The 115,343-nt window shown below is 66.6% G+C and carries 86 protein-coding genes and 1 pseudogene (2 of these 87 running past the window's edge); 56 read left to right on the forward strand and 31 right to left on the reverse strand.

Annotated features, from left to right (window positions below):
• Window positions 1–425, reverse strand: partial view of a peptide-methionine (R)-S-oxide reductase MsrB gene (msrB, locus tag ROV93_RS10680; RefSeq protein WP_005415145.1) — the 5' portion only. The gene continues 148 nt to the left of window position 1, outside the view; 425 of the gene's 573 nt are visible here — the first part of the coding sequence; the start codon lies at window positions 423–425; the stop codon falls past the left edge of the window.
• Between the two features lie 145 nt (window positions 426–570).
• Between msrB and ROV93_RS10685 the strand changes: the two genes are divergently transcribed.
• Window positions 571–1,290 carry a response regulator transcription factor gene (locus tag ROV93_RS10685; RefSeq protein WP_005415146.1) on the forward strand — a complete coding sequence of 240 codons (720 nt, stop codon included), beginning with the start codon at window positions 571–573 and terminating at the stop codon, window positions 1,288–1,290.
• Window positions 1,287–2,756: a HAMP domain-containing sensor histidine kinase gene (locus tag ROV93_RS10690; protein WP_072167753.1), complete on the forward strand. Its 1,470-nt coding sequence runs from the start codon at window positions 1,287–1,289 to the stop codon at window positions 2,754–2,756. The genes ROV93_RS10685 and ROV93_RS10690 overlap by 4 nt, the downstream gene beginning before the upstream one ends.
• Here the strand turns inward: ROV93_RS10690 and ROV93_RS10695 are convergent.
• Together ROV93_RS10695 and ROV93_RS10700 are read right to left on the reverse strand one after the other, a co-directional pair.
• Complete coding sequence (locus tag ROV93_RS10695; RefSeq protein WP_072167754.1) at window positions 2,753–4,099, reverse strand: ATP-binding protein; 1,347 nt, start codon at window positions 4,097–4,099, stop codon at window positions 2,753–2,755. The genes ROV93_RS10690 and ROV93_RS10695 overlap by 4 nt on opposite strands.
• On the reverse strand, window positions 4,096–4,785 hold the full coding sequence (locus ROV93_RS10700) for a winged helix-turn-helix domain-containing protein (RefSeq protein ID WP_004141029.1): 690 nt from the start codon (window positions 4,783–4,785) through the stop codon (window positions 4,096–4,098). Before ROV93_RS10700 ends, ROV93_RS10695 begins: the two co-directional genes overlap by 4 nt.
• Before the next feature lie 349 nt (window positions 4,786–5,134).
• Between ROV93_RS10700 and asnB the strand changes: the two genes are divergently transcribed.
• Window positions 5,135–7,036, forward strand: a complete 1,902-nt coding sequence (gene asnB, locus ROV93_RS10705; RefSeq protein WP_072167755.1) for an asparagine synthase (glutamine-hydrolyzing) — start codon at window positions 5,135–5,137, stop codon at window positions 7,034–7,036.
• Window positions 7,037–7,492: 456 nt separating this feature from the next.
• Here the strand turns inward: asnB and ROV93_RS10710 are convergent, their stop codons facing one another.
• Both ROV93_RS10710 and queD read right to left on the reverse strand, forming a co-directional pair.
• On the reverse strand, window positions 7,493–7,840 hold the full coding sequence (locus ROV93_RS10710) for a phasin family protein (protein ID WP_061480483.1): 348 nt from the start codon (window positions 7,838–7,840) through the stop codon (window positions 7,493–7,495).
• 116 nt (window positions 7,841–7,956) lie between these two features.
• Window positions 7,957–8,319: a 6-carboxytetrahydropterin synthase QueD gene (queD, locus tag ROV93_RS10715; RefSeq protein WP_072167756.1), complete on the reverse strand. Its 363-nt coding sequence runs from the start codon at window positions 8,317–8,319 to the stop codon at window positions 7,957–7,959.
• A 191-nt stretch (window positions 8,320–8,510) separates the two neighbouring features.
• Here queD and ROV93_RS10720 point away from each other — a divergent pair, with 191 nt between their 5' ends.
• Both ROV93_RS10720 and ROV93_RS10725 read left to right on the forward strand, forming a co-directional pair.
• Window positions 8,511–11,150: a TonB-dependent receptor gene (locus ROV93_RS10720; protein ID WP_072167757.1), complete on the forward strand. Its 2,640-nt coding sequence runs from the start codon at window positions 8,511–8,513 to the stop codon at window positions 11,148–11,150.
• Window positions 11,151–11,224: 74 nt separating this feature from the next.
• A complete protein-coding gene (locus ROV93_RS10725; protein WP_072167758.1) occupies window positions 11,225–13,819 on the forward strand; it encodes a M14 family zinc carboxypeptidase in 2,595 nt (864 codons plus the stop codon).
• Between the two features lie 549 nt (window positions 13,820–14,368).
• On the opposite strand, the gene ROV93_RS10730 is transcribed toward ROV93_RS10725, so the two are convergent.
• Window positions 14,369–15,790 (reverse strand): DEAD/DEAH box helicase, encoded by a 1,422-nt coding sequence (locus ROV93_RS10730; RefSeq protein ID WP_049414254.1) that lies wholly within the window; start codon window positions 15,788–15,790, stop codon window positions 14,369–14,371.
• Window positions 15,791–16,410: 620 nt separating this feature from the next.
• Here ROV93_RS10730 and ROV93_RS10735 point away from each other — a divergent pair.
• Entirely contained in the window at window positions 16,411–17,400 is a 990-nt protein-coding gene (locus tag ROV93_RS10735; protein ID WP_072167759.1) for a fumarylacetoacetate hydrolase family protein, read from the forward strand.
• Window positions 17,401–17,414: 14 nt separating this feature from the next.
• Window positions 17,415–18,083, forward strand: coding sequence for a maleylacetoacetate isomerase (maiA, locus tag ROV93_RS10740; RefSeq protein WP_312539698.1), 669 nt, complete (start codon window positions 17,415–17,417; stop codon window positions 18,081–18,083).
• A gap of 43 nt (window positions 18,084–18,126) precedes the next feature.
• On the opposite strand, the gene ROV93_RS10745 is transcribed toward maiA, so the two are convergent.
• From ROV93_RS10745 to ROV93_RS10755, 3 genes are all read right to left on the reverse strand, one after another.
• On the reverse strand, window positions 18,127–19,587 hold the full coding sequence (locus ROV93_RS10745; RefSeq protein ID WP_072167761.1) for a UdgX family uracil-DNA binding protein: 1,461 nt from the start codon (window positions 19,585–19,587) through the stop codon (window positions 18,127–18,129).
• Window positions 19,568–20,851, reverse strand: coding sequence for a putative DNA modification/repair radical SAM protein (locus tag ROV93_RS10750; RefSeq protein ID WP_065179113.1), 1,284 nt, complete (start codon window positions 20,849–20,851; stop codon window positions 19,568–19,570). The genes ROV93_RS10745 and ROV93_RS10750 overlap by 20 nt, the downstream gene beginning before the upstream one ends.
• A gap of 128 nt (window positions 20,852–20,979) precedes the next feature.
• Complete coding sequence (locus ROV93_RS10755; protein ID WP_049416904.1) at window positions 20,980–22,107, reverse strand: PilT/PilU family type 4a pilus ATPase; 1,128 nt, start codon at window positions 22,105–22,107, stop codon at window positions 20,980–20,982.
• A 121-nt stretch (window positions 22,108–22,228) separates the two neighbouring features.
• Here ROV93_RS10755 and ROV93_RS10760 point away from each other — a divergent pair, with 121 nt between their 5' ends.
• The 9 genes from ROV93_RS10760 (at window position 22,229) to ROV93_RS10800 (ending at window position 33,626) form a co-directional block, all read left to right on the forward strand.
• The gene (locus ROV93_RS10760; protein ID WP_005415160.1) at window positions 22,229–22,594 is read left to right on the forward strand and encodes a DUF4398 domain-containing protein; all 366 of its coding nucleotides are present in this window, start codon (window positions 22,229–22,231) and stop codon (window positions 22,592–22,594) included.
• Window positions 22,591–23,475 (forward strand): OmpA family protein, encoded by an 885-nt coding sequence (locus ROV93_RS10765; protein ID WP_080375071.1) that lies wholly within the window; start codon window positions 22,591–22,593, stop codon window positions 23,473–23,475. The genes ROV93_RS10760 and ROV93_RS10765 overlap by 4 nt, the downstream gene beginning before the upstream one ends.
• A gap of 324 nt (window positions 23,476–23,799) precedes the next feature.
• Window positions 23,800–24,036, forward strand: coding sequence for a YdcH family protein (locus ROV93_RS10770; protein WP_005407964.1), 237 nt, complete (start codon window positions 23,800–23,802; stop codon window positions 24,034–24,036).
• A 301-nt stretch (window positions 24,037–24,337) separates the two neighbouring features.
• Window positions 24,338–25,708 carry a pyridoxal-phosphate dependent enzyme gene (locus ROV93_RS10775; protein WP_061480474.1) on the forward strand — a complete coding sequence of 457 codons (1,371 nt, stop codon included), beginning with the start codon at window positions 24,338–24,340 and terminating at the stop codon, window positions 25,706–25,708.
• Window positions 25,709–25,831: 123 nt separating this feature from the next.
• Window positions 25,832–27,001 (forward strand): cystathionine gamma-synthase, encoded by a 1,170-nt coding sequence (locus ROV93_RS10780; protein ID WP_072167762.1) that lies wholly within the window; start codon window positions 25,832–25,834, stop codon window positions 26,999–27,001.
• Window positions 26,998–27,804: an ABC transporter permease gene (locus tag ROV93_RS10785; RefSeq protein WP_080376930.1), complete on the forward strand. Its 807-nt coding sequence runs from the start codon at window positions 26,998–27,000 to the stop codon at window positions 27,802–27,804. The genes ROV93_RS10780 and ROV93_RS10785 overlap by 4 nt, the downstream gene beginning before the upstream one ends.
• On the forward strand, window positions 27,804–29,144 hold the full coding sequence (locus ROV93_RS10790; protein WP_072167763.1) for an ABC transporter ATP-binding protein: 1,341 nt from the start codon (window positions 27,804–27,806) through the stop codon (window positions 29,142–29,144). Before ROV93_RS10785 ends, ROV93_RS10790 begins: the two co-directional genes overlap by 1 nt.
• A complete protein-coding gene (locus ROV93_RS10795; protein ID WP_180890753.1) occupies window positions 29,137–32,259 on the forward strand; it encodes a glycosyltransferase in 3,123 nt (1,040 codons plus the stop codon). The genes ROV93_RS10790 and ROV93_RS10795 overlap by 8 nt, the downstream gene beginning before the upstream one ends.
• Window positions 32,260–32,333: 74 nt before the next feature.
• Window positions 32,334–33,626 (forward strand): glycosyltransferase, encoded by a 1,293-nt coding sequence (locus ROV93_RS10800; protein WP_312539713.1) that lies wholly within the window; start codon window positions 32,334–32,336, stop codon window positions 33,624–33,626.
• 177 nt (window positions 33,627–33,803) lie between these two features.
• Here ROV93_RS10800 and wecB (ROV93_RS10805) read toward each other — a convergent pair whose 3' ends face one another.
• From wecB (ROV93_RS10805) to ROV93_RS10815, 3 genes are read right to left on the reverse strand one after another with little or no spacing between them, the layout of a single operon-like run.
• Window positions 33,804–35,006 carry a UDP-N-acetylglucosamine 2-epimerase (non-hydrolyzing) gene (wecB, locus tag ROV93_RS10805; RefSeq protein WP_312539715.1) on the reverse strand — a complete coding sequence of 401 codons (1,203 nt, stop codon included), beginning with the start codon at window positions 35,004–35,006 and terminating at the stop codon, window positions 33,804–33,806.
• Between the two features lies 1 nt (window position 35,007).
• Entirely contained in the window at window positions 35,008–35,946 is a 939-nt protein-coding gene (locus ROV93_RS10810; RefSeq protein ID WP_072167766.1) for an electron transfer flavoprotein subunit alpha/FixB family protein, read from the reverse strand.
• Entirely contained in the window at window positions 35,946–36,692 is a 747-nt protein-coding gene (locus tag ROV93_RS10815; RefSeq protein WP_057494113.1) for an electron transfer flavoprotein subunit beta/FixA family protein, read from the reverse strand. The genes ROV93_RS10810 and ROV93_RS10815 overlap by 1 nt, the downstream gene beginning before the upstream one ends.
• 259 nt (window positions 36,693–36,951) lie before the next feature.
• Between ROV93_RS10815 and rfbB the strand changes: the two genes are divergently transcribed.
• From rfbB to glmS, 5 genes are all read left to right on the forward strand, one after another.
• Complete coding sequence (gene rfbB / locus ROV93_RS10820; protein ID WP_180890754.1) at window positions 36,952–38,007, forward strand: dTDP-glucose 4,6-dehydratase; 1,056 nt, start codon at window positions 36,952–36,954, stop codon at window positions 38,005–38,007.
• A 14-nt stretch (window positions 38,008–38,021) separates the two neighbouring features.
• Complete coding sequence (gene rfbA, locus ROV93_RS10825) at window positions 38,022–38,909, forward strand: glucose-1-phosphate thymidylyltransferase RfbA (protein ID WP_180890755.1); 888 nt, start codon at window positions 38,022–38,024, stop codon at window positions 38,907–38,909.
• Entirely contained in the window at window positions 38,906–39,463 is a 558-nt protein-coding gene (rfbC, locus tag ROV93_RS10830) for a dTDP-4-dehydrorhamnose 3,5-epimerase (RefSeq protein ID WP_072167769.1), read from the forward strand. The genes rfbA and rfbC overlap by 4 nt, the downstream gene beginning before the upstream one ends.
• Window positions 39,460–40,398: a dTDP-4-dehydrorhamnose reductase gene (gene rfbD, locus ROV93_RS10835; protein ID WP_072167770.1), complete on the forward strand. Its 939-nt coding sequence runs from the start codon at window positions 39,460–39,462 to the stop codon at window positions 40,396–40,398. Before rfbC ends, rfbD begins: the two co-directional genes overlap by 4 nt.
• A gap of 118 nt (window positions 40,399–40,516) precedes the next feature.
• Window positions 40,517–42,355 carry a glutamine--fructose-6-phosphate transaminase (isomerizing) gene (gene glmS, locus ROV93_RS10840; RefSeq protein ID WP_072167771.1) on the forward strand — a complete coding sequence of 613 codons (1,839 nt, stop codon included), beginning with the start codon at window positions 40,517–40,519 and terminating at the stop codon, window positions 42,353–42,355.
• A 32-nt stretch (window positions 42,356–42,387) separates the two neighbouring features.
• On the opposite strand, the gene ROV93_RS10845 is transcribed toward glmS, so the two are convergent.
• The 3 genes from ROV93_RS10845 to ROV93_RS10855 all read right to left on the reverse strand — a co-directional run bounded on the left by ROV93_RS10845 (window position 42,388) and on the right by ROV93_RS10855 (window position 48,556).
• The gene (locus ROV93_RS10845) at window positions 42,388–43,791 is read right to left on the reverse strand and encodes a mannose-1-phosphate guanylyltransferase/mannose-6-phosphate isomerase (RefSeq protein WP_072167772.1); all 1,404 of its coding nucleotides are present in this window, start codon (window positions 43,789–43,791) and stop codon (window positions 42,388–42,390) included.
• Between the two features lie 11 nt (window positions 43,792–43,802).
• Complete coding sequence (locus ROV93_RS10850) at window positions 43,803–45,149, reverse strand: phosphomannomutase (RefSeq protein ID WP_072167773.1); 1,347 nt, start codon at window positions 45,147–45,149, stop codon at window positions 43,803–43,805.
• A 98-nt stretch (window positions 45,150–45,247) separates the two neighbouring features.
• The gene (locus ROV93_RS10855) at window positions 45,248–48,556 is read right to left on the reverse strand and encodes a DEAD/DEAH box helicase (RefSeq protein ID WP_072167774.1); all 3,309 of its coding nucleotides are present in this window, start codon (window positions 48,554–48,556) and stop codon (window positions 45,248–45,250) included.
• A gap of 161 nt (window positions 48,557–48,717) precedes the next feature.
• Here ROV93_RS10855 and ROV93_RS10860 point away from each other — a divergent pair, with 161 nt between their 5' ends.
• Both ROV93_RS10860 and ROV93_RS10865 read left to right on the forward strand, forming a co-directional pair.
• Entirely contained in the window at window positions 48,718–49,449 is a 732-nt protein-coding gene (locus ROV93_RS10860; protein WP_072167775.1) for a CoA transferase subunit A, read from the forward strand.
• A 1-nt stretch (window position 49,450) separates the two neighbouring features.
• Window positions 49,451–50,083 (forward strand): CoA transferase subunit B, encoded by a 633-nt coding sequence (locus ROV93_RS10865; protein WP_072167776.1) that lies wholly within the window; start codon window positions 49,451–49,453, stop codon window positions 50,081–50,083.
• Between the two features lie 22 nt (window positions 50,084–50,105).
• Here ROV93_RS10865 and ROV93_RS10870 read toward each other — a convergent pair whose 3' ends face one another.
• A complete protein-coding gene (locus tag ROV93_RS10870; RefSeq protein ID WP_176698781.1) occupies window positions 50,106–51,128 on the reverse strand; it encodes a glycosyltransferase in 1,023 nt (340 codons plus the stop codon).
• Window positions 51,129–51,491: 363 nt separating this feature from the next.
• Between ROV93_RS10870 and ROV93_RS10875 the strand changes: the two genes are divergently transcribed.
• Complete coding sequence (locus tag ROV93_RS10875) at window positions 51,492–52,079, forward strand: alpha-ketoglutarate-dependent dioxygenase AlkB (RefSeq protein ID WP_072167821.1); 588 nt, start codon at window positions 51,492–51,494, stop codon at window positions 52,077–52,079.
• Between the two features lie 4 nt (window positions 52,080–52,083).
• Here the strand turns inward: ROV93_RS10875 and ROV93_RS10880 are convergent, their stop codons facing one another.
• From ROV93_RS10880 to ROV93_RS10895, 4 genes are read right to left on the reverse strand one after another with little or no spacing between them, the layout of a single operon-like run.
• On the reverse strand, window positions 52,084–52,725 hold the full coding sequence (locus tag ROV93_RS10880) for an ABC-type transport auxiliary lipoprotein family protein (protein ID WP_151354777.1): 642 nt from the start codon (window positions 52,723–52,725) through the stop codon (window positions 52,084–52,086).
• Complete coding sequence (locus tag ROV93_RS10885; RefSeq protein WP_049465312.1) at window positions 52,722–53,648, reverse strand: MlaD family protein; 927 nt, start codon at window positions 53,646–53,648, stop codon at window positions 52,722–52,724. Before ROV93_RS10885 ends, ROV93_RS10880 begins: the two co-directional genes overlap by 4 nt.
• A 3-nt stretch (window positions 53,649–53,651) precedes the next feature.
• Complete coding sequence (locus tag ROV93_RS10890; protein ID WP_072167780.1) at window positions 53,652–54,479, reverse strand: ABC transporter ATP-binding protein; 828 nt, start codon at window positions 54,477–54,479, stop codon at window positions 53,652–53,654.
• Between the two features lies 1 nt (window position 54,480).
• Window positions 54,481–55,602, reverse strand: a complete 1,122-nt coding sequence (locus ROV93_RS10895) for an ABC transporter permease (protein WP_065179137.1) — start codon at window positions 55,600–55,602, stop codon at window positions 54,481–54,483.
• Window positions 55,603–55,690: 88 nt separating this feature from the next.
• Between ROV93_RS10895 and ROV93_RS10900 the strand changes: the two genes are divergently transcribed.
• Window positions 55,691–56,950, forward strand: coding sequence for a threonine/serine exporter family protein (locus ROV93_RS10900; RefSeq protein ID WP_046428410.1), 1,260 nt, complete (start codon window positions 55,691–55,693; stop codon window positions 56,948–56,950).
• 11 nt (window positions 56,951–56,961) lie between these two features.
• On the opposite strand, the gene ROV93_RS10905 is transcribed toward ROV93_RS10900, so the two are convergent.
• From ROV93_RS10905 to ROV93_RS10920, 4 genes are all read right to left on the reverse strand, one after another.
• Complete coding sequence (locus tag ROV93_RS10905; RefSeq protein ID WP_269777539.1) at window positions 56,962–57,876, reverse strand: IS110 family transposase; 915 nt, start codon at window positions 57,874–57,876, stop codon at window positions 56,962–56,964.
• Between the two features lie 319 nt (window positions 57,877–58,195).
• Entirely contained in the window at window positions 58,196–58,579 is a 384-nt protein-coding gene (locus ROV93_RS10910) for an H-NS histone family protein (protein WP_005415203.1), read from the reverse strand.
• Between the two features lie 223 nt (window positions 58,580–58,802).
• Window positions 58,803–60,506 carry a proline--tRNA ligase gene (locus ROV93_RS10915; RefSeq protein ID WP_072168869.1) on the reverse strand — a complete coding sequence of 568 codons (1,704 nt, stop codon included), beginning with the start codon at window positions 60,504–60,506 and terminating at the stop codon, window positions 58,803–58,805.
• A 327-nt stretch (window positions 60,507–60,833) separates the two neighbouring features.
• Window positions 60,834–61,208, reverse strand: coding sequence for a DUF4124 domain-containing protein (locus tag ROV93_RS10920; RefSeq protein WP_312539744.1), 375 nt, complete (start codon window positions 61,206–61,208; stop codon window positions 60,834–60,836).
• An 80-nt stretch (window positions 61,209–61,288) separates the two neighbouring features.
• Between ROV93_RS10920 and pssA the strand changes: the two genes are divergently transcribed.
• From pssA to rimI, 3 genes are read left to right on the forward strand one after another with little or no spacing between them, the layout of a single operon-like run.
• The gene (gene pssA, locus ROV93_RS10925; protein WP_111008221.1) at window positions 61,289–62,065 is read left to right on the forward strand and encodes a CDP-diacylglycerol--serine O-phosphatidyltransferase; all 777 of its coding nucleotides are present in this window, start codon (window positions 61,289–61,291) and stop codon (window positions 62,063–62,065) included.
• Entirely contained in the window at window positions 62,062–62,565 is a 504-nt protein-coding gene (locus ROV93_RS10930; RefSeq protein ID WP_072168871.1) for a hypothetical protein, read from the forward strand. The genes pssA and ROV93_RS10930 overlap by 4 nt, the downstream gene beginning before the upstream one ends.
• The gene (gene rimI, locus ROV93_RS10935) at window positions 62,562–63,059 is read left to right on the forward strand and encodes a ribosomal protein S18-alanine N-acetyltransferase (protein WP_049465109.1); all 498 of its coding nucleotides are present in this window, start codon (window positions 62,562–62,564) and stop codon (window positions 63,057–63,059) included. Before ROV93_RS10930 ends, rimI begins: the two co-directional genes overlap by 4 nt.
• Before the next feature lie 45 nt (window positions 63,060–63,104).
• Here rimI and ROV93_RS10940 read toward each other — a convergent pair whose 3' ends face one another.
• The 4 genes from ROV93_RS10940 to ROV93_RS10955 form a co-directional block, all read right to left on the reverse strand.
• Window positions 63,105–63,926, reverse strand: coding sequence for an EamA family transporter (locus ROV93_RS10940; RefSeq protein ID WP_072168872.1), 822 nt, complete (start codon window positions 63,924–63,926; stop codon window positions 63,105–63,107).
• Window positions 63,927–64,059: 133 nt separating this feature from the next.
• Complete coding sequence (locus ROV93_RS10945) at window positions 64,060–66,888, reverse strand: valine--tRNA ligase (protein ID WP_180890787.1); 2,829 nt, start codon at window positions 66,886–66,888, stop codon at window positions 64,060–64,062.
• 72 nt (window positions 66,889–66,960) lie between these two features.
• Complete coding sequence (locus tag ROV93_RS10950; RefSeq protein WP_005415211.1) at window positions 66,961–67,386, reverse strand: DNA polymerase III subunit chi; 426 nt, start codon at window positions 67,384–67,386, stop codon at window positions 66,961–66,963.
• 82 nt (window positions 67,387–67,468) lie between these two features.
• Window positions 67,469–68,947: a leucyl aminopeptidase gene (locus tag ROV93_RS10955; protein ID WP_072168874.1), complete on the reverse strand. Its 1,479-nt coding sequence runs from the start codon at window positions 68,945–68,947 to the stop codon at window positions 67,469–67,471.
• A gap of 104 nt (window positions 68,948–69,051) precedes the next feature.
• On the opposite strand from ROV93_RS10955, the gene lptF reads away from it, so the two are divergent.
• Entirely contained in the window at window positions 69,052–70,134 is a 1,083-nt protein-coding gene (lptF, locus tag ROV93_RS10960) for an LPS export ABC transporter permease LptF (RefSeq protein WP_072168875.1), read from the forward strand.
• Window positions 70,131–71,237 (forward strand): LPS export ABC transporter permease LptG, encoded by a 1,107-nt coding sequence (lptG, locus tag ROV93_RS10965; RefSeq protein ID WP_049414332.1) that lies wholly within the window; start codon window positions 70,131–70,133, stop codon window positions 71,235–71,237. The genes lptF and lptG overlap by 4 nt, the downstream gene beginning before the upstream one ends.
• Before the next feature lie 90 nt (window positions 71,238–71,327).
• Here lptG and ROV93_RS10970 read toward each other — a convergent pair whose 3' ends face one another.
• A complete protein-coding gene (locus ROV93_RS10970) occupies window positions 71,328–71,819 on the reverse strand; it encodes an RDD family protein (RefSeq protein ID WP_072168876.1) in 492 nt (163 codons plus the stop codon).
• Between the two features lie 56 nt (window positions 71,820–71,875).
• Here ROV93_RS10970 and xerD point away from each other — a divergent pair, with 56 nt between their 5' ends.
• Both xerD and ROV93_RS10980 read left to right on the forward strand, forming a co-directional pair.
• Window positions 71,876–72,853, forward strand: coding sequence for a site-specific tyrosine recombinase XerD (gene xerD / locus ROV93_RS10975; protein WP_072168877.1), 978 nt, complete (start codon window positions 71,876–71,878; stop codon window positions 72,851–72,853).
• A gap of 100 nt (window positions 72,854–72,953) precedes the next feature.
• Complete coding sequence (locus ROV93_RS10980) at window positions 72,954–73,739, forward strand: DsbC family protein (protein WP_072168878.1); 786 nt, start codon at window positions 72,954–72,956, stop codon at window positions 73,737–73,739.
• Window positions 73,740–73,860: 121 nt separating this feature from the next.
• Here ROV93_RS10980 and ROV93_RS10985 read toward each other — a convergent pair whose 3' ends face one another.
• A complete protein-coding gene (locus ROV93_RS10985; protein ID WP_072168879.1) occupies window positions 73,861–75,960 on the reverse strand; it encodes a glycosyl hydrolase family 18 protein in 2,100 nt (699 codons plus the stop codon).
• Between the two features lie 824 nt (window positions 75,961–76,784).
• On the opposite strand from ROV93_RS10985, the gene purL reads away from it, so the two are divergent.
• The 18 genes and pseudogenes from purL to pncB all read left to right on the forward strand — a co-directional run bounded on the left by purL (window position 76,785) and on the right by pncB (window position 106,836).
• Window positions 76,785–80,669 carry a phosphoribosylformylglycinamidine synthase gene (gene purL, locus ROV93_RS10990; protein WP_141653599.1) on the forward strand — a complete coding sequence of 1,295 codons (3,885 nt, stop codon included), beginning with the start codon at window positions 76,785–76,787 and terminating at the stop codon, window positions 80,667–80,669.
• A 439-nt stretch (window positions 80,670–81,108) separates the two neighbouring features.
• Window positions 81,109–89,016: an ESPR-type extended signal peptide-containing protein gene (locus ROV93_RS10995; RefSeq protein WP_312539756.1), complete on the forward strand. Its 7,908-nt coding sequence runs from the start codon at window positions 81,109–81,111 to the stop codon at window positions 89,014–89,016.
• A gap of 158 nt (window positions 89,017–89,174) precedes the next feature.
• A complete protein-coding gene (locus tag ROV93_RS11000) occupies window positions 89,175–91,028 on the forward strand; it encodes a S8 family peptidase (RefSeq protein ID WP_072168891.1) in 1,854 nt (617 codons plus the stop codon).
• 136 nt (window positions 91,029–91,164) lie between these two features.
• Window positions 91,165–92,886 (forward strand): type II secretion system ATPase GspE, encoded by a 1,722-nt coding sequence (gspE, locus tag ROV93_RS11005; protein ID WP_072168882.1) that lies wholly within the window; start codon window positions 91,165–91,167, stop codon window positions 92,884–92,886.
• Between the two features lie 24 nt (window positions 92,887–92,910).
• Window positions 92,911–94,131: a type II secretion system F family protein gene (locus ROV93_RS11010; RefSeq protein WP_072168883.1), complete on the forward strand. Its 1,221-nt coding sequence runs from the start codon at window positions 92,911–92,913 to the stop codon at window positions 94,129–94,131.
• Between the two features lie 49 nt (window positions 94,132–94,180).
• The gene (gene gspG, locus ROV93_RS11015; protein ID WP_005415225.1) at window positions 94,181–94,624 is read left to right on the forward strand and encodes a type II secretion system major pseudopilin GspG; all 444 of its coding nucleotides are present in this window, start codon (window positions 94,181–94,183) and stop codon (window positions 94,622–94,624) included.
• A gap of 6 nt (window positions 94,625–94,630) precedes the next feature.
• Complete coding sequence (locus tag ROV93_RS11020) at window positions 94,631–95,125, forward strand: GspH/FimT family pseudopilin (RefSeq protein WP_049417201.1); 495 nt, start codon at window positions 94,631–94,633, stop codon at window positions 95,123–95,125.
• The gene (locus tag ROV93_RS11025; RefSeq protein WP_061478437.1) at window positions 95,122–95,541 is read left to right on the forward strand and encodes a prepilin-type N-terminal cleavage/methylation domain-containing protein; all 420 of its coding nucleotides are present in this window, start codon (window positions 95,122–95,124) and stop codon (window positions 95,539–95,541) included. Before ROV93_RS11020 ends, ROV93_RS11025 begins: the two co-directional genes overlap by 4 nt.
• On the forward strand, window positions 95,538–96,170 hold the full coding sequence (locus tag ROV93_RS11030; protein ID WP_072168885.1) for a type II secretion system protein J: 633 nt from the start codon (window positions 95,538–95,540) through the stop codon (window positions 96,168–96,170). Before ROV93_RS11025 ends, ROV93_RS11030 begins: the two co-directional genes overlap by 4 nt.
• Entirely contained in the window at window positions 96,167–97,030 is an 864-nt protein-coding gene (locus ROV93_RS11035; protein ID WP_072168886.1) for a type II secretion system protein GspK, read from the forward strand. Before ROV93_RS11030 ends, ROV93_RS11035 begins: the two co-directional genes overlap by 4 nt.
• Window positions 97,027–98,172 (forward strand): PilN domain-containing protein, encoded by a 1,146-nt coding sequence (locus tag ROV93_RS11040; RefSeq protein WP_005415230.1) that lies wholly within the window; start codon window positions 97,027–97,029, stop codon window positions 98,170–98,172. Before ROV93_RS11035 ends, ROV93_RS11040 begins: the two co-directional genes overlap by 4 nt.
• Complete coding sequence (gspM, locus tag ROV93_RS11045; RefSeq protein ID WP_231352742.1) at window positions 98,153–98,860, forward strand: type II secretion system protein GspM; 708 nt, start codon at window positions 98,153–98,155, stop codon at window positions 98,858–98,860. The genes ROV93_RS11040 and gspM overlap by 20 nt, the downstream gene beginning before the upstream one ends.
• Window positions 98,850–99,638 carry a general secretion pathway protein GspN gene (locus ROV93_RS11050; protein ID WP_072168888.1) on the forward strand — a complete coding sequence of 263 codons (789 nt, stop codon included), beginning with the start codon at window positions 98,850–98,852 and terminating at the stop codon, window positions 99,636–99,638. The genes gspM and ROV93_RS11050 overlap by 11 nt, the downstream gene beginning before the upstream one ends.
• A 9-nt stretch (window positions 99,639–99,647) precedes the next feature.
• Window positions 99,648–101,849, forward strand: coding sequence for a type II secretion system secretin GspD (gspD, locus tag ROV93_RS11055; protein ID WP_072168889.1), 2,202 nt, complete (start codon window positions 99,648–99,650; stop codon window positions 101,847–101,849).
• A gap of 175 nt (window positions 101,850–102,024) precedes the next feature.
• A pseudogene (locus tag ROV93_RS11060) lies at window positions 102,025–103,374 on the forward strand (IS3 family transposase).
• Between the two features lie 487 nt (window positions 103,375–103,861).
• Window positions 103,862–104,713 carry a glycosyltransferase gene (locus tag ROV93_RS11065; protein ID WP_065196237.1) on the forward strand — a complete coding sequence of 284 codons (852 nt, stop codon included), beginning with the start codon at window positions 103,862–103,864 and terminating at the stop codon, window positions 104,711–104,713.
• The gene (locus ROV93_RS11070) at window positions 104,710–105,549 is read left to right on the forward strand and encodes a glycosyltransferase family 2 protein (RefSeq protein WP_072167822.1); all 840 of its coding nucleotides are present in this window, start codon (window positions 104,710–104,712) and stop codon (window positions 105,547–105,549) included. The genes ROV93_RS11065 and ROV93_RS11070 overlap by 4 nt, the downstream gene beginning before the upstream one ends.
• Window positions 105,550–105,657: 108 nt before the next feature.
• A complete protein-coding gene (gene pncB / locus ROV93_RS11075) occupies window positions 105,658–106,836 on the forward strand; it encodes a nicotinate phosphoribosyltransferase (RefSeq protein ID WP_005415236.1) in 1,179 nt (392 codons plus the stop codon).
• A 10-nt stretch (window positions 106,837–106,846) separates the two neighbouring features.
• Here the strand turns inward: pncB and ROV93_RS11080 are convergent, their stop codons facing one another.
• Window positions 106,847–107,212, reverse strand: a complete 366-nt coding sequence (locus tag ROV93_RS11080) for a hypothetical protein (protein ID WP_072167823.1) — start codon at window positions 107,210–107,212, stop codon at window positions 106,847–106,849.
• Between the two features lie 459 nt (window positions 107,213–107,671).
• Between ROV93_RS11080 and ROV93_RS11085 the strand changes: the two genes are divergently transcribed.
• From ROV93_RS11085 to ROV93_RS11110, 6 genes are all read left to right on the forward strand, one after another.
• Window positions 107,672–108,211 carry a fimbrial protein gene (locus tag ROV93_RS11085; RefSeq protein ID WP_005415238.1) on the forward strand — a complete coding sequence of 180 codons (540 nt, stop codon included), beginning with the start codon at window positions 107,672–107,674 and terminating at the stop codon, window positions 108,209–108,211.
• An 86-nt stretch (window positions 108,212–108,297) separates the two neighbouring features.
• A complete protein-coding gene (locus tag ROV93_RS11090; protein ID WP_072167824.1) occupies window positions 108,298–109,026 on the forward strand; it encodes a molecular chaperone in 729 nt (242 codons plus the stop codon).
• Between the two features lie 92 nt (window positions 109,027–109,118).
• A complete protein-coding gene (locus ROV93_RS11095; protein WP_088496284.1) occupies window positions 109,119–111,683 on the forward strand; it encodes a fimbria/pilus outer membrane usher protein in 2,565 nt (854 codons plus the stop codon).
• Window positions 111,674–112,708, forward strand: a complete 1,035-nt coding sequence (locus tag ROV93_RS11100) for a fimbrial protein (protein ID WP_061478426.1) — start codon at window positions 111,674–111,676, stop codon at window positions 112,706–112,708. The genes ROV93_RS11095 and ROV93_RS11100 overlap by 10 nt, the downstream gene beginning before the upstream one ends.
• Before the next feature lie 266 nt (window positions 112,709–112,974).
• A complete protein-coding gene (wecB, locus tag ROV93_RS11105) occupies window positions 112,975–114,159 on the forward strand; it encodes a UDP-N-acetylglucosamine 2-epimerase (non-hydrolyzing) (protein WP_053498091.1) in 1,185 nt (394 codons plus the stop codon).
• On the forward strand, window positions 114,156–115,343 hold the 5' portion of the coding sequence (locus ROV93_RS11110; RefSeq protein ID WP_180890812.1) for a hypothetical protein. Its footprint extends 1,014 nt past the window's final position; only the first 1,188 of its 2,202 coding nucleotides appear in the window; its start codon is at window positions 114,156–114,158; its stop codon lies beyond the right edge, outside the window. The genes wecB (ROV93_RS11105) and ROV93_RS11110 overlap by 4 nt, the downstream gene beginning before the upstream one ends.

Genomic DNA, 115,343 nt, shown 5'->3' on the forward strand with positions numbered 1-115,343 from the left:
AGGTGGCCACCGCAGCGGCGGCAGTGCACCTCCACCCGCAGCATCCCGAAGGTGACGTCGCGGTCTTCGCCGATGGCGTTGTGCAGCGGCGCCCAGAAGCTGGGCCAGCCGGTGCCGCTCTCGAACTTGGTGGACGAGGAAAACAGCGGCAGCGCACAGCCGGCACACGCGAAGGTGCCCTGGCGGTGTTCCTTGTTGAGCGGGCTGCTCCACGGCCGTTCGGTGGCCTGCTGGCGCAGCACCGCGTACTGCGCCGGGGTCAGGCGCTGGCGCCAGTCGGCATCGCTGTGCATGACCTCGAACTGTCGCGACGGGCGCGCTTCGGCGGCGGCGGGGGCGGCGCGGCTGCAGGCCCCCAGGCCGAGCAGGCCGGCGGCGGTGGCAACACCGCCCAGGCCCAGCAGATGGCGGCGGGACAAGGACATGGCGGACTCCGGGAAGGGGGTGACGGGGCCATGCTGCGCCCGCCCGGGTCAACGAATCCTCACGCAGGATTCAATTTTTCGTGAGGTATCGGCGGCCGTCCCGCGCCACAATGCAACCCGCCTCCCCACTGGCCTTGAGCTGACGATGTCGACCAAACGCGTGCTGATTGTTGAAGACGATGCCCACATCGCCGACCTGCTGCGCATGCACCTGGGCGATGAGGGCTACGACGTCGCCCATGCTGCCAGCGGCGATGCCGGCCTGCGCCTGCTCGAGCAGGAGGGTCCCTGGGACGCGCTGGTGCTGGACGTGATGCTGCCCGGCGTGGACGGGCTGCAGGTGTGCCAGCGCGCACGCGCGATGGCGCGGTATGTGCCGATCATCATCATCAGTGCGCGCGGCAGCGAAACCCAGCGCATCGTCGGCCTGGAACTGGGCGCGGACGATTACCTGGCAAAACCCTTCTCGATGCCGGAACTGGTGGCACGCGTGCGCGCGCTGCTGCGCCGCGCCGAGGCGATGGCGCAGAGCGCACGCATCGATGCCGGCGCGATCGAGCTGGGGGGACTGCAGCTGGACCCGGTCGCGCGCACCGCCTCGGTGGATGGCAATCCATTGGAGCTGACCCCGCGCGAGTTCGACCTGCTGTTGTTCTTTGCCCGTCACCCGGACCAGGTGTTCGCGCGCATGGAACTGCTCAACCAGGTCTGGGGCTACCAGCACGACGGCTACGAGCATACGGTCAACACCCATATCAACCGCCTGCGCAGCAAGATCGAGCCCGATCCGGCCAATCCGCGGCGGCTGCTGACGGTGTGGGGCCGTGGCTACAAGCTGGTCGACCCGGCCGGAGCGGCGGCATGATCAAGCCGAACCTGTGGCAGAAGCTGGCAGTGGTGACCGCTGCGCTGATGCTGACGTGCTGCATGGCGCTGCTTGCACTGCAGATGCGTGCCAATACCCGCCACGAGCAGGAGGTGGTACAGCGGTTGTCGTTGGGCCTGGCCGAGCACATCGCCCAGCGCAGCGAGCTGATGGATACCAGCGGCATGCGTGATGCGGCGGTGCGGGCGTTGTTCGGCCAGTTGATGGCGGTCAACCCCAGCGTCGAGGTCTACCTGCTGGATGACCAGGGTCGCATCCTCGGCCACGATGCACCCAGTGGGCACCTGGTGCGAAACCGGGTGGACGTGGCGCCGCTGCGCCGCCTGCTGGCCGGTGCGCCGTTGCCGATCCTCGGCGATGACCCGCGCAGCGCGAATGGCCGCAAGGTGTTCAGCGCGGCACCTCTGATCGTGCAGGGCCGGCCGGCGGGCTACGTGTACGTGGTGCTGGTCGGCGAGCACCGGCAGATGCTGGCCGACGATCTTGCCGCCGGCAGCCAGTGGAACACCACGCTGTGGTCGGTGGTGCTGGTCGGTGGCCTCGGCCTGCTGGCCGGGCTGGTGGCGTTCTACTGGGTGACCCGTCCGCTGCGGCGGCTGACCCGGCGCATCCAGGCCTTCGACATCGACGCACCCACGCCGTTGCCACCGCCGGACCCGCTGCGCCCCGGTGAGCGCGACGAGCTGGTGATCCTCGAACACGCGCACGCGCAGATGGCGCAGCGGCTGGGCGAGCAGTGGCAGCAGCTGCGCCAGCAGGACCTGCAGCGCCGCGAACTGGTCGCCAACATCTCACACGACCTGCGCACGCCGCTGTCGTCGCTGCATGGCTACCTGGAAACGCTGGCGTTGAAGGACGCCACGCTGACAGCGGACGAGCGCCGCCGCTATCTCGGTATCGCGCTGGCGCAGAGCGCCAAGGTCGGCCGGCTGGCGCGCGCGCTGTTCGAGCTGGCGCGGCTGGAGCATGGCGAAGTGCGGTTGGAGTGGGAGGTGTTCGCGCTGCCGGAGCTGCTGCAGGACGTGCTGCAGAAGTTCGAACTGGCGGCACAGGCGCGCGGCCAGCAGCTGCACGCAGCGTTCCCCCCCGGCCTGCCGCTGGTGCGCGCCGACCTGGGCCTGGTCGAACGGGTGTTGACCAACCTGCTCGACAACGCGCTGCGCCATGCACCCGACGGTGGACAGATCGAAGTGCGCCTGCGTGCGACTCCCGACAGCGTGGAGGTCAGCGTGGCCGATGACGGCCCAGGGGTCGCGCCGGCGTTGCGCACCCAGCTGTTCCAGGCACCGGCCGCGCTGGGCGCGCGGCGCGGCGAGAACGGCGGATTGGGGCTGTTGATCGTGCAGCGCATCGTGCAGCTGCACGGCCGCCGCATCGAACTGCGCGACAGCGAGCGTGGCGCGCTGTTCGTGTTCGCCTTGCCGCGTGCGGAACCGGCGGCCTAGCAGGCCGCTTCGCATTCGACGATGCCGCCGTTTTCCAGCGGCAGGCGCAGGCGGATGCAGGCACCGCCCAGCGCCGAATCGGTCACTTCGACGTGGCCGCCATGCTTGTCGGCCACCACCTGCACCAGCGCCAGGCCGAGGCCGAAGCCGGGACTGCCCGGGTCCAGCCGGACATAGGGCTGCAGCACCTGGCCGCGTAGTTCGGGTGCGATGCCGGGGCCGTCGTCCTCCACCTGCAGGCATAGCCAGCCGTCATTGACGGTGCTGGCAATACGGATCTGCCGGCGCGCGTAACGCAGTGCATTGCCGAGCAGGTTGCGCAGTGCCAGCTCCAGCATGTGCCGGTTGACGTTGACCAGGCCCACCGGCGACAGCGCCTGCTGCACCGGCATCGGCAGCGGCGCGAACTGGGCGACCACGCCACGCACCAGCGCCGCCAGCTGCAGGCGCTGGCGGGTCGGCTGATGGCAGCGGCCCAGTGCGGCGTACTCGACGCCGGCATCGGTCAGGTGCTGCAGCCGATCCACATCGGTGCGCAATCCGCCCAGTGCATCGCGCTGCCCATCATCGAGCGCGGTGTCCTCCAGGTCGGCCAGGCCGAAACGCATCCGCGCCAATGGCGTGCGCACTTCGTGCGCCACCGCCTGCGCCAGCACACGCTGGCTTTCCAGCAGCTGCTGCAGCTGCTCGGCCATGTGGTTGAAGGCATTGGCCAGTGGCCGCACCAGCGCGGTGCCCGCACGCGGCGCTCGCGTGTCCAACTGGCCATCGCGCATCTGCCTGGCCGCCTGTGCCAGCTGCGAGACGTCGCGCCACAACCGATAGACCATCACGTACATCGGCAGTGCCACCGCCACCATCAGGATCAGCAGCAGGATCGCCACGCCGGACACTTCGCTGTCCTGCCAGCCCTCGTCCGGCAGCGCTTCGTCCAGCGGCCCCAGGATCACCGCGTAGTCGCTGTCACCGATGCGCTGCAGGCTGCGCATGTGCTCCAGGTCGATCTGCACGCGGCCGTTGTTGAACGGCGGACGTTGGCTGGCCGGCAACGCCCTCACTGCCTCAGCCAGCGGCACCATGCGCAGCGCGTAGGCGAAATCGGCGTCGAGTTCGCGTGCCAGCACCGGCCACTGGTCGCGCGGGGTTTCGGCGAAGCGGTGCTGCAGCAGCGCATGGGTGCCACGCATCTCGGCCTGCAGACCAGCTTCCGTGCGGTCTTCGAGCAGGGCATCCCAGGCCCACAGGCCCAGCACGATCAACAACAGGTGGGCGACCAGGAAGCCGACGCCGTAGCGCAGGAAGTGGAAGGCGTGGCCGCGCATCGCCGAGGGCGTGCGCTTCATCCCCATGCCGAGCGGCTGAACAGGTAGCCGCGGCCACGGACGGTCTTGATCCGTTCCGGCTGCTCGGGGTTGTCGCCCAGTTTGCGGCGCAGGCGCGAGATGCGGGCATCGATCGAACGGTCCAGGCCGTCGAAGGCGATGCCACGCAGGCCGCGCAGCAGCGCGTCGCGGTCCAGGATCTGGCCGGCGTTGCTGGCCAGCAGGAACAGCAGGTCGAACTCGGCCGTGGTCAGCTCCAGCAGGCTGCCCTGCAGGTGCACGTTGCGTGTGGACGGGTCGATGTTCAGCTCGCCGAAGCGCAGGCTGCCGTCACGCGGTTCGACCCGGCGGTGGCGGCGCAGGTGGGCGCGCAGCCGCGCCAGCAGCACCCGCGGTTCGATCGGTTTGCCGATGTAGTCGTCGGCCCCCAGCTCCAGTCCCAGCACCTGGTCGATGTTGTCAGTGCGGGCGGTCAGCACGCAGATGATGCCGTCATAGTGAGGGCGGATCTGCCGACACACTTCGAAACCATCCTGGTCGGGCAGGCCGACATCGAGCAGCACCAGCGCCGGCTTTTCGGCCAGGATCCGGGCCACTGCCCGCTCGCCGCTGCGTTCATGGGCGACCTGGTAGCCATGCCGCTGCAGGTAGTCACTGACCATCGTTCCCAGGCGGGCATCGTCTTCAACCAGTACGATATCCAGCATTTCCAAGGCCTCCGTAGGCGCAGACGTACCGCCACGGCACGAGCGCGGCGATGCTATCCCAGCCATCGGGCCGCCCGGGTGCCGGGGGCGGGCGCCATTCAGCCGGGGTTGCTGGCGCACGGGCCGGGTCTCAGTCCCGGCAACGACTTGCCGCCCAGCATAGCCTGCCGCTGTTACAAAACGTTACCTTCGTGATACGGCGGGTGACGATCGCTGACAGCAAAGCGACTGACGCGACGGGGCCTGCGACCGAGCATGGAGTCTTCTCCGCTCCGCGTGCCGTCCCCATGTCGCCCGCCGCCCCCTGCCTGCTGAACCCGTCCCGCCGCCGCCAGTGCGGAGGCTCCCGATGAGCGGCGTGGTCGGGGCCTGGCTGCCGCCCGCCGAGGACGAGCAGCTGCTGCAGCAGCTGGCGCCAATGCTGCGGGCGCTGCAGCAGCGTGGGCGTGGCCGCATCGGTTACTGGACCGACGCCGAGGCCGGCCTCGCGCTGGGCCACTGCCGGGCGCCGGCCGACACGCCGTTGCAGCCGCTGAGCTCGGACTGCGGTCGCTACGTGCTGTGCCTGGACGGCCGTCTGTACAACCGCGCTGACCTGCAGGCGCAGTTGCGCGATCTGCCACGCAGCTGCAGCGATGCACGGCTGCTGCTGCAGGCGATCGTCGAATGGGGCGTGCAGCGGGCGCTGGCGCGTATCGAGGGCGCCTTCGGTTTCAGTGTCTGGGACCGCGAGTCACGCGTGCTGTGGCTGGCCCGTGATCCGGTGGGCGAGCGGCCGCTGTATTACGGCTGGTGCCAGGGCCGGTTCCTGTTCGCCTCGGAGTTGAAGGCGCTGCAGGCTTTCGCCGGGTTCGCCCCGAGCATCGACCAGGATGCGCTGAGCCTGCTGCTGCGCCACGACTATGTGCCGGCGCCGCACACCATCTACCGCGGCATCCACAAGCTGGTGGCGGGCGCGATGCTGCGCATCGATCTCAGCGACCATGCCGCGGGTTGCTCCAGCCAGGCCGCGCAGGGGGGTGCGCGTTACTGGTGCGCACGCGAAGCAATGCAGCGTGCACTGCAGGAGCCGGTGCAACCGGCGCCGAGCCTGGAACAGGCCACCGATCAGCTTGAGGCGGTACTTCAGAAAGCCATCGCTTCACGCATGCACTCGCCGCTGGCCTGTGGCGCGTTCCTGTCCGGTGGCACCGACTCCTCGCTGGTGACGGCGATGATGCAGGCCCAATCCAACCTGCCGATCGAAGCATGGACGGTCGGCTTCGACGATCCGGGACATGACGAGAGCGACTGGGCGTCGCAGGTCGCGCGCCATCTGGGTGTGCAGCACCACCTGCACCGCATGGACGCGCGCCAGGGCCTGGATCTGCTGCAGCGCCTGCCGCAGGTCTGGTGCGAACCGTTCGCCGACGCCTCGCAGCTGCCGACGCTGCTGGCCAGTGAACTGCTGGGGGCACGCAAGCCGGTGGCGCTGACCGGTGACGGTGGCGATGAACTGTTCTTCGGCCACCCCAGCTATGGCCGCGCGCTGCGCAATGCGCGCCTGTGCGGTGGCTTGCCGGACTGGGTACGCGACCTGGCGCGGCGCAGCGGCAACCGCATGAACGCCGAGCGTGGTCGTCTCGGTGGATGGCGTGCCTTGGTGGCCGAAGTTGCTGCCAACGATGTGGAAGGCCACTACCTGCAGCGGGTGACCCGCTGGCGGCAGCCGGCGCAGGTGGTGCTGGGCGCGCGTGAACCGGTGACGATCTTCCAGCAGCAGGACTCGGCGCTGCCGGCCGAAGCGCGCATCCAGCTGCTGGATTTCCGCATGGACCTGGCCGAGGGCATCCTGGCCAAGGTCGACCGCGCGGGCATGGCGGCGGGCGTTGAAACCCGTGCGCCACTGCTGGACATGGAGGTGGTGCGACTGGCCTGGCGCCTGCCGCAGCACCTGAAGTACCACGACGGCGAACACAAACTGATTCTGAAGCACCTGTTGGCACGCTACCTGCCCGAGCCGCTGGTGTACCGTCCCAAGCGCGGCTTTGGCCCGCCGATGGCGCGCTGGCTGGCCGGTCCATTGCGCGATTGGGCGGAGGCGCTGCTGGACCCGCAGCTGCTGCGCAACCAGGGCTGTTTCGATGCGGCGCGCGTGCGCGGCATCTGGGAAGCGTTCCTGCGCGGCGAGCGCAAGTGGCACACGCACCTGTGGAACGTGCTGATGTTCCAGGCGTGGCACCAGCACTGGCACGGTGGTCGCGGGCGCTGAGGTTCCTTTGCGGTGTGTTCTGCGTGGCGTGTGGCGGATTCGTTCTGCGTGGCGCAGGGCGGAGGCCCTTGCGTGCGAATGTCCTCCGGCGCCGGCCGTTGGCCGTCACCTCCCCCTTTCCTTCGTACGCAAGGGCCTCCGCCCTGCGTTCGAAATCTATCGGCGCTTTATTGAAGGCGGACTGATCGTCGCCTTGCCCACCGTAAGCCGAGCCTCGTCGGGGTGGGCAGGGGCCTGGGCAAAGGAAAGGAGGAGGTGACGGCCAACGGCCGGCGCCGGGGGACATTTACCCTGGCCCCTGCGCGCCCCGGCGGGGCCCATCAGCTCGCAGGAAATCCAGACGAGGAAGCGCTCTTGAATCCAGACAACGGGCAAAAAAAGACCCGGCAGAGGGAGGGATCTGCCGGGTCCGGATTGCATGGGGGGAGGGACCCATGCAATGAGCGTTGCGTCGCGTCAGTGACTGTTCGCGTCCGCCGTTGATTCGTTGTAACCCTGCACCAGTTCGGACCAGGCCTTGCTGGCCTGCAGGCCGAGACCGACCACATCCTGCTGGGCCTGGCCCAGCCGCTGCAGGTTGTCCTGCCACAGCTGTGCGCCCCTGTTGAGCATCCCGGCCGCGTCGTCGCTGCGGGCCAGTTCACCCAGCCAGCCGCCGGTCGCGGTCAGGTTGCGCTCCATCGCCTTCAGCTGCACGCCGAACATGCTTTCCGCGTTCTCCAACGCCAACCGGTTCGCACGGGTTGCCGCGGCGGCGAGCTGGCGGGTGGCATCACTGAAGCGATCGCTGAAGGCGGCGGCCATGGGGCATCAGGGAGTGGCTTGATGCATTGCAGCATACGCCCTTGATGCGGCAATGCAACAAAAATAACAAAGGCGCTCAGGGCGCCTTTGAAAAACCTTTCAGATCAATGAGTTGATCAGGCCGTCGGACCGCGGTAGCGGCAGCCGGAGGTGCAGGTTTCGTGCACGGTGATCTCGCTCAGCGCCGGCAGGCTGGGCTTGAGTTCGTTCCAGATCCACACCGCCAGGTTCTCGCTGGTCGGGTTCTCCAGGCCGGGGATGTCGTTGAGGTAGTGATGGTCCAGGCGGTCATAGATGGGCTGGAAGGCCGCCTTCACGTCGCCGAAGTCCATGATCCAGCCGGTCTGCGCGCCGGGCTCGCCCTCGACCTTCAGTTCCACCCGGAACGAGTGGCCGTGCAGGCGCGAGCACTTGTGCCCCGGCGGCACGTTGGGAAGGCGGTGCGCCGCCTCGAGCATGAAGACTTTGAAGATTTCCATGGCGCAATTGTACGCCGCAGGTGGCCGGCCATCCTGAGTGGATGTCGGGCTTTCGTGAAGTAACTCTTTCCATCCGGATGAAGAGATGATAGCTTCTCTTATATCCGTATGAAGAGATGTTATTGGCCGGACCCGGGCCAGGCATGGACTACTGCGGAACTTCGTCGTCCTTACCATCTCCCCACATCGTCATGCCCAAGCACACCCTGCTCGTGGCGGCCCTGGCCGTCGCTCTGGCCGCGCCTTTGTCCGCCGCCGCCGAAACCTCCGCCGACGCCGTTGGTGACGCCAATACCTTGGCCGCCGTGCGTGTCACCGGTTCCAACATCAAGCGCACCGATACCGAGGCCTCCAATCCGGTGCAGGTGATCGGTCGCCAGCAGCTGGAACAGACCGGCAAGGCCACCGTGGCCGACGTGCTGCGTTCGATCTCGGCCAACACCGGCAACGCCGCCAACGAAACCACCAACAACGGCTGGGCGTCCGGCTCGGCCGGCATCGGCCTGCGCGGCCTCTCGCAGAAGAACACGCTGGTCCTGCTCAACGGCCGCCGCCTGGCCAACTACGGTTTCCCGGCCGGTGGCCTGTCCGACACCTTCGTCGATCTCAATGCGCTGCCGCTGGTCGCGGTCGAGCGCATTGAAGTGCTCAAGGACGGCGCCTCGGCGGTATACGGTTCCGACGCCGTGGCCGGCGTGGTCAACATCATCACCCGGCAGAACTTCGAAGGCGCCGAGATCGGCGGCAGCTTCGGCGGTGCCGACCAGGGCGGCCTGCACGAGCAGAACCTGAAGTTCGTCGGCGGCCTCGGTGATCTGGACACCGACGGCTACAACATCCTCTTCAGCCTGCAGGGTTACAACCGCGAGCGTCTGGACCAGGACGAGCGCAATCTGACCCGCAGTGGCATCTACACCGACAAGCCCGGTGGCCGCTGGAACGGCTGGTCGGCCAAGGGCGCACGCTACCTGGTCAACGGCGTGTCGGTGCCGATGCTCGATGCCAACGGCAACTGCCCGGCCGGCACCACCCGCGTTGCCAGCGCGCCGATCGATGGCCTGTCCGGTGATACCTGCGGCTTCAACCAGGCACCGTTCACCACGCTGATCCCCTCTACCAAGCGCTATCAGGCCTACGCCAACGGTACGTTCCGCCTGAACGACAACGTCGAAGCCTTCGGCGAGGTGCTGTACAGCCAGATCAAGAGCGCCGCGTGGTTCGGCAGCAGCCCGTTCTTCACCCTGGAGAGCGGCCGCTTCGCACTGAACGCGGACAGCGGCCTGGCCGAGCCGGTGTCGTCGCTGCTGCCGGCCAGCAATCCGTATAACCCGTACGGCCGTGCGATCCCGATCGAGTACACCTTCTTCGACCTCGGCGGCACGATCAAGACCAACCGCTCAACCGCCTATCGCGGCGTGTTCGGTCTGCGCGGCACCACCGCCAACTGGGACTGGGAAGTGGCTGCATTCGGTGCGCGCAGCAGTGAGCGGGAGACTGTGTCCGGCGGGTTCGCCAACCGCTGGGCGCTGGCCAACGCACTGTCCACGGGCAGCTACAACCTGCTTGACCCGGCAGCCACGCCGCAGTCGGTGCGTGATTCGATCAACATCGCCACGCTGCGTCCGGCCGAGTCCAAGCTGCAGGGCGTCGATGCGAAGATTTCCGGCAGCCTGGGCCGCACCTGGGCCGGCGAGATCGGCTTCGCCGCGGGTGCCGAGTGGCGCCGCGAGAAGCTCGATTCCAACAACCCGTGGCAGATCGATGCCGGCCTGCAGGTGCGCCCGGCCATCGCAGAAGTACATGGCCAGCGCCAGGTCAGTGCCGCCTACGCCGAAGTGAACGTACCGCTGGCCTCGACGCTGGAGCTGTCCGCCGCTGCACGCGCCGATCACTATGATGATTTCGGCGATGCGTTCTCGCCGAAGATCGGCCTGCGCTGGCAGCCGCTGGACTTCCTGCTGGTACGTGCATCGGCCTCGAAGGGCTTCCGTGCGCCGTCGCTGTCGGAAAACTCCAACAGCACCAGCATCGCCTATGGCAGCGTGGTCGATCCGCGTGATCCGGACGTGCCGGGCTCGCGGCAGAACCCGACCTTCTTCACCGTCGGCAACAACGCATTGAAGCCCGAGCGCACCAGGAGCGTGAACTTCGGCGTGGTGCTGTCGCCGTGGGCCAACACCAATCTGAGCGTGGACTACTACCGCATCCAGCTGGACAATCTGGTCGGCACCAACAACACCCAGACCCTGGTCAACGACAACGTGGCCGGTGCCGTGCAGCGCGACGAGCGCGGCAAGCTGCAGGCGGTCTACAACCGCTACCAGAACCTGAGCGAGCTGAAGACCTCGGGCATCGACGTCGAACTGCGCCAGCGCATCCCGACCGCGGTGCTGGGTGACTTCACCGTGTCCTCGGCCTACACCCACGTGCGCGACTACCGTCGCCCGACCGTGGTCGGTGGCCCGCTGGTCGACTACGCCGGCAGCAACCTGGGCGCGACCCTGCCCAAGGACAAGGCCACCACCACGCTGGATTGGAAGTACGGTGATTTCAACGCAGCCGTGACCTGGTACTACACCAGCAGCTACCGCCAGGAAGCCAGCACCGCCGCCAAGGCCGTGCAGCAGCGCGTTGGCAGCTACAGCCAGTACGACCTGTACCTGGCCTACACCGGCATCGACAAGCTGACGCTGTATGCCAAGGTGCAGAACCTGGCCGACAAGACGCCGCCGTACGACGCCTCGTTCCCGGGCATCCGCGCGCCGTACGACTTCAGCCAGTACGACCTGCGCGGCCGCTACTTCACGCTGGGCTTCGATTACCGCTTCTGATCCATCCGCCGCAGCCGGCCACCTGAAGGGACCGGCCGCGCAACTGTCTGCCGTTGTGTTCCAGGGGAGTCACCGTGTCCTTGCATCGCCGTGCCGTTCTTCCGTTGCTGCTTGCCGCCGCCACTGTACTGTCCTGCCCGCAGCCGGCGCAGGCACAGAGTGCCTATTTCTTCCCGCAGGCCACGGATGCGGCAGCCTTCGATGCAGCGGTGCCGACGCCGGAGCAGTTCCTCGGCTACCCGATCGGTAGCCGCTACACTCGGCACGACCAACTGGTGGCGTACTTCCAGGAGCTGGCGAAGCGTTCCGACAAAATCAGCGTGCGCGAGATCGGTCGCAGCTATGAGGGCCGCCCGCTGCTGATCGCCACCGTCACTGCTGCAGGCAATCATGCGCGGCTGGAGCAGATCCGCCAGCAGCACGCGACCCTGGCCGATCCGGCGCAACCGCGCAGCGCGGCCGGTGACAGCCCGGTGGTGGTGTGGCTGGGCTACAGCGTGCATGGCAACGAGACCTCCAGTGCCGAGGCGGCGATGCTGACCGCTTACTACCTGGTGGCCAACCGCAGTGCCGAAACCCAGCAGTGGCTGCAGCACGCGGTGGTGCTGTTCGACCCGGCACAGAATCCGGACGGCCGCGACCGTGCCGCCAACTGGCACAATGCCTGGGCCTCCGATCCGGCGTCGGCCGACCCCGCCGACAAGGAACATGTCGAGCCGTTCCCGCAGGGTCGCACCAACCACTATTTCACCGATCTCAACCGCGACTGGCTTGCCCTGACCCAGCAGGACTCACGGCCGAAGGTAGAGGTGTTCCACCAGTGGTACCCGAACGTGCAGATCGATTTCCACGAAATGGGCAAGGACAGCACGTACTACTTCGAGCCTTCGCCGAAGAGCATGCACAGCCCGTTGATTCCGGCGCCGTCGTACGAGTTCAACAAGACCCTGGCCAGGTACCACGCGCAGGCGCTGGATGCCTTGGGTTCGCTGTACTACACCGGCGAGAATTTCGACAACTTCTCGCCGGTGTATGGCTCGACCTATCCGGACTTCCACGGCGCGGTCGGCGTCACCGTCGAGCAGGCCAGTTCGCGTGGCCGCGTGCAGGAATCGGTGAACGGCCTGCTGACCTTCCCGTTCACCATCCGCAACCAGGTCGCCACCGGGCTGGGCACGGTGCGTGGTGCGGTAGCTGAGCGCAGCGGCCTGTTCGACCTGCAGAAGCATTTCTTCCAGAGCGCGTTGAAGCAGGCCGCACAGCAGCCGGTGAAGAGCTTCGTGTTCGGCGACGCGCACGATCCGGCACTGACCCGTCGCCTGCTGGAACTGTTGCTGCTGCATCGCATCGAGGTGCGCGCGCTGGAGCATGCAGTCACTGTCGATGGCCAGCGCTTCGATGCCGGCAGCGCCTACGTGGTGCCGGTGCAGCAGGCGCAGTTCCGCCTGGTGCATTCGATCTTTGCCGAGACGCCGCCAATCAAGGGGGATGTGTTCTACGGCAGCACCAGCTATGCGATCGCACCGGCCTACGGCGTGGCGTTCGCCGGCAGCCGTAGCCGTATCGAGGGTGGCGCACGCGTGACCGCGCTGCCGGCGGAGCAGGGTGCGGTGCTGGGTGGCCAGGCCGGATTCGCGTACGCGATCGACTGGCGCGACTACAACGCCGGGCGCGCGCTGGCTGTGCTGCAGGGCAAGGGCGTGAGCGCACGTGCCGCGTTCCAGCCGTTCACCACCGCGACCGTGCAGGGCGAGGTCAGCTTCGCTGCCGGCAGCCTGGTGATTCCGGTTGCCGGGCAAGCGCTGCAGGGTGCGGCGCTGCTTGAGGCAGTGACATCGGCCGCGCGCGAGGCAGGTGTGCAGGTGCACGCGCTGTCCAGTGGCCGCAGCCGCGAAGGCATCGATCTGGGCAGTGACGGCGTCAAGGCGCTGCGCAAACCCGCGGTTGCGCTGGTGATGGGGGAGGGCGTGGCCGCCACCGAGATCGGCTCGGCCTGGTTCCTGCTCGACCAGCAGTTGCACTTGCCCGCCAGCAAGCTGGACCCGCAGCAGCTGGGCAAAGTGCCGCTGGACCGCTACACCACGATCGTGCTGTCCGGGGGGACCTACACCGGCGTCGATACCACGGCGGTGGCTGCACTGAAGCGCTGGGTGCAGGCCGGTGGTTCACTGGTGACCTACGGCAGTGCTTCGAAGTGGGCGATCGAACAGAAGCTCGCCGACGGCGAGAAGCTCGGCAAGGACGAAGAGACTGCCGACGAGAGCCGCCGCGCATTCGGCGACCAGCGCGACATCGCCGCGATCGAGCGGGTCAGCGGCAACATCCTCAGCGCCGATGTGGACATCAGTCATCCGCTGGCGTTCGGCGTGCCGCGCCGGCAACTGGCGGTCAACAAGGAAAACACAGTTGCCCTGCAGCCGAGTGCGAACCCATTCTCGACGGTGGTACGCATCGACACGCCGCCGCGGGTGAATGGCTATCTTTCCGAGCGCAACCGTGCGCGGGTGGCGGGCAGCGCGTGGCTGCTGGTGTCGGCGCAGGGGCAGGGCAACGTGGTGCTGTTCGCCGACGATCCGGCGCACCGGAAGTACTGGCACGGGACGGACCGGTTGCTGATCAACGCGATCTTCTTCGGGAATCTGGTGAATCCGAGCAAGGCGCGGGGTTGAGGCGTTTGGCGCCTTGACTGATGCGTGTGGGGGCGGCCGGGCGGGCTGCGCAGGACACGCTGTAAATGCGTCCATGTAAGCTCGATCGGCGCATCCATGCGCCTCACGGTCCTGCGCAGCTCGCCCGGCCTCCCCTCGACAGTTTCCTGCGGGCGCGGACGCGTCGAACCCCAAGGCGGGAGCAAGGGCAAAAGCAAAAGCACAGCCAGGAATCGCGACTTCGGCTTTTGCCTTTGAACTTGAATTTGAATTTGAATTTGAATTTGATCTTTCTTCTCCCGGCTACCCGGCGGGAGAAGAAGGCGCAGGCAATGCTTGATGCGGATGGGCATGGGGGCAGCGCAGAACCGTTGGCGCCATGGATGGCGCCATCGAGCCTACATGGACGTATTTACAGCGTGTTCTGCGCTGCCCCCATGCCCATCCGCCCTCGGTACCGCCACCGCGTGCTTCATCACCCGGTAGCCAGCAACAAAAAAGGACGGCGCGTCAGCGCCGTCCCTCGATAGCCTCCCGCGCAACGGGAAGCACAACAGCTGTCAGCTGTGATCAGCCGGCGCGGCCGCCGCCATTGCCTCCCTGGCCGCGGCCACGGCCGCCACCATTACCGCCACCGCCACGACGCTGGCCCTGACCGGCGCCTGCACCCGCGCGCTGCTGGCCGTTGCCACCGCCCTCGCGACGGCCACCGCCGGCCTTCTTCGGGCCGGCATGCGCATGGCGCGGCGCATCACCGTGCGGACGGCGTGCGTGGCTCTTGCGCGGTGCGCGCTCGCCGGTATCGTGCTCGGCCTTGCCCGGCGCACTGTTGCCCCAGCGGATCGGCGTCTGCAGCTCGAAGCCCGGCACGTCGCGGATGTCCATGTCGCGGCCCAGCAGGCGCACGATCGCGCGCAGCAGCTTCACTTCATCCTGCGCCACCAGGGAGATCGCCTGGCCGGTGGCGCCGTTGCGGCCGGTACGGCCGATGCGGTGCACGTAGTCCTCGGCCACCATCGGCAGGTCGAAGTTGATCACCTTCGGCAGCTCGTTGATGTCGATGCCGCGCGCAGCGATGTCGGTGGCCACCAGCACGGTCACGCGGCCGGCCTTGAAGTCGCCCAGCGCACGCAGGCGCTGGCCCTGGCTCTTGTTGCCATGGATCGCCGCGGTCTTGATGCCCGACTTTTCCAGGAACGTGGCCAGCTTGTCGCTGCCGTGCTTGGTACGGGCGAACACCAGGGTCTGCTCGCGGCTGTCCTGCGCCAGCAGGTGCAGCAGCAGGTCGCGCTTGCGGCCGGCATCGACCGGATGCACGCGATGGGTGATGGTTTCGGCCACGGTGTTCTTCGGCGTCACCTGGATCTGTTCCGGGTTGCGCATGAACTCCAGCGCCAGCTGGCGGATGTTGTCCTCGAAGGTGGCCGAGAACAGCAGGGTCTGGCGGTTCTGCTTCGGCAGCTTGGCCAGGATGCGCTTGATCGACGGCAGGAAGCCCATGTCGAGCATGCGGTCGGCTTCATCCAGCACCAGCAGTTCAATGCCGGACAGGTCGACACTGCGACGCTCCAGGTGGTCGATCAGGCGGCCCGGGCAGGCCACCAGCAGGTCCACGCCACGGCGCAGGATGTCCAGCTGGTTGCCCATGCCGACGCCGCCGTAGATGCAGGCGCTGGGAATGCGCAGGTACTTGCTGTAGCCGCGCAGGCTGTCATGCACCTGGGTGGCCAGTTCGCGGGTCGGGGCCAGGATCAGCGCACGCGGCTTGCGCGGGCCGGCACGCACTTCCTGCGAGGCGGTGCCCAGGTGCTGCAGCAGCGGCAGGCCGAACGCGGCGGTCTTGCCGGTACCGGTCTGTGCGCCGGCCAGCAGGTCGCGACCGGCCAGCGCCAGCGGGATCGCCTGCTGCTGGATCGGGGTCGGGTTTTCGTAGCCCTGCTCGGCAAGCGCACGCAGCAGGAAGGGCGCCAGGCCCAGCGATTCAAAAGACATTGAGATTGCTCCAGGTACAAGAAACGCCTGTCCGAGCGGACAGACGGGGGCAGATCAAAGTGATCGGCTGACTCGGAGCGTTCCCGTGAACCGCGCTGCGAGAAGTTGGGTGCAGCCGGCACGAAGCGCAGGCTGGAATGCGTGACGAACGGCGTCGGAGTGGGGGCGGGCGAAGAGGGCGGACCCTGGTCGCCGGCGATCCCGAAGGGAAACGGACGGCCGCTGCAGACCTGCCTAGTCTAACCGATGGCTGAGACCTCGCGCAAAAAGCCCCGTTCAGGTAAGGGGTTCTCTCTGCAGGGCTGCGCCCTGCACCCGCAGAGGCGGGAGCAACGTCAAAGGTCGGGTTCCTGTGGGCAGGCGGGGTCGGTCCGGTGGCAGGGGACGCTGCAAGTACCCCTCAGGGGCCCGGCCCACCCGCACTGCCCCGCCATCCCTCGGAATGCACGCTGTTGCTGTTGAGGTTGCCGGCCAGCGGCCGGCACTACCGCAGGCGCAGGCCTGCAAGCCCTGCCGACCCCCACTACGGTAGGGTGGGCCGATGCCGCGCTGCAGCTTGGCGTCGCCGCAGATTTGATTACACTTGAAACTTGTTTGCCCACGACTCCGGACACCCACCCATGAAGCTTGGTTCTTTGAAGGAAGGCGGCCGCGACGGCACCCTGATCGTCGTCTCGCGTGACCTGCGCCACGGCGTGCGCGCCACCGGCATTTCCGCCACCCTGCAGCAGGCCCTGGAGGACTGGAGCCACATCGCACCGCGCCTGAACGCCCTGTACGAATCGCTCAACGCTGGCGACGCCGATGGCGTGTTCGACCTCGATCCGCAGGCGCTGGCCGCACCGATGCCGCGTGCCTATGAATTCGTCGACGGCAGCGCCTACCTGCCGCACGTCGAGCGCGTGCGCCGCGCCCGCGGTGCCGAGGTGCCGGAGAGCTTCTACACCGACCCGCTGATGTACCAGGCCACCAGTGCGGGGTTCTACGGCCCGCGCGATGCGGTCAAGGTGGTCAGCGAGGACTACGGCATCGACCTGGAAGCGGAGATCGTGGTGATCACCGACGACGTGCCGATGGCGGCCACCCCCGAACAGGCCGCCGGCCACATCCAGCTGGTCGGCCTGGTCAACGATGTCTCGCTGCGCAACCTGATCCCGGGCGAGCTGGCCAAGGGCTTCGGCTTCCTGCAGTCCAAGCCGCGTTCGGCGCTGTCGCCGGTGTTCGTCACCCCCGATGAGCTGGGTGCTGCGTGGCAGGACAGCAAGGTGCACCTGCCGCTGCTGACCCACATCAACGGCCAGTGGTTCGGTGCGCCGGAGGCGGGCGTGGACATGCAGTTCAACTTCGCCCAGCTGGTCGCGCATGCGGCCAAGACCCGCCCGCTGGGTGCCGGCACCATCGTCGGCTCGGGCACCATCGCCAATGAAGACACCAGCAAGGGTGCCTCGTGCTTCGCCGAGCAGCGCGTGGTCGAGACCCTGCGTGACGGCAAGCCGAGCACGCCGTTCATGTCCTTCGGCGACGTGGTCCGCATCGAGATGCTCGACGCTGCCGGCAACAGCATCTTCGGTGCGATCGAGCAGCGCATCGAACAGGCGGCCAAGCCCTGAGCATGGAGGCGGCGATGGAGATCCCGGTCGACGACGGCATCGTGCTGTACACCTACTGGCGATCCAGCGCCGCCTACCGCGTGCGCATCGGCCTGAAGCTGAAGGGCCTGGCCTGGGAGGCGCGGCCGGTGCATCTGGTGCGCGACGGTGGCGAGCAGCATCATGAGGCTTATCGCGCGCTCAATCCGCAGCAGCTGGTGCCGACCCTGCTGCATGATGGGCACACGCTGACCCAGTCGCTGGCGATCATCGAGTACCTGGAAGAGCGCTTCCCACAGGTGCCGCTGCTGCCGGCCGATGCTGCGGGCCGCGCGCGGGTGCGGGCGCTGGCGCAGCTTGTGGCCTGCGATATCCATCCGATCAACAACCTGCGGGTCATGCAGTACCTGGAACGCGACCTGCAGCTGCCTGCCGATGCCCGCACGCAGTGGACCCTGCACTGGATCGCCGAGGGCTTTGCGGCGATGGAAGCGCTGTTGGCCAACAGCCGCGACACCGGCACCTTCTGCCACGGCGACCGTCCTGGCCTGGCCGACATCTGCCTGCTGCCGCAGCTGTACAACGCACACCGCTTCGGCCTGGACCTGACGCCGTACCCGACCCTGCGCCGCATCGAAGCGGCGTGCCAAGCGCTGGAGGCATTCGACCGCGCGCGCCCGGAACACCAGCCCGACGCCGCCTGAAAAAAGGGGACGGAGGGGATTAAGTCGTATATGCACTTACGACTTAATCCCCTCCGTCCCCTTTCTGTTGCAATCGGGCCAGGTCATCGCGGAACAACCGGTAGGCCTCCTCGCGGCGGGCATCGTCGGTCTGTCGCAGCACCCATGCCGGGTGCACCGTGGCGTAGCCGCGCGTGCCGTCCTCGAGGGTGTGCCAGCGCCCGCGGTCACGCGAGAGGTCGAAATCATGGCCGAACACCGAGGCTGCCGCTGTCGCGCCGAGGCACACGATCACCTGGGGCCGCACGCGCGCGATCTCACCCATCAGCCAGGGCCGGCAGGCCTGGATGTGACGGCTCTCCGGTCGCTTGTGCAGCCGCACCTTGCCGCGCCGCTCATGGTGGAAGTGCTTCACCGCGTTGGTGAGGTACAGCGTGGCACGATCGATCCCCAGTTCCGCCAATGCGCGGTCCAGCACCTGGCCGGCAGGTCCTGCAAATGGCCGCCCACGCAGATCTTCGGTGTCACCGGGTTGCTCTCCGACCAGCATCACCCCGGCCCCTGCCGGCCCCTGCCCGAATACGGTCTGCGTGGCCTGCTCCCACAACGGGCACTGGCGGCAGGCGCTGGCCTGTCCGCGCAGATTGTCCAGGCTGCTGGCTTCGGCTGCCGATGCCGGAGGGTTCGCTCGCAGCGGAATCCTGCGTTGCGGTGCCTGTGCGGGACGGTCATGCATTTCCTGCACGCGGTCGGCCGCGTCGCGCACCAGGTGAGGCAGCAATCGGGCTTCAGGCAGGTGGCGCCAGTACTTGGCCGGCATCTCCTGCATCATCATCCGCGTGTTGAGCCGGGCCGGATTGAAAATGCTGGCGTAGTAGGTCTGCCACAGCGACTCGCGTGCATCCTCGGCCGGGGCATCCTCGCGCCGTGCACCGGGGCCGAAGGCAAGCGCCTGCCCATCCCAGGCGACGCTGCGCGAAGGCGTGAGGATGGCCCAGCGCATGCCGGTGAAGCGGCGCGCGAAGAACGGCGCGACCCGGTCGACGATGTGGTGCTGTGGCTCGAACCAGGCGATGAATGCATCAGGCTGGCCAGGCACTTCGCGGAAGCGCACGAACGCCTTCATCTTGTGCGTGTCGCGGCGGACCGCCTGTGCCATGGTCATCGCCCGCAGTACGTCGGCATCGGCAGGGTTTGACAGCACCGAGCGTTCGCCATGGGCGATGCGCCACAGCAACCGGTACAGGAGGGCCATGCGTTGTCCGTCGCGATGGCACAGGCAGGTGGCCGCCAGTTCCAGGAAGTCGCGCGGTACCGTCAGTGCGCCAGCATCGGCCTGTGCGGGCGCCGAGGTGACCGCTGGCGCGTCCAGCAGCGATGCGTCGCTGCCCTCGAGCCAGTCCAGCTGCTCCGGCGCGACGCCGCGCAGCAGGGCTTCGCGCGCACCGCTGCGCCAGGCCTCCAGCGACCATGGCGGATCCACCCGCAGCGACCAGCGCTGCGCGTCAGGCCGCGGACGGGGCATCGAACAGCGAACCCTGTCGCGGCGGCGGGGCCAGCTGCGCACGCAGCGCCGCCGGGTCGTCCAGTGCTTTGCGCGGGTGATGGTCGGCCAGCAGCACGAACGGCAGCAGCTTGCTCATCGGTGCCTTCAGGCGCGCGAGGTCGGCCACGCGCAGCCGCCCGTGACGGCGTGCCATCAGCACGCGCTTGACGTTGCGCACGCCAAGGCCGGGCACGCGCAGCAACATCTCCTTCGGTGCCCGGTTCAGATCGACCGGAAAGCGCTCGGGATGGCGGATCGCCCAAGCCATCTTCGGGTCGATATCCAGGTCGAGCATGCCGTCCTGGGTGGTATCGGTAATCTCATCCACGCCGTACCCGTAGAAGCGCAGCAGCCAGTCAGCCTGGTAAAGGCGATGTTCGCGCTGCAGCGGTGGCGGCTGCAGTGGCAACTGCCGGCTGGCGTCCGGAATCGGGCTGAACGCGGAGTAGTAGACCCGGCGCATGCGGTAGTTGCCGTACAGGCTGTCGGCGCTGGCCAGGATCTGCCGGTCGTTTGCCCCGTCCGCGCCGACGATCATCTGGGTGCTCTGCCCGGCCGGTGCGAAACGGGGAGGGCGCGGGCGAGTGCTGCGGCTGGCCGTCGGTGCCACCGCTGCGGGGGCCTTGCGAGCTTCCTTGGCTTCCTCGATGCGCCAGCGCAGTTCGCCCATCGCGCCACGGATGGAATGAACCGTCTTCTCCGGCGCCAAGGCGCTCAGGCCGGCTTCGGTCGGCAGTTCCACGTTGATGGACAGGCGGTCGGCATAGCGCCCGGCACTGGCCAGCAGTTCCGGCGAGGCCTCGGGAATGGTCTTGAGGTGGATGTAGCCGGCGTAGCGGTGTTCTTCGCGCAGCTGCCGGGCCACTTCCACCATCTGTTCCATGGTGTAGTCCGCATTGCGGATGATGCCGCTGGACAGGAACAGGCCCTCGATGTAGTTGCGCTTGTAGAAGTCCAGGGTGAGCGTGACCACCTCATCCACGCTGAAACGTGCACGGGGCACGTTGCTGGAAACCCGGTTCACGCAATAGGCGCAGTCGTAGACGCAGAAGTTGGTCAGCAGGATCTTCAGCAACGAAACACAGCGGCCATCGGGCGTGTAGCTGTGGCAGATGCCCATGCCCTCGGTGCTGCCGATACCGCCGCTGGCGCGCGAATCGCGCTTGCCCGAGCCGCTGGAGGCGCAGGAGGCATCGTACTTGGCGGCATCAGCCAGAATGGCCAGCTTGCGGATGGTTTCCATTGAGGAAACCTACGGATGAGGTGTCTCATTGGATGAGACCGCCCCTGAACTCTTCAGAAAAAGGGGACGGAGCGATCCAAGTCGCAAGTGCACAAACGACTTGATCCCCTCCGTCCCCTTTTCCTGGATCAGAAGCCGTGGGTGATGCTGGGTGCGCCCGCCGAGAAGTCCGCGTACGGGTCGTGCTCGCCGCTGCTGCCTTCGGACAGGCGGAACTTCAGGGCCAGGCCATCGCGCGAGTCGGCTGCGCGCAGCGCTTCCTCCTGCTCGATGGTGCCGGCCTTGGCCAGCCGGAACAGGCACTGGTCGAAGCTCTCCATGCCTTCTTCCAGCGAGGCTTCCATCGCGGCCTTGATTTCGTGCACCTGGCCGCGGCGCAGCAGGTCGCGGATCATCGGCGTGTTGATCAGCACCTCGGTGGCCGGCAGGCGTCGGCCCTCCTTGTTCTTCACCAGGCGCTGGCTGATCACGGCACGCAGGTTCAGTGCCAGGTTCATCAGCACGTTCTTGTGCGCGCTTTCCGGGAAGAAGTTGAGGATGCGCTCGATGGTCTGGTCGGCGTTGTTGGAGTGCAGGGTGGCCAGGCACAGGTGGCCGGTCTCGGCGAAGGCGATCGCCGCCTCCATCGTCTCCGCATCCAGGATCTCGCCGATCAGGATCACGTCCGGTGCTTCACGCATCGCGTTCTTCAGCGCGTTGTGGAAGGCATGGGTGTCCAGGCCGACCTCGCGCTGGTTGACGATCGACATCTTGTGCTTGTGCAGGTACTCGATCGGATCCTCGATGGTGAGGATGTGACCGGTGGTGGTGCTGTTGCGGTGGTCGATCATCGACGCCAGCGAAGTCGACTTGCCGGAGCCGGTGGACCCCACCACCAGCACCAGCCCGCGCGGGGTCATGATGACGTCCTTCAGCACCTGCGGCAGGTTCAGCTCCTCAATGCTCGGGATGCGGCTGCGGATGGCGCGGATGACCATGCCGACCTCGCCCCGCTGCTTGAACACGTTGACGCGGAAGCGCCCGGCATCGGGCAGGGCGATGGCCATGTTGAGCTCCAGCTCGCGCTCGAACTGCGGCACCTGGCCCTCGTCCATCAGCGAGTAGGCGATCTTCTTGACCATGCCCGGCGGCAGGCCGGTGTTGCCCAGCGGATAGAGCTTCCCCTCGATCTTGATGTAGACCGGTGCCCCGGTGGTCAGAAACATGTCCGAAGCGTTCTTTTCGGTCATCAGCTTCAGGAAGTAGCCGATATCCATTGCGAATTTTCCCCAACGAAACGGCCGACGCCCGTTGCCAGCACGGTGTCGGCTTGACGACAATGGCCGTGAACCGACAACCGGTACGGCCTCCCCAATGAAACGACTTAGCTTCGCACGAATGCGCCATGGCCTGTATGTGATGGCGTTTGCATTCGCACTGTCTGCCCCCGCCTGGGCGCAGGACGCTGCCCTGGAACTGGCGCAGGCCCGGCAGGCGGTCGACAAGGCCACCCAGGCCGATGCCGACCAGTACGCCCCGGACCTGATCGGGCTGGCCCGGCAGGGGCTGGAGCAGGCCCAGCGCGCCGCCGGCGACCGCCGCGAGCGCAAGAACGCCCCGGCGATGGCCCTGCGCGCTGCCGCCGATGCCGATCTGGCCCGCGTCCGTAGTGAGGAAGCCACCGTCACCGCGCAGCTGCAGCTGCGCCGCAACGAGGTCAACCAGCTGCAACGCCAGCTGTCGACCGGGGAGGACCGCCGGTGAAGCCGATGACCGCCGCAACCCTGGCCGCGCTGCTGGCGCTGCCGACCCTGGCCACGGCCGCCGACAACCCGATGGTGGCGCAGCTGAGCCAGCGCCTGATGGCCATCCAGGCCAACCCGGATACCGCTGAGCTGGGCGCCTTCGAGCGCATGCAGGCGCAGCAGGCGATCGCCACCCTGGACAAGGCCAAGCGCCGCGACCAGGAACTGGCCACCTACCTGGCCGAGCGCCGGGTGGAGATTGCCGAGACCGCCGTGCGCACCGCGCTGGCCGCGCGCGAGGTCGACCGCCTGGAGCGTACCCGCAGCGACCTGCTGATCGAGGCCAGCCGCCGCGATGCCGCCCGTGCCCGCCAGGAAGCCGAGCAGCTGCGCATGCAGGCGCAGATGCAGGCCGAGGAGGCCGAACGCCTGCGCCAGGCGGCCGAGGCCGAGACCCTGGCCCGCCAGGACGCCGAGAATGCCCTGACCAGCGTGGCCGGCAAGCAGCAGCAGCGGCTGAGCGCTGCCCAGCAGAACGCTGCCAGGCTGGCCCGCGAGGAAGCCGAGCTGGTGTCCGGGCAGAAGCTGCCCGGTTCGAAGTTCGACGCTCGCGGTGAGGTCTTCACCTTCGGGGGTGACGCGTTCGCCGCAGGCGCCTCCAGCCTGTCCGGCGGCGCGCGCAACCAGGCCAAGGCCCTGGCCGAGTACCTGAACATCGGCAAGAAGGGGCGCCTGCGTATCGAGGCCTACGACAGTGCCAACGGCGTGGGCCAGAAGCGTGCCGAAGCGCTGCGCGACGCCCTGGTCGCAGGTGGTGTCGCCAGCAACCGGATCCAGGTCAGCGGCAAGAAGGCTGCGTCCACCCGGGCGCGCTCTGCCGAGGTCATCATCGCCCCGTAATTGCTTGATATTGTTTGTTTTTCGTTGTGATGAGCATTCAGCCTGAACCCCGCCCCGGCGGGGTTCGGTCTTTTTGTCGCAGGGGTCTTGTACCCCGCCCTGAGCAGGCGTAGGGTCAATCGTCCGGGACGCAATGCCGCGGACCGGACGATGGGAGGGCCGGGCCGATGCAAGCAGGGCGCGAACCGCAGCAGATCGACGTGCGCAGGCCAGTGCCGCAGGTCGTTGCAGGCGTCCAGGTGGCCATCGACCGGCACTCCTCCATGAACAACGCCCCGTGCCTTGCGGCCGGGGCGTTCGTGTATCTGTCGAAGGAGGTCCATCATGTTTGAAGATCAGCCCCAGAGCGAGATCGACGCCCGTCGCGCGCGTGATCCGGAGTTCAGGGCACTCCATGACCAGCACCGCAAGTTGAACAAGAAGTGCATGGACGCGGAGTTGGGTGTACTCCCGATCGATGATGTCACCCTGGGTCGCATGAAGCGTGAGAAGCTGCTGGCCAAGCAACGCCTTCTGCGAATGTACGAAACACCGCTCCCAACGACGTCCCCCACGCTTTGACGCACCCCGTCGCGCCCGGAACGGCGTGACCCGGCCATCGATGGCCCCGCCGGGCGACCCCGCCCCGGCATCGCGGCACCGCCGATGAGGCGGCCGCGCCAAGGCACCACAGGCGGTGGTGCCTTGGCCAGCAGGCACAACTCACCGATGCGGGCGGTACCGGTCTCCTCGTCGATCCGGGGCCGCCCGCATCCCTTTACGGGGCCGGCGGGCGGCATCTCCGCGCCGACCTGACATTCAGCGCCATCCGTCGGATAATCATCGGTCCGGCCCTGCGTGGCGCGAATCGAAAGTCCTCCGAATGCCCATCCATTCCTCCGTCCTCGAACTCATCGGCCAGACCCCGATCGTCAAGGCCCAGCGCCTGGACACCGGTGTCTGCGAGCTCTACCTGAAGCTGGAGAGCGCCAATCCGGGCGGATCGATCAAGGATCGCATCGGCCTGTCGATGATCGAGGCGGCGGAGCAGCGTGGTGACCTGAAGCCGGGCGCGACCCTGGTTGAAGGTACCGCCGGCAACACCGGCCTGGGCCTGGCGCTGGTGGCACAGCAGAAGGGCTACAAGCTGATCCTCGTCGTTCCCGACAAGATGAGCCGCGAGAAAATCTTCAACCTGAAGGCGATGGGCGCTGAAGTGCGCCTGACCCGTTCAGACGTCGCCAAGGGCCATCCGGAGTACTACCAGGACCTGGCCAAGACCATCGCCGAGCAGACCCCGGGCGCCTACTTCATCAACCAGTTCGGCAACCCGGACAACCCGGCCGCGCATGAGTTCGGCACCGGCCCGGAAATCCTCGAGCAGATGGGCGGTGACCTCGACGCCATCGTGTTCGGCTGCGGCAGCTCCGGCACCATGACCGGCCTGTCGCGCGCGTTCGCCAAGCTGTCGCCGAAGACCGAGCTGGTGCTGGCCGATCCGGTCGGCTCGATCCTGGCCGAATACATCAACGACGGCGTGCTCAACGACAAGTCGGGCAGCTGGCTGGTGGAAGGCATCGGCGAGGACTTCCTGCCCTCGATCTCCGACTTCAGCCGCGTCAAGAAGGCTTATGCGATCAGCGATGCCGAGAGCTTCCACACCGCGCGCGAGCTGCTGGGCAAGGAAGGCATACTCGGCGGTTCGTCCACCGGCACCCTGCTGGCCGCGGCGCTGAAGTACTGCAAGGAGCAGACCACGCCGAAGAAGGTGCTGGTGCTGGTCTGCGACACCGGCAACAAGTACCTGTCGAAGATGTACAACGACTACTGGATGCTGGACAACGGCTTCCTGGAGCGCCCGCAGCACGGCGACCTGCGCGACCTGATCCTGCGCCCGTACGGCCAGCGCGACACGGTGGTGATCGGCCCGAACGACCTGTTGACCACCGCCTACCAGCGCATGAAGCTGTATGACGTGTCGCAGCTGCCGGTGATGGACGGTGACCAGCTGGTCGGCATCGTCGATGAAAGCGACGTGCTGCTGCATGTCTACGGCGACGAAGCGCGCTTCCGCGACACCGTGGCCACCGCGATGGTCAGCAAGCTGGACCGGCTGGACGTGAAGTCGCCGATCGAGGCCCTGCTGCCGGTGTTCGACCGCGGGCAGGTGGCGATCGTGATGGACGGTGACGCCTTCCTCGGCCTGATCACCCGCATCGACCTGCTGAACTATCTGCGTCGGCGCGTTCAGTAAGCCGCTGATCGCTGCCGTTCACCGCTGAATTCCGGTTTATTCGCGTCAAAGCTCGTTAAGGCTGCGCTGATAGACTCCCGATCCTTTGACGGCGCCGCACGTCGGCGCCATTCAGGAAACGATATGTCCAACTCCTCTTCGCCCGACCGCGCGCTGGCCCTGGCCACGCTGGCCATCCACGGCGGCCAGTCGCCCGATCCCAGCACCGGCGCGGTGATGCCGCCGATCTACGCCACCTCGACCTATGCGCAGTCCAGCCCGGGCGAGCATCAGGGCTTCGAGTACTCGCGTACCCACAACCCGACGCGCTTTGCCTATGAGCGCTGCGTGGCCTCGCTGGAAGGCGGCACCCGCGGTTTCGCCTTCGCCTCGGGCATGGCGGCCAGCTCGACCGTGATCGAGCTGCTGGACGCCGGCAGCCACGTGGTGGCGATGGACGATATCTACGGCGGTAGCTTCCGCCTGTTCGAGCGCGTGCGCCGCCGCACCGCCGGGCTGGATTTCAGCTTCGTCGACCTGACCGATCTGGCGGCATTCGAAGCCTCCATCACGTCGAAGACGAAGATGGTCTGGATCGAGACCCCGACCAACCCGATGCTGAAGATCGTCGACATCGCCGCGGTCGCCGCCATCGCCAAGCGCCATGGCCTGATCGTAGTGGTCGACAACACCTTCGCCTCGCCGATGTTGCAGCGTCCGCTGGAACTGGGCGCGGACCTGGTCCTGCATTCGGCCACCAAGTACCTCAACGGCCATTCGGACATGGTCGGTGGCATGGTCGTGGTCGGCGACAACGCGCCGCTGGCCGAGCAGATGGCGTTCCTGCAGAACTCGGTGGGTGGAGTGCAGGGCCCGTTCGACAGCTTCCTGGCCCTGCGCGGCCTGAAGACATTGCCGCTGCGCATGAAGGCGCATTGTGCCAATGCGATGGCGCTGGCGCAGTGGCTGGAAAAGCACCCGGCGGTGGAAAAGGTGATCTACCCGGGCCTGCCGTCGCACCCGCAGCATGAGCTGGCTAGCAAGCAGATGGCCGGCTACGGCGGCATCGTCTCGATCGTGCTCAAGGGCGGTTTCGAGGCGGCCAAGCGTTTCTGCGAGAAGACCGAACTGTTCACCCTGGCCGAGTCGCTGGGCGGCGTGGAGAGCCTGGTCAATCACCCGGCGGTGATGACCCATGCTTCGATCCCGGTGGCGCGCCGAGAGCAGCTGGGCATTAGCGATGCGCTGGTGCGGCTGAGCGTGGGTGTGGAGGAGTTGGGGGATCTGCAGGTGGATTTGGAGAGGGCGCTGTGAGCATTCAGGCTTCCCCGGGAGCTGGTCGGTACTCACAGCTCTACTATCTCTACAGCCAGATGGTGCGGCGTGACATCGAACGGCGCTACAAATCAACGGCAGGCGGGATGTTGTGGGCAATCATCCAGCCGGTGATGATGATCGGCATCTACACCGTCGTGTTCGGATTGATCTTTCAGCCGCGATGGCCGTCGATCGCCAGTCCCTGGGACTATGTCCTGATTCTGTTCCTGGGAAAGATCCCTTATCTGTTCATTACGGAATCATTCGCATCGGCCGCTTCCTCGATGCGATCCCATTCCAATCTGGTGAAGAAGGCGGTTTTCCCGCTCGCCATACTTCCGGGCGTTTCGCTGGGTAGTGCCGCCTATCACGCGATGATCGCGCTGCTGGTTTGGGTTGTGTTCTACATCTGCATCAAGGGTGCCTTGCCGTATGCGGTGCTTCTGCTACCCTTGGTCTGGCTGCCGTTGATAATGATCACAATGGGCATCTGCTGGTTCCTAGCAACCTTGGGGGCATACTTCCGCGATACTGACCAGATCGTGGGAACTTTTAACATCGCGCTGATGTTTCTGTCGCCGATCTTCTATCCGATGGCCAGCGTTCCTCCGGTCCTGAGGCAGGTGATGCAGTTCAATCCGTTGAGCTACGCCATCGAGTCTTCGCGTGCGCTGCTGCTGTGGCCAGAAAAACTGGATCTGTTGCATTACCCCCTTCATCTTCTCATTGCAGCGGTCGTCATGACGGTCGGCTATCTATTCTTCCGCCGGATGAGATCTGGCTTCGCGGACGCAATCTGATGTCATTCGTTCTTTCTGCCGAGGAACTTGGAAAAGCATACCCGTTGAAGCCTTCACCGGGAGTACAGTTTCGAGCGAAACTGTTCAATCGGAAGCCGCCCCCGACCGACCAGTTCTGGGCGCTTCGCAATCTCAATTTTTCTGTGGACCGCGGAGAATCCGTCGGCATCATTGGCCGTAACGGCAGTGGCAAGAGCACCTTGCTGCAGCTGGTCTGTGGGGTCATCGAGCCAAGCGAAGGCAAGGTAAGTACCCACGGCCGCATTGCCAGCTTGCTTGAACTGGGGGCTGGCTTCGATCCGGAGTTCACAGGTCGGGACAACGTGTTCATGAATTCTGCGCTGCTGGGCCTAACGCGCGCGGAAACTGAAGCACGTTTTGATGAAATTGTATCTTTCGCGGAGATTGGTCGATTCCTGGAGGAGCCGGTCAAGACGTACTCGAGTGGAATGTTCGTGCGGCTTGCATTTGCAGTTGCATCGCATGTTGATCCAGAAATCCTCATCGTGGACGAGGCTCTCGCCGTCGGTGATGCGAGATTCTCAGCCAAATGCATCAAGCGGATCAGGTCGCTGCGGGAGAGAGGCTGCACCCTGCTCTTCGTCAGTCATGACGTAGGTATCGTGCGAACGCTCTGCGATCGTGCCCTTTGGCTTGATTCCGGCAAGATGGTCGCTCTTGGCGATGTCTTCGGTGTGACATCACGCTACATGGAGAAGATGTTCGAAGACACCGATGAGTCGGTAGCGTCGGCTTCCGTAGAGCCGCAGGGCGACCCACAGCTAGCACCGGTGGGTCAGGGGAGTGCATCGCCCGTTGAGGCCGCTGCGCAGGATCTGGTGCCAGGCTTGCTTCCAGGTGAGACCCGGTTGGCGCCGATCAGCCATTGGGGCTCGAATGTGGGGTCAATTCCCTCATGGTCATTCGAGGGTGTTGATGGAAGAACCGCCAAGGTAGTCGAGTATGGAGATACGCTTCGTGTGCGGGTAAGAGTCCGACTGCCCGAACAGGTTGATCCGGCCAATGTAGCGCTGTCGATATCGATAAAGGATCTGCGGGGCACCGACTTGTTCGTGGTGTCGACCCACGATGAGAACCCGATGCTGTTCTCCGGTCGTGCTGGTGCTGTCGATGTCGGCTTTGAATTCGTGAATCGCTTGACCGAGGGCAAGTATCTGCTGGTACTCGCTTTGGAAGATCGAACCATCGAAGCGATCCAGTACTTTGAGTACGTCGAAGGAGCGCATTACTTCTCTGTCACCAGTCGAGTCCGGCGCTTCGGGGTCTTCAATATCCCAGCAACTATTACAGTCAAGCAGGAGAAGTTCACAAATGTCTGATGTGAATGAAAAGGAATACTGGGATAAGCGTTTCAAGGAAAACTGGGCCGAACGGCGCGGCAGGGAGCAGAGCCGTTTCTTTGCGCGCCTGGGTGTCGGCCTCCTGCCTGACTGGTTGAAGTGGTCACTTGCGTCGGACCGGCTGACTCTGCTCGATTGGGGCTGTGCGCTCGGCGATGGAACCTATGTGCTGGCGCAATCCATCGACGGAGCGATCGTGAGTGGCTGTGACTTCTCGCCTACAGCCATCGAGGACGCCACACTGCACTACCCGAATATTGATTTTCAGTGCTTCGATGTCGCTGAAGTAAATATCGATCGGCAGTGGGATTTTGTCTTTAGCTCCAACACGTTGGAGCACTTCCATACCCCATGGAAAATGCTCGATGCTGTGTCGCGCATCGCGAAAATGGGCGTCATTCTGTTGGTCCCATATGAGGAGTATCTAAGGATTGAGGAGCATTTCTATACCTTCGAAGCTGGCAACATTCCGTTCCGACTCGAAGGCGATTTTTTCCTCGCTTATCATCGAATCGTAGATGGCTCTTCAATTCCTGAAACGGAATGGGCCGGAAAGCAGATTCTGCTGGTTTATCTTCGCAACGACGCTCCGCTCGCGGCGAGACTCAAGCTGGGGCATATAGCCGCACCGGTAGCCCTGCGACCGGATGTTCAGAACGAAGGAGAGGCTGCGCTCATCAATGCACTGATCCAAGAACGTCAGCAATCGGTGCAACAGCGTCTCATGATTGCCGAGCTTGAGGGGCGCGTCAGCTACGAGCAGAGCGCCGCCATTGCTAGGATCGAAGAGCGGGATCGATTGAGCCTGGAAGTTCAAGCTCTGCAAGAAGCGGTATCCAAGGCCGAGGCTGTGGCCTATCAGCCGGTGGCGCCAGTCGAGGCGGAGCCGCCTGTTGCCGAGCCGGAGGTATCTGACCTGCCGGTTCCTAAGGCTCTCCCGAAGCAGAGCGCCCCGGCGGAATCACGAGCCCAGCTGGTCGATACGGGTGTAGACGTTGCACATACGCGCGCATCGATTCGCCGTGCGGCCGATCTGGCCAAGGACCTTTCATCGTATGCATCGGATATCACCGCGCAACGCGATGAGTTAGCTCGACAGATAGAGATGATCCGGACCAGCAAAAGCTGGCGATTGACCGGCCCGCTGCGAAGGGTAATGGCCAGGTTCCGGGGGCAGGTGGACGCACGTGAACTGCCGATGTCAATCAATCTTCAGGATTCGCATGGGCGTTTTGATCACCTTCGGTCTGAATTGGTGGAGGTCAAAAAGACGCTGGACAATCTGAATCCTGCAATGAAGGCGAACCGCCGGATTTTCGTCTTTACGGGCGTACCGTTCGACGACATCGGCGGCGGGCAGCGTGCTGCCCAGCTGACCCGCGTCATGCTTGAGCGCGGTGAACGCGTGACTTACGTGTATGCCTACCGCAAGTGGGAGGGAGGGGTTCCCGTCGAGAGTACGTTTACGTCAGACGGTTTGACCCATCTGTTCCTGGACAGGATTTCTGTCAAAGACGTCGTGGATGGAATATCACCCAACGACGTAGCTGTGTTTGAGATGCCGCACAAGGGCTTCATTCCCTATTTCGATCACTTCGGTGAAGTGGGGGGGCGACGTGTTTTCGAATTGATCGATGCCTGGGACAGCTCTCTGGGCGGGGATTGGTTTGATGAAGCGGTGATGTCGCGATACATCACTGAAAGCGAAGTCGTTGTTGGTACTGCCAAAGTGCTGAGGGACAAGCTGGTGCGCGCCGGGCGACGCGACGCGCTGTATCTGCCCAACGCTGCGAATGAACGTATCTTCGATTCCTACAAGGAATACGCCCGGCCGGTAGAGATCGACCCTGACAAGCGTTCTTTGCTTTACTTTGGCTCTCTCTACGGCGAATGGTTCGATTGGGATGCCATCAGCTTGGCAGCGAGCCGTGTCGGGCAGGCTGCCAATATCTATCTGATTGGTGATGCGCCTGCTGGTCGAACGGTGGCCCCGAATGTTTACTTCCTGGGAAGCAAGAACATCGAAGAGCTGCCCGCCTATCTTCGTCACTGCGATGCGGCGTTGCTGCCATTCATTCCAGGTCACATTTCCGATGCGGTGTCTCCGATCAAGGTATTCGAATACCTTGCCATGGGGGTTCCGGTTATCGCCAATGCGCTCCCGGAGTTGGACGGCTACCCGAACGTGTTTGTCGCTCGCGACGGGCAGCATTTCGCCGAGTTGTGCGCGACCGAGTTGCGGGCCGATCCCGCCAAGGTGGACAGCTTCCTGATGAGGAATTCCTGGGCAGCCCGTGCTGATGCGATCGTACCTCCGCGTCAGTTTGGCAAGGACATCAGCGCGATTGTGTTGATCCATAACAATGCCCGGATCATCGAACGCTGCATTTCCAGCCTCAGGCTCCATGGGCAGGACTATCTCCGGGAAATCATTGTTGTCGACAATGCCAGCACGGATGGTGGTGCAGAGCTGGTTGAATCCCTGTTCCCGGACGTGCTGGTGATCAGAAACTCGAAGAACGGATGCAGCTCCGGCCGTAACCTGGGCGTGCAGCATGCGGGGGGATCGATGATTGCCTTCTTCGATTCCGATCAGTGGTTGACGAGTCGTGGGACCTTTGAGGAGGCATTGTCGATTCTGGCGGGAAACTCCCGAATCGGCGCGGTCGGATGGGCCGCAGGTTGGTTCAGTGGTGGAACTGAAAGTGTGGGTGGCCCTATCGCTGATTATCTTCCGGCCCGCGGAACGCTGACGCCCGAGTATCGTGAGCTGGGTTACAGGACCGACATCGCCTACTTGGGCTCCGGCGGGATGTTCCTGCGCAGGGTGACTTTCGATGCGGTTGGTGGTTTTGATGAGGCATACGATCCGACCTGCTTCGAGGATACCGATATTTCCTTCAGCATACTGAATGCCGGGTACTATCTGGCCTATCGCGATCTGCAGGGGCTTCGGCATCAGCCCCATCAGACCACAGCGGCCAGTGCCGGTTCCGAGAGCTACGCCGCGCTGTTCCGGAGCAACTCACGCTACTTCAAGGAAAAGTGGGGGCATCGCCCGAACTACTTCTTCGATGTCCCGCCTCAAGGGTGATTCCTGGCGCCGCCAACCTGAGCGGGTTGGCGGTTGGTTGCCGCAGGTCGACGTGGTGAAGGTCGGAAGCAATAATGCGCATTCTTGTATTCAGCTATGAGTTCCTTCCTTCAGATGCGCCGCAGGCACTTCGTGTTTCCCGGTTGACGAGGGAACTGGTGGCCTGTGGGCATGAGGTGGATGTCATCGCTGCGATGGGGCCGACGGCCGCGCTGCCATATGAGCTGCTTAGTGGTGTTGCGGTGCACCGGGTCAATCCTGGTGGCATCGACGGTCTCGTCATCCGGTTGAAGCAGGGGCCGGCAGAGCAGATCGCCAGCCCTCAGGCGAGTGCTCCGGTTCGTGCACATAAGGGGTTGAACTGGAAGGGGAAGTGCATCCATTCAATCCGGAGAATGACCGATCTTTTGCTGTTCCCAGATTCGCGATCGCTTTGGGTGAAGGGCGCTTTGCGGCGAGCGCGCGCGCTTGGCGCGCGCGGGGGCGTGCCGGACCTGATCATCGGATCACATGAGCCTGCGGCTGGGGTAATGGCAGCGATGCGATTTGCCGGGGAAACTGGGGTGGCATTGGTTTCTGAGTTGGGGGATCCCATCCTCGCTACCTACACCACACCGCGTTGGCACGCGCGTGCTTTGCGTCTTGAACGCGAAGTGTGCGAGCAATCCGCTGCAGTGGTTTTGACATCCGCCGCGACTGCAAGGGTTTTCGAGGAGCGGCATGGCGCTGCTTCGAAACTGCACGTCATCCCGCAGGGTTTCGATCCGCAGCCAAATGCGGTTGATGAGGGACGAGTCGAAGGCAATGTGCTGCGCCTAGTCTATACCGGGCGCTTCTATCCATTCCGCGATCCAATGCCACTGTTGCGTGCAGTTGCGCAGGTCCAGGACTGCGCTCTTGTGATGGCGGCGCCGGAGCTTCCTCGCCATGTGCAGGAGTTCTTGGATAGAGGCAACAGCAATTGCTCATGGCTGGGTTCCCTGCCGCATGCGGATGCGCTGCGGTTGCAGGGGGGGGCGGATCTACTGGTCAGCATCGGGAACGCCGGAATGACCCAAGTGCCTGGCAAGGTGTTCGAGTACATGGGAAGTGGACGGCCCATACTGCATATACGTTCGGATGCCGGGGATGCTGCGGCGGCTCTTATCTCCGCCGAGCGTTGCGGCTACGTCGTGGATGCGCGTGTTTCGGATATAGCCAGCCTGCTCGGTGACCTCATATCCATGAAGAAGCAAGCTACGCTGGAAGATGGCCTGGTTGTTGGCGCTGACTCGTTCGAGAAGTACAGCTGGCGTAGTCTTGGGCAGCAACTTAGTGCCGTCTGTACCAGCGTCCAACGGGACGCTGCAAGGAGCGCTGGCCGTTAGGCTCGGCGGCCATCGGCGCAGGCGGGCCTTGGAGTGCTCGCCTGCAGTCGGTATCGCCTTAGTCGCGAGTTGCCGCGCAAGTGTGCTGAGGACGCTCAATGCCTGAACGATGATCGCTGATCGGGTCTCCGCGCATCGCTGCGCAATCAAGGATTGCGCAGCGATGGTTGGTCTCGCTTAGGGCTGCGATGCAGTTCCACAAATGATGTCTGCGATGCGCTTGCTGGCCAAGCCATCGCCATACGGGTTGTGCGCCCGCGACATCTGCTGGTAGGCGTGCGTGTCGTCGAGCAGCGCGTTGGCTTCTTCGACAATGCGCTGGGCATCGGTGCCAACCAGTAGTACGGTACCTGCGTCCACTGCTTCCGGGCGCTCGGTGGTATCTCGCATCACCAGCACCGGCTTGCCCAGCGACGGTGCTTCTTCCTGGACGCCGCCGGAGTCGGTGATGATGAGCGTCGCCTGGGTCATCAGGTACACGAATGGCAGGTAGTCCTGCGGCTCGATCAGCACGACGCCTGGTGCGTCGGCGAGGATGCGATTGACCGGCCCTTGCACGTTGGGATTGAGATGGACCGGATAGACGATCTGGGTATCGCCGCGCGCAGCCAGGGCCTTCAGTGCTTCACAGATGTTCTCGAATCCGCTGCCGAAGTTCTCACGGCGATGGCCGGTCACAAGCACCAGCCGCTTGGAAGCATCAAGGAACGGGAAGCGTTCGCGCATCGATTCAGCCAGAGTCGAATCGTGCTTGAGCTTGTCGGCGACGCTGAGCAGGGCATCAATCACGGTGTTGCCGGTGACGTGGACGTCCTCGCTCGAGGTGCCTTCGGCCAGCAGATTGTCCCGCGAGCGGGTAGTCGGCGCGAAGTGGAGGCGGGTCAGTGGCCCGGTCAGGCGGCGATTGGCCTCTTCAGGCCACGGCGCATAAATATCGCCGGTACGCAGCCCAGCTTCCACATGGCCCACGGCCACGCGATTGTAGAACGCTGCCAGCGCACTGGCCAGCGTTGTGCTGGTATCACCATGCACCAGCACGAGGTCCGGCTTGTGCTCGGCGATGACTGCGGTCATGCCCGTCAGGATCTTGGCAAACAGGCTTGCCAGCGTCTGGCCAGGTTCCATCACGTTGAGGTCGACATCCGGCGTGATGCCGAATAGATCCATAACCTGATCGAGCATCTGTCGATGCTGCGCGGTAACTGCAACGATCGTCTCGATTTCATGCCGGGCCTTCAGGGCTTCCACCACCGGAGCCATCTTGATCGCTTCCGGACGGGTGCCGAAAACGACCATTACCTTCTTGTAGGGAATACTCACGATTACCTGCTTGAGTTCAAGGGGGACCATGCCGCTGGCCGAAGCCAGCGGAAGATGCACGTCAAAGTGCTTTTTCCAGCTCCGGCAGGATCGCAAATAGATCCCCCACCAGACCAATATCGGCAATCTCAAAGATCGGCGAATCCGGATCCTTGTTGATCGCCACGATCGTGCCGGCATCCTTGATGCCGGTCAGGTGCTGGATCGCACCGCTGATACCCACGGCCACGTACAGTTCCGGCGCGATGATCTTGCCGGTCTGGCCGACCTGCAGGTCGCTGGGGACGTAGCCGGCATCGACCGCGGCGCGCGAGGCACCGACGGCGGCACCGAGCTTGTCGGCCAGCTGGAAGATCACCTTGAAGTTTTCTTCCGAACCGACGCCGCGGCCACCGGAGACCACGCGCTTGGCGCTCTGCAGGTCCGGGCGGTCGCTGGCACCCGCGGCGAGGCCGACGAAGCGGGTGTGGGTCGGCAGGGCAGCATCGACGTTGGCTGCTTCGATGGTGGCGCTACCGCCCTGGGCGGCTTCCGGCCACGAGGCGGCACGCACGGTGGCGACCACGATCTGGTCGGCCGGGACTTCCACGGTGATGATCGCGTTGCCGGCGTAGATCGGGCGCTTGAAGGTATGGCTGCCTTCAACGGTCATCAGGTCGGAGACCTGGTTGACGCCCAGCAGCGCGGCCACGCACGGCATCAGGTCCTTGCCGAAGGTGGTCGATGGGCCGAACACGTGGGTGTAGCCCTTGGCCAGCTGCGCGATCTGCGGCGCCAGCACCTGGGCGATGGCCTGCGCGTTGGCGGCGTTGGCCACGGTCAGGACCTTGGCGACGCCACTGATCTTCGCGGCCTCGGCGGCGACGGCGGCCGGATCGGCGGCCAGCACCACGACATCGATGCTGGCACCGCTGATGGCGGCGGCGGCGCTGACAGTCTTGGCGGTGGCGGCGTTGAGCTTGCCGTCGTGGTGTTCGGCGATGACGAGAATCTTGCTCATTACAGCAGCCCCTTCTGCTTGAGTGCGGCCACCAGTTCGGCCGCGTCCTTGACCATCACACCCTTGCTGCGCTTGGACGGTGCGGCGTACTGGGTGGTCTTGAAGGTGTCGGCGGCTTCAACGCCGAGGTCGGCCAGCTGCAGGGTCTCCAGCGGCTTGGCCTTGGCCTTCATGATGTCCGGCAGCTTGATGAAGCGCGGCTCGTTCAGGCGCAGGTCGGTGGTGACCACCGCCGGCAGATCGACTTCCAGCGTTTCCAGGCCAGCGTCGACTTCACGGGTCACCGTGGCCTTGCCGTCTGCGATCTCGAGCTTGCTGGCGAAGGTCGCCTGCGGACGGCCCCACAGCGTGGCCAGCATCTGGCCGGTCTGGTTGGCGTCGTCGTCGATGGCCTGCTTGCCGAGGATCACCAGGTCCGGCTGTTCCTTCTCGATCAGCTTGAGCAGGGTGCGGGCGGCGGTCAGCGGCTGGATGGCCTGGTCGGTGACCACATGGACCGCACGGTTGGCGCCCATGGCCAGGCCATTGCGCAGATGCGCCTGGGCGTCGGCCGGGGCGATGGTGGCGACCACGACCTCGCTGGCGATGCCCTTGTCGCGCAGGCGCAGGGCTTCTTCCAGGGCGATTTCATCGAAGGGATTGGGGGACAGCTTGACGCCGTCGGTGACCACGCCGGAACCGTCCGGCTTGACCTGAATGCGGACGTTGTAGTCCACCACGCGCTTGTACGCGACGAGGATTTTCATCTGGTACGGGGTCCTTCAATAACGGGGAGAACGTCCGGTCCTCGTAAAGCAACCGGTTCGGGGGTGGGATCCTGATTCTAGCTGGCTTGAGGGGACCATGCGAATGCGTATGGTTGTGTTGCAGTGCCGCAAGAACTTTGGGAGTGCTGTGCTTCGTTCACAGCGTGAAGGCAGTCGTGAAAGTGGCCCCGATGTATCCTGTCGAGCTGAATCAGGTTGCTGCTGCGACCGACATGATTGATCAACAGGAGATCAGGTAGTGTCCACATGGCTTGTCACCGGCGGTGCCGGATTCATCGGCGGCAACTTCGTTCTCGAAGCGGTCGCCCGTGGCATCAAGGTCGTCAATCTCGATGCTCTGACCTATGCCGGCAACCTGAAGACCCTGTCCAGCCTGGACGGCAACCCGAACCACGTGTTCGTGCAGGGCGACATCGGCGACAGTGCCCTGGTGACCCGCCTGCTGGCCGAACACCAGCCGGACGCGGTGCTCAACTTCGCTGCTGAGAGCCACGTCGACCGTTCCATCGATGGCCCGGGGGCGTTCATCCACACCAATGTGGTGGGCACCCTGGGCCTGCTGGAAGCCGTGCGTGATTACTGGAAGGCGCTGCCGGCCGAGCAGGGCGCGGCCTTCCGCTTCCTGCATGTGTCCACCGACGAGGTGTACGGCACCCTGGGCGAGACCGGCAGGTTCAGCGAAACCACGCCGTACGCTCCGAATTCCCCGTATTCGGCGTCGAAGGCCGCTTCGGACCATCTGGTCCGCGCCTTCCACCACACCTACGGGCTGCCGGTGCTGACCACCAACTGTTCCAACAACTACGGCCCGTATCACTTCCCGGAGAAGCTCGTTCCGCTGATGATCGCCAAGGCGCTGGCCGGCGAGCCGCTGCCGGTGTACGGCGATGGCAAGCAGGTGCGCGACTGGCTGTTCGTGTCCGATCACTGCGAAGCGATCCGCACCGTGCTGGCCAAGGGCCAGGTCGGCGAGACCTACAACGTCGGCGGCAATTCGGAAAAGCAGAACATCGAAGTGGTGCAGGCCATCTGCGCACTGCTGGACCAGCGCCGCCCGCGTGCGGATGGCCAGCCGCGCAGCAGCCAGATCACCTATGTCACTGATCGCCCCGGCCACGACCGTCGCTATGCGATCGATGCGTCCAAGCTGAAGAACGATCTGGGCTGGGAACCGGCCTACACCTTCGAGCAGGGCATCACCTTTACCGTCGACTGGTACCTGGACAACCAGGACTGGGTCAACGGTGTGCTGGACGGCAGCTACCGTCTGCAGCGCATCGGCACTGCGGCCTGAACCCTGGAGACGACATGACGCAGCGTAAAGGCATCATCCTCGCCGGCGGCTCCGGTACCCGGCTGTATCCGATCACCAAGGGCGTCAGCAAGCAGCTGCTGCCGGTGTACGACAAGCCGATGATCTATTACCCGCTCAGCGTGCTGATGCTGACGGGCATCCGCGAAGTGCTGATCATCAACACTCCGCACGAGCAGGCCTTGTTCCAGCAGCTGCTGGGCGACGGTTCGCAGTGGGGCATGGATATCCAATACGCGGTGCAGCCGAGTCCGGACGGCCTGGCCCAGGCCTACCTGATCGGCCGCGACTTCGTCGCCGGCAAGCCGAGCTGCCTGGTGCTGGGCGACAACATCTTCCACGGCCACGGCCTGCGCGAAGTGCTCAAGCGCGCCGATGAACGCGTCCGCGGTTCGACCGTGTTCGGCTACTGGGTGAATGATCCGGAACGATACGGCGTGGCCGAGTTCGACAATAGCGGCAAGGTGATCGATCTGGTAGAGAAGCCGGCAGCGCCACGCTCCAACTATGCGGTGACCGGCCTGTACTTCTATGACGGCAAGGCCTGCGATTACGCGGCCGAATTGAAGCCGTCACCGCGTGGCGAACTGGAGATCACCGATCTCAACAAGCGTTACCTGGCCCAAGGCGACCTGCACCTGGAGGCGCTCGGCCGTGGCTATGCGTGGCTGGATACCGGTACGCATCAGTCGCTGCTGGAAGCATCCAACTTCATCGAGACGATCCAGACCCGTCAGGGCCTGCAGGTCTGCTGTCCCGAAGAAATCGCGTTCGGCAAGGGTTGGATCAACGCTGGACAATTGGAAGCGCTGGCCGCGCCGTTGATCAAGAACAGCTACGGTGAATACCTGCATAAGCTCGCCGTGCGTGGAGTCGTTCCGTGAAAGTGATTGAAACCCGGTTGCCCGGCTGCGCGGTGATCGAGCCGGCGGTGTTCGGCGATGCCCGCGGTTGTTTCTTCGAAACCTGGAACGCCGAGCGCTTCGCCGCGCTGGGCCTGCCGGACCGTTTCGTGCAGAGCAACGTCTCCACCTCTGCGCAGGGCGTGCTGCGCGGCCTGCATTACCAGTGGCCGCGGCCGCAGGGCAAGCTGGTCAGCGTGCTGGAAGGCGAGGTCTATGACGTGGCCGTGGACATCCGTCGCGGCTCGCCGACCTTCGGCCAGTGGGAAGCGGTGGTGCTGAGCGCGGAGAACAAGAAGCAGTTCTGGATTCCAGAGGGCTTCGCCCACGGTTTCGCCGTGCTGTCCGAGCGTGCGGTGTTCAGCTATCTGTGCACGGAGGTGTACCTCAAGGAATTCGATGCCGGCGTGCGCTGGAACGATGCGGACATCGCCGTGGACTGGCCGGTCAGTGTCCCGACGTTGTCGGCCAAGGACGAGAACGCGCCGTTCCTGAAGGACATCGCTGAAGACCGCCTGCCGGTCTACGTGCCATGACCGTGCTGGTGTTTGGTGGCAACGGCCAGGTTGGCCAGGAGCTGCTGCGCGCGCTGGCACCGCTGGGCAAGGTGGTCGCGACCACCCGCAGCGGCAAGCTGCCGGACGGCAGTGCCTGTGAAACGGCCGATTTCGGCCAGCCCGACGGCCTGCCTGCATTGCTGGACCGCGTGCAGCCGTCGCTGGTGGTCAATGCGGCCGCTTACACCGCCGTTGACCGCGCAGAACAGGACGTTGATGCCGCCTTCGCCGCTAACGCGCAGGCGCCGGGCGTAATCGCGCGCTGGTGCGCGGCCCACGGCGTGCCGTTCGTACACTATTCGACCGACTACGTGTTCGATGGTCAGGGCAGTGCGCCCTACCGCGAGGACGAGCCGACCGCACCGCTGGGCGTGTATGGCACCAGCAAGCGCGATGGCGAGGACGCGGTGCGTGCGGCCGGTGGCCGCCATCTGATTTTCCGCACGGCGTGGGTGTATGCCTCGCACGGCGCGAACTTCCTGCGCACCATGCTGCGCGTGGGCGCCGAGCGCGATGCGTTGCGGGTGGTGGCCGACCAGGTCGGCACGCCGACGCCGGCCGCACTGATCGCTGATGTCACCTTGCAGGTGCTGCAGCATCCGGGGCAGTTGTCGGGTACCTGGCACCTGACCGCCAGCGGCCAGACCAGCTGGCATGGGTTCGCCGAAGCGATCTTCGCCGAAGCGTTGGCCACCGGCGTGTTGGCCAAGGTGCCGACGGTCGAGGCGATTCCCAGCTCCGAGTATCCGACCCCGGCCAAGCGTCCGGCCTGGTCGGTGCTGGACAACCGCAAGCTGCAGCAGGCCCTAGGCACTCCTTTCCCAACCTGGCGTGAGGGGTTGGCCGTTGTGATGAATGAAATCAAGCGCTTGCTGGATGAGCCCGCTGGGGGCGAGGCGTCCAGGACGAACTAAATCGGTTCCCCCTCCCGCAATGCAGACACCTTTCCGTACACTTTCATTAAGCGGACAGGAGGGGGAAGCCGGACGCGCAGGCTAGAATGCGCTGATCGTCTTCAAGGAATCGCGTGACATGTGTGGAATCGTGGGTGCAATCGCCGATCGCGACGTGGTACCAGTGCTGATCGAGGGTCTGAAGCGGCTTGAGTACCGCGGTTACGATTCCTCCGGCATCGCGGTGATCGACCACACCGAGCGCCCCGAGGTACGCCGGGTGCGTCGCACCGGTCGCGTGTTGGAAATGGCTACGGCGGCCGAGGCCGAAGGATTCAATGCAGTGCTGGGCATCGGCCACACCCGCTGGGCCACCCACGGGGGCGTCACCGAGGCCAACGCGCATCCGCACATCAGCCACGGCGTGGCGCTGGTGCACAACGGCATCATCGAGAACCACGAAGCGCAGCGTGAGAGGCTGCGCGCGATGGGCTACACCTTCGAATCGCAGACCGATACCGAAGTCATCGCGCACCTCATCCATCACCACCTGAAGGACGTCGACGACCTGCTGGTGGCGCTGCAGCGTACGGTGAAGGAGCTGACCGGTGCCTACGCGCTGGCCGTGGTCAGCCGCGCCGAGCCGGAGCGCTTTGTCTGCGCGCGCATGGGCTGCCCGTTGCTGGTGGGCCTGGGCGAGGGCGAGAACTTCGTCGCCTCCGACGTTTCGGCCGTGATTTCGGCCACCCGCAAGGTGATCTTCCTGGAAGAGGGCGACACCGCCGAGATCCGCCGCGAGGGCGTGCGCATCTTCGATGAGCATGACCAGCCGATCGAGCGCGACGTGCACCTGTCCGATGTGTCGCTGGCATCGCTGGAGCTGGGCCCGTACCGCCACTTCATGCAGAAGGAAATCCATGAGCAGCCGCGCGCGCTGGGCGACACCATCGAGGCGGCGATCGACGCCGGTGGTTTCCCGGCCGAGTTGTTCGGCAAGAATGCCGAGGCCGTGCTGTCGGGCATCGAAGGCGTGCAGATCATTGCCTGCGGAACCAGCTACTACGCCGGCCTGACCGCGCGCTACTGGATCGAAGCCATCGCCGGCCTGCCGTGCAGCGTGGAGATCGCCAGCGAGTACCGCTATCGCGCGGCCTACGCGAACCCCAAGCATCTGATCGTGACCATCTCGCAGTCCGGCGAAACGCTGGATACGATGGAAGCGCTGAAGTACGCCAAATCGTTGGGCCACCAGCACACGCTGTCGATCTGCAACGTGCCGGAAAGTGCGATCCCGCGCGCCAGTGAGCTGGTCTGCTACACCCGCGCCGGCGCCGAGATCGGCGTGGCCTCGACCAAGGCCTTCACCACCCAGCTGGCCGCACTGTTCCAGCTGACCGTGGTGCTGGGCAAGCTGCATGGCCGTATCGACGCGGCTCAGGAAGCGGACTACCTGGAGCAGCTGCGCTTCCTGCCGGGCAGCGTGCAGCACGCGCTGAACATGGAGCCGCAGATCGCCGCCTGGGCCGAGCGGTTCGCGCGCAAGAGCAGCGCGTTGTTCCTGGGTCGTGGCATGCACTTCCCGATCGCACTTGAGGGTTCACTCAAGCTCAAGGAAATCACTTACATCCACGCCGAGGCCTACCCGGCCGGCGAGCTGAAGCACGGCCCGCTGGCACTGGTGGACGAAGACATGCCGGTGGTGGTGATCGCGCCCAACGACAGCCTGTTGGAGAAGGTGAAGTCGAACATGCAGGAAGTGCGTGCGCGCGGAGGCGAGCTGTTCGTGTTCGCCGACCAGGATAGCCACTTCATGGAGTCCGAGGGCGTTCATGTCATCCGCACGCCGAGGCACGTGGGCGCGCTGAGTGCAGTGGTGCACACCATTCCGGTACAGCTGCTCGCATATCACACCGCGCTGGCGCGAGGTACGGATGTCGACAAGCCGCGCAACCTCGCCAAGAGCGTCACAGTGGAATGAAAGATGGCCGGTCAAAGACCGGCCTTCTTCTCTTAGCTGCGCCCGTAGGTATCCTCGAACCGCACGATGTCATCCTCACCCAGATAGCTGCCGGACTGCACTTCGATCAGTTCCAGCGGCAGCTTGCCCGGGTTGCGCAGGCGGTGGGTCACGCCCAGCGGAATGTAGGTGCTCTGGTTCTCGCTGAGCAGGATCACTTCATCGCCACGCGTCACCTCGGCGGTGCCGCTGACCACGATCCAGTGCTCGGCGCGATGGTGGTGCATCTGCAGGCTCAGCGTGCCACCGGGCTTGACCGTTATCCGCTTGACCTGGAAACGCTCGCCGTTGTCGATCGAATCGTAGGCACCCCACGGGCGATAGACCTTGCGATGCCAGGTGGCCTCGCTGCGGCCTTCGGCCTTGAGCTGAGCGACCACCGTCTTGACCTCCTGCATGCGGTCGGCCTTGCCGACCAGCACCGCGTCGTCGGTTTCCACCACCACCACGTCATCCAGCCCGACCAGCGCCACCAGGCGCTGTGCGTAGGCATAGGTATTGCGGCAGTCGATGGCGATCACGTCGCCCTGGTGGGCGTTGCCATCGCCGTCCTGCTGCGAGACATCGCGCAGCGCAGTCCACGAACCGACATCGTTCCAGCCCGCATCCAGTGGAATCACCACGGCATCGGCGGTCTTCTCCATCACCGCATAGTCGATGGAATCGGACGGAACGGCAGTGAAGGCATCCTTGTCCAGGCGGGTGAAATCGGCATCGCGGCGCGCCTGCTGCCAGGCCTGGCGGCTGCCGGCCAGCATGGCGGGCTGGAAGCGTTCCAGCTCCTGCAGGTAGCGCGAGGCCTTGAACAGGAACATGCCACTGTTCCAGTAGTACTGGCCGCTGCTGACGTAGCCGGTGGCGGTGTCCAGGTCGGGCTTCTCGACGAAGCGCTCGACCGCGCGCAACCCCTGGCCATCGGCGGCCTTGATATAGCCGTAGCCGGTTTCCGGGCCGGTCGGCACGATGCCGAAGGTCACCAGCTTTCCAGCTTCGGCAGCAGCGGCAGCGGCCTCGACGGCGCTGCGGAATGCAGTCTCGTGGGTGATCACATGATCGGAGGGCAGCACCAGCAGCAGGGCGTCGGCGCCGTCGCGGGTGGCTTCCAGCGCGGCCACCGCGATCGCCGGGGCGGTGTTGCGACCAACCGGCTCAAGGATGATCGCGGCTGGCTCGGCGCCGACCTGCTGCAGCTGCTCGGCGGCGACGAAACGGTGCTCTTCGTTGGCGATCACCAGCGGTCCACGTGCGGCAATCGGGGCGACGCGCTTCCAGGTGGCCTGCAGCATCGTCAGTTCACCCGCCAAGGGCAGGAACTGCTTCGGATACGCCTCGCGCGAAAGCGGCCACAGGCGGGTACCGGATCCACCGGACAGGATGACGGGCTGGATGCTGCTCATGCGTTCCTCGGTTACTGCTGGATGAGGCGGGAGATGTCGTCGGTGCGCGCCTGCATCAGCGCGGCATCGCCACGGGCTTCAACATTCAGGCGCAGCAGCGGCTCGGTGTTGGAGCTGCGCAGGTTGAAGCGCCAGTCGCCGAAGTCGGCACTGATGCCATCGGTGTGGTCCAGGGTGGGCGACTGCGCCGCGAAATGCTCCATCACGCGCGCGACGGCGGCCTTGGCATCGGCCACCTTGAAGTTGATCTCGCCACTGCACGGATAGGCGGACATGCGGTCTTCGACCCAGTCGGCCAGCGAGCGCCCGCTTTCGGAAACCAGCTGGGCGATCAGCAACCACGGGATCATGCCGGAGTCTGCATAGGCGAACTCGCGGAAGTAGTGGTGGGCGCTCATCTCGCCGCCGTACACCGCGTCTTCGGCGCGCATCTTTTCCTTGATGAAAGCGTGGCCGCTCTTGCACTGCACCGGTACACCGCCGGCCTGCTCGACCATGTCCACGGTGTTCCAGACCAGGCGCGGGTCATGCACGACCTTGCCGCCCGGCTTGCGCGCCAGGATCGCCTTGGCCAGCAGGCCGACCAGGTAGTAGCCCTCGATGAAGCGGCCGGTATGGTCGAAGAAGAAGCAACGGTCGAAGTCACCGTCCCAGGCAATGCCGAAATCGGCGCCGTGCTCGCGCACCGCGTCGGCGGTGGCGGCGCGGTTCTCCGGCAGCAGTGGGTTGGGAATGCCATTGGGGAAGCTGCCGTCCGGTTCGTGGCAGATGCGGATGAACTCGAACGGCAGGTGCGGTGCCAGCAGGTCGACGATGGCACCGGCGCCGCCGTTGCCGGCGTTGACCACCAGCTTCAGGGGTCGCAGCTTGCCAGGATCGACATAGCTCAGCAGATGCTGGATGTACGCGCTCTTGTCATGCTGGGCGCTCTGTCCGGCGCGCGGCGGCTGGGCGTCAGACGTATCGGCGGCGACCGCATCGGAAATCGCGAACAGGCCGGTATCCGAACTGATCGGGCGCGCGTTCTCCTTGACCAGCTTCATGCCGTTGTAGTCCATCGGGTTGTGGCTGGCGGTGACCATCACGCCACCGGCCGCGCCCAGATGGTCAGTCTGGAAATAGACTTCTTCCGTGCCGCACAGGCCGATGTCGATCACCTCGCGCCCTGTACCGCGCAGGCCTGCGGCCAATGCGTCCTGCAGCGCGGGGCTGGTCAGGCGCACGTCGTGGCCGAGGACCACTGGACCGGGAGCGAGCTGCGCGGCCAGGGCGACGCCGATGCGGCGGGCCAGGTCTTCGTTCAGTTCTTCCGGCACGCGGCCGCGGATGTCATAGGCCTTGAAGGCGGGCAGGGGCATCGATCGGGATCCTTGGGGAGCTCAGCCCACGATTGTAGTCCCAGTCCTGTATGGGAATCGTTTCCATGGCGCAACGCCATGTGACTGGCGTCCGAGGGTCAGGTTCGCGTCGACCGCTTGCCCGCTTTACGCAAACGCTTGCCGGGCAGGCCCGGCAACGGCGCCAGCAGCGCCTGTACATCTTCTTCGTTGAAGCGCGGCCCCGTAGCGCCGCCGCCTTCGAGAATGGAGTTGGCCAGCGTGGCCTTGCGCTCCTGCAGCTCGGCAATCCGTTCTTCGATGCTGCCTGCGGCGATCAGCCGGTAAATGAACACCGGTTGCTGCTGGCCGATGCGATGGGCGCGATCGCTGGCCTGGTTTTCGGCCGCCGGGTTCCACCACGGATCGAAGTGGATGACGGTATCGGCGGCGGTCAGATTCAACCCGACGCCACCTGCCTTCAGGCTGATCAGGAATACCGGCACCTCGCCTTGCATGAAGCGCTGCACCGGCGTGGCTCTGTCCTGGGTGTCTCCGGTCAGAGTCACATAGGCCAGGCCCAGATCATCCAACGCCTGCGCGATCAGCGTGAGCATGCCGGTGAACTGCGAGAACAGCAGGATGCGCCGGCCTTCCTCGACCATCGACGGCAACATGTCGCGCAGCAGCTCCAGCTTGGCCGAACCGGCATTGCGGGCCGGGGCGTCGCCCGGCAGCAGGCGCGGATCGCAGCAGACCTGGCGCAGCTTCAGCAACGCATCCAGCACCACGATATGGCTGCGCGCCAGCCCGCTGCCGCTGATGGCCTCGCGCACCTGCTTTTCCATCGCTGCGCGCACGGTTTCATAGAGATCACGCTGGCCGCCTTCCATTTCCACTGCACGCGTAATGAGGGTCTTGGGCGGAAGCTCTGACGCCACCTGGTCCTTGCGCCGGCGCAGGATGAACGGACGCAGCCGTTGCGCCAGCAAGGTGGCGCGGCGGTGGTCGCTGCCACGTTCGATCGGATGGCGCCAATGCTGGTTGAACTGTTTCTCGCTGCCGAGCAGGCCGGGCAGCAGGAAGTCGAACTGCGTCCACAGTTCGCCCAGGTGGTTTTCCAGCGGCGTGCCGGTCAGGCACAGCCGGTGGCGCGCCTGCAGCGTGCGCAGGGTGATGGCCGCGCGTGACTTCGGATTCTTCACCTGCTGGGCTTCATCCAGAATCAGCAGATGGTAGGCATGTGCCTGCAGCGCCTGCTCGTCGCGCCACAGCAGAGGGTAGGTGGTGAGTACAAGGTCGTGCCCGGGAATCGCCTCGAACAGCGTTTCACGTGCCGGTCCATGCAGGGTCAGCACGCGCAGGCCCGGGGTGAAGCGTGCCGCTTCGCTCTGCCAGTTGTGCAGCAGCGAAGTGGGCACCACCAGCAGCGCTGGACGGTCCAGGCGGCCGGCTTCCTTCTCGACCAGCACATGCGCCAGCGTCTGTACGGTCTTGCCCAGCCCCATGTCATCGGCCAGCACGCCCCCCAGGCCCTGCTGGCGCAGGTACTGCAGCCACGACAGGCCTTCGCGCTGATAGGGACGCAGCGTTGCCACCAGCCCTGCCGGCGGCGGCACTTCACCCAATGCGGGTGCCTGCATCAGCCGCTGCACCAGCGCCTGGGTGTCGCGCCCCCGGAACTGCAGGTGCGCCGTGTCCTGCAGCGCCTGCAGGCGGCCACGGTCAAGCGCAGACAGGCGCAGCGGCGCGCCGCGCTGGGCGAACAGGTCCGCCAACAGGGCCATGATCGGCTTCAGTCGTGCGGCCCGCAGTGCCAGACACGTGTTGTCGCCCGTCGTCAACAGGATGTTCTCATCGTCGCCGATGGCGTCCAGCTGGCCACGCATCCAGCGGGGATCGGACTGCAGCACCTGCTGCAGCAGCGGAACCATCGACACGTTGCGGCCTTCCACCTGAATATCCAGGCCCAGGTTGAACCAGCCCGCATCCGCCGGGTCCGCTTGGATGTCCAGGTCGATCACATCCACCCGGGTGATGCGATGGCGGAAATCGTCGTCCGTCTCCACCTTCCAGCCCAAGGCCTCCAGGCGCGGCACGTCGTCCAGCAGAAACCGTGTCCAATCATGGGTGCGCAGCTGGAATTGAGGTCCTGCGCCCTCCAATGGCGCCCGCGGAGCCGTGTCGCGATGCAGTCCCACCGTGCGCAGCTCGGCCTCACGCCGTGATTCCTCAGCCAGGTCGCGGGGCAGCAGGGCAAGCTGGCCCTCCGGATCGTGTGCGAACAGGCTCGGATCGTCCAGGAACCGGATGTGCTCGTCGTATTCGAAGGCCACGGTCGCGATATCGGCCCATTGCGAAGCGTCGCCACGGCCAAGCCATGCCGGCCGGAACTCGATCGTATGCAGGCGCAGCACAGGAATCATCGAAGTGATCTGCAGGGTGGGCAGCGTGTCGCTCGCACCGGGGCGCGGCAGCGCAGGGTCGATTTGCTGCAGCATCTGTGCGACCACCGACGCTTCATTGGGTAACAAACTGGGCAGGCTCAGGAACGCGTCGGCGTCTTCGGGCCTGACATCCAGCTGCAGTGGACCGACCTCGCCGGTGACCGGGTCCAGATAGCACGCACTCCGGCCCAGGACCACGCCTCTGGCGCCGCCCTCCACGCTCAACGTGGGTTCCAGCAGCGTCGCGCCCTGCGCCATGTCAACGACCCAGCCCAGTTCGCCGCGGCGTGGAGCGCCCGACCGGGCCAGCACGTCCTGCGTACCACATGAGACCCAGCCATGGCCGCTGGAGACGATCAGCTGCAGGGTGGCCGCGAAGTCGATCCATTCGTCTTTCGTCGCGGGCTGCCGCTGGGTGCGTAGCTGGATCATCACCGCCAGATCAGTCGGGGTGAGGTATGCGGGAGGCTCCAGCAGCAGGTCTGCGGTGATATCCATCCACTTGCCCGGGCTGATCGCACCATCGGCACCGTACTTGACGCGCCGGACCAGCACGGCGGGGCGATGGTTGTAGGTGGACAGTTCGAAGATGACACCGTTCCGGCGTGGCTGGGCCGGCCGGATCCGGGCGCTCTGCCAACGCGAGAGATCCGCCAGCAGTTCAGCACGCGGCGGTTGCGCCAGGTCCTGTTCGGTCAGGGGGCTCTCATCCATGGCCAGCGGTTCCAGCATGTGGGAGACCAGCACCGCCGCCACATGCTTGCAGGCGCGGCCGACGGGGCAGGAGCAGGCACTCTGCAAGCGGCTGCGCGCGGTGCGCATACTGGCGGCCAGATCGATCTCCACGTGGTAGGGATGCCTGGCCGAACCCTGCACTTCGGCCGTCAGCAGGCCCTCGCGAAGTTGCCGGTTGCGCACGCCCCCCAGGCACCGCTCGCTTTTCTGCAGTGTCCATTCGTCGATCCAGCGGAACAGGTCTTCATCGGTGAAGGTCAGCGTCATCGTAGATGGAGGGGCGCAGGCGCTGAAGCACCCTTCTGGGGGGGAATCGCTCATTCTACCCAATGCCCGCCCGGTGCTCCGTCAATGCTGCGGCGCATCCAGGCCCTTCGCCGCCCTCCAGCTAGAATGCCGTCATCCTCAACGTGCAGGGTAGTACAGCAATGCAGCAATCGACTTCCGGCGGAAAGCGCGGCAAGCGCTACGCCAGTGCGGCGGAGGCCCTGCAGGGGGTGGTCGCCGATGGCCAGACCCTGGCCGTGGGTGGCTTTGGCCTGTGTGGCATTCCCGAGGCGCTGATCGCTGCGCTGCGCGACAGCGGCGCCAAAGGCCTGACCGTGATCTCCAACAATGCTGGCGTCGATGGCTTCGGCCTGGGCCAGCTGCTGGAAACGCGGCAGATCAAGAAGATGATCTCGTCCTACGTGGGCGAGAACAAGGAGTTCGAACGCCAGTTCCTGGCCGGCGAGCTCGAATTGGAATTCAATCCGCAGGGCACCCTGGCCGAGCGCCTGCGTGCCGGCGGCGCGGGCATCCCTGCGTTCTTCACTGCCACCGGCTATGGCACGGTGGTGGCCGAGGGCAAGGAGACCCGCGCGTTCGACGGCAAGCACTACGTGATGGAAACCGCGTTGCGCGCCGACGTGGCACTGGTCAAGGCCTGGAAGGCCGACGAGGCTGGCAACCTGGTGTTCCGCAAGACCGCACGCAACTTCAACCCGGCCTGTGCGATGGCGGGCAAGGTCTGCATCGTGGAGGTTGAAGAGGTCGTGCCGGTCGGCGCCATCGACCCGGACCAGGTGCACCTGCCGGGCATCTATGTGCACCGCATCGTGCACAACGCGCATCCTGAGAAGCGAATCGAACAGCGCACCATCCGCGCGGAGGGCAACTGACATGGCGTGGACCCGCGATGAAATGGCGGCCCGTGCCGCCCAGGAACTGACCGATGGCGCCTACGTGAACCTGGGCATCGGCCTGCCGACGCTGGTCGCCAACCACATTCCCGAAGGCGTGGACGTGTGGCTGCAGTCGGAGAACGGCCTGCTCGGCATCGGCCCGTTCCCGACCGACGCTGAAGTCGACGCTGACCTGATCAATGCCGGCAAGCAGACCGTCACCGCACGTGCGGGCGCCAGCTACTTCGGCAGCCACGACAGCTTCGCGATGATCCGCGGTGGCCACGTCAACCTGGCCATCCTCGGTGCGATGCAGGTGACCGACAAGGGCGATCTGGCCAACTGGATGGTGCCCGGCAAGATGGTCAAGGGCATGGGCGGTGCGATGGACCTGGTGGCCGGCGTGCAGCGCGTGGTGGTGCTGATGGAGCACACCGCCAAGAACGGCGAGCACAAGATCCTGGCCGAATGCACGCTGCCGTTGACGGGTGTTGGCGTGGTCGACCGCATCATCACCGATCTGGCCGTGTTCGACGTGACTGACAAGGGCCTGCTGCTGGTGGAGGCCGCGCCGGGTGTCAGCGATGAAGAGCTGAAGGAAAAGACCGGCGTGGCGCTCGTTCGCAATTGAGTAGATCGTCCAGCACGGATTGTCAAGCGCGCAGGAGTTCCTCGAGACTCCTGCGTGCGGCATCGCTGGAGAAGTGGTCACGGATGTTGTGGTAGCCCTGTTCCGAGAGGCGCGACCACAGCACCTCATCCGAGTACAGGCGCAGGACTGCTGCACTGAATTCTTCAGCATCGGCTGCAATCAGGGCGTTCCTGCCATCTACGAGGAACATGCCCTCGGCAGCGATCGGTGTGGCTACAACCGGGATGCCATAGCTCATTGCTTCGTTGACTTTGCCTTTGACTCCCGCCCCAGACAACAGCGGAGCCAGGGCGATCCTGCATCCCCCAAGAAATGGCTTGAGTGATGCCACATGCCCATGAACAACCACGCCTTCGCGCGCGTATCGTGCAGCAACAACTTCAGGGATTTCGCCAATCAGGTGCAGGACAATTTCCGGTCGTTGCGCCCTGATCCGTGGATAAATCTCGTTGACCAGCCATTCCAGGGCTTCCTGGTTCGGGTGGTGGGAGTAGCCTCCAACGAAGTACACGCCAGCAGTTTCCTGGAAGCGGCGTGTTTCACCGCGTACATCGTGGATATTGGACAGGAGCCGGATATCGGTGCCCGGTAGTTCGGCCTTCAACATTTCCAGTTCCGCCTGACTGACCACCAGCGTTGCATCGCTGGCCTTGATCAGGGCGATTTCACTCTGTCTTGTCCGTACCGCTTGGCGTTGCAGCTTCGCGTCCTGCCGCAGATCTGCGGCGCGCTGTTCGCGGACATGATGCAGATCGACAGTATCAAAGATGACTTTACCAACGCCGTGGTCACGGATCAGCGCGATGTGCGCTGCCGCGACGTGGTGCCGACTAAGCAGGGCAGCACGAACCTGATGGCTGTGGACATTCAGCCATTGATCGAGTCTGGGACGACCGGGAACACCAATTAGCTCTACGCCGATGCCATCTAGGTAGCTTTTGTTGCTGGCGCTGACAATCCCGTTGTCTGGCATGAAGACCGGGCGGAATCCCAGCTCGCTTATGGACTGCAGGATCCTGCCCATTCTTACCGAGCCGGAATCGCGAGTGGGATCCGGGGCATTCGCGTCTAGTACAAGCACGTATCGGGCCTGGGAAGAGGGCGCGGCAGGGCTGCGTCCATAGAGAGTGTCAGAGTAACAGGATGGCGTCCCATGTGCTTCTGCAGTTGCATGCCGACGCAAGGCGATCTTGATCTTGCACAGGGTGCCGACCAGGCCAACATCTTGCAGATTCCGGATCACCAGAGTCAGCCGCCGCGATGCCTGGTGCGACCGCCATTTGAGGCTATACCAGGAGTGCTTCAACGTCATATTCATCGGGGGGGCGTAGTGGTACGGACGTCCATCATAGTCGCTGGCCGCGAGGCGGCGTGCTAGCGTGTGACCATGCTGTTTCCCAATGACCTGCCCGACGCCAACGTCCAGCACCTGCCGGGCTGGCTGGACGCTGCCAACGCCGACCGGCTCATGGGAGCGCTGCTGGCCGAAGTGCCCTGGGAAACCCATCGCATCCGCATGTTCGGCAACTGGGTGGACTCGCCGCGGCTGAGCTGCTGGATCGGCGACCCGCAGGCGCGTTACCGCTACTCCGGTGCCGAGTTCGTGCCGCATCCGTGGCCGCCGGTGTTGCAGGCCGTGCGCGAGCGCCTGCAGGCCGAAGGCTACGGCCGCTTCAACAGCGTGCTGCTGAACCGCTATCGCGGTGGCGGTGACTACATGGGCTGGCACAGCGATGACGAGCCGGAGCTGGGACCGGCCCCGGTGATCGCGTCGCTGAGCCTGGGTGCGGCGCGCCGTTTCCTGCTGCGCCGACGCGACGATCCGGCGCGCAAGGCTGAATTCCTGCTCGGCCATGGCGATCTGCTGGTAATGGCGGGGCAGACGCAGAGGTTCTACCAGCACGCGCTTCCGAAGATGGCACGGGTGCAGGGTGAACGGATCAACCTGACGTTCCGCTGGATTGCGCCGCGCTGATCGATCAGCGCGCGACGTTAGGTTGATCGGCCTGCCCGCTCACCAGCGTCCAGCCCACCACATCCTGTGCCAGCTGCTGCAGGCCGCGCTCGAACGCCGCGGTCACCGCCGGTACGTCGGTGCTGCCGACCGGCTGCGCCTGGCGGAAGGTGCGGTCGGCCACCACGCGCTGGTCGGCGACATGGATCAGCTTGGCGTTGACCTCGATCACCACGGTCGGCGTGGCCTGGCCCTGGTAATCCGATTCGAAGCGGCGCACGTCGGTGGACAGCTTGTAGTCGGCGCGGATGCCGGCAGTGCTGCGGGCCACGCCGCGGATGCGGCCGGAATCCTCGAAGCCACGCAGCAGGGTGTCCTCGATCATGTCGGTGGCCGGCTGCGCCCAGCTGGCCCCCTTGTAGATCTCAAGCTGCGACGGCGTCGGCCGCACGTTGATGCGCGGGCTGTCGACCATGCGCGCGGCGCTGGGCTTGGCCAGCACCAGCTGCCAGCTGGCCTGCGGCCACGCGGGGTCCGCCTTGACCTGCACGGACGGTGAGTACAGCGTCACCGCAGTTTTCTCGCTGCTGCCGAGGATGGAGCAGCCGCCCAGCAGGCCGACCATCGAAGCGGCCAGCAGCAGGCGCGGAAGGGGGGGCGTGCTCATTGGGGTTCGAACTCCTTCGGTGCGTCGCGGCCCAGCAGGTAGCGCGCGGGGTTGTTCTCGAGACGGTCGCTGACCCGGCGCAGGTCGCGGATCAGGCCGCGCAGTTCGGTCAGCGTCGGGCCCAGCTGGCCAAGGCCATCGTTGGCGAAGCTGTTGATCGCGGCGCGGTTCTCGCCAAGGATCGAATCGGCATTGCCGGCGGCCGAGTCGAGCTTGGCCAGGGTCGCGTCGAGCTTGTCGATGATGCCGGGCAGCTGCTGCACCAGGTTCTTGTCCAGGCGCTCGATGGTGCCGTTGGTGGTCTTCAGCGTGGTGTCCAGGCTACGGGCGGCATCGCGCGCGCTGAGCAGCAGCGCCTGCGTGCCCTGGTCGCGGTCGGCCAGGCCGCCGCTGATCGTCTCCAGGTTGGCCAGCGTGGCGTTGATCGAAGCCACGTTGCGGTCGCTGAGGATCTGGTCCATGCGCTCGACGATGCGGTTGGCCACATCGGTGATGTTCTGCAGCGCCGAGGGCGTGGTCGGGATGATCGGTGCCGGATCCTTGTTGACCGTGGTCAGCGCCGGCGACTGCGGCGTGCCGCCGCTGAGCTGGATGATCGACGGGCCGGTCAGGCTGGTGATCGCCAGCTTGGCGCGGGTATCGGTCTTGACCGGCGTGTTGGAGTTCAGGCGGATGCGCGCGACCACCTGGCGCGGGTCGTCGGGCACCAGGTTCAGTTCGGTGATCGAGCCCACCGCGATGCCGTTGTACTGCACCGGGCTGCCCACCGACAGGCCGGTCACCGCTTCGCGGAAGACCACGCGGTACTCCTGCCAGGTGCGGTCGGAGGAGTACTTGGCCGCCCACAGGCCGAAGGCCAGCAGGGCCAGGCCGGTGATCAGGGTGAACGCGCCGATCAGCACGTAGTTGGCTTTGGTTTCCATGGCTCAGGCACTCTCGATCTGTTCGCCACGCGCGGCGCGCGCGCGGGGTCCGTGGAAGTATTCCTGGATCCACGGATGATCCAGTTTCTCGATGTCCGGCAGCGGCGCATTGGCCACCACCCTGCGGTCGGCCAGCACGGCGACGCGATCGCAGATGGCGTACAGCGTGTCCAGGTCGTGGGTGATCAGGAACACGGTCAGCCCCAGCGCTTCCTGCAGCGTCTTGATCAGGCGGTCGAAGGCGGCCGCGCCGATCGGGTCGAGGCCGGCGGTGGGTTCGTCCAGGAACAGCAGCGGCGGATCCAGCGCCAGCGCCCGGGCCAGGCCGGCGCGCTTGCGCATGCCGCCGGAGAGCTGCGAGGGCAGCTTGTTGATCGCGTCGGCGGGCAGGCCGGCCAGTTTCACTTTCAGCAGCGCCAGTTCGTAGTGCCAGCGCTCGGGCAGTTCGCGGTGGTGTTCCTTCAACGGCACCTGGACGTTCTCACCCACGGTCAGCGACGAGAACAGGGCACCGTCCTGGAACAGCACGCCGGTATTGCGTTCGATGTGCAGGCGGCTCTCGGCGTCGTCGGCACGCGCATCGCGGCCGAGGACTTCGATCTGCCCAGCATCCGGCACACGCAGGCCGAGGATCGAGCGCATCAGCACCGACTTGCCGGTGCCGGAGCCGCCGACCACGCCCAGGATCTCGCCGCGGCGTACGTCCAGATCCAGGTCTTCGTGCACGGTCTGGCTGCCGAACCGGTTGACCAGGCCACGCACGCGGATGGCCAGTTCGTGGCCCTGGTCGTCGTGCATGTCGATGGATTCGGGGAGGGCGGATGTGCTCATGTCACCAGTCCATGTGCATGAACCACAACGCCGCGAAGGCGTCGATGATGATCACCAGCGAGATCGTCTGCACCACGCTGGAAGTGGTGCGCTCGCCGACCGACTGCGCGGTGCCTTCCACCTTCAGCCCTTCCAGGCAGCCGATCAGGCCGATCACCAGGGCGAACACCGGCGCCTTCGACAGGCCCACCAGCAGGTGCCGCACTTCCATCGTCTCGTGCATGCGCGCGATGTACATCTGCGGCGGGATGTCGAGGTCGAACGCACCGACGGTGATGCCGCCGGCCAGGCCGGCGATCATCGCGATGAAGGTCAGCAAGGGCAGGGTGACCAGCAGGGCGAGCAAGCGTGGCAGCACCAGCAGGTCGACCGGGTCCAGGCCCAGCGTACGCATCGCATCGATCTCCTCGCGTGCCTTCATCGCACCGATCTGCGCGGTGAACGCACTGGCGGTGCGGCCGGCCAGCACGATCGCGGTCAGCAGCACCGCGAACTCGCGCAGGAAGGCGATGTTGACCAGCTCGACCACGTAGATCTCGGCGCCGAAGTCGCGCAGGATGGTCGAGCCGAGGAACGCGATCACCGCACCCACCAGGTAGGACAACAGCGCCACCAGCGGCACCGCATCCAGCCCGACCTGCTCCATCTGATGCACGGTGGCGGTCAGCCGGAAGCGGCGGGGTTCCTTGACCAGCCGCGCCGCCTTGACCAGGTTCTCGCCGAGGAAACTGCACAGGGCCTTGATGTTGTGGCCGGTGGCGTGGACGCTGACGCCCAGCCGCTCCAGCGCGGCCAGCACGCCGAAATCGCGCTTGGCCTTGGGCCGGTCATCGGCCACTTCCTCGATGGTGCACACCAGCGCCTGGTGGTCCGGGCGGAACTGCAGCGCGTCTTCGTGGAGATCGGCGCGATGGGCCACGCGCAGCACCTGCAGCACGCCGGCCGAATCGAGCTGCTCGATGCCGGTGGCATCGATGCCGGTCAGCGCGTCGGGAACGCCGCGCAGGACTTCGGCCGCGGCCAGCGCGGTCTTCAAGGTCCAGGTGCCGGACAGGCGGATCAGGCCCGGGTCGTGGGCATCCTGTTCGAGCTGGGGAGCGAGGTTCGGGGTGACGTGGGCCATTCGGGTCGCAGCATAACCTGTATCGGGCTTCGCGTCGAACTTGGATGAATTTCTCCGGCGGGCCCCAGCGTAGGTAATACTACGGCGCATGTCCGCTGATGCTCACACGATCCCCACACCCCAGGCCACCTACGCACAGCGCGTGGCCTTCGTTTCCGAGATCGCCGGACGCCTGCACAGCTATGGCACCACGGCCCAGCGCCTGGAAACGGCGGTGGTTGCCCTGGCCCGCCAGCTCGATCTGGATTGTGAACCGTGGTCGAATCCCACCGGTATCATCCTCAGCTTCAGCGATCCGGCCCAGGCGATCGGCTCCAGCGACATCACCCGCGTGATCCGCCTGGCACCGGGTGAGAACGACCTGCACAAGCTCAGCGTTGCCGACCACATCGCCGAAGAAGTGTCCAACGGGCGGATGAGCATCGCCCAGGGCCACACTGCGCTGCGCCAGCTGGACAAGGATCCGGGCCGACGCGGCAAGCTGCGCACCATCCTGTCGTTCACCCTCGGCGCGGCTGGCGTGGCCGGCATGTGGAAGCTGCCGTGGCTGGACATCGCCACCGCCGGTGTCATCGGCCTGATGATCGGCCTGCTCGGCATGGTCACCGATCGCCGCCCGGCCACCCGCGAAGCCGCCGAGGCACTGGCGGCGCTGCTGGCCGGCATGGTCGCCACCCTGGTCGCGTCGTTCATTGGTGCGCTCAACCTCAATACCGTGATCATCGCCTCGCTGGTGGTGCTGCTGCCCGGCATGTCGCTGACCAATGCGGTCAATGAGCTGGCCAGCCAGCACTGGGTATCGGGTACCGCGCGCTTTGCCGGCGCACTGACCACCATCATGAAGCTCAGCGTCGGCGCGATGATCGCGGTGACCCTGGCCGATGTGCTCGGCCTGGACCCGGTGATCCGGGCCGCGCGGCCGCAGGGGCCGTGGGTGGAATGGGGCTCGCTGCTGACCGCCGCATTTGCCTTCGCGATGCTGTTCAAGGCCAATCGCCGCGATTATCCGTGGGTGATTGCCGCCTCGGTGGCCGGTTATGCGATCTCCAAGTTCGGCGGCCACGCCTGGGGCGCACCGGCCGGTATCTTCCTGTCGGCAATGCTGCTGACCGCCGGTGGCAACCTGTTCGGACGCCTGGTCGGGCGTCCGGGCGCGATCATCCGCCTGCCGGGCATCATCATGATGGTGCCCGGCAGCACCAGCCTGCGTGGCGTGCTGACCCTGGTCCAGCAGCAGGACGTGGGCGCCGGCCAGAGCGTGTTCCTCACCGTTCTGAACGTGGTGATGGCGCTGGTGGCGGGCCTGCTGTTCGGCAACCTGCTGATGCCGGCGCGCAAGACCCTGTAGCAACTGTCTTGTCAGGCGGAGGCCATCTGGGCCTCCGCGTCACGCTTGCGGGCGTTGAGGATCACCAGCATCTTGCGCATCACCGCGACCAGGGCCACCTTGCCCGGCTTGCCTTGGTTGACGAGGGATTCAAAGAATTCCTTGAGCCGGGGCTCATAGCGTTTGGCGGTCAGCGCTGCCATGTAGAGCGCTTCGCGTACAACGGCCCGGCCGCCGGTGATGCTCCGTCGTCCTTTCCAGTTGCCGCTTTCCCGGTTCATGGGGGCAACCCCTACCAAGGCCGCGATGGCTTTCCCACTTAGTCTTCCCAGCTCCGGCAGCTCGCAGGCCAGGGTTGCCATCAGCACCGGGCCAGCGCCTTTGAGCTTGGCAAAGTCATGCCATCCTTCCTGCTCAGCCAAGAGCGCTGCGATGGTGGTATCGAGCTGCTTGATGGTTTTCTGGATCTCACGCAGATGCTGATTCAGCATGGAAATCAGGCTTGGTTCGCTGAACGCACGCATGCGCTGATGCTCGCTCACCCGCATCTGCACCAGATGGCGCCGACGCTGGCAGAGCTCACCCAGACGGCGTTGCCAGGCTGCTGGCGGGACGTAACGGGTCAGCTTGAGAACGTCGGCCATGTGAGCCAGAACCATGGCATCGATGCGATCGGTCTTGGCCTGCTTCCCGGTGGCTGAGGCGAAACTGCGGCCACGGCCCGGGTTGATCCGCACCATCGGCAAGCCAGCTTCGTGCAAGGCGTCCAGCGCCTTCTGTTCATAGCCGCCGCTGGCCTCCAGCACGACCTGCTTGGCTGGCCACCGCTGCAGCCATCTGATCAGACTGGCCCAGCCCCGCTTGTTGTTCTTGAACTGACGGAAGGCCTGTTCATGGACGGCCACATCCAGATTCTCACCGCTGACATCGATCCCGATCCCAAACATGGGGCAACTCCGCTAGGCTGACAGGGTCGAGAGCTCCCCCCGCTTGCCCAGTCTTATCAGTACGAGTGCCAGCTCGATCAACTGTTCGGGCGGATCAGGGAGAAACCGGCGCGGAGATCCTTGCTACAGAGCGATCGAAAAGACCTAGAGCCGAACGGTCGTCCGCGCCGGGCTCTCGGCACCTAAGGTGCCAGAGTCGGAAGAGATAAGAGCCGAGCCCACGCTCGGCTTTGCATATGGATAGCCGAGCGTGGGCGCGGCTCTACAAACAGGAAACGCCGGCTTTCGCCGGCGTTTTTTATTGCTCCCCGATCCGGCCTCAGGCCTTCTTGATCAGGAAATCTTCCGGCTTCTTGTTGCCCTTGGCGGTCAGTTCAGCCATCCAGCGCGGCTGCTTGCCACGGCCGGTCCAGGTTTCCTTGGGGTTGGCCGGGTTGCGGTACTTCGGGGCAACCTTGCCCAGCTTGCGGCCGGCGGTCTTCGACGGTGCCTTGGCGACCTTGGCCACCTTGCGCGCGCGCGGTGCCGGGGCGTCGCCGAACAGTTCCTCGATGGTGTAGCCCTCGGTCTTGGCCAGCTTGGTCAGCTGGGCGCGCACCTTGGTGATCGGCCGGCGCTTGGCGACGATGGTCTGCTGCTTCTTGGCGGTACGGATCAGGGCGCCCAGCTCGCGTGCTGACAGGCCGGTCAGGTCAATGCTCATTTACGGTTACTCCGGAAACTAATGTGTGGACGGGACAAGCCAGTCCATGGCGTCGGCGGACAGAATAGAGATGAATTAATCACAGCACAAATGCAGGCGGGTCATGGCGTGGCGGCATGCAGACGCTATCGCGGTGATTTTGACCGGATTATGTCCGCTGCAATATAGGGAAAGGCCGCGCGCCAAAAAAAAAAAGACCGGGGCAGGCCCCGGTCTTTCCACGTCAGCCCTGCAGTCGCTGCAGCAGGGTGGCCTTGTCCAGGCTCTCCGCCTCGCTGGCGCGGCGCGCGCGGTACTCGTAGGTGCCGGCGGCCAGGCCGCGTTCGCTGACCACCACGCGATGCGGAATGCCGATCAGTTCCATGTCGGCGAACATCGCGCCGGGACGCAGGCCACGGTCGTCAAGCGCGGCGTCCAGGCCGGCGTCGCGCAGTTCCTGCAGCAGGCTGGCCGCGGCATCGGCCACGGCGGCGTCGCCCTTCGGATTGATCACGCACACCACCACCTGCCACGGCGCCATCGCGTCCGGCCAGATGATGCCGGCCTCGTCATGGTTCTGTTCGATCGCGGCAGCCACCACCCGCGAGATGCCGATGCCGTAGCAGCCCATCGCCATCACCGCTGCCTTGCCGTTCTCGTCCAGCACGGTGGCGTCCAGCGCCTCGGCGTACTTGCGGCCGAGCTGGAACACATGGCCGACCTCGATGCCGCGGGCGATCTTCAGTTCACCGCCGTCCACGGCGCGATCGCCGGCACGCACGTTGCGGATGTCGGCCACTTCCGGCTCCGGCAGGTCGCGGCCCCAGTTGACGCCGGCCAGGTGGAAACCGGCCTCGTTGGCGCCAACGACGAAGTCGGACATCGCCGCCACTTCGCGATCGGCGACCACGCGGATGGCCTTGGCCGGGGCGACCGGGCCGAGGAAGCCCGGCACGCTGCCCAGGTACTCGGCGATCTCCGCTTCGCTGGCGAACCGCTGCTCGTCCAGGCCGGCGACCTTGGCCAGCTTGATCTCGTTGACTTCGTGGTCGCCACGCACCAGCACCAGCACGAACTGCTGTGCCTCGCCTTCGCCGGCGATCAGTGCCACCGACTTCACCGTGCGCTGCAGGTCGATGCCGAGCAGGGCCGCGACGTCCTCGCAGGTCTTCTGGGTGGGGGTATCCACCTTGCGCATTGTTTCGGAGGCGGCCGCACGCGGTGCCGGATCGGCGGCGATCGCCGCCTCCATGTTGGCCGCGTAGTCCGAACCGGTGGAGAACACCAGGGCGTCTTCGCCGGAATCGGCGATCACGTGGAACTCCTGCGAAGCATCGCCACCGATCGCGCCGGAGTCTGCCTGCACCATGCGGAAATCCAGGCCGAGGCGGGTGAAGATGCGGCTGTAGGCCGACTTCATGTTCTCGTACTCGCGCACCAGGCACTCATCGTGCAGGTGGAACGAATAGGCGTCCTTCATCAGGAACTCGCGCGCGCGCATCACGCCGAAGCGCGGGCGGATCTCGTCGCGGAACTTGGTCTGAATCTGGTAGAAGTTCACCGGCAGCTGCTTGTAGCTGGACAGCTCGCTGCGCGCGAAGTCGCAGGCGGCTTCTTCGGCGGTCGGGCTGTAGCAGAACACCTGGTCCTTGCGGTCCTTGATCTTCAGCAGCTGCGGGCCGAACTTCTGCCAGCGGCCGGTCTGCTCCCACAGTTCCTTCGGCTGGATGGTCGGGATCTGGAATTCCACCGCGCCGGCCCGGTCCATTTCCTCGCGAACAATGCGCTCGACCTTGCGCAGCACACGCAGGCCCAGCGGCGACCAGGTGTACAGGCCCGATGCCAGCTTGCGGATCATGCCCGCGCGCAGCATCAGCCGGTGGCTGGTCAGCTCGGCGTCGCTGGGGGTTTCCTTGGTGGTGTGCAGGTGGAACTGGGAGAGGCGCATCGTCGGCTTTGGATAACGGCAGAGACGTCTATTCTGCCAGCCCGGCCGGGGGGAGGGGTATCGGCAGGGCTGCGCCCTGCACCCGCCGTAGTGCCGGCCGCTGGCCGGCAACCTCAGAAGCAACAGCCGAAGCAACAGCGGGTTTCCCGTGGGATGGCGGGGTGGGTCCGGTTGCGGGGGCGCCGTGAATACGTCCATGCAGGCTCGGTCGCCGCATCCATGCGGCTCGTGCCCACACCGCCCCGCCACCCCACAGAAAGCCCAGAGCCGGCTGTTGCCCTTGCTGTTGCCTCTGCGGGTGCAGGGCTGCAAGCCCTGCCGATACCCTCATTGTGCTGGGCAGTAGGCCTTGATCGCCGCTTCAGCCAACCCCTTCTGTGCGGTGTGCTGCTCCGGGGTCAACGGGGTATCGGCCTTGCCATCACCATCGGTGTCCTGCATCACCTGGCCACCGCCGTCCAGCAGGGCCAGGTTGGCCCGGGCCGTGCTGCACTGCTCGGGAACCGGCGCGGCCGGGGGCTCGGTGCTGGTCGCGGCCTGCGGGGTGCGGGCCTGCTCGCGGGTCTCGTACTTCTTGCCCGCTGGTGGGGTCTCCGAGTACTGCGTCACGCCATGGGCGTCCTTCCATTTGTACACGGGACCGGCCACGGCGTTGGCACTGGCCAACAGCAGCAGGCATCCAAGGCAGGACAGGGCACGCATGGCAAACTCCACGGAATGGGCGTAGAACGCCGATTGCAGCATTGGCGCCGAGCACTGGCAAGTCGATTAAACTGGATTCCATGGACCCGATCACACCGCCGCCGCGCTCGCGCACGATTTACCTGTTGCCCAACCTGTTCACCACCGCCGGCCTGTTCTCCGGTTTCTACGCGATCATCGCCGCGGCCAACGGGGATTTCGTCAACGCCAGCATCGCCGTGTTCGTGGCGGCGGTGATGGATGGCCTGGACGGGCGCGTGGCGCGCCTGACCGGTACCAGCAGCGAATTCGGCGTGCAGTACGACTCGCTGGCCGACCTGGTCAGCTTCGGCATGGCCCCGGCGCTGGTGATGTACCACTGGTCGCTGTCGTGGCTGAAGTTCGACGATCCGCTCCTCGGCCGCGTCGGCTGGGCCGTGGCCTTCCTGTATGCGGCCTGCGCGGCGCTGCGCCTGGCCCGCTTCAACACGCAGGTGGCGGTGGTCGACAAGCGCTGGTTCGTCGGCCTGGCCAGCCCGGCCGCAGCGGGCCTGATGATGTCCTTCGTCTGGGCGTTTGCCGACGGCAACCTGGGCTGGGATGGCAACCAGCTGCGTTACGTGGCGCTGGCGGTGACGATCATCGCTGCGCTGCTGATGGTCAGCCGTATCCGTTTCTGGAGCTTCAAGGGCGGCGATGCCAAGGGCACCCGTTCGGATCGCGTGCCGTTCCTGGTGCTGGCACTGGTGCCGGTGGCGATCGCGATTGCGGTCATCGACCTGCCGCGCGTGCTGTTCGCGGTCGGCATCCTGTACGCCTTGTCCGGCCCGGTGATGTGGGCCGGGCAGCGCATGCGCAAGAAGCCCGAGGCCGCGTGAGCCAGGACCTGCCCGTGCTGTGGTCACCGGCCCAGCAGGCCTGGCTGCAGGCCATGGGCTATACCGTCTATCACGACGGCCAGCTGGCCGCCGAGCTGGATGCCGCATTGCAGTTGAGCGTGGCCGAAGCCAGTGTTGCTCCGCCGGAGCCGGAGCCGGTGCGGGCTGCTGTGCCGCCGCGCGACGCCCATACCGCGCCCGCGACCGCAGTACGCGCGGAACGCCCGGCACCGCCGCGCCGCGAAACGCCGGTCAGTGCCCCGGATACCGTGCCGGCGGCTGAGCGCCCGCTGCCCAGCGGCAACGCACGCCAGCCGGTGGTACGCCTGCCCGATCGCCTGCAGATCGCATTGCTGCGCGCCTCCGGCTGCAACCCGAACGACCCGGCCACCCAGATGCTGATGGACAGCTGGCCGCTGGACCAGCTGCGCCGCGACCCGGCCGCCAAGCGTGCGCTGTGGCCGCAGCTGCGTGCCCTGCGCAAGCGGGGCACGCCGTGAGCGCGGTAACCCGGCCCGGCCCGGTCAGCCTGCGTGCGCTGCGCGAGAGCGACCTCAATGCCGTGATGGCGATCGAGCTGCGGGGCTATCCGTTTCCCTGGACCCGCGGCATCTTCATCGACTGCCTGCGCGCCGGTTATCCCGGCCTGGCGATGGAGCGTGATGGCCTGCTGGTCGGCTATGGCGTGCTCAGCATCGCCGCGGATGAAGCGCACGTGCTCAACATCTGCATCGATCCACTGGCACAGTCGCGCGGGCTGGGCCGCCAGCTGCTGCGCGCACTGGTGCAGCTGGCCGCCGATCGCGGCGCACAGCGCGTGTTTCTGGAAGTGCGCCCATCTAATACGCCGGCACTGGCGCTGTACCACAGCGAAGGCTTCAACGAGATCGGCCGCCGCCCGCGCTACTACCCGGCTGCACAGGGCCGCGAGGATGCGGTGGTGATGGCCATCGAGCTGGTCGACGGCGACCTGCAGGCGATGCCGCCGCTGTGACGCAGACGGGTTGCCGGCCAGCGGCCGGCACTACCAACGCGCCCATCACGCCAGCCGCAACGCCAGCACGCCACCGATGATGAGCGACGCCGCCAGCCAGCGCGCGCGGGGTATCCGTTCGCGCAGCAGGAACACCGAGATCAGCAGCGCGAACAGGATCGAGGATTCGCGCAGCGCCGAGACCATCGCCACCGGCACCTGCGTCATGGCCCACAGCGCCATCGCATAGGAGGCGGTGGTGCCGACGCCGCCGGCCAGCCCCAGCGGCCAATGCTGCCGTGCATAGTCCAGCACCGCGCTGCCGCGCGTGTACACCGCCCACAGCGGCAGCGGGATGCCCGACAGCAGGAACAACCACAACGTGTAGCTGAGCGCGTTGCCGGACTGGCGTGCGCCGTGCGCGTCGACCAGCGTGTAGGTGGCGATCATCGCTGCGGTCAGCAGCGGCAGGCGCAGTTGGCCGCCGCGCGCACCCACTGCCATGCACAGGATACCGGTGCTCACCAGCACCACGCCCAGCCACGCTGCAGCGGGCAATGGCTCACCGAGCAGGGTGCCCGCCAGTGCGACCAGGATCGGCGCGCTGCCACGCATCAGCGGGTAGGCCAGGCTCATGTCGACCTGCTGGTAACAGCGTGCGACCAGCCCGTAATAGGTCACCTGCAACAGCACCGATGCGCCCAGCCAGGGCCAGCTGTGCGCGGCGGGAAAAGGCAGGAAGGGCAGGGCGGCGGCCGACAGCAGCGCGGCGCTGCCGGTGACCAGCACGGTGCCGAGGAACTTGTCCGGCCCGCGCTTGACGATCGCATTCCAGCTGGCATGCAGTGCCGCAGCGGCGAGAACCAGCAGGAAGATCGAAAGAGGCATCCGGCGATGATGCCATGCGGGGGAAATGGAAACGCCGGGCATCGCCCGGCGTTTCCCATTTCGCTTGGGTGGGTGCCAACCTCTCCCGGCGTGGTAGGTGCCAACCTTGGTTGGCACGCACCAGAGCGCGGCGTTACAGCTTCGCGCGCTGTTCGCGCAGGCCGGCCAGCTGGGTGTTCCAGTCGGCCAGGCGCACGCGCTCCTGCTCGACCACGGCCGGCGGCACCTTGTCGGTGAACCTGGCCAGCTTGGTCTCGCTCTTCTCCTTTTCGGCTTCGACGCGAGCGATTTCCTTGTCCAGGCGCACGCGCTCGGCATCGAGATCGACCAGGCCTTCCAGCGGCACCAGCAGCTTCAGCTCGCCCACGATCGCGGCGGCCGCCGGCGGTGCGCTTTCGCCTTCGGCCAGCCACTGGATGCTGTCCAGCTTCAGCAGGAACGACAGCGAGGTGCTGAAGCGTTCGATGCGCACGCGGTCCTGCGCCAGGCCGGCCTGCAGGCGCAGCGGCACCTGCTTGGACGGTGCGACGTTCAGTTCGCTGCGCACGCGACGCACCGCGCTGATCACCGCCTTCAGCCATTCCACGTCGGCCTCGGCCTGGGCGAAATCACCGGCGAATTCGGCGGCGGTCGGGTACGGGCGCAGCGACAGCGTGGTTTCGGCCAGGCCCAGGCGCGGGGCCAGCTGCTGCCACAGCTGTTCGGTGATGAACGGCGTGAGCGGGTGCAGCAGGCGCAGCAGCGCTTCCAGCACGTACAGCAGGGTGTGGCGGGTGCTTTCGGCATCAGCCGCGTCGGCACCGTTCAAGGCCGGCTTGCTCAGCTCCAGGAACCAGTCGCAGAACGCGTTCCAGGCGAACTCGTACAGGCACTGCGCCAGCAGGTCGAAGCGATACGCGGCGAAATGCCCCTGTGCCTCGGCGGTGGTGGCGGCCAGGCGCGCGAGGATCCAGCGCTCGGCATCGGTGCGCGGCTTGGGCACGCCGGTGAACGCAGCGCCTTCGGTGTTCATCAGGGCGAAGCGGCTGGCGTTCCACAGCTTGTTGCAGAAGTTCTTGTAGCCCTCGGCGCGGTTCATGTCGAACTTGATGTCGCGGCCGTGGGTGGCCAGCGCGGCGATGGTGAAGCGCAGCGCGTCGGCACCGTGGGCGGCGATGCCGTCCGGGAATTCCTTGCGGGTGGCCTTCTCGATCTTCTCGACCATCTTCGGCTGCATCAGGCCGCCGGTGCGCTTGGCAACCAGATCGTCGATGGTGATGCCGTCGATGATGTCCAGCGGGTCGAGCACGTTGCCCTTGCTCTTGGACATCTTCTGGCCCTGGCCGTCGCGGATCAGGCCGGTGAAGTAGACATCCTTGAACGGGATCTTCCCGACCAGGTTGTCGGTGGCCATGATCATGCGCGCCACCCAGAAGAAGATGATGTCGAAGCCGGTGATCAGCACCGACGACGGCAGGTAGCGGTCGAAGCCACGCTCGGCCATGGCCTGCTCGTTCGGCCAGCCCAGGGTGGAGAACGGCCACAGCTGCGAGGAGAACCAGGTCTCCAGCACGTCGCTTTCCTGGTTCAGCACCACGTCGCTGCCCAGGTTGTGCTTGGCGCGCACTTCCTCTTCGCTGCGACCGACGTAGCAGTTGCCGGTGGCGGCATCGAACCACGCCGGGATGCGGTGGCCCCACCACAGCTGGCGGCTGATGCACCAGTCCTGGATGTTGTTCATCCAGTGGCGGTAGGTGTTGATCCAGTTCGGCGGCACGAAGGAAATGCTTCCGTCCTCGACCAGTTCCAGGCCACGCTTGGCCAGGTCGTCCATCTTCACGAACCACTGGTCGGTCAGGTACGGCTCGATCACCTGGCCGGTACGGTCGCCGCGCGGCACCTGCAGCTTGTGCGCCTTGGTCTCGACCAGGATGCCCAGGTCTTCCAGTTCGGCCAGCACCGCCTTGCGCGCTTCATAGCGGTCCAGGCCCTGGAAGCGTTCCGGCGCATTCTCGTTCAGCGCCGCCACCGGGGTGAACAGGTTGATCATCGGCAGGCTGTGGCGCACGCCCACTTCATAGTCATTGAAATCATGCGCCGGAGTGACCTTGACCACGCCGGTGCCGAACGCGCGGTCCACGTAGTCGTCGGCGATCACCGGCACGCGGCGGCCGGTCAGCGGCAGCACCACGCTCTTGCCGATCAGGTGCGCGTAACGCTCGTCTTCCGGGTGCACCATCACCGCGGTATCGCCCAGCAGGGTTTCCGGGCGGGTGGTGGCGACGACCAGGTAGTCGCGGGTTTCGCGCAGGGTTTCCACGCCGTCGGCATCGCGCTCGACGTGCTCGTAGCTCAGGCCTTCGTCCAGCGTGTAGGCGATCGACCACAGGAAGCCGTCTTCCTCGGCGCTCTCCACTTCCAGGTCGGAAATGGCGGTCTTCAGCACCGGGTCCCAGTTCACCAGGCGCTGGCCGCGGTAGATCAGGCCCTGCTCGTACCAGCGCACGAAGGCTTCATTGACCGCCGCCGACGGCTGCGGGTCCATGGTGAAGGTGCTGCGCGACCAGTCGGCGGAGGTGCCAAGGCGACGCATCTGGCGTTCGATGGTGTCGCCGGATTGCTGCTTCCACTCCCAGACCTTGCCGATGAAGCCTTCGCGGCCCAGCGAATCGCGGGTCTCGCCCTTGCCTTCCAGCGCCAGGTTGCGGCTGACCACCATTTCGGTGGCGATGCCGGCGTGGTCGGTACCGACCTGCCACAGCGTGTCGTAGCCGCGCATGCGGTGGTAGCGCACCAGCGCGTCCATCAGGGTCTGCTGGAAGGCGTGGCCCATGTGCAGGGTGCCGGTCACGTTCGGCGGCGGCAGCAGGATGGTGTACGGCTCGCCCGTGCCGGACGGCTTGAAGTGGCCGGCCTTCTCCCAGGCCTCGTAGAGGTCGGTCTCGAAGGACGTCGGGTCGTAGCTGGAGGCGAGTTGGGTCATGCGGGGGAACCAGGAGGTAATCGTTGAAGGGTCAGGGCGCGGCGGCGGCCCATCAAGGGGGCCGGGGCGCGCTCACATGTCATGCTTGTTCAGGTCGTAACCGGCGGCCTTGTACTGGCGCCAGCGCTCGCGCAGCGGTTCGCGCGCTTCCGGATCGGCCGGCACCACTTCCAGCACGCGCTCGCACTGGCCCAGCCAGGGCTCGTCGCGCAGGTTGATCACCAGCGGACGCGCTGGTGCCTCGGTGCCGGGTACCGCGATCAGTACCAGGGCCTCTTCCTCGTCCATGTCTTCGCCGGCGATCTGGTGCGGGATGTAGGCGTCGTTGTCGAACGCCCACAACAGCTCGTCCAGCTCCTCGGCCTGGGCCTGGTCACGGGCCAGCACCAGGGTGAACAACCCGGCGTCGTTGGCCTTGCGCGCCAGCTCACAGACCAGGCGCAGCGGCTCGGTCAGGAAGCGGGGCTTGGCGATCAGGTAGAAGTCGGCGCGGGGCATGGCAGGGTCCGGGTCAGGCAGGGGCCCGGCAGTGCCGGGCGAGGCCCCGGCCGGCGTCTGCCGGCCAGGGTCGGGTACGGCATCAGGCGCGGGCGGCCTGGTCCAGCAGCCACTGGCTCAGCAGGCCGACCGGGCGGCCGGTGGCCATGCCACGCTTGCCTTCATCGCTGGCCACGCCGGCGATGTCCAGATGGGCCCAGCGCTGGCCTTCGGCGAAGCGCGACAGGAAGCAGCCGGCGGTGATCGCGCCAGCCCAGCGGCCACCGATGTTGTAGACGTCGGCGAAGCTCGAATCCAGCATCGGCTGGTACTCGTCCCACAGCGGCAGGCGCCAGGCGCGGTCGAACACGTGCTCGCCGGCGGCCAGCAGCTCGTTGGCCAGGTCATCGTGCTTGCTCATCAGGCCGGCGGTCTGGTGGCCGAGGGCGACCATGCAGGCACCGGTCAGGGTGGCCACGTCGACCAGCGCGGCCGGCTCGAAGCGCTGCGCGTAGGTCAGCGCGTCACACAGGATCAGGCGGCCTTCGGCGTCGGTGTTGCCGACTTCGATGGTCTTGCCCGACATCGAGGTGATCACGTCCGACGGACGATAGGCGTTGCCATCGATGGCGTTTTCCACCGCCGGGACCACCACGACGAGGTTCAGCGGCAGCTTGGCCTTGACCGCAGCGACGAAGGTGCCGATGACGTTGGCGCCACCGCACATGTCGTACTTCATTTCCTCGATGCCGCCCTGGGTCTTCAGGTTGACGCCACCGGTATCGAAGGTGATGCCCTTGCCGACCAGCACGTACGGCTTGGCGTCACCGCCATTGTTCCACTTCAGCACGACCAGGCGCGGGCGGTTGGCCGAGCCACGGGCCACGGCCAGCAGCGAGCCCATGCCCAGCGCTTCCATCTGGTGCTCGTCGAGGATCTCGGCTTCGGCACCCTCGTGCTCGCCGGCGAACTTCACGCCCACGTCGGCCAGATAGGCCGGGGTGCAGTAGTTCGGCGGCAGGTTGCCCAGCTCGCGGGCGAACTCGACACCGGCGGCGATGGCCTGGCCCTGAGCCAGCGCCTGCGCGTCGTCACCGGCGATGGCCAGCTGGGTCAGACCGGCGTCGTCGGCCTTCTTCTTGCCCAGGGTGGCGGTATAGCGGTAGGCGGCGTGATCGGCGGCGATCACCGCCTGACGGATCGCCCAGGCCGCGTCGCGGTCCTTCACCGCCACTTCGGACAGGGTGAACAGCGCGCTGCGGGTGGCGCCGGCCTTCAGCGCGCGCACGGCGTCGCCCACGGCCTTCAGGTACTGCGGCACGCCGAAACGGGCGGCTTCACCGAGGCCGACCACCAGCACGCGCGGGGCGGTCACGCCCGGCAGGTCGTGCAGCAGGGTGGTTGCGCCGGTCTTGCCGGACAGATCGCCACGCTGGGCCAGGGCGGCCAGGCGGCCACCGCTGGCGGCATCCAGGGCCTGCGCGGCCGGGGTCAGGGTATGGTCGGCATACGCGCCGACCACCAGGCAATCAACGGTGGCGGCGGCCGGAGCAACGTGGTTCAGGGTGAATTCGAGGGCCATTGAGCAGATTCCATTGGCGAGTCCGTACAATCGCAGGCCGTTTACGCCCAGACAGTAGACTGGGCGGCACCGCGAACGAACCCCAGAGTTTAAACCACCGCCCCATGCTGAAGCTCGACCGATACCTGCTGGGCGATTTCGTCCAGAGTTTCCTGGCTACCCTGATCGTCCTGCTGGTGGTCAGCGTGGGCGGCGTGCTGGTGGACATCCTCGGCAACATCGCCGACGGACGCCTGCCGGCCAAGCTGCTGTTCTCCCAGCTGGGCCTGCAGTTCATCGCCTACCTGCCGCTGATCCTGCCGCTGGCATTGATGCTGGGCCTGCTGCTGGCCGTGGCGCGGCTGTACCGCGACTCGGAAATGGCGGTCATCACCGCCATTGGTGTTGGCCCCAAGCGACTGCTGCGACCGCTGCTGATGCTGGTGGTGCCGGTGGTGCTGCTGGTCGGCGCCTGCTCGCTGTGGCTGGGCCCGTGGGCAGGCCGGGTGGCCGAGCAGATGATCATCGAGGCCAACCGCAGCGTGCTGATGGCCGGCCTGGAGCCGGGCCGGTTCACGCCGCTGCCCAATGGCGGCGTGGTCTACCTGTCCTCGATCTCGCCTGACGGCACCGAGCTGGGCAAGGTGTTCCTGCAGCGGCAGAAGGACGATCGCCTGGAAGTGGTGTCGGCCAACAGTGGCCGCATGTACTTCGAGGGCAGCCGCCAGCGTTTCCTGGAGCTGGATGATGGCCACCAGGTGGAAGGCCCGGTGGCCGCTGGGCTGGATTACCGGCTGGCGACCTTCGCCCGCAACGACGTGGCCCTGCCCGATGGCGCACAGACCCGCACCGAGGATGACCCGGAATTGATGCCAACCCTGCAGCTGATCGGTGATGCACGGCCGCAGGCGCAGGCGCAGCTGCATCGCCGGCTGGCACCGCCGCTGATCGCGCTGGCATTCGCCCTGCTGACCGTGCCGTTGGGCCGCAGCTCGCCGCGCCAGCAGCGCTACGGCCGCATGATGCTGGCCCTGCTGGCCTACATGGTGGGCACCAACCTGATGTTCATCGGCAGCGGCTGGATTGCCAACGGCAAGATTCCGCCCGCGCTCGGCCTGTGGTGGTTGACCCTGCCGCTGCTGGCGCTGGCGATCTGGATGTATGTGCGTGATGGCCGCCTGGGCCGTCCGAAGGGAGCCCGCGCATGAGGCTGCGCCCGATGCGTTTCGACCTGTACCTGGGCCGGTCGGTGTTCACCACCGTGCTGCTGACCTGGGCGGTGCTGGTGGGCCTGGACGTGGTGATGGCCTTCTCCGGCGAGTTCAAGGACATCGGCAAGAACGGCTACACCCTGGGCCATGCCGCCGCGTGGGTGCTGTACACCGTGCCGCGCCGCGCCTACACGATGTTCCCGACGGCCGCGGTGATCGGCGCACTGATGGGCCTGGGCCAGCTGGCCGCGACCTCGGAGCTGACCGCACTGCGTGCACTGGGCCTGTCGCGCAAGCGCCTGAGCGTGTCGGTGGCGATTGCGCTGTCGCTGCTGACCGCGGTGATGGTGCTCAGCGCCGAGACGCTGGGCCCGTGGGGCCAGGACCGTGCCGATGCGCTGAAATCCAGCGCCAAATGGGGGCGGGATATTGCCACTACCCGTTACTCGGGGCTGTGGGCACGCGAAGGCGACACCTTCCTCAATGCGCAGAGCGGCGAGGAGCAGCTGGTGGGCGACAAGGGCACGCGGCTGATCCTGCGTGATGTGCGCCTGTACCGGGTCGCCGAAGACGGCAAGATCGCCTCGTTGACCCATGCCGCCACCGCCGAGCACGACAAGGACGGCTGGGTGTTGACCGGCGTGCGCCGCGACACCTTTGGCGAGCGCTCGGCAACCCGTCAGGAAGTGGCACGTGAACCCTGGAACTCGAAGTTGGACCCGGCCGCGCTGGCCACCGGTATCGCCAAGCCGCGCAACCTCAGCGTGTCCGAGCTGAGCACCAGCATTGCCTACCGCGAACGCAACGGGCTGGACGCGCGCGATTTCGAGGATGTGTACTGGAGCCGCTGGTTCTATCCGGTGAACGTGCTGGCCCTGTGCCTGGCGGCGGTGCCGTTCGCGTTCGGATCGCTGCGCAGCGGCGGCATGGGCAAGCGCTTGTTCCTGGGCATCCTGTTCGCATTGGGCTTCTGGCTGCTGCAGCTGTTCTTCGGCCGCATGGCCGGCGCGCTGAAGTTCGATTACCGCATTGCCTACGCGCTGCCGCCGATCGTGATGCTGGCGGTATCCGGACTGCTGTTCCGGCGCAAGTCGGGCTGATTCTGATTGTTGTAGAGCCGAGCCTGTGCTCGGCTGTCACGTACAGTGCGGAAAGCAGCCGAGCACGGGCTCGGCGCTACAGACAGCGCCTTACCGTTTCGGCATCCGCACCAGGCGGGTACCGCTGGCGCGGTCGTGCCAGGTCAGGCGTTGGCGGTCGACCCACGCCCACCAGAATCCCAGACCGCCCAGCAGCAGGGACAGCGTGCCTACCGCAAAGCGCAGCCACAACTGCCCGCGCCGCAACGGCGTGCCATCGATTGATTGCACTTTCAGCCGCCACGGGCGCATGCCCAGGGTCTGTCCGCCGCGGCGCCAGCTGGCCGTGGCGTACCACCCCGTGACCGCCCAGCACACCGCCCACAGCAGCCACTGCCAGGCGCTGAACGGCGCGATGTTCTCGCGCTGTGCGTGGCCGCTGAAGGTGTAGGCGAGGGTGAACAGCGTGCCGGCCAGCATCCAGAGCGCCAGCACCGGCAGTGCGTCGTAGACCATCGCCAGCACGCGCCACAGCAGCAATGCGCGCGGATGGAGCATTTCGGTGGCGGCCGCAGGGGCTGTGTCGGTGGCAGGGCGGGACATGCGCCGAGCATACGCAAAGCTGGCCGTGCCCGCAGTGGCCCTCGTATCCTGCACGCATGGCCCTTGTCTCCACCCCCGCCGAACGCCGCCAGCTGGTCCAGCAACTACCCGAGCTTCGCGCCGACGACAGCGTGCGCATCCAGCGCTTCCTCGATGCGATCTGGGCCGAGAACGGCCTGGCCCGTGCCACCCTCGACAGCTACCGGCGTGACCTCGAAGGGTTGGCGCGCTGGATGGATGGACGCGACGGTGGCCTGGCCGGCATCGAGCGTCCCGGATTGTTCGAGTATCTGGCCTGGCGCACCCGGCATGGCTGGTCGCCGCGCAGCAATGCGCGCCTGCTGTCGGCGTTGCGGGCGTTCTTCGCCGATGGCGTGCGGCGCGGCGAACGCAGCGAGGACCCGAGTGCGCTGCTGGATCCGCCGAAGCTGCCACGATTGCTGCCCAAGGCGCTGGCCGAGAGCCAGATCGACGCGCTGTTGGCAGCACCGGATGTCGACAGCCCACTGGGCCTGCGCGATCGCGCCATGCTGGAACTGATGTATGCCGCCGGCCTGCGCGTGAGCGAGCTGGTGTTGCTGCCGGCCACGGCGGTCAACCTTCGCCAGGGCGTGCTGCGGGTCACCGGCAAGGGCAGCAAGGAACGGCTGGTGCCGCTGGGCGAGGAATCCCAGCACTGGCTGGAGCGTTACCTGCAGCAGTCGCGCCCGCAGCTGGTCGGCAAGGGCAAGGTGCATGCCCTGGCGGATGGGCAGACCCCGTTGTTCGTCGAACCGACGCTGCATGCGCTGACCCGGCAGGCGTTCTGGCATCTGGTCAAGCGCCACGCACAGGTGGCCGGCATCGACCCGGCGCGGATCAGCCCGCATGGCCTGCGGCACAGCTTCGCCACCCATCTGCTCAACCGCGGTGCCGACCTGCGCGCGCTGCAGATGCTGCTCGGCCACAGTTCATTGTCGACTACCCAGATCTATACCCTGGTCGCGCGCGAGCACCTGCAGAAGCTGCACGCCCGCCACCATCCGCGTGGCTGAGCGCCGGGCTGAATCGCTGCCCGGGGCGCTGCCGGCCGTCGCCGCCCGGTCGCGGTGGCTGTGTCAGAATCCGGGGTCTTCTTCTGTCGCGGACCGCTCCATGTTCCGATTTGCCATCGCCGCCGTGTTCGGTGCGCTCAGCCTGACCGCCTGCGCCCAGCCGGCTCCACCGGCCGCCAAGGCACCCGCCGCCGCTGCGGCCAAGGCCAGTCCGGCCGCGAATGCGCCCGCCGAGCAGGCGGTACGCGCCGCACTGACCGCGTTGAACCCCGGTTTCCAGGTGGACTACATTGGCGCCGCGCCTTTCCCCGGCTTCCGCGAGGTCGTCGTTTCAGGCCAGCTTCTGTATGTGTCCGATGACGGCCGCTATCTGTTCCAGTCTCAGCCCTACGACACCCGCGCCAAGGGCCCGGCCAACAGCGAAGGCCTGCTCGGCTATCGCCGCGGCCTGCTGGCCAAGGCCAACCACGGCGATCGCATCGTGTTCGCCGCGCCGAACGCCAAGTACACCATCAGCGTGTTCACCGACATCGAGTGCGGTTACTGCCGCAAGCTGCACCAGGACATCGCCGAGCTCAACCGCAACGGCATCACCGTCGAGTACCTGGCGTTCCCGCGCATGGGCCTGGGCAGCAAGGACTACACCGACATGATTTCGGTCTGGTGTGCAGCGGATCGTCGCCAGGCGCTGACCAACGCCAAGCGCGGCGGCAACGTTCCCGCCAAGAACTGCACCAATCCGGTGGCGATGCAGTACGCGCTGGGCCAGCAGCTGGGCGTGAATGGTACGCCGGCGATCTTCGCGCCGGACGGCACCCAGCTGGGGGGGTACCTGCCGCCGGCACAGCTGCGTGCGGCGTTGGAAAAGCTGTCGGCCAAGCGCTGATCGCCGTTGACCTTTTCCTGTAGCGCCGAGCCCATGCTCGGCTGCGCAACCATCAGCCGAGCATGGGCTCGGCGCCACAGATCAGAGGCCGGGGGCGCAAAATGCGCCCCCGGCTTTTGCCTTATTTCAGGCCATCACTGACTGCCTTGGTCAGCGTGCCCTGCGCATCGTCACCGCTGAACTCCCAGACGAACGCGCCGCCCAGGCCCTGGGTCTTCACGTAACCCATCTTGCGGGTGATGTTGGCCGGGGTGTCGAAGCTCCACAGCGTGCTGCCGTTGTAGATCCAGGTGGCACCGGCGGTGTTGTCGGTGTAGCCCGGCCACGCCAGGTTCTTCAGCACCTTCCAGTCCTCGATGCCGGCTTCATACGTGCCCGGGGCAGCACCGCTGGCGGTCTGGTACAGGCCGTTGTTGGCATTGGCCACGCCGGTCCAGCCACGCCCGTAGTAGCCGATGCCCAGGTTGAGCTTGGCGGCGGGCACGCCACGGCTGATGAAGGCCTCGATGGCGTCGTTGCTGTTGTACAGCTTCTGGTCGCCGGTGGACGGATCATTCGGCGAATCGAACAGCGCCGACTGGTGATTGGTCTTCGCATCCCACGCGCCGTGGAAGTCGTAGGTCATCACGTTGATGTAGTCCAGGTACGGGTGGTACGCCGCCGGATCTGTGACGCGGATCTTGTCGATGCCGGCACCCACCGCCACCGTCAGCAACAGGCCCGGACGCACCGCATCGAGCTGGCGGCGGAACTCGGCCATCAGCGCGGTGAAGTTGGCGTTGTCTTCCGGCTTGCCGCATTCGATGCCGCAGGCCACCGGGTATTCCCAGTCGATGTCGATGCCGTCGAACACGCCCAGCGCCGCACCGGCGCCGCCGGCACCGTCGGTCACCGGCAGGTTGCCCTTGATGTACGCGTCGATGCACGAAGCAACGAAGGCCTGCCGGTTTTCCGGGCGCGCCGCGCTGGAGAAGCCGCGCGACCAGGTCCAGCCACCCAGCGAGATCAGTACCTTCAGGTTCGGGTACTTGGCCTTGAGCTGCTTGAGCTGGTTCCAGTTGCCGCGCAGCGGCTGGTCCCAGGTATCGGCGCTGCCGCTGACACTCTCGGCGGCACTGAAGGCCTTGGTGTAGTCGGCGAAGGCATCGCCACCGGCACCGCTGTTCGGATCCGACGGCTGGGTGATGCCGACTTCGCAGCGGTTGTTGCGCACGTTGCCGAACGCGTAGTTGATGTGGGTCAGGCGCGCCGCCGAACCGCTGCTGTCGATGTTCTTGACCCGGTAGTTGCGGCCGTAGATGCCCCACTGAGTGAAGTAACCGATGACCCGCTTGCCGGTGGTGCCGCCGTCGCCGGCCAGCGTGGTGGCGCTGATCTCGGTGCCCTGCGCCGATGCGTTGCCGGCGTTGTCGCGCGCCCGCACGCGGTAACGGTAGGTGGTCGATGCGGTCAGCCCGCCATCGACATAGCTGGCACTGGACGGCGAACCGACCAGGCTGCCGTTGCGGTACACGTCATAGCCGGCCAGGCCACTGCCACCGGTGTTGTCGGTGGACGGGCTCCAGCTGAGCGCGATGCTGTTGGCGGTACGGGCACCGACCGCCAGCCCGCCCGGCACGCTCGGTGCGGTGGTGTCGCCGCTGGCGGCGTTGACGGTGATGGTGATCGTCGCCGTGCTGGCGGTGGCATTGTTGTTGTCAGTGGCCACCGCGCGCAGGGTATGGCTGCCGGCGCTGGCGTTGGTCCAGCTGGCTGCATACGGCGCACTGGTGGCCACGCCGAGCGTACTGCCGTCGCGGAAGAATTCGACCTTGGCGACGCTGCCGTCCGGATCGCTGGCGGTGGCGGTCACGTTGACCGTGCTGCCGGCGCTGAAGGTGGCGCCGTTGGCCGGCGAGGTCAGGCTGACCACCGGCGGCTGGTTGGTGCCGGTGCCATCGCAGGCACCGAGGTTGGTGTAGTAGGGCGCACCGGCCGGATGGTCCGGCGGCGCGTTCCAGATGTCCTGGTTCGCCCGATAGAGGACGCCTCCTTTCTGCAGGGTATCGCCGGCCCGGTAGATCTTGGCCTGGTCCCACTGGGCCACGCCGGCACAGCTGGCAGCCTGCGCCAGGCCGGGCAGGGCGGCGCTGCCGGCGGCCAGGGCAAGCAGCCAGGCCAGGTGGCGGGGACGACAGCTTCGGGTCGAACGTTCGGCACTGCGCACAATCGGGTCGTACATGGGTGAGTCTCCGATCAAAGGGCGCGCGGGCCCCGATGGCGCCGCGCGTGACGCAGGTCCGGGCATCGCCCGGGAAGGCGACGGAGGGGCCGGACGGAGGCACCTGGGAGGCCGGGGAGAGAGTCCGGCACCAGGTGGGGACAACGTTGTCATCAATTGCGTGGTCAATCCGTGAGCAAGCGCATGGTTCGGCGATTTGGGCGGAAAGCGGCGCTGGCGCGCAGTCGGCGGCCATCGGCGGAGCCCCCTCGTGGCTGGGGCTTGCTGCTAATAGCGGATTTCTGGGGGTTGGCCGGGCGGGTGGGCTCAGGCGGGGACGCCGTAAACCCGTCCATGGGGGCTTGGCCGCGGCATCCATGCCGCGGACACCCCGCCTGAGCCCACCCGCCCGGCCACGGACAGGTTCCTGCGCGGCCAGCCACGAAAGACGGAAGAAAAAAACAAAGGCAAAAGCCGGTCGCTGCGCTCTTCAATGCCTGACTTCTGATGTTCGCTGGTTGCCGGCCAGCGGCCGGCACTACCGCAGAGCATCCACCCATGGCGTGGATTTACCGCAGATCGCGGAAATCTGTCGAAGGCGGGGTGGTGGGGGCCAGCAGGACACGCCGTAAACCCGTCCATGGGGGCTCGATGGCGCCATCCATGGCGCCAACGGTCCTGCTGGCCCCCACCACCCCGCCATCCCACGGGAACCCAGCTTTTGCTTGGGCCGTTGCTGTTGCCGTTGCCCTGGCCTCGGCAGGTGCCGGGCGCCGCCCGGCCAAAGCCATCCCCCTGCTTCCGGTACAATGTCGGGCCCGTTTCCCAACTACGGTTCCCCGGACATGATGGTCCTCGAGGGCGCGCCCGCCCTGTCGCCGTTCCGCCGCGAACGTCTTGAATCCCGCCTGCAGTCCATCGCTCCCTCCCTGCGCATCAGCGGTGCCTGGCACGTCTACTTTGTGCAGTCCGAAGGCAGCGCCGCCCCCGACCTGACCACGCTGTGCCGCATCCTCGAAGCGGCGCCGCAGGCCGAAGCCGTGGCCGAAGGCGCAGTCAGCCGCATCGTGGTGCCGCGCCTGGGCACGCTGTCGCCCTGGTCGAGCAAGGCCACCGAACTGGTCCGCGGTGCCGGCCAGCCGGTCAGCCGGGTCGAGCGTGGCCTGCGTATCGACGTGCAGGGCTGGCCGGCTGATGCCGCCGTGCAGCAGGCGCTGGTCAAGGCGCTGCACGACCCGATGACGCAGTCGGTGCTGGAGACCGTGGAGCAGGGCCAGGCGCTGTTCTCGGCGCCGGCCCGTGGCGAGCTGGAACGCGTGCCGGTGGACCAGCTGGAGGCCGCCAACCAGCGCCTCGGCCTGGCCATGGCCCAGGACGAGATCGACTACCTGCGTGAACGCTTCACCGCGCTGGGCCGCTCGCCGTCGGACGTGGAACTGATGATGTTCGCGCAGGCCAATTCCGAGCACTGCCGCCACAAGATCTTCAACGCCAGCTGGACCATCGACGGCCAGGAGCAGGACCGCTCGCTGTTCCGGATGATCAAGAACACCCACCAGCAGACCCCGCAGCACACGCTCAGCGCGTACAGCGACAACGCTGCAGTGATCGAAGGCCATCCGGCGTCGCGCTACCGTCCCGATCCGGCCAGTGGCGAATACCGCCGCGAAGCGCAGGTGCCCAGTGCCTTCCAGATCAAGGTGGAAACCCACAACCACCCGACCGCGATCGCACCGTTCCCGGGCGCTTCGACCGGCGCGGGTGGCGAGATCCGCGACGAAGGCGCGACCGGCCGTGGCGGCAAGCCCAAGGCAGGCCTGACCGGCTTCTCGGTCTCGCACCTGCGCATTCCGGAATTGCCGCAGCCGTGGGAGGCGCCGCGCGCGCTGAACCCGCGCATGGCACCGGCGCTGGAAATCATGACCGACGGCCCGCTCGGCGGCGCCGCGTTCAACAACGAGTTCGGCCGCCCGAACCTGCTCGGCTACTTCCGCAGCTTCGAGCTGCCGGAAGGCGCCGACCTGGTGCGCGCCTACGACAAGCCGATCATGCTGGCCGGTGGCCTCGGTGCGATCGATCGCGTGCAGGTCGACAAGATCCCGCTGCAGGCCGGTGATGCGGTGATCGTGCTGGGTGGCCCGGCGATGCTGATCGGCCTGGGCGGCGGTGCGGCCAGTTCGGTGGCCTCCGGTGAAAGCGCCGAGGACCTGGACTTCGCCAGCGTGCAGCGCGACAACCCGGAAATGGAGCGCCGCTGCCAGGAGGTCATCGACCGCTGCGTGGCGATGGGCGCCAACAACCCGATCAAGTTCTTCCACGACGTCGGCGCCGGTGGCCTGTCCAACGCCATCCCCGAACTGCTGCACGACTCGAACGTCGGTGGTGTCATCGACCTGGGCAAGGTGCCCACCGATGATCCGTCGCTGTCACCGATGCAGCTGTGGTGCAACGAGTCGCAGGAACGCTACGTGCTGGGCGTGGCCCAGGAGCGCCTGGCCGAGTTCGCCGCGCTGTGCGCCCGCGAACGCTGCCCCTTCGCGGCCGTCGGCGTGGCCACCGCCGAGGAACACCTGGTGGTGGCTTACGGCGCCGTGCCGGGCCACACCCCGGCCGATGCACCGATCGACCTGCCGATGGACGTGCTGTTCGGCAAGCCGCCGAAGATGCATCGCGACACCGCGCATCCGCCGGCACCGCGCTGGCCGGCGCTGAAGACCGGTGGCCTGGACCTGCAGGAAGCCGGCCTGCGCGTGCTCGCGCACCCGACGGTCGCTTCGAAGAACTTCCTGGTCACCATTGGTGACCGCAGCGTCGGCGGCCTGACCGCGCGCGAACAGATGGTCGGCCCGTGGCAGCTGCCGGTGGCCGACGTGGCGATCACCCTGGCCGACTTCGATGGCGTGGCTGGCGAAGCGATGTCGATCGGCGAGCGCACCCCGCTGGCCCTGCTCGATGCCGCTGCTTCGGCACGCATGGCGGTGGGCGAAGCGCTGACCAACCTGTGCGCGGCCCCGGTCGATGCGCTGGATGAGATCAAACTGTCGGCGAACTGGATGGCTGCAGCCGGTCACCCCGGCGAAGACGCGCTGCTGTACGACGCGGTGAAGGCGGTGGGCATGGAACTCTGCCCGCAGCTGGACATCAGCATCCCGGTGGGCAAGGACTCGCTGTCGATGCAGGCGCAGTGGCACGACCAGGGCGAAGCGCACAAGAGCGTGTCGCCGGTGTCGCTGGTGATCTCGGCGTTCGCGCCGGTCGCCGACGTGCGCCAGCAGTTGACCCCGCTGCTCGACCGGGAGGTGGACAGCGAGCTGTGGCTGATCGGCCTCGGTGCCGGCAAGCAGCGCCTGGGGGGGTCGATCCTGGCCCAGGTGCATGCCGACCACGGCGACCTGCCGGCCTTCGCCGGCGCCGCCCCGGACCTGGATGATCCGCAGCGCCTGCGGGGTTTCTTCGAACTGATCCGCGATGCACGCCAGTCCGGCCTGCTGCTGGCCTACCACGACCGCAGCGACGGTGGTGCCTTCGCCGCGCTGTGCGAAATGGCGTTTACCTCGCGCCTGGGCCTGGACATCACCCTCGATGCCTGGGGCGATGATCCGTTCCGCAGCCTGTTCAACGAAGAACTGGGTGCGGTGGTTCAGATCGCACGCGAAGACCGCGCCGCGTTTGCCGACCTGGTCGAACGCCATGCATTGACCGAATGCGCGCAGCGCATCGCCAAGCCGACCACGGCACCGGTGGTGCGCGTGTCGCTGGGCGGCGAGAACCTGGCCGAGTGGCGCTGGGAGGCCTTGTTCGACGCCTGGTGGTCGGTCACCCACGCGATGCAGAAGCGCCGCGACAACCCGGCCAACGCCGATGCCGAGCGCGAGGTCGCGCGTGCCTTCAACGCACCGGGCCTGAAGCCGAAGCTCAGCTTCGACCTCAACGAAGACGTGGCCGCACCGTTCATCAGCACCGGAGCGCGTCCGCGCGTGGCGGTGCTGCGCGAGCAGGGCGTCAACGGCCAGATCGAAATGGCCAACGCCTTCGAACGCGCCGGCTTCCGCGCCTTCGACGTGCACATGAGCGACCTGATTGAAGGCCGCGTGGCCCTGCAGGATTTCACCGGCCTGGTGGCCTGTGGTGGCTTCAGCTATGGCGACGTGCTCGGTGCCGGCCGTGGCTGGGCCACCTCGATCCTGGAGCGCAGCGCACTGCGTGATGCCTTCGCCGCGTTCTTCGCGCGCGAAGACAGCTTCGCGCTGGGCGTATGCAACGGCTGCCAGATGATGAGCCAGCTTAAGAACATCATTCCGGGTGCCGAGCACTGGCCGCAGTTCCGCCGCAATGCCAGCGAGCAGTTCGAAGCCCGTACCGCGCTGCTGGAAGTGGTGGAATCGCCGTCGATCCTGCTGCGTGGCATGGCCGGCTCGCGCCTGCCGGTGGCGGTGGCGCATGGTGAGGGCCAGGCCGTGTTCGACAATGCCGTCGACCAGGCTGCTGCACGTGTCTCGCTGCGCTACATCGATGGCAATGGCAAGGTGGCCAGCCAGTACCCGCTGAACCCGAACGGTTCGCCGGACGGCATCACCGGCCTGACCAGCAGCGACGGCCGCGTCACCATCATGATGCCGCACCCGGAGCGTACCCCGCGCGCGCTCAACCTGAGCTGGGCACCGGCGGAATGGCAGGGTGATTCGCCGTGGATGCGCATGTTCCGCAACGCGCGGGTGTGGTGCGGCTGATCGCATCGTTCCGCGCAGGCCGCAATGCCACCGCGTATGGAAAACCCGCCGCTTCGTCGGCGGGTTTTTTCTTTGCACGCGTGAAACCCTTGTCGCGCCCGCTAGTTACATCGGTTTTCATGCGCCAGCGGTCCGTCACGTGTACCTAACAGAATACTTTTATAAACACGCGAAATGGTGAACTGCTTCACGGCAACAGCATTTGTCGTGTCAAAGTCTTGACGATCTGCAAAGTTGCCGTTAACACTTGAACCCCGTTTCAGAACCATTCATTCCGCAGTAACCGCTCGGCGTACGCGCTCGGTTTTCTGTCGCTGCGCGCCGTTCGGCAATACCCCGCAGTAAATCACGCGAAAAAACGCCCCCAGGGGACGTTGGGCCAGAAGGCCCGGCGGTGGCGTTGCTTTGCCCAAAACCAGTCCAATCAGGAGCCGTACCGATGAATCGGATTTATCGCAAGGTCTGGAACAAAGCATTGGGTCAGTTGGTGGTGGCCTCGGAACTGGCCTCCTCCGACAGCAGCGGTGGTGTTGTCGACCAGCGCCGCGATACGACACCAGCCACGCCCGCGCTGTTGGCGGTGGCACTGGGCCTGGTATTGGGATTGGGCATGAGCGGTTACGCCGCTGCGCAGTCGGTGCAGATCGGCGGCAGCGCAACCTGCGTGGCATTCAGCGGCAAGCTGCTGGAAAAATGCCTGGTGGAAGGCTCCGCCAGTGCCAAGGGCAGCAACGCGGTGGCGATCGGCAGCAACAGCAGCGCCACTGCCGCCAACAGCGTGGCGCTGGGCGCAGGCTCCAGGGCCAACCGCGCCAACACGGTGTCCGTTGGCGATGCCGGCAAGGAACGGCAGATCACCAACGTGGCTGCAGGCACCCAGGCCACCGATGCGGTGAACAAGTCACAGCTGGATGCGCAGGCACGCGCCACGCAGGCCGCGCTGGCGGACGTCGCCGCAGATGGAAACCGCTATTTCAAGGCCGATGGCGCAGGTGATGACAGCGACGCGGCGAAGATCGACGGGCAGGGCGCGGTTGCAGCGGGCGCCGGTGCGCAGTCGTTGGCCAATGCCACCACCGCCATCGGTACCCAGGCGATTGCTGCCGGCCTGGGCGCCAGCGCGTTCGGCCAGGGCGCATTGGCAATCGGTGACGCCAGCGTGGTGGTCGGGCAGAGTGCTGCCGCGTTCGGTCTTGGTGACACCGCCGTCGGCGCCAGTGCCTATGCCGCAAGCGAGAATGGCGCGGCCACCGCCTTGGGCGCGTTGTCCGAAGCCACTGCCGATGGCGCCACTGCCGTGGGTGGCGGTGCCGTGGCGATGGGCCCGGGCAGTACCGCACTGGGCCGCGGCGCCACCGCCGCCAATGAAGCATCGATCGCGGTGGGTGCGTTCAGCACCGCCGTGGGTGAGTACAGCGCCGCGCTGGGGTCAAACTCGGCGGCGGTTGCCACGGGCAGCGTGGCGCTCGGCGCCGGCTCGCTGGCCGACCGCGTCGATACTGTCTCTGTCGGCGCCGCCGAATATGGCCTGACCCGGCAGATCACCAGCGTCGCGGCGGGTACTGAAGATACCGACGCGGTCAATGTCGGCCAGTTGAAGGACGTGGCCGCCGTGGCCGATGCCACCGCCAAGCACTTCCAGGCCACGGGCAGCCGCAACAGCGATGCGGGCGCGCTGGCCGAAGGTGACGAGGCACTGGCGGCCGGCGAGACGGCCAACGCCATCGGCAATGGCACCACCGCCGTGGGTGCCGGTGCCACGGCCGTTGCGCAGAACGCCACCGCCATCGGCAACAACGCGCTGGCGTCAGGCCAGAACAGCGCCGCGTTCGGCAACAACGCACAGGCGAACGGCCCGGGCAGCGTCGCCGTCGGTGGTGCTGCAGTGGATGCCGATGGCAATCCGCTGATCACCAGTGGTGGCGTGCCGGTCGAAACCGGCGCCACCAGCGCAGGCGTCGGTGGCACTGCAGTCGGTGCCAGTGCCGAAGCCAGTGGATTTGCGGCGTCGTCCTACGGCGTTGGCGCGTATGCCGCCGGTGCGCAGTCGTCCGCATTCGGTGCGGTCGCCAATGCCATCGGTGACTACTCCACCGCACTGGGTACGCAGAGCACCGCCACCGGTACCAGCAGCGTCGCCATCGGTGGCCCGGCCGACCTGATTCCGGGCCTGGGCTTCTTCGTGCAGACCCAGGCCAGCGGCGAAGCGGCGACGGCCGTCGGCGCCGGTGCCATCGCCAGCGGTGATCGTGCGGTGGCCAACGGCAGCCTGACCGAAGCGTCCGGTGCGGAATCCACCGCCGTCGGCTACTTCGCTTACGCCCCGGGTGAGAATGCCAGCGCGCTCGGTGCGCAGACCTGGGCCAGCGGCGCGCAGAGTACCGCCGTCGGTTATTACGCCACCGCTCGCGGTGCCAACAGCGTTGCACTGGGCGCGAACTCCGAAGCTGTCCGCGCCAACAGCGTAGCGGTCGGCAGCGCAGGCAACGAACGGCAGATCACCAGCGTTGCCGCGGGCAATGAAGCCACCGATGCGGTCAATCTGGCCCAGTTGAAGGGCGTCGCTGCCGTGGCTGACGCCACCGCCAAGCACTTCCAGGCCACCGGCAGCAGCAACAGCGAGGCCGGTGCGCTGGCCGAAGGCGAAGATGCGCTGGCCGCCGGCGAGGCGGCCAATGCGATCGGCAATGGCACCAGTGCACTGGGAGCGGGCGCCGTTGCCATCGCGCAGAGCGCCACTGCCGTCGGCAGCAACGCGCTGGCTTCGGGGCAGGGCAGCGCGGCCTTCGGCGCGGCGGCCACCGCCAGTGGCAGCAACGCTACCGCCCTGGGAACGCAGAGCAGCGCCACCGGCGCCGGCAGCGTCGCCATTGGTGGCCCGGCCGACATCGTGCCGGGCATGGGCCTGTATGTGCAGACGCGGGCCAGCGGTGTGTCCTCCACCGCGGTAGGCGGCGGTGCGGTCGCCAGTGGTGACCGCTCGTTGGCCAACGGCAGCTTCACAGAAGCGGTGGGCGCGGAATCCACCGCGCTGGGTTACTTCGCTTATGCCGCAGGCGACAACGCCAGTGCACTGGGCGCGCAGACCTGGGCCATCGGCAAGGACAGCACGGCCATCGGTTACTACGCCACCGCTGGCGCCGAAAACAGTGTCGCGCTGGGCGCCTATTCGGGCTCCAATCGGGCCAATACGGTGGCCGTGGGCACCAATGGCAATGAACGCCAGATCGTCAGCGTGGCCGCGGGTACGCAGGCGACGGATGCAGTGAACAAGGCGCAGCTGGACGCTGTGGCAAGCACCGCCGACGGCACCGCGCGCTTCTTCCAGGCACAGCCCGAAGCGGGCAGTGATGCCGGTGCGTTCGCCGAGGGCGAAGGCGCGGTCGCGGCCGGTTCGTCGAGCAATGCGATTGGCGCCGGCGCGGTTGCACATGGCGCTGCCGCGTCGGCGATCGGTGATGACAGCGTGGCGGTGGGTCGCAACAGCAGCGCCACCGGCAACGGCGGTGTTGCCATCGGTGGCCTCGGGCAGGCCTACGATGAGTACAACCAGCCGATCATCGGCGCCGACGGCAAGGCGCAGCAGGTGGGCACCACGGCGGCCGCCGATGCCACGGCGGTCGGCAGCGGTGCACAGGCCACCGGGGCTGCCAGCGGCGCGTTCGGCAATGCCGCGAAGGCCAGTGGCGACAACAGCTTCGCGGCAGGCGGCAAGTCGCGCGCCACCGGCAGCTATGCGGTCGCGGTCGGTGACAGCGCCTTCGCCAGCAGCGATGACAGCACCGCTGTCGGTGGTTACAGCTGGGCGACGGCCAGTGGCGCAGCAGCGTTCGGTTCGGGTGCGTGGGCCACCGCCACCAATGCCTCGGCATTCGGCAACGCAGCCTGGGCCAGTGGCAGTGGCGCAACCTCCATCGGCTACAACAGCTGGGCCAATGGTGCCAGCTCCACCGCCGTCGGTCGCGGCGCATTCGGTTATGGCGACAACAGCGTGGCACTGGGCTTCCAGGCGTTGGGCAACAGCCTCAACAGCATTGCCATCGGCACCAACACGGTGGCCGGCGGTGAAAGTGCGATTGCGTTGGGCGCCGGCAGCAACGCCAGCGCCAGCAATGCTGTCGCGCTCGGTGCCGGTTCGGTTGCCAGCCGTGCACGCACGGTGTCGGTGGGCAGCAGTGGCAACGAGCGGCAGATCACCAACGTCGCTGCCGGTACCCAAGCCACGGACGCGGTGAACAAGGCACAGCTGGATGCGGTCGCGAGTACCGCCACCACCACCAGCCGCTTCTTCCAGGCCAGTGGCAGCGGCGACGACGTAGCCGGTGCGCTGGTGGAGGGTGACAACGCGCTGGCCGCCGGTGATGCGGCCAACGCCATCGGCAACGGCGCCACCGCGCTCGGCAGTGGTGCCAACGCGCTGGCCAACAACGCGCAGGCGATCGGTTTCAACGCGCTGGCCAGCGCCGCCAACGCCAGCGCCGTCGGTGCCAACGCCCAGGCGACCGGTGAGTACGCCACCGCGCAGGGTGCGGAAAGCGAAGCCAGCGGCGAGCAGAGCGCGGCGTTCGGTGCCGCCAGCATCGCCAGTGGTGCCGGCAGTACCGCCAACGGTGTGTTGTCCGAAGCCTCCGGCGAGGAAGCCGTGGCGGTGGGCTACTTCAGCAATGCCAGCGGCAGCGGCGCCACCGCGGTCGGCAGCGAGAGCGTCGCCAGCGGCACCGCGTCGGCAGCGTTCGGCATCGGCGCAGAAGCGACCGGTGGCTACAGCACCGCCATCGGTGGCTATGCGCAGGCCTCGGCGTTCAATGCCACCGCCTTCGGCAACTTCGCCAATGCCTCCGGTTCCAACAGCGTGGCGCTGGGCGGCGACTCCGAGGCGTCGGGTGCCTACAGCACCGCCACCGGGCAGGGCAGCCTGGCCACCGGCACCAACAGCGTCGCCGTCGGCGGTTCGCTGTTCGGCGTGCTGGCCACCGAAGCATCGGGCAATTACTCCACCGCCGTCGGTGGTGGCGCCTGGTCCGGTGGCATCAACAGCACCGCACTGGGCAACGCCGCCGAATCGCGCGCGGCCAACAGCGTGGCGCTGGGCGCCGATTCGATCGCGGACCGCGACAACACCGTGTCGGTGGGCGGTGGTGGCAATACCCGCCAGATCACCAATGTGGCCGCTGGCACGCAGGGCACTGATGCGGTCAACAAGAACCAGCTCGACGCCGTAGCGGCTGCAGCGGAAAAGACCAGCAGGCAGTTCCAGGCCAGTGGCAACGCCGATGGTGAAACCGGCGCCCTGGTCGAGGGCGATAACGCGCTGGCGGCCGGTGATGCGGCCAACGCCATCGGCAACGGTGCCACCGCACTCGGCAGCGGCGCCAATGCACTGGCGGCCAACGCCACGGCGGTCGGCATCGATGCGCTGGCCACCGGCAACAACGCCGCAGCACTCGGCAGTACCGCACAGGCCACCGGCGAAGACAGCCTTGCGCTCGGTACCGGCGCCAGCGCCAGCGAGCTGGGTGCCAGCGCCGCGGGTGCGCGTGCACAGGCCAGTGGTGCGTACAGCACCGCGACCGGCACCGAATCCAACGCCAGCGGCACGCAGGCACTGGCCAGTGGCTTCCGCAGTGCCGCCTCCGCCGATGGCACCACCGCGGTCGGTGGCTATGCTGAAGCCAGCGGTCGCCTCGGGACCGCGTTGGGCTATGGCTCGGCGGCCAGCGGTGCCAACACCACGGCAGTGGGCTTCGGCGCCGCCGCGGCCGGTAGCGGTGCCGTTGCGGTCGGCCAGTCCAGCGAAGCCAGTGGCGCTGAGAGCGTGGCCATCGGTGGCAGCACCTTCTTCGGCCTGATCCCGTCGCGTGCCAGCGGCACCGGTGCAGCGGCATTCGGTGCGGGTGCGTGGGCGACCGAAGATTACGCCACCGCGATCGGCTGGAATTCGTGGGCGGATGCGGCAGATGCCACGGCACTGGGCGCCAGTGCCACCGCCAGTGGGTTGAACAGCGTGGCGCTGGGCGCCGGCTCCAAGGCCGAGCGCGACAATACCGTGGCCGTGGGCACCGCGGGCGGCGAACGCCAGGTGACCCATGTCGCAGCCGGCACCGAGGCCACCGACGCGGTGAACAAGGGCCAGCTGGACGCGGTTGCCAGCGTTGCCGACAGGACTGCCCGGCAGTTCCAGGCCAGCGGCAACGCCGATGGCGAAGCCGGTGCCCTGGTCGACGGCGACAACGCACTGGCCGCCGGCAACGCGGCCAACGCCGTCGGCAACGGCGCCACCGCGCTGGGCAGCGGAGCCAACGCCATGGCCGTCAACGCCACCGCCATCGGCGTCGATGCCCTGGCCACCGGCAACAACGCCGCGGCTCTGGGCAACAACGCACAGGCCAGTGGTGTCGACAGCGTGGCGGTGGGCAGCGGCGCCAGCGCCAGCGAACTCGGTGCCAGCGCCAGCGGCACCGGTGCCCAGGCCAAGGGTGCCTACAGCACCGCCAGTGGTGCGCAGGCCACGGCCAGCGGCACGCAGTCGCAGGCCAGCGGCTTCCGCGCCAACGCCTCGGCTGACGGTGCCTCCGCGCTGGGCAGCTATGCCGAAGCCAGTGGCCGGCTTGGTACGGCGGTCGGCTACGGCAGCAAGGCCACCGGCGCGAATGCCACCGCAGTGGGTGTCAGCGCCAATGCGTCGGCAGCCGGCAGCATCGCACTGGGTGCCGGCTCGGTGGCTGATCGTGCCAATACCGTGTCAGTGGGCAGCAGCACCAGTGATCGTCAGATCACCCGTGTCGCCGCCGGTACCGAGCGCACCGATGCAGTCAATCGTGGCCAGCTCGATGCGGTCGCGGCGACCGCCGATGGCACCGCACGCTACGTCAAGGCCACTGGTGCGGGTACCGCCAGTGCCAGCGGCAGCGATGCCGCTGCGGTCGGTTCGGCCGCCAGTGCCAGTGGTGCACGCAGCAATGCGCTGGGTGCCAACGCGATGGCCATTGGCAATGGTGCGCTTGCACTGGGCAACAGCGCCGGCGCGTCCGGTGCGAACTCGGTGGCGCTGGGGGCGGGCTCGCGTGCGCTCGATGCCAACGTGGTGTCGGTCGGCGGTGGCAATGGCACCGATGGCCCGGCCACGCGGCGGATCGTCAATGTGGCCGACGGCCGCATCGCTGCCGGCAGCAGCGATGCGGTCACCGGTTCGCAGCTCAACGTCACCAACCAGCGCGTGGGCGCAGTGGAAACCCGCGTGGGCGATTTCGATTCGCGCATCGCGACGGTCGAGACCACGGCGGCCAGTGCAGTCGGCTATGACGACGCCAGCCGTGACCGCCTGACCCTGTCCGGCTTCCAGGGCACCACCATCGACAACGTCGGTGCCGGCAGCATCGCCGCCGGCAGCCGCCAGGCGATCAATGGCGGGCAGTTGTTCCAGTCGCTCAGTGATGCCGCCAGCTTCCTCGGCGGTGGCGCCAGCGTCGGCATGCAGGGTGTGTTCGTGGCGCCGAACTACGTGATCCAGGGCGCGACGTACAGCAACGTCGGCGATGCGCTCGGTGCGCTGGACCGCAAGGTCAGCGAGATCGATCGCCGCACCGCCGGAGGCACGCGTTCGGGAACGGCAAGCCTGCGTTCGATGAGTGCCTCGCTGGATGAAAGCGCACTGGCCAGCGTCGCCGACGCACCGGCCACCGCCGACGCGGCACCGGCCAGCACCGCACGCGTGCAGGGCACGCCGACGGCCGCCGCCGCCGGTGCCGGGATTCCGGTTGGCACCCCGGCCACGGGCTTCAATGCCGTCGCCATGGGTGAGGGCGCAGTGGCCAGTGGCGCCTCGTCCACCGCCATCGGCCAGGGTGCCAGTGCCACGGCTGCCAACGCGGTGGCTTTGGGCCAGGGCTCGGTTGCCGATCGTGCCAACACCGTGTCGGTCGGTAGCGAAGGCAACGAACGCCAGGTCACCAACGTCGCCGCCGGCACCACCGCCACCGACGCCGTCAACAAGGGCCAGCTGGACCGTGGCATGGCCACTGCCAACAGCTACACCGACAGCCGCGTGCAGGCCGTCGCCGACAGCTTCGATGTGTTCAAGGGCGAGATCGACGGGCGCCTGCGCCACATGGATCGCCGCATCGACCGCCAGGGCGCCATGAGCGCGGCGATGCTCAACATGGCCACCAGTGCCGCCGGTATCCGCACCCAGAACCGGGTCGGCGTCGGCATCGGTTTCCAGGGCGGCGAGTCGGCGTTGTCGCTGGGCTACCAGCGTGCGATCAGCGATCGCGCCACGGTCACCTTCGGCGGTGCCTTCAGCAGCGACGACAGCTCGGTTGGCGTCGGTGCTGGTTTCGGCTGGTAAGCCAAACCACTGCGCCGGCGGCCACCCACGCCGGCGCATCACCTGCAACGAGGGCCTGGGGGGAGGTCACGGCAATCCCGGCTGGGCCGGCCGGGAGTCGTCAAGGAATGATGGCCGCAGTGTTGGTTCGATCCATGACCCAGAAGAGGAATTTCGACGTGATCAAGAAGCAGAACCTTCGCATCAATGTGCTTGCCGCCGCCGTGCTGTCGATGACCGCGGTGGGTGCCGTCCACGCCGCCGGGTTGCCGACCCGTGAACCGGTGCGCCAGGCCAGCACCGCCGAGCCGGGCGCCGAGCGCATCATCGTCAAGTATCGTGCCGGCACCGCTGCGGCGGGCGACCGTTCGGCCAAGCTGTCCACCGTGCAGTCCGCGCTGACCCGCGCCAGCCTGTCCGGTGGCACCGCCCGCGCCAGCACGCTGGGCCCGCAGGTCGTGCGCAGGCTCGGCGTCGGTGCCGACCTGATCCGCCTGCAGGGGCGCCTGGCGCCTGCGGAACTGCAGCGCGTGCTGAAGGAACTGAAGGCCGACCCCGCCGTGCAGTACGCCGAAGCCGACGTGAAGCTGCGCCGCACCGAGCTGCGCGCCGGTGACGTGCAGCCGGCGCTGGCGCCGAACGATCCGTACTACCAGCAGTACCAGTGGCACCTGCACAACGCCACCGGTGGCATCAACGCACCGTCGGCGTGGGATGTATCGCAGGGCGAGGGCGTGGTGGTGGCCGTGCTCGACACCGGCATCCTGCCGCAGCACCCGGACCTGGTCGGCAACCTGCTGGAAGGCTACGACTTCATCAGCGACGCCGAGACGTCGCGCCGTGCCACCAACGATCGCGTGCCGGGCGCGCAGGACTATGGCGACTGGGTCGAGAACGACAATGAGTGCTACACCGGCTCCGTCGCGGAGGACAGCTCCTGGCACGGTACCCATGTGGCCGGCACCGTGGCCGAGCAGACCAACAACGGCGTCGGCATGGCCGGTGTCGCGCACAAGGCCAAGGTGCTGCCGGTCCGCGTGCTCGGCAAGTGCGGTGGCTACCTTTCCGATATCGCCGACGCCATCACCTGGGCCTCCGGCGGCACCGTGGCGGGCGTGCCCGCCAATGCCAACCCGGCCGAGATCATCAACATGAGCCTGGGTGGAAGCGGCAGCTGTGACGGAACCTACCAGGATGCGATCAATGGCGCGATCTCGCGTGGCACCACCGTGGTCGTGGCGGCCGGCAACGAGACCGACAACGCATCCAAGTACCGTCCGGCCAGTTGCGACGGCGTGGTGACCGTCGGCGCCACCCGCATCACCGGCGGCATCACCTACTACTCCAACTACGGCACCCGCGTGGACCTGTCCGGTCCGGGTGGTGGCGGCAGCGTCGATGGCAATCCGGGCGGCTACGTCTGGCAGTCCGGTTCCGATGCGGCCACCACGCCGGAGTCAGGCAGCTACAGCTACATGGGCATGGGTGGCACGTCGATGGCCTCGCCGCACGTGGCTGCCGTCGCTGCACTGGTGCAGAGCGCGCTGATCGCCAAGGGCAAGGATCCGCTGGCCCCCGCCGCGATGCGCGCGCTGCTGAAGGAAACCGCGCGCCCGTTCCCGGTCAGCATCCCGACCGCCACCCCGATCGGCACCGGCATCGTCGATGCCAAGGCGGCGCTGGCCAAGGCACTGGAAGAGCCGTGCACCGAGAACTGCGGGCCGGTGGCGACGCCGCTGACCAACAAGGCCGCCGTGGGGGGCCTGAACGGTACGGCCGGCAGCAGCCGCCTGTACAGCTTCGAGGCAGCCGCTGGCAAGCAGCTCAGCGTGATCACCTACGGTGGCACCGGCAACGTGTCGGTCTACATCGCCCAGGGACGCGAGCCGAGCGCCAGCGACAACGATGGCAAGTCGACCCGTCCCGGCACGTCCGAAACGGTACGGGTGAACAAGCCGGTGGCAGGCACCTACTACATCAAGGTGGTGGGCGAAGCGGCCTACAACGGCGTGAGCATCCTCGCCACGCAGTAAGCCTGACGTGTCGTAGTTGAACGACCGAGGCCCGTCATCCTGTGTGACGGGCTTCGTCTTTTTACGAAAGCTGGCCGCAGGGCGGCGGAAATCATGGCTTAACTGCTAAAGTCGGTCCGATTGACAGGAGAGTCACGTGAACGCGCTCGCTGCAACCGTTACCGACGATGCCGAAGGCCGCATCCTGGATGCGCTGCTGGCACGCGGCCGGCTCAAGGAAGGAGACCTGGCGCGCGCGCGGCCGCTGCACGCCGAGGCCGGCGGCAGCCTGCTGGGCCTGCTGGTGCGCCTGGGCCTGGTGTCTGAACGCGACCAGGCACAGGCCAGCGCCGAGGTGCTGGGCCTGCGGCTGCTGGAGGGCAAGCAGGTGCCGGAGGCCCCGCCGCAGGCGCTGGCCGAGGGACTGCCGCTGTCGCTGCGTTTCCTGAAGCAGTTCCATGTGTGCCCGCTGGAGCTGAATGAACACGGGGTGCGTCTGTGGCTGGCCGATGCCCACGATGCCTATCCGCAGCAGGCCGTGCAGTTGGCGCTGGGGGTTCCGGTGACACCAGTGCTGGGCATGCGTGCGGAGATCGATGACCTGGTCGAGCGCTGGTTCGGCCAGGGCCGCAGCGCGATGGGCGCGATCGTGGAAACCGCCGATGGCGAAGGCGGCGCGGTCGACGATATCGAGCACCTGCGCGACCTCGCTTCGGAAGCGCCGGTGATCCGTCTGGTCAACCTGGTGATCCAGCGTGCGGTGGAACTGCGCGCTTCGGATATCCATGTCGAACCGTTCGAGAGCCGGTTGAAGGTCCGCTACCGGGTCGATGGCGTGCTGGTGGAGGGCGAAAGCCCGCCGGCCAACCTCACCGCCGCGGTGATCAGCCGCATCAAGATCATGGCCCGGCTCAACATCGCCGAGCGCCGCCTGCCGCAGGACGGCCGCATCATGCTGCGCGTGCAGGGCAAGGAGCTGGACCTTCGCGTGAGTACCGTGCCCACCGCGCATGGCGAAAGCGTGGTGATGCGCTTGCTGGACCGTGAAACGGTGGTCTTCGATTTCCACCGGCTCGGCTTCACCGACGCCTTCCTGCCGCAGTTCCGCAAGGTACTGGAACAGCCGCACGGCATCCTGCTGGTGACCGGCCCGACCGGCTCGGGCAAGACCACCACGCTGTACACCGCGCTGAGCCAGCTCAACACCGCCGACGTCAAGATCATCACGGTGGAAGATCCGGTCGAATACCAGATCGAGGGCATCAACCAGATCCAGGCCAAGCCGCAGATCGGCCTGGATTTCGCCAACGCGCTGCGCAGCATCGTCCGCCAGGATCCGGACATCATCATGATCGGTGAAATGCGCGACCTGGAAACCGCGCGCATCGCCATCCAGTCGGCATTGACCGGCCACCTGGTGCTGTCCACCCTGCACACCAACAATGCGGCCGGTGGCATCACCCGCCTGCTCGACATGGGCGTGGAGGATTACCTGCTCACCTCGACCATCAACGGCATCCTCGCCCAGCGCCTGGTGCGCCGGCTGGAGCCGACCCATGCCGAACGCTACGCAGCCTCGCCAGAGGAGATCGAACGCTTCGAGCTGCGCCGCCTGCAGCCGGAGGGACCGATCCACCTTTACCGCCCGAAGCCCTCGGCGCTGGCGCCGACCGGCTACCTGGGGCGTACCACCATCATGGAATTCCTGGTGATGAACGATGCGCTGCGGCGTGCGGTGATGCGTCGCGATGGCATGGGCGAGATCGAGCGCATCGCCCGCGAAGCCGGCATGCGCACCATGTACGAGGATGGCCTGTCCAAGGCGCTGAGCGGACAGACCACCATCGAGGAAGTGCTGCGCGTGACCGAGGAAAGCTGATGCGTGCAGGACGCCGGGGCTGACATGCCGAACTACCGCTACAAGGCGCTCAATCCGCACGGTGAGGTCTTCGACGGGCAGATGGAGGCGGCCAGCGAGGCCGAGCTGATCGCGCGCCTGCAGGACCAGGGCCACCTGCCGATGGAGACGCAGCTGGCCGACGCCGGCGCGATCGGCGGCAGCAGCTGGCGCAACCTGCTGCAGCAGCGCCCGTTGCAGGGCGCTGCATTGCTGCAGTTCACCCAGCAGCTGGCGACCCTGCTCGGTGCCGGCCAGCCGCTGGACCGCGCGCTGTCGATCCTGCTGGGGTTGCCCGAGGACGAACGATCGCGCCGCGCGATCACCGACATCCGCGACGTGGTGCGCGGCGGTGCACCGCTGTCCACCGCGCTGGAACGCCAGCATGGGCTGTTCTCGCGGCTGTACGTGAACATGGTGCGCGCCGGCGAAGCCGGTGGCAGCCTGCATGAAACCCTGCAACGCCTGGCCGACTACCTCGAGCGCAGCCGCGCGCTGCAGGGCAAGGTCATCAACGCACTGGTCTACCCGGCCATCCTGTTGGTGGTGGTGGGCGGCGCGCTGCTGTTCCTGCTTGGCTATGTGGTGCCACAGTTCGCGCAGATGTACGAGAGCCTGGACGTGGCGCTGCCGTGGTTCACCAATGCGGTGCTGCAGCTGGGCCTGTTCGTGCGCGACTGGTGGGTGCTGCTGCTGGTGGTGCCGGCGCTGGTGGTGCTGTTCTTCGAGCGCAAGGCGCGGCAACCCGCGTTCCGGCTGGCGCTGGATGGCTGGCTGCTGCAGCGCCGTGGCATCGGCCGTCTCGTCGGTGAACTGGAAACCGCGCGCCTGGCGCGCACGCTGGGCACCCTGCTGCGCAACGGCGTGCCCCTGCTGGGCGCACTGGGCATCGCCCGCAACGTACTGGGCAACCGCGCGCTGGCCGCCGATGTGGAAGTGGCCGCCGATGAAGTGAAAAATGGTGCCGGCCTGTCGCTGGCACTGTCGCGCGGCAAGCGCTTCCCGCGCCTGGCCCTGCAGATGATCCAGGTCGGCGAGGAATCCGGCGCCCTCGATACCATGCTGCTGAAGGCCGCCGACACCTTCGAACAGGATAGTGCCCGGCGCATCGACCGCCTGCTGGCGGCGATGGTGCCGGCGATCACCCTGGTGCTGGCCTCGGTGGTGGGCGCGGTGATCGTGGCCGTGCTGGTGCCGCTGTACGACCTGACCAATGCCATCGGTTGACGATGGCACTCCCTGCAACCCCGACACTCCGCAACTGAAAGGACCGTCCATGATTGCCCGTCGCCGACCGATCCGCCTTTCCTTCACTGCCGCGCGCAACCAGTCGGGCATGAGCCTGCTGGAAATCATCATCGTCATCGTGCTGATCGGCGCGGTGCTGACCCTGGTCGCCAGCCGCGTGCTGGGCGGTGCCGACCGTGGCAAGGCCAACATCGCCAAGGCGCAGGTGCAGACCGTGGCGTCCAAGATCGACAACTACCAGATCGACACCGGCAAGCTGCCCGGCTCGCTCAATGACCTGGTGACCGCACCGGCCGGTGTTGGCGGCTGGCTCGGCCCGTACGCCAAGCCGGCCGACCTGAACGACCCGTGGGGCCACGCCTTGGAATACCGCGCACCGGGCGAAGGCCAGCCCTATGAGCTGGTCAGCCTGGGCAAGGATGGCAAGGCCGGCGGTAGCAGCGTCGACGCTGACATCCGCTACCAGCCGTAACCGCGCATGACGTATTTCCTGCCGCGCCGGTTGCCCCACCCGCGCCTGCACGGCAGGCGCGCGGCGGGACTGTCGCTGCTGGAAATGCTGCTGGTGATCGCACTGATCGCGGCGATCGGCCTGATCACTGCCGCCGGCCTGTCGCGCGGCTTCGCCGGCATGCAGCTGCGCAGCGCAGGCAAGGACATCGCCAGCCAGCTGCGCATGGTGCGCGCGCAGGCGATCGCCCGCGGTGAACCGCAGCGCTTCGTCATCGAGCCGGCGCGGCGGCGCTGGGAAGGCGCCAACCAGCGCCACGGTGAGGTGCCCGCACAGCTGCAGGTGCAGTTCGAAGGTGCCGCACAGCTGGCCACCGCGCCGGGGCAGGGCGTGATCGAATTCCATCCCGATGGTGGCTCCAGCGGTGGCCGCATCCGGTTGCAGCGCGACGGCGCCGAATGGCGCGTCGACGTCGGCTGGCTCACTGGCGAGGTCCGCTCCGGCCCCTGGCGGGCGCAATGAAGCGGCGCGCGCGTGGCTTCACCCTGCTGGAAGTGATCATCGCCTTCGCCCTGCTGGGCCTGGCGTTGACCCTGCTGCTGGGCAGCCTGTCCGGCGGCGCAAAACAGGTGCGCGATGCCGAGTTGCGCACGCGCGCGGTGCTGCACGCCCAGTCGTTGCTGGCCGAAGCCGGTGTCGACACGCCGCTGCAGGTGGGCAGCCAACAGGGTGACTGGGAACAGGGGCGCTATCACTGGGAACTGCAGGTTCAGCCGTGGGTGGAGCCCCGCGCCGGCACTGTCGGGCAGGCGACCTCACCGGGTACTGCATGGCTGGCGGAGCTGCAGTTGCAGGTGCGCTGGGGCGACAGCGAACGCGAGCAGCTGCGCTGGCGCAGCCTGCGCCTGTTGCCGCCCGACCTGGAGAATGCCCGGTGAGGCGCCGCGCCGCAGGGTTCACCCTGGTCGAAGTGATGCTGGCCACCGTGCTGCTGGCCGGCGGCCTGGCGTTGGCCTTTGCCAGCGTGCGCTCGGCGATGGCGGTCAGCCAGCGCGGCGAGCAGATCGCCGCCGAAAGCGAACGCATGCGCGCGGTGGAATCGTTGCTGCGCAGGCAGCTGGCGGCTGCGCTGCGCACGCCGCTGGAAGTTCCGGATCCCACCCGCGAGCCGGTCTTCTTCCAGGGCGAAGAGCAGCGCATGCTGTTCGCCGCCGACCTGCCCGGCTACCTCGGCCGTGGCGGACCCTACCTGCATGCGCTGCAGGTCGACGGACACGATGGCCACCAGCGCCTGCTGCTGGAGCTGGTGCTGCTGCAGGAAGGCGAGCGCATCGCCGAGAACCCGCCGCGCCCGCCCGAGGTGCTGGTGGAAAACCTGAAGTCGGTGCAGCTGCGCTATCGGGGTATCGATGCCAGCACCGGGCAGGTGACTGACTGGATGCCTCGCTGGGACGACACCCGCCGCCTGCCGATGCTGGTGGAGATCCAGATCGCGCCGGCCCGGGGTGCGCCGTGGCCGCCGCTGGTGGTGGCGCTGCGCGCCGGTGGCAGCGGAGGCGCGCGATGAGGCGTCAGGGTGGGGCGGCACTGGTGCTGGTGCTGTGGCTGATCGCGTTGATGACCGCGCTGGTCGGCGCATTCGCGCTGAGCGCACGGGTCGAACACCTGCAGCAGCGCGTGCTGGATGACGATGCACGCGGGCAGGAACGTGCGCGCGCCGGCCTCGAATATGCACTGCTGCGCCTGTCGGCCGATCCGCAGCGGGCGCCCTGGCGTGCCGATGGCCGGACCTATCGCTGGCAGTTCGACGACGCCAGCATCGAGATCAAGGTGCTGGACGAGAACGGCAAGATCAACCTGAACCTGGCCGATGCCGCGCTGCTGGCCGCCTTCCTCAAGGCACTGGGTGAAGACGATGCACAGGCCCGGCAGCTGGCCGGGGCCATCATCGACTGGCGTGACGAGGACAGCCTGCTGCAGCCGGGCGGTGGTGCCGAAGCGCAGGACTACGCCGCAGCCGGGTTGCCCTATGGCCCACGCAACAAGCGGTTCGAGACCCTGGGCGAGCTGCAGCGCGTGCTGGGCATGCGCGGCACGCTGTACCGGGCGATGTTGCCGCACCTGACCCTGTACAGCCGCCAGGCGCGGCCGGATCCCCAGTTCGCCGGCGCACCGGTGCTGACCGCACTGGGCCTGGATGCGGATGCCGTGCTGGCGCAGCGCGCCCAGCAGGAGCGTGATGCAGATTCCGCTGGTGGTACGACAACGCTTGCCAGCAGCAGCGGCACCTATAGTATCGAGTCCGCTGCCATCGACAGCAGTGGACGCAGGTCGGTGTTGCAGGCAGTGATACGCAGTGGCTCGGGCGGGGTTCCCGGGCGGACCTACACAGTGCTTCGCTGGGAGCAGGGAATGACAGCAAGATGACGGCGTGGCAGGACAGTCTGCGGCAGGTGCAGGGCCGGATCGGCCCGGGCGCTGGCCGTTTCCTGCGCTGGTGGCGGCAGTCGCTGCTGGCCTGGGTACCGGTGCGCTGGCAATGGGCGTTGGGCTGGGGCCAGGCCCGCCTGTTGCTGCAGCCTGAGAGCGACCAGCTGCAGGTCTGGCGTGAGGCCGGTGAACGCCGCGAAGTGGTGGCGCGCCTGCCGTGGCCGCTGTCGCCGGTGGAACTGGACCGGGTACTCGAGCCGCGCCTGCGCAGCCTGCCCCGGGTGTGGCTGCTGCCCGCGGCGGATGTGCTGCGGCGCACGCTGCGCCTGCCCGCCGCGGCGGCCGACCGCCTGCGTGCCGTGGTCGGTTTCGAGATCGACCGGCAGACCCCGTTCGAAGCGTCCCAGGTCAGCTATGACGTGCGTGAACTCGGCGCGGGCGGTGAAGGGCAGTTGCAGGTCGAACTGGTGGCGTGGCCACTGCGGCAGCTGGAAGCATGGCGCATGCGGGTGGGCCAATGGGCCGATGCGCTGGCCGGCGTCGATGCCATCGATGCGCAGGGCAACGTGTTGCAGGTGAACCTGCTGCCGCCCGCGCAGCGCCAATTGCGGCCAGACCCGATGCGGCGCTGGAACCTGCTGCTGGCAGCGGCATCCGTCGTGATGCTGGTACTGGCCGCGGTGCAGTTGCTGGACAACCGCCAGGCCGCCGCCGACGAACTGCGTGCGCAGGTCGAGCGCAGCGCGCGCAGCGCGCGTGGCGTGGCCAGCGAACGCGCGCAGCTGCAGGCGCTGATCGATGGTGCTGCATTCCTTGAGAAGCAGCGCAGCCAGCGCGCCGGTACGGTGGAGATCTGGAACGAACTGACCCGGCGCCTGCCGGAAGGCACCTACCTGGAAAAGCTGGCGATCGAGAACAACAACCTGCAGCTGATCGGCCTGAGCCGCGAGGCATCGCAGCTGGTGCAGCTGCTGCAGGACGCACCGCAGTGGCGCAAGGTCAACCTGACCGGGGTGCTGCAGGCCGATGGCGCGGCCAGTGGCCGCGACCGCTTCACCATGACCGCCGAACTGCAGCCGTTGCCGGCCGCAGCACCGACCCCGGAGGCGGCCGATGCCGATGCCAAGCGCACGCCGTGATCGCTGGTTGGCGCTGGCACTGCTGCTGGCAGTGCTGGGCCTGGCCTATCTGCTGCTGGTGCACCCCTGGTTCACCCAGCCGCTGCGTGCGATCGACGCCGATGTCGCCGCCCTGCGCGAACGCGAGTCGCGCGTGCAGGCGCAGCTGCAGCAGCAGCCGCAGATCGAACAGCGCCTTCGCGCTACCCGCGAGGCACTGCAGCAGCGGCCAGGCTTCCTGCGCGAAGCCACCGCCGAAGCTGCCGCCGCTGCATTGGGCGCCCGGCTGCAGGATGCGGTAGCGATGGCCAGCCCGGGCAACCGCAGCTGCACCATCAGCAACCGCACGCCGCTGACCGACAACCGGCGCGATGCCGAGTTCGTGCGCGTCGCCATGCAGGTGCGCCTGCGCTGCGGCGTGGCCGAACTGGCCACCGTGCTGCACAGCCTCGAAACCGGCAGCCCCCGCCTGTTCGTCGACAACCTCAACCTGATCGCGCAGCGCTTCCAGCAATCGCCGAACGAATCGGGGCTGGGCCTGGATGTGTCCTTCGAGCTGGCCGGCTATCTGCTGCCAGGCGCCGCCGCCGATGGCACGGTTCCGGCGCCCGCTGCAGCGCCGACGCCGGCTGCTTCGCCGGCCGAGGCCACGCCGGCGCCCCAGCCGGCGCCCCCGTCCGAAGGGCAGGAGGTGGCCGATGAAGCTTGAGCAGATCAGCCTGCGTACCGGCTTCCTGCTGGCACTGGCCGGCTGGGCGGCGGCGGTCTGGCTGGCAACCGTCTTCGGGCTGGGCAGCCAGCTGCCGGGCGCCGACGGTGATGCCGACGCCGCGCCATCGCTGCCATCGCTGCCGCCGCTGGCTGCAGAGCGCATGGCCAGCGCCGACAGCTACAGCGCGATCGGAGAGCGCCCGCTGTTCGCCGAAGACCGCAGGCCGCGGCCCTATCTGCTGGGGGGCAGCGAACCGGCGGCCAGTGCCGCGTTGCGCCTGACCGGCGTGCTGCTGACCGGCGATTTCGGCATGGCCACCTTCACCACCGAACAGAACCGCTCGCTGCGCCTGCGTCTCAACGGCGAAGCCGTGGATGGCTGGCAGCTGGTCGCGCTGCAGCCGCGCCAGGCGACGGTGATCGGCCCCGGTGGCAACCAGGTCCTGGAACTGGCCGTGTTCAACGGCCAGGGCGGTGAGCCGCCGACGGTGCTGCGCGGTGCCAACGGTGTACCGCCTGCAGGTGCGATCGTTGTGCCGCCTTCGGCGGGTGCTCCGCCGGCGCCGTCCCCGGTCGCGGCCACCCCTCCGACGCCGCCCGCCGGCAATGCCCCCACACCTGCGGCGTCAGCTGCAAAAACACCACCGGCCAACAACAACGGTCCTAGCGAAGCGCAGATGCAGGCCATCCGCGAACGCATCCAGGCCCGCCGCCGCCAGCTGCAGCAACAGCAGCAACAACCGTCGCCGCCCCCGGGCGATGGCACCAACCGATAGAGTGAATGCATGAACCTGCGTTTTCTTCCCTGGTCCTTTGCCCTCACGCTGCTGGTCGGCTGCAGTACGGTGTCCGCGCCGCACGTGCAGCGCAACGGCAACCTGTCGCCCAGCGCCGCTGCCGGCCAAGCGGCCGACGTCGCTGCTGATGCCGCCCGCGAAAGCCAGGGCGCACCGCAGGCGGTGATCCGTCGCGGCACCGGCACCATGATCAACCGTGAGGCCGCGCGCGCACCGGCCCCGGCGCTGCATGGCGCCAGCACCGGCGAGGCCACCTTCAACTTCGAAGGCGAATCGCTGCATGCGGTGGTCAAGGCCATCCTTGGCGACATGCTTGGCCAGAACTACGTGATTGCACCGGGCGTGCAGGGCACGGTGACCCTGGCCACGCCCAAGCCGGTCTCGCCGGCGCAGGCGCTGAACCTGCTGGAGATGGTGCTGGGCTGGAACAACGCGCGCATGGTCTACAGCGGCGGCCGCTACAACATCGTCGCCGCCGACCAGGCGCTGGCCGGCACGGTCGCGCCGAGCACCGCGCCGGCGGCCAGCGCACGCGGCTTCGAGGTCCGCGTGGTCCCGCTGCAGTTCATCTCCGCCACCGAGATGAAGAAGGTGCTGGAGCCGTATGCGCGTCCCAACGCCATCGTCAATGTGGACAGCGGCCGCAACGTGATCACCCTCGGTGGTACGCGCGCAGAACTGGAAAACTACCTGCGCACCGTCGAGATCTTCGACGTCGACTGGTTGTCGGGCATGTCGGTGGGCGTGTTCCCGATCCAGTCGGGCAAGGCTGAGCAGGTCGCGGCCGACCTGGAAAAGGTGTTCGGCGAAGAGAGCAAGACGCCCAGTGCTGGCATGTTCCGTTTCCTGCCGCTGGAGAACGCCAACGCCGTGCTGGTGATCACGCCGCAGGTACGCTACCTGGACCAGATCCAGCAGTGGCTGGATCGCATCGACACCGCAGGTGGCAGCGCCCGCCTGTTCTCCTATGAGCTGCGCTACATCAAGGCACGCGATCTGGCCGAGCGCCTCAGCGAGGCCTTCGCCAGCAGTGGCAACCGCGGCGCCTCCAGCCCGGCCTCGCTGGCGCCAGGCGCCATCCCGTCGCAGCTGGGCGGTGACGGCGATCGTGGCATGGACAACAACAGCAGCACCCTCGGCTCGACGCTGGGCGGGAGCAGTGGCAGTGGCAGCAGCAACGGCAGCCTGAACCTGCCGCAGCGCCAGCCCGGCAACGTCAGTGTCAGCCTGGAAGTGGAGGGCGACCGCGTCGGCGTGTCGGCGGTGGAGGAGACCAACACCCTGCTGGTGCGCTCGACCCCGCAGGCCTGGCGCTCGATCCGCGAGGTGATCGAGAAGCTGGACGTGATGCCGCTGCAGGTGCACATCGAGGCACAGGTGGCCGAAGTCGCGCTGACCGGTGACCTGAAATACGGCGTGAACTGGTTCTTCGACAACGCCGTGGCCGGTCGCGCGCTGACCGGCGCACTGGCGGGCCTGACCCTGCCGCCGGCAGCGGGCGGTTCGTGGAATACCTTCGCCGGCGGCGTCACCGGCAACGATGGCGTGGGCTGGGCGTTCACCGGCCACAACGCGGCCGCCGTGGTCAGCGCGCTGGACAAGGTCACCGACCTGCGCCTGCTGCAGACACCGTCGGTGTTCGTGCGCAACAACGCCGAGGCCACGCTCAACGTTGGCGACAAGGTGCCGATCAACACCACCACGGTGAATACCGGCGTGGGCACCAGCACCTACAGCTCGGTGCAGTACATCGACACGGGCGTGATCCTCAAGGTGCGCCCGCGCGTGACCCGCGATGGCACGGTGTTCCTGGATATCGTGCAGGAGGTCAGCAGCGCCTCCGACGTGCCGGACGCCTGCAACCCGAACGAACGCAACTGCAATCCGCGCATCTCGACCAAGAAGCTGTCCACCGAAGCGGCGGTACAGAGCGGCGACACCATCATGCTGGCGGGCCTGATCACCGACTCGGCCACCGATGGCAGCAGCGGCATTCCGGGCCTGAGCAGGATCCCGGTGGTCGGTGCGTTGTTCGGGCAGAAGACCCGCACCAGCCGTCGTTCGGAGGTGATCGTGCTGCTGACCCCGACCATCGTCCGCAACAACCAGGAATCGCGCAACCTGACCGATGAGTACAGCAAGCGCTTCCGCGCGATGGAGCCGCTGAACCAGCCGCGCGCGAAGAAGTAAGGGGTTACGGCCGGGCGGCGCCCGGCACCCGCAGAGGCCAGAGCAACGGCAACAGCCAAAGCAACAGCGGGTTTACTGAGGGATGGCGGGGCACTGTGGGTTTGCGGGGACGCCGTAAACCCATCCATGAAGTGACCCCCGGGAGTTGGACATCAGATCCGACCCCGAGGGATACATGAACAGATACGACGCGCGTTTCAAACTGCAGGTCGCCAAACAGGCCTGCAAGACCTCCACATCGGTCAAAGCCGTTGCTCGTCGCTACGGCCTGGAGTTCTCCACGGTCAGGCGCTGGGTGGCGACCTATCGGCTGCATGGTTGGCGGGGATTTCATCGCCAGTCCCAGTCCTATGACCTCGCATTCAAGCTGGCTGTCCTGAAGAAGATGGGCCAGGACGGCATGTCCGGGCGGGAGGCCACCACTTACTTTCAAATTGGCGATGCCGGCGCGGTGGGTCGGTGGCGTCGCCTGTATGCTCAAGGCGGTGCCCAAGCGCTGGCACCACCTCCGCCGCCGCCCCGAAAGCCGATGAAAAAGACCCGTTCGTCCAAGCCACCTGAGGAAATGAGCCGCGATGAGCTGCTCAAGGAAGTTGCCTATCTGCGTGCGGAGACCGACTACCTAAAAAAACTCGATGCCTTGATCCGGGAAGAGCAGGCGGCGCAGGACGCAAAGCGCAAGCCATCCAAGGATTGAGGCAGGTTCATACGCTGTCGCTTCTGCTCGAAGCGGCAGAGCTGTCACGCAGTACGTTCTATTACCAGAACCATGTCCTGGCCCATCCGGATCAGGATGAGGCAGCCCTGTGCGAGCGCATCCGGGCAATCTACGATCAAAGCCAAGGGCGCTATGGGTATCGCACGGTGACGCTGGAACTGGCCAATCAGGGCCATCGGACCAATCACAAGCGGGTACAGCGCCTGATGGGGGAGATGGGCCTGAAATCACGGGTACGCGTGAAGCGCTACCGGTCCTTCAAAGGGCGCCAATGTTGTGGTTGGCAATGACCTCAATCGCCAGTTCCATGCCGAGCGGCCCAACCAGAAGTGGGTGACTGACGTCACCGAGTTCAAGGTGCAAGGCATGAAGCTGTACCTGTCGCCGATCATGGACCTCTACAACGGTGAAATCGTGGCTTATCAGATCAAGCGCCAGCCTGTGTTCGATCTGGTAGGTCAGATGCTGGAGGAGGCCATCAAGAAGCTTTCGCCGGATGAGCGGCCAATGATCCACTCCGACCAGGGCTGGCAGTACCAGCATGAGAACTACCGGCACATGCTGGAAAAGCACTCGTTGAAGCAAAGCATGTCCCGACGTGGCAACTGCTTGGACAATGCGGCAATGGAAAGCTTCTTCGGGACGCTGAAGTCGGAGTTCTTCTACCTGAACAGCTTTGACAGCATCGAAAGCCTGGAGGCCGGGCTGGTGGAGTACATCAAGTACTACAACCAAGAGCGAATCAGATTGAAATTGAAGGGGCTAAGCCCGGTAAAGTACCGGGAACAGGCCCAAGCAGCCGCCTGACCCCACCGTCCAAGTCTCGGGGGTCACTTCACCATGGGGGCTTGGTCGCCGCATCCATGCGGCTCACACCCCGCAAACCCACAGTGCCCGCCTTCGACAGTGTGCTGCTGTTGGTAGGTGTCGACCTTGGTCGACACGGTAGATCCACGCCATGCGTGGATGACTGTCTGTCAGATTTCGAAATCAGAAAAAGGGGTCAGATCCGTTTTCCAGAGGAAAACGGATCTGACCCCAGCTTTTGCTGGCAGAGCGAAGAAATCTGTCGAAGGCGGGGTGGGTCCGGTTGCGGGGGCGTCCGCGGCATGGATGCCGCGGCCAAGCCCCAAGGATGGGTTTACGGCGTCCCCCGCAACCGGACCCACCCCGCCATTCCAAGGATAGCCGGCTTCTGCTGTTGCTTCGGCTCCGGCCTCTGCAGGCGCCGGGTGCAACCCGGCCGATACCCTCCCGGTGCTACGCTGTGGCCACCGACAACCACGGAGGCGGGATGGGGGCGATCGTGTTGTTGCCGCTGTGCGTGGACGATGCCGCGCTCGACCGCTGCCTGGCCGCACTGGATGCCGGCACCGCGCCGGGCACCGCGGTCTGGCTGGCCGATGACGCGCAGGCAGGGCCGCGTGCGCAGGCCGTGGTCGAGCACTGGTTGGCGCATACGCCGCTGCAGGCCGAGTACACCCGGCGCGCGCGGCCACTGGGCGAGGTTGCCCATCTGGATGAGATGCTGCGCGCCTGCGATGGCCTGGACGTGGCCGTGCTGGCGCCGGACAGCGTGCCGTCGCCCGGTTGGTTGCAGCAGTTGCAGGATGCCTTCGCCCGCGATGCCGCCATTGCCACCGCGACCCCCTGGTGCAATGCCGGCGAGACCGCGGCGTGGCCACGGCTGGGCGAGATCAATCCCGAACCCCATGACCCGGCCTTGCTGGCGCATACCTGCGCCACGTTGCCGACGCTTCACCCGGAGCTGCCATCGGCGGTCACCCACGCGGTGCTGGTACGTGGCAACGCTCGCCGCCGTGCCGGTGGCCTGGACGTGGACAGCTATGCCGGCTGGAATGCCGCGCTGGTCGACCTGAGCCTGCGCATGGCGGGCCTGGGGTGGCGCAACGTGTTGTGCGAGACCGCGTTCGTCGGCCGGGCAGGAGAGGCGGTCAGCCGCGATGGCGATCTGGAGGCCCTGGCCGCGCGCTGGCCGGCCTGGGTGCCGCGGCTGGCCGATTTCCTGATGCACGATCCACTGCACGGTCTGCGTGCCGACCTGCAGCAGCGCATGCGGCAGGCGATAATGCCGAAGGAACAGGGCGACCTGTTTGTCCCGCCCGCGCCGGAGCCTCCCGTTTGAATGCAACCATTGCCGCCATCGTCGTCACCTACCAGAGTGGCAGCACCATCGATGCCTGCCTGTCGCGCCTGCGCCAGGCGCAGGACATCGCCGAGATCCGGGTGATCGACAATGGTTCGCTGGATGGCACGCTGGACATCGTGCAGCGGCATGCCAGCCATGACCCGCGCGTGCGCTTCGTCGGCAATCCGGACAATCCCGGCTTTGCCGCCGCCAACAACCAGGGCGTGGCCGACTCGCACAGCCCGTGGCTGGCCTTCATCAACCCGGACCTGATGATTGAGCCGGACACCCTGACCGAACTGCGCAGCCGTGGTGAGGTGCTGGGCGATTGCCTGCTGGGCGTGGAGCAGGTGGACGAGCACGGCCACGCCGATGAAGCGGTGCGCCGTCGCGATCCGGATTTCCTGCTGATGCTGCGCTCGCCGGGCAAGGGCTCGAAGCTGGCGGTTCCGCGCGATCCACACCAGGCCGTGCAGCCCGTGCCGGCGTTGTCCGGTGCGCTGCTGATGATGCCGCGTACCCTGTTCGAGCGCATCGGTGGCTGGGATGCGGGTTACCGCCTGCATGCCGAGGACCTGGATCTGTGCCGCCGCGCACGCGAGGCCGGCGCGGTGGTGGCGATCGCCAACGACCTGCAGGTTACCCATGTGCGCGGCGTCTCCAGCCGTTCGCGGCCATTCTTCGTGGAATGGCACAAGCACAGGGGGCTGTGGCGTTACTTCCAGAAGTTCGAGGCCAGGCAGCGCTCGCTGCCGGTACGCGTTGCGGTGTGGGCCGCGATCTGGGCGCATGCGGCGATGCTGGTGCCGAGGCTGCTGCGCAGGTCGCTGTAGCGCCGCAGGAGCATCCACGCATGGCGTGGATCTACCAATGCTGTTCCCCGTGAGCCGAGCGTGGCCGCAGGCACCCCGGTTCACCCTGCCGGGCGCATAATCCGCTCCATGCCTATCATCCAGTCCCTGCTCGACACCGACCTGTACAAGTTCACCATGATGCAGGCGGTGCTGCACCAGCACCCCGGCGCCCAGGTGCAGTACCGGTTCAAGTGCCGTACGCCCGGCATCGACCTGGCCCGCTACATCGACCAGATCGACGAAGAAATCGACCACCTGTGCAGCCTGCGCTTCAGCGACGCGGAGCTGGACTACATGCGTGGCCTGCGCTTCGTGAAGCCGGATTTCGCCGATTTCCTCGGCCTGTTCCACCTCGACCGCAAGTACATCCAGCTGCGCGCGTCGACGGCCGTGCCCGGCGAGATCGAACTGGACATCACCGGCCCGTGGCTGCACACCATCCTGTTCGAAGTGCCGCTGCTGGCGATCATCAACGAAGTCTGGTTCCGCAACACCACCACGGCCGACTTCGCCGAAGGCGAGCGCCGCCTGCAGGCCAAGGCCGCGCTGCTGCGCGATACCCCCGGCTTCGAACAATGCCGCATTGCCGACTATGGCAGCCGTCGCCGCTACTCGCGTGACTGGCACGCGCGGCTGCTGCCGCTGCTGCGCGATGCACTCGGCCCGCAGCTGGTCGGCACCAGCAACGTCCACTTCGCGCGCCTGTACGGCATGACCCCGCACGGCACCATGGCCCACGAGTACCTGCAGGCGTTCCAGGCGCTCGGCCCGCGCCTGCGTGATTCGCAGGTGGCGGCACTGGAATCGTGGGCGCGCGAGTACCGTGGCGATCTGGGCATCGCGCTGTCCGACGTGGTCGGCCTGGACGCGTTCCTGCGCGACTTCGACATGTATTTCTGCAAGCTGTTCGACGGTGTGCGCCATGACTCCGGCGATCCGTTCGACTGGGGCGACCGCATGCTGGCGCACTTCCAGCAGCGTCGCGTCGATCCACGCAGCAAGGTGCTGGTGTTCAGCGATGGGCTCGACATCGCCAAGGTCATGCGCCTGTACGACTACTTCCGCGGTCGCTGCCAGGTCGCGTTCGGCGTCGGCACCCACCTGACCAATGACCTGGGCCCGACGCCGCTCAACATCGTCATCAAGATGGTCCGCTGCAACGGCCAGCCGGTGGCCAAGCTCAGCGATTCGCCCGGCAAGAGCATGTGCGACGACCCGGGTTACCTGGCCTACCTGCGCCAGGTCTTCGAGCTGCCGCCGGCGTAAATACGTCGGCTTACAGGTAGTCGACCACCACCAGGTAGGCGCCCTGCAGCGGCTGCTGCTTCGAAGCCTGCACGCTGTAACGCTCGGAGAAGGCGATATCGCCGGCGCGCATCGCGCTGGCCGACACCGACAGCTTCTGGCCCTGGCGCTTGCCATCGCGCAGCATCGCGGCCTGGCCATCGGCCAGTGCCGTCACTTCCACCGTCGAGCCCTTGGCCGACGGCGGGCAGGCCGCCAGGCTCAGCTCACCCTGGGACAGGTTCGTCGTGCAGCCCGGCTCGGCGATGCGGCCGCTGAAACGGATGCTGCCGCTGCTGGCCTGGGCCAGCGCACTGACGGACATCAGGGCCACACACAGCAGAATGGAATTCCTCATGACACGTTCTCTGGTTCGGTGTGTCCTAGTTAGCGACAGGATCGATCCGCCTTTAATAGGACAAATCCGAATCTGCTAGGGCCATCACCAAGAAAGAGTGATGCGCATCAAATAAGGTGATTTCCGCCTGAAAAATGCCTGTTTCCGCGCCTGCCGAACGCGCCTCTCAACGCGTCATCCACGGTCGTCCGCGAGCTGGCGGCCCCGTCGTCAAATCTTCCACGCGTCCCAGGTGCTGATTCCGCCTATCACGTCACATTTAGGGCGTCAATGAATTGGCGTTCAGAAAAATAATGAGACTTTCATCACAGTTGTGCATATACGTGCGTCACGGATTCAGGGGAAGGTATGTCCGAGTCCGGCCACAGGTGAGACGCAAGGATGGGTCTTGTTAGCCCGGCAGTGCTCCTTGCTTCCTCCTCTACTTCTCATCTCTTCAGTAGGGTTAGGTAAAAGCGAATGCACAAGATCAACCTCATTGCCGCTCTGATGCTGGCCGCCGCTCCGCTGGCCGCCAACGCCGCCGACGGCACCATCACCTTCAATGGCAAGGTGACCGACAAGACCTGCACCATCTCGACCCCGGGCGGCAAGGACTTCGCCGTGACCCTGCCGACCGTGTCGAAGAACACCCTGGCTACCGCCGGTGCCGTTGCGGGCCGTACCCCGTTCGCCATCAACCTGACCAAGTGCAGCGCCGGCAACGTCGCCACCTACTTCGAGCCGGGTTCGACCGTCGACTTCAACAGCGGCCGCCTGGTCAACCAGGCCTCGGCCAACGCTGCCACCAACGTGCAGCTGCAGCTGCTGGGCTCGAACAACCAGTTCCTGCCGATCAAGGCTGCCGGCGCTGGCCTGGCCCAGACCAACTCGCAGTGGGTCACCGTCGGCACCGACGGCTCGGCCGACCTGAACTACTACGCTGAGTACTACGCCACTGCCGCCGCCACCCCGGGCGACGTCACCAGCAGCGTCAAGTACACGATCATCTACAACTGATCGTAGCTGTACCCGCATTGGCCGGCGTACGCGCCGGCCAGTGCTCCGCGGCCCCCGGGCCACACCCCTCGAGCGTAGTACTTCCGATGAAAGCACTCTTTCCCCGGGCGCTGCTGCTGGCAGCGTTCACGCTGCCCCTCTGCCAGAACGCACTGGCCGGCGTGGTGGTCAATGGCACGCGGGTGATCTACCCGGCACAGGCGCGCGAAGTCACCGTGCAGGTCGACAACGTGGGCGACTCGCCCGCACTGGTCCAGGCCTGGATCGACAGTGGCGACGCCAACCAGACCGCCGATACCAGTGATGCTCCGTTCGTGCTGACGCCGCCGATCGCGCGCGTCGAGCCGGGCCGCAGCCAGGCGCTGCGCCTGATCTTCTCCGGCGCACAGCTGCCGACCGATCGCGAGACGGTGTTCTGGCTCAATGTGCTGGACGTACCGCCGTCGCCGGACAACGCCGACAGTGGTGACCAGAATTACCTGCAGGTGGCGTTCCGTTCGCGCCTGAAGCTTTTCTACCGGCCGCAGGGCCTGAAGGGCGTCGCCAACGACGCACCGGCAGCGCTGCGCTGGACCCGCAATGGCGACCACCTGCGGGTGGAAAACCCGAGCCCCTTCCACGTCACTCTGGCCGAAGTGCATGCCGTGACCGGCAGCAGCGAAAAGGCCGTCGAGGACAAGGGCGCGATGGTCGCGCCGAAGCAGAGCCTGGAGTTCGCCGCACCGGCGGGCACGCAGCAGGTGCGCTTCATCACCATCAATGATTACGGCGGCCGGGTCGAGCACACCGTCCGCCTCGACAGCACCGGGAGCTGAACGCGCCGCGCCGGCCAAGGGCCTGCGCATCCCGCCACCGCCGCCGTGCGGCGAATTGAAGGAATGTCAGTGTGATCGGAAACAGATTGACATTGTCGATCCATCAGGCGCTTTGCCTGCTGGTTGTTGGCGCGGCCTGCCCAGGATGGGCGCTGGCTGCACCGGCCAATCTCGGCGAACAGGCGCTGATGGCGCAGAGTGGTGCGGCCAATGCGCGTGCACCGGAATCGGCCCAGTTCAATTCCAGCTTCCTGTCCGGCCAGGCCAAGCAGGTCGACCTGGCGGCCTTCAGCAACGGCAACCCGATGGTGGCCGGCAATTACCGCGTCGACGTCTACGTCAACGGCGCCTGGCAGGGCCGTCGTGACCTGCAGTTCAAGGCCGATGCACAGGGCCGTGTCGACGCCTGCCTGCCGCTGCCGATGCTGGAAGAAATGGGCGTGGACAGCGAGGCCGTGCTGCTGCAGCAGGACCCGACGCTGCCGACCGACACGACCAGCTGCGTGCCGGTGCAGCAGCGCATGGCCAATGCCTATGGTGTCTACGACAGCGGCAACCTGCGCTACGACCTCAGCATCCCGCAGGTGTTCCTGCGCCGCGAGGCGCGCGGCTACGTCAACCCGGCGCTGTGGGACCGCGGCATCAATGCCGGTTTCGTCGGCTACAGCTTCAATGCCATCGACAGCAACAGCCGTGTCGAAGGTGGCCAGCGCAACCGCAGTGCCTATCTCGGCCTCAATGCCGGCCTGAACCTGGGCGGCTGGCAGTTCCGCCACGACTCCAACCTGACCTGGTCCGAGGGTGACGGCCGCCATTGGCAGAGCATTGCCACCTACGCACAGCGCGGCATCCCGCAGGTGCGCGGCATGCTCACCATCGGTGAGGCCTACACCACGGGCGAGCTGTTCGACTCGATCGGCTACCGCGGTGCCAGCCTGGCCAGTGACGACCGCATGCTGCCCGATTCGCTGCGCGGCTACGCGCCGGTGGTGCGCGGCATCGCCGAGACCAACGCGCGCATCGAAGTGCGCCAGAACCAGCAGCTGATCTACTCCTCCACCGTTTCGCCGGGCAACTTCGTCATCGACGACCTGTACCCGACCGGCTACGGCGGCGACCTGGAAGTGAGCGTGATCGAGGCCGACGGCCGCCGCCGCGAATTCAAGGTGCCGTTCGGCTCGGTGCCGCAGATGCTGCGCGAAGGCGTGTCGCGTTACTCGCTGACCGCCGGCCAGGTGCGCAACAAGCTGCTGGCCGACGAACCCTGGCTGGTGCAGGGCACCTACCAGCGCGGCATCGGCAACCAGCTGACCCTGTACGGCGGCAGCGCGCTGAGCGATGGCTACCTGTCGCTGCTGTACGGTGTCGGCCTGTCCACGCGGGTCGGTGCCTTCGCGGCAGACGTCACCCATGCACGCACCTCGTTCGACCACTACGGCAGCCACACTGGCGCCAGCGTGCGCTTGAGCTACAGCAACATGATCGGCGAGACCGGCACCAACCTGACCCTGGCCGCCTACCGCTACTCGACCGAAGGTTTCTACAGCCTGCAGGACGCGCTGTATGGCCGTGACTCGGACAAGCGCGGCATCGATCCGACCACCCGTGGTCGCCAGCGCAGCCAGTTCCAGGTGACCTTGAACCAGCCGCTGGGCCGTCGTGGCGGTGCGCTGTACGTGACCGGCTCGGTGCGTGACTTCTATGACCGCTCCGGCACCTCCAAGCAGTACCAGGTGGGCTACAACAACGCCTGGCGTTCAGTGAACTACGGCTTCTCGGCGCTGCGCACCGAAGAAGGCGTGCTCGGCCGTTCCGACACCCAGTACCTGCTGTCGATGAGCGTGCCGCTGGGCCGTGGTACCCACCCGGTGTCGTTCAGTGCCGATCTCGGCGTGCGAGACCGCGGTGGCTACGACAACAGCCGCGTCGGCATCACCGGTTCGGCCGGCGTCGACAACAACTTCAGCTACGGCGTGGCCCTGTCCGATTCCCGCGAGGGTGGCACTACGGCGGTCGGCAATGCCGAATACCGCAGCCGCTACTCCGCGTTGAATGCCACCTACAGCCACTCGCGTGATTTCCGCCAGGCCTCCGTCGGTGCCAACGGCAGCGTGGTGGTGCATCCGGGCGGCTTCACGTTCACCCCGCAGCGTGGCGACACCATGGTGCTGGTCGAGGCCCCGGGCGCGCGCGATGCGATCGTCAGCAACGCCCCGGGCCTGCGCGTCGATGGCCGCGGCTACGCCGTGGTGCCGTACGTGTCGCCGTACCGCCTCAACACCGTCACCCTCGATCCGCAGGGCATGGCCCACGACGTCGAGCTGGAAAGCACCAGCCAGTCGATCGCACCGTTCGCCGGTGCCATCAGCTACCTGCGCTTCGATACCCGCAAGGGCAACGCGTTGCTGATCCAGGTACGCAACCCGGATGGCCGCAGCATGCCGTTCGGTGCACAGGTCAAGGATGAGCAGGGCCAGCCGGTCGGCATGGTCAGCCAGGGCGGCCGCCTGTACGTGCGCAGTGAAAACAACCAGGGCCGCCTGCTGGTGGAGTGGGGCGCCGGTGCCGACCAGCGCTGCACCATCGATTACCAGGTTCCGGCGGGCGCCGATGCGTCCAAGACCGGCTTCATCCCGCTGGAGGCAGCATGCCGATGATTTCTTCCCGTGGCCGCAAGGCGCTGACGGCCCTTGTACTGCTGGGTGGCGCACTGCTGGCACAGCAGGCCAGCGCGTCGTGCCGCATCCAGTCCAGCTGGTTCACCGCGCAGGACGTGACCATGGACATGGGCCAGATCGTGATCCTGCCCAGCACGCCGGTCGGTGGCGTGATCAAGGAGATCAGCGAGCCGATCAACCAGCAGAACAGCGTGGCACGTTGCGACTGGTCCGGTGGCCGTTCCATTGGCGAGTACGTCAACGCCGCGCAGAAGCGTCCGGTGGCCGGCTTCTCGAACGTCTATGAAACCGATGTGGCGGGCGTGGGTATCCGCCTGTACCGGGACTCCGGTGCGATCCAGACCTACTATCCGCACACCATCAATTTCGGCAGCAGCAGCACCATCTCGCTGGTGGGAGGCACGTTCCGCATCCAGCTGATCAAGACCGCTGCCCAGACCGGCTCGGGCGTGATCGCGCCGAACGGCCGCTTCACCACCTACTACTTCGACGGTGATGGCCCCGGTCGCCCGGTGCTGACCTCGACCTTCAAGGGCTCGGGCACCACCGTGGTCAGCCCGACCTGCGAAGTGCAGGCCGGCAGCCGCAACATCGCCGTCGACTTCGGCAGCGTGCCCAACACCACCTTCACCGGTGTCGGTTCGCGCGCGGTCGATCGTGATTTCGAGATCCGCCTGAACTGCCAGGGCAGCAATGTTGCCGCCTACCAGAGCAAGATCGGCATCCGTCTCGATGCCGACCAGGACAGCTCGAACATGCCGGGCGTGCTGAAGCTCAGCGCGGCCACCAACAGCGCCACCCGCATCGGCATCCAGATGGTCCAGCGCGTTGGCACCACCGAGCGCGAAGTGCGCTTCGGCCAGACCATCAACGTCGGCACCACCGCGCCGGGGACCAGCGTCATGGCGCTGCCGCTGCGTGCGCGCTATGTGCAGACCCAGGCTGGCACAGTCGGCGCAGGTGTCGCGAACGGCCAGGCCACCTTCACCATCCAGTACGAGTAAGGCCGCCCGGGCGGCTGCCCCTGCTGCGTTCCGCCGCAACGTCGCCCGTCCCACGGGCGGCGTTGACTGCGTCTTGATCTTCCAACGATGAAGATCACTGCCACGACGCACGTACCATCAATCTAATGTGATGGACGTCGCGAATTTGGAGTTTCCTCATGAGGTGACCGTCTCCTGCCTGCGGGCATTGGGCGGGAACGCCGAAAGGATCCAGACGTGGCTACAGCTACTGGCATTCTCCAGCACGGTCCTTCCGGAGCACCCCGGTGAAGGTCCTGTCGGTGTTCGGCACCCGACCGGAAGCGATCAAGATGGGGCCGCTGGTGCGCGCCCTGGCCGAGGCTGCGGACATCGAATCGGTGGTCTGCATCACCGGCCAGCACCGGGCGATGCTCGACCAGGTGATGTCGCTGTTCGAGATCACCGCCGACCATGACCTGGATGTCATGGTGCCCAACCAGACCCTCAATGGCCTGTGTTCCAGGCTGTTCGAGCGGCTTGACGCGCTCTACACGCAGGTCCGCCCGGATCGCGTGCTGGTGCACGGCGATACCACCACGGCGATGACCGCCGCCCTGGCCGCGTTCCACCACCGCATTCCGATCGGCCATGTCGAGGCCGGCCTGCGTACCGGCGACATCAACCGGCCATGGCCGGAGGAGATGAACCGGCGGGTGATCGACGTGGTCGGTCATCAGCTGTATGCACCTACTCCCGGCTCGCGCGCCAATCTGGCCCGTGAGCATCTGGGCGGGCAGATCCTGGTCACCGGCAACACCGTCATCGATGCCCTGCAGCAGACCGTGCAGCGCCTGGATGCCGATCCGGCACTGCGTGCCCAGGCCGACGAACCCTTCCACATGCTCGACCCCGGGCGCCGCCTGCTGCTGGTCACCGGCCATCGCCGCGAGAGCTTCGGCCAGGGCTTCGAGGACATCTGCCGTGCGCTGGCCGAACTGGCCCAGCGGCCGGACCTGCAGGTGCTGTACCCGGTGCACCTCAATCCGAACGTCCAGGCACCGGTCAACGCACACCTGGGCAACCTCGACAACGTGCACCTGGTGCCGCCGCAGGACTACCTGCGCTTCGTGCGCCTGATGCAGCGCGCCGACGTCATCCTCACCGACTCCGGTGGCGTGCAGGAAGAAGCGCCGGCATTGGCCAAGCCGGTGCTGGTGATGCGCGACGTCACCGAGCGCCCGGAGGCGGTCGAGGCCGGTGTGGTGACGCTGGTCGGGACCACGCCCTCGCGCATCGTCGAGGGGGTCAATGCGGCCTTGGCACAGCCACCGCAGCCGACCCGTTTCGACCCCGATGGCAGTCCCTATGGCGACGGCCGCGCCAGCGCCCGCATCGTCGCCGCCCTGCGTGGCGCTCCTCTTCCCGAGTTCTCGCCCGGTCTCCGCAGCGGCGGTGCCGCCCACCACCCTCTCCATGAAGTGACGCCATGAGCCAGACCGGCCGCTGTCCCCTGTTTGTTTCCGCCGCCGCGTTCGTCCTGTCGTGCGCGGTTGGCAGTGCCCACGCCGCCGACAGCGTCGCCGGCCAGTTCGCAGAATGGAGCGGCGACAGCACGGTGAGCCGGCAGATGACCCTGCGCGAACTCGGCTTCCGCCAGCCGCTGGTACTCAGTGGGCAGGAGAGCCAGCGCGAGGTCTACCTGCCGGTGCCGGCCGGTGTTGCCACTCGCGATGCGCAGCTGCAGCTCGATGGCCGCTATGTGCGTGGCCACGCCGGGCGAACTTCAGGCCTGTGGTCGGTGGATGGCGATCCGATCGCCGCGCGTTCGATCACCGATGCCCAGGGCGATGCCAGCCAGCTGCTGGCCATCGATGGCGAACCCCGCCAGAACGGCTTCGTGCGGGTCGGTGTCGGCTGGTGGTCGATCGTGTCCGACTACCAATGTGCCGACCAGAGCGCGCCGGCCAATGTGCTGCGGTTGTCGCCGGATTCGCGCTTCAGCTACCGCTTCGATGGGCGTGCCGTGGATACCGTCGCCAAGGCCTGGGGCGCGCTGCCACCGCGGGTGCGCCTGCTGGTGGAGGGCAAGGCGCTGCAGGCGCCAACCTATGATGCCGCCTGGCGCATTGGTACCGCGTTGCAGGCCGGCGGCAAGCAGGTGCAGGTGGTGGCGCTGCCCAAGGTCGGCGACAGCGTCGACCTGGCCGGCATCAGCGTCCCGGCCAGCCTGCAGGGCGTGCCGGCCTATGCAGCGCTGGCTACGGGCGAACGCGTGCACGCGATCAAGGATCTGGCCGAAGTGGGGGCGCTGCTGTCGTTGCGTGACAGCGGGCCGCTTGCCGCCGATGTGATGATCGGCAGCGAGGCATTGCGCGCCGGCGTACGCGCAGCGCTGGACGCGCTGGCCGCACAGGTCGGCGCGGCGGGCACCGATGCGGGCGCAGCGTTTGCTGCGTGGCGCGGTACTGACATGAGCGGCCTGGAGAAGCCCGCCGCCAACGCTTCGGTCAGCGTGGTGGCCGTTGCGGGCCGTCCGACGCTGGTGGTCGACCCGGCGGCAGCGGGCAAGGTGGCCGGACTGTTCGCCGAACAGTGGCGCAGCTATGCGCTGGGCCGCAGCCTGCAGGTCAGCGCAGCAGGAACGCCCAAACTGGACGGTGACCAGGTACTGCTG

It is taken from the genome of Stenotrophomonas maltophilia group sp. msm4, from assembly GCF_032025605.1.
GTDB classification, from domain to species: Bacteria; Pseudomonadota; Gammaproteobacteria; order Xanthomonadales; family Xanthomonadaceae; genus Stenotrophomonas; species Stenotrophomonas sepilia.

Bases quoted from the DNA above. Each gene is read 5' to 3' on its own strand.
- ROV93_RS10955 (WP_072168874.1), bottom strand. From the start codon at position 68,947: ATGGCCCTCGAATTCACCCTGAACCACGTTGCTCCGGCCGCCGCCACC.
- ROV93_RS10735 (WP_072167759.1), top strand. From the start codon at position 16,411: ATGAAGCTTGGTTCTTTGAAGGAAGGCGGCCGCGACGGCACCCTGATC.
- glmS (WP_072167771.1), top strand. From the start codon at position 40,517: ATGTGTGGAATCGTGGGTGCAATCGCCGATCGCGACGTGGTACCAGTG.
- purL (WP_141653599.1), top strand. From the start codon at position 76,785: ATGATGGTCCTCGAGGGCGCGCCCGCCCTGTCGCCGTTCCGCCGCGAA.
- ROV93_RS10890 (WP_072167780.1), bottom strand. From the start codon at position 54,479: ATGAGCACATCCGCCCTCCCCGAATCCATCGACATGCACGACGACCAG.
- ROV93_RS10775 (WP_061480474.1), top strand. From the start codon at position 24,338: ATGCCCATCCATTCCTCCGTCCTCGAACTCATCGGCCAGACCCCGATC.
- xerD (WP_072168877.1), top strand. From the start codon at position 71,876: ATGGCCCTTGTCTCCACCCCCGCCGAACGCCGCCAGCTGGTCCAGCAA.
- ROV93_RS11050 (WP_072168888.1), top strand. From the start codon at position 98,850: ATGAAGCTTGAGCAGATCAGCCTGCGTACCGGCTTCCTGCTGGCACTG.
- ROV93_RS10920 (WP_312539744.1), bottom strand. From the start codon at position 61,208: ATGCGTGCCCTGTCCTGCCTTGGATGCCTGCTGCTGTTGGCCAGTGCC.
- ROV93_RS11065 (WP_065196237.1), top strand. From the start codon at position 103,862: ATGGGGGCGATCGTGTTGTTGCCGCTGTGCGTGGACGATGCCGCGCTC.
- ROV93_RS11090 (WP_072167824.1), top strand. From the start codon at position 108,298: ATGAAAGCACTCTTTCCCCGGGCGCTGCTGCTGGCAGCGTTCACGCTG.
- ROV93_RS10800 (WP_312539713.1), top strand. From the start codon at position 32,334: ATGCGCATTCTTGTATTCAGCTATGAGTTCCTTCCTTCAGATGCGCCG.
- ROV93_RS11085 (WP_005415238.1), top strand. From the start codon at position 107,672: ATGCACAAGATCAACCTCATTGCCGCTCTGATGCTGGCCGCCGCTCCG.
- ROV93_RS10945 (WP_180890787.1), bottom strand. From the start codon at position 66,888: ATGACCCAACTCGCCTCCAGCTACGACCCGACGTCCTTCGAGACCGAC.
- ROV93_RS11035 (WP_072168886.1), top strand. From the start codon at position 96,167: ATGAGGCGTCAGGGTGGGGCGGCACTGGTGCTGGTGCTGTGGCTGATC.
- ROV93_RS10850 (WP_072167773.1), bottom strand. From the start codon at position 45,149: ATGCCCCTGCCCGCCTTCAAGGCCTATGACATCCGCGGCCGCGTGCCG.
- ROV93_RS10905 (WP_269777539.1), bottom strand. From the start codon at position 57,876: ATGTTTGGGATCGGGATCGATGTCAGCGGTGAGAATCTGGATGTGGCC.
- ROV93_RS11020 (WP_049417201.1), top strand. From the start codon at position 94,631: ATGACGTATTTCCTGCCGCGCCGGTTGCCCCACCCGCGCCTGCACGGC.
- ROV93_RS10845 (WP_072167772.1), bottom strand. From the start codon at position 43,791: ATGAGCAGCATCCAGCCCGTCATCCTGTCCGGTGGATCCGGTACCCGC.
- ROV93_RS10855 (WP_072167774.1), bottom strand. From the start codon at position 48,556: ATGACGCTGACCTTCACCGATGAAGACCTGTTCCGCTGGATCGACGAA.
- queD (WP_072167756.1), bottom strand. From the start codon at position 8,319: ATGGAAATCTTCAAAGTCTTCATGCTCGAGGCGGCGCACCGCCTTCCC.
- ROV93_RS10910 (WP_005415203.1), bottom strand. From the start codon at position 58,579: ATGAGCATTGACCTGACCGGCCTGTCAGCACGCGAGCTGGGCGCCCTG.
- ROV93_RS10950 (WP_005415211.1), bottom strand. From the start codon at position 67,386: ATGCCCCGCGCCGACTTCTACCTGATCGCCAAGCCCCGCTTCCTGACC.
- ROV93_RS10755 (WP_049416904.1), bottom strand. From the start codon at position 22,107: ATGGATATCGGCTACTTCCTGAAGCTGATGACCGAAAAGAACGCTTCG.
- pssA (WP_111008221.1), top strand. From the start codon at position 61,289: ATGGACCCGATCACACCGCCGCCGCGCTCGCGCACGATTTACCTGTTG.
- ROV93_RS10885 (WP_049465312.1), bottom strand. From the start codon at position 53,648: ATGGAAACCAAAGCCAACTACGTGCTGATCGGCGCGTTCACCCTGATC.
- ROV93_RS10710 (WP_061480483.1), bottom strand. From the start codon at position 7,840: ATGGCCGCCGCCTTCAGCGATCGCTTCAGTGATGCCACCCGCCAGCTC.
- ROV93_RS11040 (WP_005415230.1), top strand. From the start codon at position 97,027: ATGACGGCGTGGCAGGACAGTCTGCGGCAGGTGCAGGGCCGGATCGGC.
- ROV93_RS10940 (WP_072168872.1), bottom strand. From the start codon at position 63,926: ATGCCTCTTTCGATCTTCCTGCTGGTTCTCGCCGCTGCGGCACTGCAT.
- maiA (WP_312539698.1), top strand. From the start codon at position 17,415: ATGGAGATCCCGGTCGACGACGGCATCGTGCTGTACACCTACTGGCGA.
- ROV93_RS10770 (WP_005407964.1), top strand. From the start codon at position 23,800: ATGTTTGAAGATCAGCCCCAGAGCGAGATCGACGCCCGTCGCGCGCGT.
- gspM (WP_231352742.1), top strand. From the start codon at position 98,153: ATGCCAAGCGCACGCCGTGATCGCTGGTTGGCGCTGGCACTGCTGCTG.
- ROV93_RS10870 (WP_176698781.1), bottom strand. From the start codon at position 51,128: ATGGGCAGGATCCTGCAGTCCATAAGCGAGCTGGGATTCCGCCCGGTC.
- ROV93_RS10900 (WP_046428410.1), top strand. From the start codon at position 55,691: ATGTCCGCTGATGCTCACACGATCCCCACACCCCAGGCCACCTACGCA.
- rfbA (WP_180890755.1), top strand. From the start codon at position 38,022: ATGACGCAGCGTAAAGGCATCATCCTCGCCGGCGGCTCCGGTACCCGG.
- ROV93_RS11025 (WP_061478437.1), top strand. From the start codon at position 95,122: ATGAAGCGGCGCGCGCGTGGCTTCACCCTGCTGGAAGTGATCATCGCC.
- ROV93_RS10780 (WP_072167762.1), top strand. From the start codon at position 25,832: ATGTCCAACTCCTCTTCGCCCGACCGCGCGCTGGCCCTGGCCACGCTG.
- gspD (WP_072168889.1), top strand. From the start codon at position 99,648: ATGAACCTGCGTTTTCTTCCCTGGTCCTTTGCCCTCACGCTGCTGGTC.
- lptF (WP_072168875.1), top strand. From the start codon at position 69,052: ATGCTGAAGCTCGACCGATACCTGCTGGGCGATTTCGTCCAGAGTTTC.
- ROV93_RS10985 (WP_072168879.1), bottom strand. From the start codon at position 75,960: ATGTACGACCCGATTGTGCGCAGTGCCGAACGTTCGACCCGAAGCTGT.
- ROV93_RS10720 (WP_072167757.1), top strand. From the start codon at position 8,511: ATGCCCAAGCACACCCTGCTCGTGGCGGCCCTGGCCGTCGCTCTGGCC.
- pncB (WP_005415236.1), top strand. From the start codon at position 105,658: ATGCCTATCATCCAGTCCCTGCTCGACACCGACCTGTACAAGTTCACC.
- ROV93_RS10995 (WP_312539756.1), top strand. From the start codon at position 81,109: ATGAATCGGATTTATCGCAAGGTCTGGAACAAAGCATTGGGTCAGTTG.
- ROV93_RS10685 (WP_005415146.1), top strand. From the start codon at position 571: ATGTCGACCAAACGCGTGCTGATTGTTGAAGACGATGCCCACATCGCC.
- ROV93_RS10690 (WP_072167753.1), top strand. From the start codon at position 1,287: ATGATCAAGCCGAACCTGTGGCAGAAGCTGGCAGTGGTGACCGCTGCG.
- ROV93_RS10695 (WP_072167754.1), bottom strand. From the start codon at position 4,099: ATGAAGCGCACGCCCTCGGCGATGCGCGGCCACGCCTTCCACTTCCTG.
- rfbD (WP_072167770.1), top strand. From the start codon at position 39,460: ATGACCGTGCTGGTGTTTGGTGGCAACGGCCAGGTTGGCCAGGAGCTG.
- ROV93_RS10810 (WP_072167766.1), bottom strand. From the start codon at position 35,946: ATGAGCAAGATTCTCGTCATCGCCGAACACCACGACGGCAAGCTCAAC.
- ROV93_RS11010 (WP_072168883.1), top strand. From the start codon at position 92,911: ATGCCGAACTACCGCTACAAGGCGCTCAATCCGCACGGTGAGGTCTTC.
- ROV93_RS10895 (WP_065179137.1), bottom strand. From the start codon at position 55,602: ATGGCCCACGTCACCCCGAACCTCGCTCCCCAGCTCGAACAGGATGCC.
- ROV93_RS10915 (WP_072168869.1), bottom strand. From the start codon at position 60,506: ATGCGCCTCTCCCAGTTCCACCTGCACACCACCAAGGAAACCCCCAGC.
- ROV93_RS10980 (WP_072168878.1), top strand. From the start codon at position 72,954: ATGTTCCGATTTGCCATCGCCGCCGTGTTCGGTGCGCTCAGCCTGACC.
- ROV93_RS11080 (WP_072167823.1), bottom strand. From the start codon at position 107,212: ATGAGGAATTCCATTCTGCTGTGTGTGGCCCTGATGTCCGTCAGTGCG.
- ROV93_RS10745 (WP_072167761.1), bottom strand. From the start codon at position 19,587: ATGCCCCGTCCGCGGCCTGACGCGCAGCGCTGGTCGCTGCGGGTGGAT.
- ROV93_RS10970 (WP_072168876.1), bottom strand. From the start codon at position 71,819: ATGTCCCGCCCTGCCACCGACACAGCCCCTGCGGCCGCCACCGAAATG.
- ROV93_RS10760 (WP_005415160.1), top strand. From the start codon at position 22,229: ATGCGCCATGGCCTGTATGTGATGGCGTTTGCATTCGCACTGTCTGCC.
- ROV93_RS10875 (WP_072167821.1), top strand. From the start codon at position 51,492: ATGCTGTTTCCCAATGACCTGCCCGACGCCAACGTCCAGCACCTGCCG.
- ROV93_RS10880 (WP_151354777.1), bottom strand. From the start codon at position 52,725: ATGAGCACGCCCCCCCTTCCGCGCCTGCTGCTGGCCGCTTCGATGGTC.
- lptG (WP_049414332.1), top strand. From the start codon at position 70,131: ATGAGGCTGCGCCCGATGCGTTTCGACCTGTACCTGGGCCGGTCGGTG.
- ROV93_RS10865 (WP_072167776.1), top strand. From the start codon at position 49,451: ATGGCGTGGACCCGCGATGAAATGGCGGCCCGTGCCGCCCAGGAACTG.
- ROV93_RS10700 (WP_004141029.1), bottom strand. From the start codon at position 4,785: ATGCTGGATATCGTACTGGTTGAAGACGATGCCCGCCTGGGAACGATG.
- ROV93_RS10790 (WP_072167763.1), top strand. From the start codon at position 27,804: ATGTCATTCGTTCTTTCTGCCGAGGAACTTGGAAAAGCATACCCGTTG.
- ROV93_RS10860 (WP_072167775.1), top strand. From the start codon at position 48,718: ATGCAGCAATCGACTTCCGGCGGAAAGCGCGGCAAGCGCTACGCCAGT.
- asnB (WP_072167755.1), top strand. From the start codon at position 5,135: ATGAGCGGCGTGGTCGGGGCCTGGCTGCCGCCCGCCGAGGACGAGCAG.
- ROV93_RS11100 (WP_061478426.1), top strand. From the start codon at position 111,674: ATGCCGATGATTTCTTCCCGTGGCCGCAAGGCGCTGACGGCCCTTGTA.
- ROV93_RS10750 (WP_065179113.1), bottom strand. From the start codon at position 20,851: ATGGAAACCATCCGCAAGCTGGCCATTCTGGCTGATGCCGCCAAGTAC.
- gspG (WP_005415225.1), top strand. From the start codon at position 94,181: ATGATTGCCCGTCGCCGACCGATCCGCCTTTCCTTCACTGCCGCGCGC.
- ROV93_RS10815 (WP_057494113.1), bottom strand. From the start codon at position 36,692: ATGAAAATCCTCGTCGCGTACAAGCGCGTGGTGGACTACAACGTCCGC.
- ROV93_RS10730 (WP_049414254.1), bottom strand. From the start codon at position 15,790: ATGTCTTTTGAATCGCTGGGCCTGGCGCCCTTCCTGCTGCGTGCGCTT.
- ROV93_RS10795 (WP_180890753.1), top strand. From the start codon at position 29,137: ATGTCTGATGTGAATGAAAAGGAATACTGGGATAAGCGTTTCAAGGAA.